This is a genomic window from Plasticicumulans acidivorans (genome assembly GCF_003182095.1).
Lineage (GTDB): Bacteria > Pseudomonadota > Gammaproteobacteria > Competibacterales > Competibacteraceae > Plasticicumulans > Plasticicumulans acidivorans.
In genome coordinates this window covers 1-112246 of sequence record NZ_QGTJ01000006.1, presented here as the reverse complement: position 1 = coordinate 112246, position 112246 = coordinate 1, and the positions used below count along the sequence as shown (strand labels likewise).

106 protein-coding genes and 1 pseudogene (1 of these 107 cut by a window edge) are annotated in these 112246 nt (G+C 67.8%); 44 read left to right on the top strand and 63 right to left on the bottom strand.

The features are described 5' to 3' along the window. On the bottom strand, positions 1 to 114 hold the 5' portion of the coding sequence (locus C7443_RS11540) for an alpha/beta fold hydrolase (RefSeq protein ID WP_110018769.1). 693 nt of this gene lie to the left of the window's left edge; only the first 114 of its 807 coding nucleotides appear in the window; it begins with the start codon at positions 112 to 114; the stop codon falls past the left edge of the window. Between the two features lie 528 nt (positions 115 to 642). On the opposite strand from C7443_RS11540, the gene C7443_RS11535 reads away from it, so the two are divergent. Continuing rightward, the gene (locus C7443_RS11535; protein WP_110018768.1) at positions 643 to 1062 is read left to right on the top strand and encodes a DsrE family protein; all 420 of its coding nucleotides are present in this window, start codon (positions 643 to 645) and stop codon (positions 1060 to 1062) included. A 95-nt stretch (positions 1063 to 1157) separates the two neighbouring features. Here the strand turns inward: C7443_RS11535 and C7443_RS11530 are convergent, their stop codons facing one another. Beyond that, positions 1158 to 2600, bottom strand: a complete 1443-nt coding sequence (locus C7443_RS11530; RefSeq protein ID WP_110018767.1) for a catalase — start codon at positions 2598 to 2600, stop codon at positions 1158 to 1160. A gap of 353 nt (positions 2601 to 2953) precedes the next feature. Here C7443_RS11530 and C7443_RS11525 point away from each other — a divergent pair, with 353 nt between their 5' ends. Together C7443_RS11525 and C7443_RS11520 are read left to right on the top strand one after the other, a co-directional pair. Next, entirely contained in the window at positions 2954 to 3457 is a 504-nt protein-coding gene (locus tag C7443_RS11525; RefSeq protein ID WP_110018766.1) for a hypothetical protein, read from the top strand. A 128-nt stretch (positions 3458 to 3585) separates the two neighbouring features. After that, entirely contained in the window at positions 3586 to 4350 is a 765-nt protein-coding gene (locus tag C7443_RS11520) for a PEP-CTERM sorting domain-containing protein (protein ID WP_211346192.1), read from the top strand. Here C7443_RS11520 and moaA read toward each other — a convergent pair. The 5 genes from moaA to C7443_RS19895 all read right to left on the bottom strand — a co-directional run bounded on the left by moaA (position 4274) and on the right by C7443_RS19895 (position 9552). After that, positions 4274 to 5284: a GTP 3',8-cyclase MoaA gene (gene moaA, locus C7443_RS11515; RefSeq protein ID WP_246004632.1), complete on the bottom strand. Its 1011-nt coding sequence runs from the start codon at positions 5282 to 5284 to the stop codon at positions 4274 to 4276. The genes C7443_RS11520 and moaA overlap by 77 nt on opposite strands. A gap of 470 nt (positions 5285 to 5754) precedes the next feature. Further along, on the bottom strand, positions 5755 to 7395 hold the full coding sequence (locus C7443_RS11510; protein WP_110018763.1) for an acyl-CoA synthetase: 1641 nt from the start codon (positions 7393 to 7395) through the stop codon (positions 5755 to 5757). Positions 7396 to 7464: 69 nt separating this feature from the next. Then, positions 7465 to 8271 (bottom strand): enoyl-CoA hydratase, encoded by an 807-nt coding sequence (locus C7443_RS11505; protein ID WP_110018762.1) that lies wholly within the window; start codon positions 8269 to 8271, stop codon positions 7465 to 7467. 213 nt (positions 8272 to 8484) lie between these two features. Further along, the gene (locus C7443_RS11500) at positions 8485 to 9135 is read right to left on the bottom strand and encodes an acetate uptake transporter (protein ID WP_110018761.1); all 651 of its coding nucleotides are present in this window, start codon (positions 9133 to 9135) and stop codon (positions 8485 to 8487) included. A 165-nt stretch (positions 9136 to 9300) separates the two neighbouring features. Next, positions 9301 to 9552, bottom strand: coding sequence for a hypothetical protein (locus tag C7443_RS19895; RefSeq protein ID WP_146213292.1), 252 nt, complete (start codon positions 9550 to 9552; stop codon positions 9301 to 9303). A gap of 354 nt (positions 9553 to 9906) precedes the next feature. On the opposite strand from C7443_RS19895, the gene C7443_RS11495 reads away from it, so the two are divergent. Next, positions 9907 to 11727: a PAS domain-containing sensor histidine kinase gene (locus tag C7443_RS11495; RefSeq protein WP_110018760.1), complete on the top strand. Its 1821-nt coding sequence runs from the start codon at positions 9907 to 9909 to the stop codon at positions 11725 to 11727. A gap of 19 nt (positions 11728 to 11746) precedes the next feature. After that, complete coding sequence (locus C7443_RS11490; RefSeq protein ID WP_110018759.1) at positions 11747 to 12385, top strand: response regulator transcription factor; 639 nt, start codon at positions 11747 to 11749, stop codon at positions 12383 to 12385. A gap of 10 nt (positions 12386 to 12395) precedes the next feature. Here C7443_RS11490 and C7443_RS11485 read toward each other — a convergent pair whose 3' ends face one another. The 5 genes from C7443_RS11485 to C7443_RS11465 form a co-directional block, all read right to left on the bottom strand. Next, entirely contained in the window at positions 12396 to 13100 is a 705-nt protein-coding gene (locus C7443_RS11485; protein WP_110018758.1) for a DUF928 domain-containing protein, read from the bottom strand. After that, on the bottom strand, positions 13097 to 15025 hold the full coding sequence (locus C7443_RS11480; RefSeq protein WP_110018757.1) for a CHASE2 domain-containing protein: 1929 nt from the start codon (positions 15023 to 15025) through the stop codon (positions 13097 to 13099). The genes C7443_RS11485 and C7443_RS11480 overlap by 4 nt, the downstream gene beginning before the upstream one ends. Beyond that, positions 15022 to 17097: a CHAT domain-containing protein gene (locus C7443_RS11475; RefSeq protein WP_110018756.1), complete on the bottom strand. Its 2076-nt coding sequence runs from the start codon at positions 17095 to 17097 to the stop codon at positions 15022 to 15024. Before C7443_RS11475 ends, C7443_RS11480 begins: the two co-directional genes overlap by 4 nt. Before the next feature lie 159 nt (positions 17098 to 17256). Continuing rightward, entirely contained in the window at positions 17257 to 17955 is a 699-nt protein-coding gene (locus C7443_RS11470) for a Crp/Fnr family transcriptional regulator (protein WP_110018755.1), read from the bottom strand. Between the two features lie 40 nt (positions 17956 to 17995). Beyond that, positions 17996 to 19567, bottom strand: coding sequence for a ShlB/FhaC/HecB family hemolysin secretion/activation protein (locus tag C7443_RS11465; protein ID WP_170123591.1), 1572 nt, complete (start codon positions 19565 to 19567; stop codon positions 17996 to 17998). Between the two features lie 310 nt (positions 19568 to 19877). Between C7443_RS11465 and C7443_RS11460 the strand changes: the two genes are divergently transcribed. Continuing rightward, entirely contained in the window at positions 19878 to 20744 is an 867-nt protein-coding gene (locus C7443_RS11460; RefSeq protein ID WP_110018753.1) for an ATP-binding protein, read from the top strand. Positions 20745 to 20750: 6 nt separating this feature from the next. Here the strand turns inward: C7443_RS11460 and C7443_RS11455 are convergent, their stop codons facing one another. Together C7443_RS11455 and msrP are read right to left on the bottom strand one after the other, a co-directional pair. Continuing rightward, complete coding sequence (locus C7443_RS11455; RefSeq protein WP_146213291.1) at positions 20751 to 23897, bottom strand: mechanosensitive ion channel domain-containing protein; 3147 nt, start codon at positions 23895 to 23897, stop codon at positions 20751 to 20753. A gap of 95 nt (positions 23898 to 23992) precedes the next feature. Beyond that, the gene (msrP, locus tag C7443_RS11450) at positions 23993 to 24937 is read right to left on the bottom strand and encodes a protein-methionine-sulfoxide reductase catalytic subunit MsrP (RefSeq protein ID WP_110018751.1); all 945 of its coding nucleotides are present in this window, start codon (positions 24935 to 24937) and stop codon (positions 23993 to 23995) included. Between the two features lie 219 nt (positions 24938 to 25156). Between msrP and C7443_RS11445 the strand changes: the two genes are divergently transcribed. After that, entirely contained in the window at positions 25157 to 25363 is a 207-nt protein-coding gene (locus tag C7443_RS11445; RefSeq protein ID WP_110018750.1) for a PA3496 family putative envelope integrity protein, read from the top strand. A gap of 36 nt (positions 25364 to 25399) precedes the next feature. On the opposite strand, the gene C7443_RS11440 is transcribed toward C7443_RS11445, so the two are convergent. The 8 genes from C7443_RS11440 to C7443_RS11405 form a co-directional block, all read right to left on the bottom strand. Beyond that, positions 25400 to 26230, bottom strand: coding sequence for a LysR family transcriptional regulator (locus C7443_RS11440; protein ID WP_110018749.1), 831 nt, complete (start codon positions 26228 to 26230; stop codon positions 25400 to 25402). A gap of 27 nt (positions 26231 to 26257) precedes the next feature. After that, complete coding sequence (locus C7443_RS11435; protein ID WP_110018748.1) at positions 26258 to 27250, bottom strand: dipeptide ABC transporter ATP-binding protein; 993 nt, start codon at positions 27248 to 27250, stop codon at positions 26258 to 26260. Next, positions 27247 to 28224, bottom strand: a complete 978-nt coding sequence (dppD, locus tag C7443_RS11430; protein WP_110018747.1) for a dipeptide ABC transporter ATP-binding protein — start codon at positions 28222 to 28224, stop codon at positions 27247 to 27249. The genes C7443_RS11435 and dppD overlap by 4 nt, the downstream gene beginning before the upstream one ends. 10 nt (positions 28225 to 28234) lie before the next feature. Continuing rightward, complete coding sequence (locus tag C7443_RS11425; protein ID WP_246004631.1) at positions 28235 to 29119, bottom strand: ABC transporter permease subunit; 885 nt, start codon at positions 29117 to 29119, stop codon at positions 28235 to 28237. A gap of 4 nt (positions 29120 to 29123) precedes the next feature. After that, positions 29124 to 30134, bottom strand: coding sequence for an ABC transporter permease subunit (locus C7443_RS11420; protein ID WP_110018745.1), 1011 nt, complete (start codon positions 30132 to 30134; stop codon positions 29124 to 29126). A gap of 16 nt (positions 30135 to 30150) precedes the next feature. After that, positions 30151 to 31752 carry an ABC transporter substrate-binding protein gene (locus tag C7443_RS11415; RefSeq protein WP_110018744.1) on the bottom strand — a complete coding sequence of 534 codons (1602 nt, stop codon included), beginning with the start codon at positions 31750 to 31752 and terminating at the stop codon, positions 30151 to 30153. A 74-nt stretch (positions 31753 to 31826) separates the two neighbouring features. Beyond that, positions 31827 to 32978, bottom strand: a complete 1152-nt coding sequence (locus C7443_RS11410) for an MFS transporter (protein WP_110018743.1) — start codon at positions 32976 to 32978, stop codon at positions 31827 to 31829. Positions 32979 to 33101: 123 nt separating this feature from the next. After that, the gene (locus C7443_RS11405) at positions 33102 to 33746 is read right to left on the bottom strand and encodes a phosphatase PAP2 family protein (protein WP_170123590.1); all 645 of its coding nucleotides are present in this window, start codon (positions 33744 to 33746) and stop codon (positions 33102 to 33104) included. 54 nt (positions 33747 to 33800) lie between these two features. Between C7443_RS11405 and C7443_RS11400 the strand changes: the two genes are divergently transcribed. Both C7443_RS11400 and C7443_RS11395 read left to right on the top strand, forming a co-directional pair. Next, positions 33801 to 34220 (top strand): hypothetical protein, encoded by a 420-nt coding sequence (locus tag C7443_RS11400; protein ID WP_110018741.1) that lies wholly within the window; start codon positions 33801 to 33803, stop codon positions 34218 to 34220. A 205-nt stretch (positions 34221 to 34425) separates the two neighbouring features. Beyond that, positions 34426 to 35364: a hypothetical protein gene (locus C7443_RS11395; RefSeq protein WP_146213290.1), complete on the top strand. Its 939-nt coding sequence runs from the start codon at positions 34426 to 34428 to the stop codon at positions 35362 to 35364. Positions 35365 to 35371: 7 nt separating this feature from the next. Here C7443_RS11395 and C7443_RS11390 read toward each other — a convergent pair whose 3' ends face one another. Then, positions 35372 to 35956, bottom strand: coding sequence for an NAD(P)H-dependent oxidoreductase (locus C7443_RS11390; protein ID WP_110018739.1), 585 nt, complete (start codon positions 35954 to 35956; stop codon positions 35372 to 35374). A gap of 181 nt (positions 35957 to 36137) precedes the next feature. Here C7443_RS11390 and C7443_RS11385 point away from each other — a divergent pair, with 181 nt between their 5' ends. Both C7443_RS11385 and C7443_RS11380 read left to right on the top strand, forming a co-directional pair. Continuing rightward, positions 36138 to 37187 (top strand): ABC transporter permease, encoded by a 1050-nt coding sequence (locus C7443_RS11385; RefSeq protein WP_110018738.1) that lies wholly within the window; start codon positions 36138 to 36140, stop codon positions 37185 to 37187. 84 nt (positions 37188 to 37271) lie between these two features. Beyond that, positions 37272 to 37655: a NifB/NifX family molybdenum-iron cluster-binding protein gene (locus C7443_RS11380; protein ID WP_110018737.1), complete on the top strand. Its 384-nt coding sequence runs from the start codon at positions 37272 to 37274 to the stop codon at positions 37653 to 37655. Between the two features lie 63 nt (positions 37656 to 37718). Here the strand turns inward: C7443_RS11380 and C7443_RS11375 are convergent, their stop codons facing one another. Further along, the gene (locus tag C7443_RS11375; RefSeq protein ID WP_110018736.1) at positions 37719 to 38132 is read right to left on the bottom strand and encodes an HIT domain-containing protein; all 414 of its coding nucleotides are present in this window, start codon (positions 38130 to 38132) and stop codon (positions 37719 to 37721) included. Positions 38133 to 38237: 105 nt separating this feature from the next. Between C7443_RS11375 and purB the strand changes: the two genes are divergently transcribed. Further along, a complete protein-coding gene (purB, locus tag C7443_RS11370; RefSeq protein ID WP_110018735.1) occupies positions 38238 to 39608 on the top strand; it encodes an adenylosuccinate lyase in 1371 nt (456 codons plus the stop codon). 63 nt (positions 39609 to 39671) lie between these two features. Continuing rightward, the gene (locus C7443_RS11365) at positions 39672 to 40844 is read left to right on the top strand and encodes a ribosomal protein uL16 3-hydroxylase (RefSeq protein ID WP_110018734.1); all 1173 of its coding nucleotides are present in this window, start codon (positions 39672 to 39674) and stop codon (positions 40842 to 40844) included. 66 nt (positions 40845 to 40910) lie between these two features. Here the strand turns inward: C7443_RS11365 and C7443_RS11360 are convergent, their stop codons facing one another. Next, the gene (locus tag C7443_RS11360; RefSeq protein WP_110018733.1) at positions 40911 to 41132 is read right to left on the bottom strand and encodes a DUF2789 family protein; all 222 of its coding nucleotides are present in this window, start codon (positions 41130 to 41132) and stop codon (positions 40911 to 40913) included. A 137-nt stretch (positions 41133 to 41269) separates the two neighbouring features. Between C7443_RS11360 and pdxH the strand changes: the two genes are divergently transcribed. Both pdxH and C7443_RS11350 read left to right on the top strand, forming a co-directional pair. Next, entirely contained in the window at positions 41270 to 41911 is a 642-nt protein-coding gene (gene pdxH, locus C7443_RS11355) for a pyridoxamine 5'-phosphate oxidase (RefSeq protein ID WP_110018732.1), read from the top strand. An 11-nt stretch (positions 41912 to 41922) separates the two neighbouring features. Further along, positions 41923 to 43203, top strand: a complete 1281-nt coding sequence (locus C7443_RS11350) for a YhjD/YihY/BrkB family envelope integrity protein (RefSeq protein ID WP_110018731.1) — start codon at positions 41923 to 41925, stop codon at positions 43201 to 43203. Positions 43204 to 43220: 17 nt separating this feature from the next. On the opposite strand, the gene C7443_RS11345 is transcribed toward C7443_RS11350, so the two are convergent. Then, the gene (locus tag C7443_RS11345; protein WP_110018730.1) at positions 43221 to 43766 is read right to left on the bottom strand and encodes a L,D-transpeptidase family protein; all 546 of its coding nucleotides are present in this window, start codon (positions 43764 to 43766) and stop codon (positions 43221 to 43223) included. Between the two features lie 162 nt (positions 43767 to 43928). Here C7443_RS11345 and dapC point away from each other — a divergent pair, with 162 nt between their 5' ends. From dapC to C7443_RS11330, 3 genes are read left to right on the top strand one after another with little or no spacing between them, the layout of a single operon-like run. Continuing rightward, positions 43929 to 45128 carry a succinyldiaminopimelate transaminase gene (gene dapC, locus C7443_RS11340; protein ID WP_110018729.1) on the top strand — a complete coding sequence of 400 codons (1200 nt, stop codon included), beginning with the start codon at positions 43929 to 43931 and terminating at the stop codon, positions 45126 to 45128. Between the two features lie 56 nt (positions 45129 to 45184). Further along, positions 45185 to 46003: a 2,3,4,5-tetrahydropyridine-2,6-dicarboxylate N-succinyltransferase gene (gene dapD / locus C7443_RS11335; RefSeq protein WP_110018728.1), complete on the top strand. Its 819-nt coding sequence runs from the start codon at positions 45185 to 45187 to the stop codon at positions 46001 to 46003. A 13-nt stretch (positions 46004 to 46016) separates the two neighbouring features. Further along, a complete protein-coding gene (locus tag C7443_RS11330) occupies positions 46017 to 46364 on the top strand; it encodes an ArsC family reductase (protein WP_110018727.1) in 348 nt (115 codons plus the stop codon). A 2-nt stretch (positions 46365 to 46366) separates the two neighbouring features. On the opposite strand, the gene C7443_RS11325 is transcribed toward C7443_RS11330, so the two are convergent. From C7443_RS11325 to C7443_RS11310, 4 genes are all read right to left on the bottom strand, one after another. Continuing rightward, entirely contained in the window at positions 46367 to 47059 is a 693-nt protein-coding gene (locus C7443_RS11325) for an ABC transporter permease (protein ID WP_110018726.1), read from the bottom strand. A gap of 3 nt (positions 47060 to 47062) precedes the next feature. Beyond that, a complete protein-coding gene (locus C7443_RS11320) occupies positions 47063 to 47755 on the bottom strand; it encodes an ABC transporter permease (RefSeq protein ID WP_110018725.1) in 693 nt (230 codons plus the stop codon). Between the two features lie 63 nt (positions 47756 to 47818). Then, on the bottom strand, positions 47819 to 48601 hold the full coding sequence (locus C7443_RS11315) for an ABC transporter substrate-binding protein (protein WP_110018724.1): 783 nt from the start codon (positions 48599 to 48601) through the stop codon (positions 47819 to 47821). Positions 48602 to 48644: 43 nt separating this feature from the next. Continuing rightward, positions 48645 to 49424: an ABC transporter ATP-binding protein gene (locus C7443_RS11310; protein WP_110018723.1), complete on the bottom strand. Its 780-nt coding sequence runs from the start codon at positions 49422 to 49424 to the stop codon at positions 48645 to 48647. 230 nt (positions 49425 to 49654) lie between these two features. Here C7443_RS11310 and C7443_RS11305 point away from each other — a divergent pair, with 230 nt between their 5' ends. From C7443_RS11305 to astD, 4 genes are read left to right on the top strand one after another with little or no spacing between them, the layout of a single operon-like run. After that, positions 49655 to 50887 (top strand): aspartate aminotransferase family protein, encoded by a 1233-nt coding sequence (locus tag C7443_RS11305; RefSeq protein WP_110018722.1) that lies wholly within the window; start codon positions 49655 to 49657, stop codon positions 50885 to 50887. 1 nt (position 50888) lies between these two features. Next, complete coding sequence (locus tag C7443_RS11300) at positions 50889 to 52130, top strand: hydrolase (RefSeq protein WP_110018721.1); 1242 nt, start codon at positions 50889 to 50891, stop codon at positions 52128 to 52130. Continuing rightward, a complete protein-coding gene (locus C7443_RS11295) occupies positions 52121 to 53140 on the top strand; it encodes an arginine N-succinyltransferase (protein ID WP_110018720.1) in 1020 nt (339 codons plus the stop codon). Before C7443_RS11300 ends, C7443_RS11295 begins: the two co-directional genes overlap by 10 nt. A gap of 12 nt (positions 53141 to 53152) precedes the next feature. After that, positions 53153 to 54628 (top strand): succinylglutamate-semialdehyde dehydrogenase, encoded by a 1476-nt coding sequence (astD, locus tag C7443_RS11290; protein WP_110018719.1) that lies wholly within the window; start codon positions 53153 to 53155, stop codon positions 54626 to 54628. Between the two features lie 97 nt (positions 54629 to 54725). Here astD and C7443_RS11285 read toward each other — a convergent pair whose 3' ends face one another. After that, complete coding sequence (locus tag C7443_RS11285) at positions 54726 to 55151, bottom strand: cupin domain-containing protein (protein ID WP_110018718.1); 426 nt, start codon at positions 55149 to 55151, stop codon at positions 54726 to 54728. A gap of 176 nt (positions 55152 to 55327) precedes the next feature. Then, a complete protein-coding gene (locus tag C7443_RS11280; protein ID WP_170123589.1) occupies positions 55328 to 58615 on the bottom strand; it encodes an EAL domain-containing protein in 3288 nt (1095 codons plus the stop codon). A 354-nt stretch (positions 58616 to 58969) separates the two neighbouring features. On the opposite strand from C7443_RS11280, the gene C7443_RS19890 reads away from it, so the two are divergent. The 9 genes from C7443_RS19890 (at position 58970) to C7443_RS11240 (ending at position 69244) form a co-directional block, all read left to right on the top strand. Beyond that, positions 58970 to 59194 (top strand): hypothetical protein, encoded by a 225-nt coding sequence (locus C7443_RS19890; RefSeq protein ID WP_146213289.1) that lies wholly within the window; start codon positions 58970 to 58972, stop codon positions 59192 to 59194. Further along, a complete protein-coding gene (locus tag C7443_RS11275) occupies positions 59191 to 59589 on the top strand; it encodes a type IV pilin protein (RefSeq protein ID WP_110018716.1) in 399 nt (132 codons plus the stop codon). Before C7443_RS19890 ends, C7443_RS11275 begins: the two co-directional genes overlap by 4 nt. Positions 59590 to 59594: 5 nt before the next feature. Continuing rightward, complete coding sequence (locus C7443_RS11270; RefSeq protein WP_246004630.1) at positions 59595 to 60176, top strand: type IV pilus modification PilV family protein; 582 nt, start codon at positions 59595 to 59597, stop codon at positions 60174 to 60176. Beyond that, a complete protein-coding gene (locus C7443_RS11265) occupies positions 60173 to 61330 on the top strand; it encodes a PilW family protein (RefSeq protein ID WP_110018715.1) in 1158 nt (385 codons plus the stop codon). Before C7443_RS11270 ends, C7443_RS11265 begins: the two co-directional genes overlap by 4 nt. Further along, the gene (locus C7443_RS11260) at positions 61327 to 61818 is read left to right on the top strand and encodes a pilus assembly PilX family protein (RefSeq protein ID WP_110018714.1); all 492 of its coding nucleotides are present in this window, start codon (positions 61327 to 61329) and stop codon (positions 61816 to 61818) included. The genes C7443_RS11265 and C7443_RS11260 overlap by 4 nt, the downstream gene beginning before the upstream one ends. A gap of 2 nt (positions 61819 to 61820) precedes the next feature. Further along, positions 61821 to 64991 (top strand): pilus assembly protein, encoded by a 3171-nt coding sequence (locus tag C7443_RS11255; protein WP_246004629.1) that lies wholly within the window; start codon positions 61821 to 61823, stop codon positions 64989 to 64991. 32 nt (positions 64992 to 65023) lie between these two features. After that, positions 65024 to 65524, top strand: a complete 501-nt coding sequence (locus tag C7443_RS11250) for a GspH/FimT family pseudopilin (protein WP_110018712.1) — start codon at positions 65024 to 65026, stop codon at positions 65522 to 65524. A gap of 139 nt (positions 65525 to 65663) precedes the next feature. After that, positions 65664 to 67607: a phosphate transport regulator gene (locus C7443_RS11245; protein WP_110018711.1), complete on the top strand. Its 1944-nt coding sequence runs from the start codon at positions 65664 to 65666 to the stop codon at positions 67605 to 67607. Next, positions 67604 to 69244 (top strand): PEP/pyruvate-binding domain-containing protein, encoded by a 1641-nt coding sequence (locus C7443_RS11240; protein ID WP_211346191.1) that lies wholly within the window; start codon positions 67604 to 67606, stop codon positions 69242 to 69244. The genes C7443_RS11245 and C7443_RS11240 overlap by 4 nt, the downstream gene beginning before the upstream one ends. Positions 69245 to 69264: 20 nt before the next feature. On the opposite strand, the gene C7443_RS11235 is transcribed toward C7443_RS11240, so the two are convergent. Then, complete coding sequence (locus C7443_RS11235; protein WP_110018929.1) at positions 69265 to 69840, bottom strand: flavodoxin family protein; 576 nt, start codon at positions 69838 to 69840, stop codon at positions 69265 to 69267. Between the two features lie 124 nt (positions 69841 to 69964). Between C7443_RS11235 and C7443_RS11230 the strand changes: the two genes are divergently transcribed. Next, a complete protein-coding gene (locus C7443_RS11230) occupies positions 69965 to 70387 on the top strand; it encodes a winged helix-turn-helix transcriptional regulator (RefSeq protein ID WP_110018709.1) in 423 nt (140 codons plus the stop codon). A gap of 4 nt (positions 70388 to 70391) precedes the next feature. On the opposite strand, the gene C7443_RS11225 is transcribed toward C7443_RS11230, so the two are convergent. From C7443_RS11225 to C7443_RS11210, 4 genes are all read right to left on the bottom strand, one after another. Next, a complete protein-coding gene (locus C7443_RS11225; protein WP_110018708.1) occupies positions 70392 to 71729 on the bottom strand; it encodes an FtsX-like permease family protein in 1338 nt (445 codons plus the stop codon). Continuing rightward, on the bottom strand, positions 71726 to 72412 hold the full coding sequence (locus tag C7443_RS11220; protein ID WP_110018707.1) for an ABC transporter ATP-binding protein: 687 nt from the start codon (positions 72410 to 72412) through the stop codon (positions 71726 to 71728). Before C7443_RS11220 ends, C7443_RS11225 begins: the two co-directional genes overlap by 4 nt. A gap of 1 nt (position 72413) precedes the next feature. Then, positions 72414 to 72827, bottom strand: coding sequence for a hypothetical protein (locus C7443_RS11215; RefSeq protein ID WP_425467083.1), 414 nt, complete (start codon positions 72825 to 72827; stop codon positions 72414 to 72416). An 83-nt stretch (positions 72828 to 72910) separates the two neighbouring features. Next, a complete protein-coding gene (locus C7443_RS11210) occupies positions 72911 to 74665 on the bottom strand; it encodes an alkaline phosphatase (RefSeq protein WP_110018705.1) in 1755 nt (584 codons plus the stop codon). Between the two features lie 371 nt (positions 74666 to 75036). Here C7443_RS11210 and C7443_RS11205 point away from each other — a divergent pair, with 371 nt between their 5' ends. Beyond that, the gene (locus C7443_RS11205) at positions 75037 to 76149 is read left to right on the top strand and encodes a glycerol dehydrogenase (protein WP_110018704.1); all 1113 of its coding nucleotides are present in this window, start codon (positions 75037 to 75039) and stop codon (positions 76147 to 76149) included. A gap of 116 nt (positions 76150 to 76265) precedes the next feature. Then, entirely contained in the window at positions 76266 to 78296 is a 2031-nt protein-coding gene (locus C7443_RS11200; protein ID WP_110018703.1) for a diguanylate cyclase domain-containing protein, read from the top strand. On the opposite strand, the gene C7443_RS11195 is transcribed toward C7443_RS11200, so the two are convergent. Continuing rightward, a complete protein-coding gene (locus C7443_RS11195; protein ID WP_110018702.1) occupies positions 78266 to 80074 on the bottom strand; it encodes a glycosyltransferase family 39 protein in 1809 nt (602 codons plus the stop codon). The two genes, C7443_RS11200 and C7443_RS11195, sit on opposite strands and share 31 nt — an antisense overlap. Positions 80075 to 80442: 368 nt before the next feature. Here C7443_RS11195 and C7443_RS11190 point away from each other — a divergent pair, with 368 nt between their 5' ends. From C7443_RS11190 to C7443_RS11180, 3 genes are read left to right on the top strand one after another with little or no spacing between them, the layout of a single operon-like run. After that, positions 80443 to 81798 carry a glycosyltransferase family 87 protein gene (locus C7443_RS11190; RefSeq protein ID WP_170123588.1) on the top strand — a complete coding sequence of 452 codons (1356 nt, stop codon included), beginning with the start codon at positions 80443 to 80445 and terminating at the stop codon, positions 81796 to 81798. 31 nt (positions 81799 to 81829) lie between these two features. Then, entirely contained in the window at positions 81830 to 82126 is a 297-nt protein-coding gene (locus tag C7443_RS11185; protein ID WP_110018700.1) for a thioredoxin domain-containing protein, read from the top strand. A gap of 13 nt (positions 82127 to 82139) precedes the next feature. Beyond that, positions 82140 to 82562 (top strand): VOC family protein, encoded by a 423-nt coding sequence (locus tag C7443_RS11180; RefSeq protein ID WP_110018699.1) that lies wholly within the window; start codon positions 82140 to 82142, stop codon positions 82560 to 82562. Positions 82563 to 82575: 13 nt separating this feature from the next. Here the strand turns inward: C7443_RS11180 and pdxR are convergent, their stop codons facing one another. After that, complete coding sequence (gene pdxR / locus C7443_RS11175) at positions 82576 to 84063, bottom strand: MocR-like pyridoxine biosynthesis transcription factor PdxR (protein ID WP_110018698.1); 1488 nt, start codon at positions 84061 to 84063, stop codon at positions 82576 to 82578. Positions 84064 to 84194: 131 nt separating this feature from the next. On the opposite strand from pdxR, the gene C7443_RS11170 reads away from it, so the two are divergent. From C7443_RS11170 to C7443_RS11160, 3 genes are all read left to right on the top strand, one after another. Next, on the top strand, positions 84195 to 85265 hold the full coding sequence (locus C7443_RS11170) for an FAD-binding oxidoreductase (RefSeq protein WP_110018697.1): 1071 nt from the start codon (positions 84195 to 84197) through the stop codon (positions 85263 to 85265). Positions 85266 to 85317: 52 nt separating this feature from the next. Continuing rightward, on the top strand, positions 85318 to 86010 hold the full coding sequence (locus tag C7443_RS11165; protein ID WP_110018696.1) for a M24 family metallopeptidase: 693 nt from the start codon (positions 85318 to 85320) through the stop codon (positions 86008 to 86010). A 209-nt stretch (positions 86011 to 86219) separates the two neighbouring features. Beyond that, positions 86220 to 87443 carry a patatin-like phospholipase family protein gene (locus C7443_RS11160; protein ID WP_110018695.1) on the top strand — a complete coding sequence of 408 codons (1224 nt, stop codon included), beginning with the start codon at positions 86220 to 86222 and terminating at the stop codon, positions 87441 to 87443. Between the two features lie 9 nt (positions 87444 to 87452). Here the strand turns inward: C7443_RS11160 and C7443_RS11155 are convergent, their stop codons facing one another. Beyond that, on the bottom strand, positions 87453 to 88067 hold the full coding sequence (locus tag C7443_RS11155) for a LysE family translocator (RefSeq protein WP_246004628.1): 615 nt from the start codon (positions 88065 to 88067) through the stop codon (positions 87453 to 87455). Positions 88068 to 88260: 193 nt separating this feature from the next. Between C7443_RS11155 and C7443_RS11150 the strand changes: the two genes are divergently transcribed. Beyond that, positions 88261 to 89052 (top strand): SDR family NAD(P)-dependent oxidoreductase, encoded by a 792-nt coding sequence (locus tag C7443_RS11150; RefSeq protein ID WP_110018694.1) that lies wholly within the window; start codon positions 88261 to 88263, stop codon positions 89050 to 89052. A gap of 6 nt (positions 89053 to 89058) precedes the next feature. Here the strand turns inward: C7443_RS11150 and C7443_RS11145 are convergent, their stop codons facing one another. Both C7443_RS11145 and C7443_RS11140 read right to left on the bottom strand, forming a co-directional pair. Continuing rightward, positions 89059 to 89847 (bottom strand): AraC family transcriptional regulator, encoded by a 789-nt coding sequence (locus C7443_RS11145; protein WP_110018693.1) that lies wholly within the window; start codon positions 89845 to 89847, stop codon positions 89059 to 89061. Positions 89848 to 89923: 76 nt separating this feature from the next. Further along, complete coding sequence (locus C7443_RS11140; protein WP_110018692.1) at positions 89924 to 91528, bottom strand: inorganic phosphate transporter; 1605 nt, start codon at positions 91526 to 91528, stop codon at positions 89924 to 89926. Between the two features lie 383 nt (positions 91529 to 91911). Here C7443_RS11140 and C7443_RS11135 point away from each other — a divergent pair, with 383 nt between their 5' ends. Beyond that, entirely contained in the window at positions 91912 to 93231 is a 1320-nt protein-coding gene (locus tag C7443_RS11135) for a PQQ-dependent sugar dehydrogenase (protein WP_110018691.1), read from the top strand. A gap of 28 nt (positions 93232 to 93259) precedes the next feature. Continuing rightward, positions 93260 to 93895 carry a MarC family protein gene (locus C7443_RS11130; RefSeq protein ID WP_110018690.1) on the top strand — a complete coding sequence of 212 codons (636 nt, stop codon included), beginning with the start codon at positions 93260 to 93262 and terminating at the stop codon, positions 93893 to 93895. Between the two features lie 42 nt (positions 93896 to 93937). Here C7443_RS11130 and C7443_RS11125 read toward each other — a convergent pair whose 3' ends face one another. From C7443_RS11125 to C7443_RS11090, 8 genes are all read right to left on the bottom strand, one after another. Beyond that, a complete protein-coding gene (locus C7443_RS11125; protein WP_110018689.1) occupies positions 93938 to 94804 on the bottom strand; it encodes a PA4780 family RIO1-like protein kinase in 867 nt (288 codons plus the stop codon). Between the two features lie 186 nt (positions 94805 to 94990). After that, positions 94991 to 96193, bottom strand: a complete 1203-nt coding sequence (locus tag C7443_RS11120) for a urate hydroxylase PuuD (protein WP_110018688.1) — start codon at positions 96191 to 96193, stop codon at positions 94991 to 94993. A 9-nt stretch (positions 96194 to 96202) separates the two neighbouring features. Then, positions 96203 to 96553, bottom strand: coding sequence for a hydroxyisourate hydrolase (uraH, locus tag C7443_RS11115; RefSeq protein WP_110018687.1), 351 nt, complete (start codon positions 96551 to 96553; stop codon positions 96203 to 96205). A gap of 144 nt (positions 96554 to 96697) precedes the next feature. Continuing rightward, positions 96698 to 97834: a glutamate-cysteine ligase family protein gene (locus tag C7443_RS11110; RefSeq protein ID WP_110018686.1), complete on the bottom strand. Its 1137-nt coding sequence runs from the start codon at positions 97832 to 97834 to the stop codon at positions 96698 to 96700. A gap of 3 nt (positions 97835 to 97837) precedes the next feature. After that, the gene (locus C7443_RS11105) at positions 97838 to 98410 is read right to left on the bottom strand and encodes a nitroreductase family protein (RefSeq protein WP_246004627.1); all 573 of its coding nucleotides are present in this window, start codon (positions 98408 to 98410) and stop codon (positions 97838 to 97840) included. Next, positions 98398 to 99411 carry an ATP-binding cassette domain-containing protein gene (locus tag C7443_RS11100; protein WP_110018685.1) on the bottom strand — a complete coding sequence of 338 codons (1014 nt, stop codon included), beginning with the start codon at positions 99409 to 99411 and terminating at the stop codon, positions 98398 to 98400. The genes C7443_RS11105 and C7443_RS11100 overlap by 13 nt, the downstream gene beginning before the upstream one ends. After that, positions 99408 to 100112, bottom strand: coding sequence for a GTP-binding protein (locus C7443_RS11095; RefSeq protein WP_110018684.1), 705 nt, complete (start codon positions 100110 to 100112; stop codon positions 99408 to 99410). The genes C7443_RS11100 and C7443_RS11095 overlap by 4 nt, the downstream gene beginning before the upstream one ends. Beyond that, entirely contained in the window at positions 100103 to 101170 is a 1068-nt protein-coding gene (locus C7443_RS11090) for an ABC transporter substrate-binding protein (protein ID WP_246004626.1), read from the bottom strand. Before C7443_RS11090 ends, C7443_RS11095 begins: the two co-directional genes overlap by 10 nt. A gap of 315 nt (positions 101171 to 101485) precedes the next feature. On the opposite strand from C7443_RS11090, the gene C7443_RS11085 reads away from it, so the two are divergent. Then, a complete protein-coding gene (locus C7443_RS11085) occupies positions 101486 to 101722 on the top strand; it encodes a hypothetical protein (protein ID WP_110018683.1) in 237 nt (78 codons plus the stop codon). Between the two features lie 111 nt (positions 101723 to 101833). Here the strand turns inward: C7443_RS11085 and C7443_RS11080 are convergent, their stop codons facing one another. The 13 genes and pseudogenes from C7443_RS11080 to nifH form a co-directional block, all read right to left on the bottom strand. Next, positions 101834 to 102031, bottom strand: a complete 198-nt coding sequence (locus C7443_RS11080; RefSeq protein ID WP_110018682.1) for a Nif11-like leader peptide family natural product precursor — start codon at positions 102029 to 102031, stop codon at positions 101834 to 101836. A 12-nt stretch (positions 102032 to 102043) separates the two neighbouring features. Beyond that, positions 102044 to 102859: a phosphonate ABC transporter, permease protein PhnE gene (gene phnE, locus C7443_RS11075; protein WP_110018681.1), complete on the bottom strand. Its 816-nt coding sequence runs from the start codon at positions 102857 to 102859 to the stop codon at positions 102044 to 102046. 14 nt (positions 102860 to 102873) lie between these two features. Beyond that, positions 102874 to 103758 carry a phosphate/phosphite/phosphonate ABC transporter substrate-binding protein gene (gene phnD / locus C7443_RS11070; protein WP_110018680.1) on the bottom strand — a complete coding sequence of 295 codons (885 nt, stop codon included), beginning with the start codon at positions 103756 to 103758 and terminating at the stop codon, positions 102874 to 102876. 4 nt (positions 103759 to 103762) lie between these two features. Continuing rightward, positions 103763 to 104713 (bottom strand): ATP-binding cassette domain-containing protein, encoded by a 951-nt coding sequence (locus tag C7443_RS11065; protein WP_246004625.1) that lies wholly within the window; start codon positions 104711 to 104713, stop codon positions 103763 to 103765. 196 nt (positions 104714 to 104909) lie between these two features. Beyond that, positions 104910 to 105389: a NifB/NifX family molybdenum-iron cluster-binding protein gene (locus C7443_RS11060; RefSeq protein ID WP_110018679.1), complete on the bottom strand. Its 480-nt coding sequence runs from the start codon at positions 105387 to 105389 to the stop codon at positions 104910 to 104912. 57 nt (positions 105390 to 105446) lie between these two features. Then, a complete protein-coding gene (locus tag C7443_RS11055) occupies positions 105447 to 106361 on the bottom strand; it encodes a hypothetical protein (RefSeq protein ID WP_110018678.1) in 915 nt (304 codons plus the stop codon). Between the two features lie 131 nt (positions 106362 to 106492). Continuing rightward, on the bottom strand, positions 106493 to 107926 hold the full coding sequence (gene vnfK, locus C7443_RS11050; RefSeq protein ID WP_110018677.1) for a V-containing nitrogenase subunit beta: 1434 nt from the start codon (positions 107924 to 107926) through the stop codon (positions 106493 to 106495). Between the two features lie 54 nt (positions 107927 to 107980). After that, a complete protein-coding gene (gene vnfG, locus C7443_RS11045; RefSeq protein ID WP_246004624.1) occupies positions 107981 to 108331 on the bottom strand; it encodes a V-containing nitrogenase subunit delta in 351 nt (116 codons plus the stop codon). Further along, complete coding sequence (gene vnfD / locus C7443_RS11040) at positions 108331 to 109755, bottom strand: nitrogenase vanadium-iron protein, alpha chain (RefSeq protein WP_110018676.1); 1425 nt, start codon at positions 109753 to 109755, stop codon at positions 108331 to 108333. Before vnfD ends, vnfG begins: the two co-directional genes overlap by 1 nt. Before the next feature lie 528 nt (positions 109756 to 110283). Further along, positions 110284 to 110856, bottom strand: a complete 573-nt coding sequence (locus tag C7443_RS11035) for a bacteriohemerythrin (protein WP_110018675.1) — start codon at positions 110854 to 110856, stop codon at positions 110284 to 110286. A gap of 48 nt (positions 110857 to 110904) precedes the next feature. Next, positions 110905 to 111585 carry a dinitrogenase iron-molybdenum cofactor N-terminal domain-containing protein gene (locus tag C7443_RS11030; protein ID WP_110018674.1) on the bottom strand — a complete coding sequence of 227 codons (681 nt, stop codon included), beginning with the start codon at positions 111583 to 111585 and terminating at the stop codon, positions 110905 to 110907. Between the two features lie 5 nt (positions 111586 to 111590). Continuing rightward, positions 111591 to 111791: a 4Fe-4S binding protein gene (locus tag C7443_RS11025; protein ID WP_110018673.1), complete on the bottom strand. Its 201-nt coding sequence runs from the start codon at positions 111789 to 111791 to the stop codon at positions 111591 to 111593. Positions 111792 to 111985: 194 nt separating this feature from the next. Continuing rightward, positions 111986 to 112246 (bottom strand): annotated as a pseudogene (gene nifH, locus C7443_RS11020) (nitrogenase reductase); the annotation flags it as partial.

Sequence of the window (112246 nt, the reverse complement as noted above, 5' to 3'; positions counted from 1 at the left end):
CGGCTCGAACACCTGGCGACTGCCGCACCAGCCCGGCAGGAACAGCAAAGCCGCTTCACCCTGGCCATGATCGTCGTAGCTGATGCGCACCGCGTCAGACATCACTTCCGGCATCGACGTCACCTCCACTGAACCGGCAGAGCGGACCGCCCGCCCTCGCCGCCCGCCGGCCGCAGCGCAGCCGCTCGGATCGATCGCCTTGAGTGAGGACGCCGACCGCCCGGATTTCCAGCGCCCGGGCATTTAAAGTTCCGCGTCCGTATGGGCCCCGGTACGCAACACAGAGGCCGCCAGCCTCGGATCACCCCGAGGCATGAGCCATCCGCCCGCCCCTTACACCGGAATCGGTTGGCTTCACTGAACGGGACGTTTCAGCAGGTCGCGATTCGTTTTGAATCAGTCTCGACGCGGATCGCACGCTTCGATCGATACATTTTTATAGATTTAGAAACACCGAATTCGAATACGGCATGGCTGTGCTGATTGATAAAAAACGGCTCAGATCATTACGAGTGCGGCTATCGACAGCGTGCTTGATTTTCAGTAATCGCGCTATCAAGCTTCAGACTGATCCATTCGAACGGAGAACTCGTTTCAAATCGTCGGCGTTTCAAAAAAACCAGCCGGAAAAGGATATTCGCCATGAGAATTATCAGTCGTCTCCTGTTCATCCTCACCCTGCTTGCGGGCTGCTTCACGCCCGCAGCATTTGCCGCTGACACGGACCCGTTATTCGTCAATCTGACGACTGACGATCCGCACCGCGCGAACATGGGCATTACCTTCGGCCTGAAGCAATTCCAGCGCGGTCATCCGTTGACGATTCTGCTCAATGACAAAAGCGTTTTCATCGGCGCCAAAGCCGGCGCCGAGCGCTTTGCCATGCATCAGAAACTGCTTGCCGATCTGATCGGCAAGGGCGCCACCGTGCTGATCTGCCCGATGTGCATGAAGCAATACGGCATCACGGAAGCGGACCTCATCCCAGGGGTGAAACTCGGCAGCCCGGAAATCACCGGGGATGCGCTGTTCAAGGACAACACCAAAGCCTTGTCCTGGTAATACCGGCAGTGCAATCGATACCCGCGCGCAGACACCTGCGCGCGGGGTTGTTTAGCAAGAGCCATTCAGCGATGTACGCCTGAAGCCCTGGCGATTCAGTCCATCAGCCCCAGGGCTTTCGCCACGCCGGCCCCGTAGGCCGGATCGCACTTCGTGCAGTTGGCGATATGCCGGCGTTTGATTTCCTCCGGCGCGTCACCCATCGCACGGGCGGTATTGTCGAACAGGCGCTGCTGCTCTTCGGCGCTCATCAGCTGGAACAGCGCGCGCGGCTGACTGTAGTAATCGTCGTCGTCCTCGCGGTAATCCCAATGATCGGCGGCACCGTCGATCTTCAGCGGCGGTTCGCGGTAGTCCGGCTGCTGCTGCCATTCGCCGTAACCGTTCGGCTCGTAGCCCAGTGTGCTGCCGAAATTGCCGTCGACCCGCATCATGCCGTCGCGGTGATAGCTGTGTACCGGGCAGCGCGGAGCGTTGACCGGAATCAGACCGTGGTTGACGCCGAGCCGATAGCGCTGCGCATCACCGTAGGAAAACAGCCGTCCCTGCAGCATTTTATCCGGCGAGAAACCGATGCCGGGCACGACATTGGCCGGGTTGAAGGCGGCCTGCTCGACCTCGGCGAAGTAATTCTCCGGATTCCGGTTGAGCTCCATGACGCCGACTTCGAGCAGCGGATAGTCACCGTGCGGCCAGACCTTGGTCAGATCGAAGGGGTGATACGGCACCTTCTCGGCATCCAGCTCCGGCATGATCTGGACGTACAGCGTCCACTTCGGGAAATCACCACGCTCGATCGCCTCAAAGAGATCGCGCTGATGCGTTTCGCGGCATTGGCCGACGGCGGCGGCGGCTTCGGCATCGGTCCAGTTCTTGATGCCCTGCTGCGTTTTCAGATGGAACTTGACCCAGTAACGCTCGTTCTGCGCATTGATGAAACTGAACGTGTGCGAGCCGAAACCGTTCATGTGCCGATAGCTCGCCGGGATGCCGCGATCGGACATGACCACGGTGACCTGGTGCAGCGCTTCCGGCAGCAGTGTCCAGAAATCCCAGTTGTTGCGGGCACTGCGCAGATTGGTGCGCGGGTCGCGTTTGACCGCGTGATTGAGATCGGGGAATTTCAGCGGATCACGCAGGAAAAACACCGGCGTGTTATTACCGACCAGATCCCAGTTGCCCTCCTCGGTATAGAACTTCACGGCAAAACCGCGAATATCGCGCTCGGCATCGGCGGCACCGCGCTCGCCGGCCACCGTCGAGAAACGCACGAACAGTTCGGTCTGTTTACCGATGGCGCTGAAAATCCGGGCGCGCGTGTACTGCGTAATGTCATGGGTGACCGTGAACGTGCCATAGGCGCCGGAACCCTTGGCATGCATGCGCCGCTCCGGAATCACCTCGCGGTCGAAATGCGCAAGTTTTTCCAGAAACCAGACATCCTGCAGCAGCTGCGGACCGCGCGGCCCGGCCGTCAGCACGTTCTGGTTGTCGACCACCGGACAACCGCCCGTGGTCGTGAGCTTTTTATCGCTCATTTTAAGCCTCCTCGAAATTTAGAACGCTTCAACGGTAAACTCAGCATCAGCGCCTGCCGCTAATCACTGCGACAGGCATTGAGAGTTTTCCGTGTAATTGACGACGCAACTAACTCGCCGTCGCGAGGAGTCTAGGTTTTGCATTGCATTGGCATCCAATGGGATGTCTTCATCCGCCGAATTGTTTTTGCCTATTGGATCAATAATAGATTTCCCCAATCACCCCGATAATTTTATTTTTACGGATCAGTGATATTCAGCGTATTCGCCAGCCGTTTTCGCGCGGAATATGCGGATATGGCCGGCCGGCAGGTATCCTCCATCCGCAGACGCGAACGCACGGGAGACAGGAGATGCACGATGATCGCGATTCACACCCGGCGGCGGCCGTGTGGCTGCGCTTCCGTGACGGGCAGATCGTGCTGACGGTGACGGCCGGCCCGACGCTATCGGTCATCGCCGCCGGCTCCATGCATACGGTGCTGGAGAGCCTGCAGCATGAGCCGGCCACGCCGGCCGAACTGGAAGCCGCCATCGCGTGCATCGAGGACGTGCTGATGCCTGCGGTGCGTCACCTGCCGGCGGCGGCCGAACTGTATTGCGCCGAACCGTCGCTCCAGACGCTCGCGCACCTGGTCGCTGCCGGCGCCCTGCCGGTGCGTCTGGACACCGGCAGGGTCGAGCGTCTGTTCAACGACCTCGCCGATATCGCCTACGGCATGCCGGCGGCGCGCCTCGGTCTGCCGACGGCGCGCGACTTCACCGCGGCCTTGCTGGTACTGCGCGAGGTGCTGCACCACGGCGGCTTCGCCGCGGTCACGCTGATGCCGACCGAACCGCCCTCGACGCTGGCGTAAGAACGCGGGCCGGCGCGACCGTCGCCAAAGCTTCATCGTCCGTCCCCGCGCGTGTCGCAGGGCGCTGTCGCAATGCGCCCTGCCCGGCCCTGTCCGCCGGAGCCCGACACTAGCGGAGGATGTCCACGATGTTGCGCACGCTGTCCCTGTGCGGCCTGCTGGTCGCCACTCAGGCCCAGGCCGGGCTGATCCAGATCGACTTCAGCGGTACGCGCAGCAGCGCATCCGCCAATGTCTTCGGCACCGACGTATCGCAGCTGCGCGGCCACGCGCTCTACGAGACCGACACGCCGGCGACACTGTTCAGCACCTTCAATGGCACGACCAACAATTTCTACGGTGCGCTGCGCGCGTTCAGTTTCGAGCTGCTCGCTGCCGACGGTGCGACGGTGTTTGCCGGCGAACGCCAGGGCGGCAGTTTTGCCTATGCGCAGGTCCGCGACGCCTCGGCGGGCCGCGACAGCTTTTCGCTGAACGGCATCTACCTCGACCCCGATGAGCTCAGCGGCGACCCGGCGGGGCTGACGCAGGTGCAGTTCACGCTGCTGCTCAATGCCATCAGCGCCGATGTCATCGATGCGCCGAGCCTGCCGCAGACGCTCGATCCGCTCGATTTCAGCCAGCGCGTCGTGCAGCTGTTCGTCGCCCGCACCCCCGGTTCGCAGCCGAGCGGCGTCGCCGTATCGCTGAACTACAACCTCGATACGCTGAGCTTCACGCCCTACGCGACGGTACCGGAGCCGGCGAGCGTGATGCTGTACGGCCTCGGCCTGGCCGCGCTGCTGCGCCGGAAGGCGCGCGCGGCGGCGGCAGGCTTCAGCCGCCGGTCACGTTCATGTGACGCAGGATCACCGGCTGCGCATCGAGGCGGAAGTCGTGCCCGCGCGGCTTGATCCGCATCGCCTCGACGATGGCCTGCTGCAGGCGCTGGTGATCGCCGGGATATGCGCGCAGCATGTGGCGCAGATCGACCGAATGCTCCTGGCCGAGGCACAGCAGCAGCCGGCCCTCGGCGGAAACGCGCACGCGGTTGCAGTCGCCGCAGAAATTGTGGCTGTGCGGCGAAATGAAGCCGACGCGGCAGGCCGTGGCGCCGACGCGATAGTACTTCGACGGGCCGCCGCTGCTCTCGGTGGTCGGCAGCAGCTCGAAATGCTCGCTGAGATCGCGGCGGATCTCGTCTGAGGAGTAATAAGCCTCGGCGCGATCGTGATCGCCGATGACGCCAAGCGGCATTTCTTCGATGAAGGAGATGTCCAGCCCCTCGTCGATGGCAAAGCGCACCAGATCGACGACTTCGTCGTGATTACGGTGCTTGAGCACGACGCTGTTGAGCTTGATGCGCTCGAAACCGGCCGCCTGCGCGGCCCGGATCCCGCCCAGTACCGTCGCCAGATCGCCGGTGCGGGTGATGCGGCGGAAACGCTCCGGCTGCAGGCTGTCGAGGCTGACGTTGATGCGCGTCAGGCCGGCGGCGCGCAGTGCCGGCGCCATGCGTGCGAGCTGCGAACCGTTGGTGGTCAGCGCCAGCTCACGCAGCGATTCGAGTGCGCCGAGCTGTTCGACCAGCATCAGCATGTCGCGGCGCACCAGCGGCTCACCGCCGGTCAGGCGAATCTTGCGCACGCCGAGCGCGACGAAGGCGCGGCCGACTTCGGCCATTTCTTCGAGCGTGAGCACGCGGGCGCGCGGCAGGAAGGTCATGTCTTCCGCCATGCAGTAGACACAGCGGAAATCGCAGCGGTCGGTGATGGAGAGGCGCACGTAATCGATGTGGCGACCGAAACGGTCGATCAGCTGCGCGGACGGTTCGGTGACGGTGGACACGGACGCATCTCCTCGGTGGCAGGCGGGCGCGATCGCTGCCGCCCTGCGGCTGTCGGGACAGCGCGAGGCTCGATCGTTCGCCCGCATTCGGGCCTTCACGGCCAGGCATCTGCAATCGAATGCATCGAGCAGAGTTCACACAGCCACGCCCTGGCGAGATGTTCCTTCCCTTGACGGGGAGCACACACGATACAGGCAGCGAGCACGGCCCCGCTATGCGTACGCACCGGCCGTGCGGCCCGATGCAGGGCGCTCGCGCCGCCGTGCGCTGCATGTCGATGATTCAACAAAATCATACGTGAGGCGGTTTTTCGCGGTCTGTTCCCCGCAAGAGGTAGACATATGCCGGCCGGTCGAGCAGTGCGAAACTGTCCTCACGGGCTCCGGCCGCGCAGAGAATGCAGCCGCTGCAGACGACGACGCCCCGCAATCACTGCGGGGCGTCGGCTTCAAGCGGGTTCAGGCCGCCATCAGCTCAGCGAACCCAGCTCCTTGGCCTGGTTGCGCAGGATGAACTTCTGGATCTTGCCGGTGGAGGTCTTCGGCAGCGGCCCGAAGACGATGGTCCTCGGTACCTTGTAGCCGGCCATCTGCGTCTTGCAGAAGGCGATGATCTCCTCCTCCTTGACCTCACCCTCGAACTGCGGCTTGAGCGTGACGTAGGCACACGGCGTCTCGCCCCACTTGGCGTCCGGGCGGGCGACGACCGCGGCTTCCATGACTGCCGGATGGCGATAGAGCACATCCTCGACTTCGATCGTCGAGATGTTCTCGCCACCGGAGATGACGATGTCCTTCGAGCGGTCCTTGATCTCGATGTAACCGTCTTCGTGCCACACGGCGAGGTCACCGGAATGGAACCAGCCACCGGCGAAGGCTTCTTCGCTCGCGGCCGGATTCTTCAGGTAGCCCTTCATCACCAGGTTGCCGCGCATGAACACTTCGCCGAGCGTCTTGCCGTCCTGCGGCACCGGCTGCATGTTGGTCGGATCGGCGACCATCAGCCCCTGCTGCATCGGATAGCGCACGCCCTGACGCGCCTTGAGCCGCGCCTTCTCCTCGACCGAGGCATCTTCCCAGCGATCCTGCCAGACGCAGGACACGCACGGGCCGAAGGTCTCGGTCAGGCCGTAGACGTGAGTGACGTTGAAGCCCATGCGCTCCATGCCCTCGATGACCGCGGCCGGCGGCGCGGCACCGGCGACCATCACCTTGACCAGGTGCGTGATGCCGGCCTTCATCTCGGCCGGGGAATTGTTGAGCATGTTGAGGACGATCGGTGCGCCACAGAAGTGGTTGACCTTCTCTTCCTTGATCGCCTTGAAGATCGGCTCCGGACGTACCGCGCGCAGGCATACCGAGGTGCCGGCCGCTGCGGCCAGCGTCCACGGGAAGCACCAGCCGTTGCAGTGGAACATCGGCAGCGTCCACAGATAGACCGGATGCTTGCCCATGTCCCAGGCGACGATGTTGCAGATGCCGTTGAGATAGGCACCGCGGTGGTGATAGACGACGCCCTTCGGGTTGCCGGTGGTACCCGAGGTGTAGTTCAGCGAGATCGCCTGCCACTCGTCATCGGGCAGCTTCCATTCGAAGTCGGCATCACCTTCTTCGAGGAACGCCTCGTAATTCTTCTCACCGAGCAGCTCACCGCCTTCGTAGTAGAGATCGTCGACGTCGATGACGATCGGGCGCACCGGGCACAGCCGCAGGGCCTTTTTCACCGTGTCGGAGAATTCACGGTCGGTGATGACCAGCTTCGCCTGACCATGCTGCAGCATGAAGGCGATGGCGTCGGCATCCAGACGCACGTTCAGCGTGTTCAGCACCGCACCCGAAGCCGGCACGCCGAAATGCACTTCGAGCATCTCAGGGATGTTCGGCAGCATGATGGCGACCGTGTCGCCGAGGCCGATGCCACGCTTGTTCAGCGCCGAGGCGAGCTTGCGGCAACGGGTGAAGACCTCCCCCCAACTACGGCGCGTGTCGCCGTGGACCACCGCCAACCGCTCCGGGTAAATCGACGCCGTGCGCTCAATGAAGCTCAGCGGCGACAGGTTCACAAAGTTGGCTGCGTTGCGGTCGAGTCCGAGTTCATACGGGTTTTGCATCTTCTCTTCTCTCCAGTTGGCCCTTGCGAGCCATTAGTACCCCCTCAACTGCAGGACGCTTCCCTGACGTCAGCAGCCTTTCCACTGCGGCTTGCGCTTCGCCACGAAGGCATCGATGCCTTCGCGTGCGTCTTCGGCTCCCATGTTGCAAGCCATGACACCCGCGGCGTAGCGGTAAGCGTCTTCCAGCCCGAGTTCGAGCTGGTGGTAAAACATGTCCTTGCCGGTGCGGATCGCCAGCGCCGACTTGGCGATGATGGCCGCACACAGCGTCTGTAGCGCCGCATCGAGCTGTTCGAGCGGCACCACACGGTTGACCAGGCCCAGGCGCTGAGCTTCGGCAGCGTCGATGAATTCACCGGTGAACAGCAGTTCGAGCGCTTTCTTGCGACCGAGATTGCGCGACAGCGCGACCGCCGGCGTCGAGCAGAACAGGCCGACGTTGATGCCGGACACGGCGAAACGGGCGACATCGGCGGCCACCGCCAGATCACAGGCGGCAACCAGCTGGCAACCGGCCGCCGTGGCAATGCCGTGTATGCGGGCAATGACCGGCTGCGGCATGCGGTTGATCGTCATCATCACGCGGCCGCACTGCTCGAACAGCGCCTGATGAAAAGCCTCATCCTCGCTGGAACGCATTTCCTTGAGATCGTGCCCGGCACAGAACGCCTTGCCGGCGCCAGCAATCACCACGACACGCACGCTGAGGTCTTCGGCGATGGCGTCGAGCGCGCGCTGCAAAGCAGCGAGCAGTTCGACCGACAGGCTGTTGAACTGTGCGGGGCGATTGAGCGTCAGCGTGGTGATGCCGTCGGCATCGGCGCGCAGCAGCACATCAGCGGCACATTCCTCAGCCAGCGCGGTATTCGTCATTCTGTCTCCTCCTGCGGGGTGTTCCTTAGTTACATACGAAAAACCCCGGATGCCACCAGCACAGACACCCGGGGACGTACCTAACGTAGCAGGCCCGATCCCTCTGTGTGTCGAGACCCTCCTGCTTACCCCCACAGGTTCATTCCCCGCAGACACGACGACGGAACGTATCGCTGTACGCGCGACAGCGTGTCTGCAGCGACTCACCGAGACTCAACGCGGCCCCTTGCGAATCAAACCAAACGGTTTGCCCAGCGGCAGCAGCGGACGACCGAAATAGCTGTTCAGGAAAACCGCGCCGGCCGCGTAAAAGCCCAGCAGTGAAATACTGAACTCTGAATAAGCCGCCAGATGCTTGCACAGCTCAGCCTGAATACCGAACGTCGCCAGCGCCAGCGAGCCAAGCAATACATTGATCAGCACAAGAATTGCGGCGAAAACCTTATTGGCTTCGAACGCCGCCACCATGATGAACAGGGAAAAAATCAGATAACCGATAAACGCAAAACCAATCTGCCGAGGATCATTGAGCGTGGCGTCGATGGCACCGAACCAGCCGAGCGACATCGCCCAATGCATCGCCACCGCCACCCAGAACAAACCATAAGCACCCAGCACGATGGCGCCGAAGTAATTGTTTTTCTTGAAATCTATCGTTGACGCCCAGATCTGAGCGACGGAACCGAGGAACAACGCCCAAGGCACGATATAGGCGACACCCGTGGTCCAACCCATTTTTTGCGATGCCGCAACGAACGTAACCAGTGACAGGCCGAATACCCCCAGCGCGGTGGGATCCGACATCATGATCTTAGTTTCGGTAACGACCTGTCCGCTCGCTGCAGGTGCGGAATTGACTGACATAATTAAAGCTCCCCCTACTTCTTCATGGCGATACGACGGCGACGAGACCTGCGCCCGATTCGGCGCAGACAGACCGCCTGACAATTGGACATGGCACACAAATGCCCATGCCCTCAAATGCAGCCCTCGCACTTTTCTCAGCGCAATACAGCCTCATTCAGCCCCCTAACCCGCAACGCAGGAAAAAAGAGCCGCATCTCCTTTGCGAATGCACGACAGCGCTTTGTACTGGATCGATGTGCGCTGTTTCAGGAGCGGCCTGTCGGCCTTGATGGCAGAAGCGGCACGGGCCGCGCATTGCGCAAGCAGCCCGCGGATATGACGAGCAGCGACAGCGTCAGCGCGCACCTGCAGCGTCATACATCCTCTGTGACGTGCAGGCAGCACGCCGTTGCACAGAGCAGGAACCGTCTTCATCACACCATCTCCTCGTTTTTTCTAATCGCCGCAGCATCATGGCTGCGGTCGCTGCCGCCTTACGTGCCGAAAACCCCGATCGAGCACGCTCTGGCAACGCTTACGAAACGGGGCCGGCACCTGCGGATTTCCAGTCTTATGCCCTGCGCTCAGCCGCAGGCAGAACTGGGGAAATACCGTAAACGCCACGCGATGTCGGGAAATTTGTTACTGCGTGAACAACACTTCCGACATCCCGTTCACTCGGCTTAGTAAGCAGTCTAAGTATTGTCAGCAGGATACCTAAATGAAATTCACTAATCCAGAATACGCATAGGTATTTTCCCCTAATCGAATCAGGATCACCGCAAGGCCATGTCAAACCCCCTCGCCAGTACTATCCCCCGTGCCCCGTTCGCGGACCTGGCACGCCTGCTGCCCGAGGTTGCGTTGCAGAGCCACCTCGACGGCCGCATCGTTGCCGTCAATCCGGCCGCCGAGCAGCTGATCGCCGAGGAAGCGCTCGCCGGTCCGCTCGATCTGCTGCCGGAGCGCCACCTCGACCTGCTCACCGAATGCCTGCTGCTGCGCAAACCCGTGGTGTTCGGCGACGCGCGCGTCGGCAACCGGCTGCTGGAATGGACCTATCTGCCACTGGACGATGACAGCGGTGCCTACCTGGTCGGCTGCGATCGCACCGAAAGCCGACGCACCGAGGCACTGCTGCGCATCAGCGAGGCACGTCATCGGCTGCTGGCCGAACAGTCGGCCGACATCATCTCGCGTCACGCCCCCGACACCTGGGAGTTCCTCTACGTCTCGCCGGCGGCACAGACACTGCTCGGCTACCGGCCTGAAGAACTGATCGGGGTCTCTTCGCTCGATCTTTTCCACCCGGACGACCGGCTCGCCTATCAGGAACGGGCACCGACGGTGGCCTACGACCGCGGCATCTACGTCGCCACCTACCGCTACCGGCACAAGGATGGTCATTACATCTGGCTGGAGAGCACCAGCCGCACCCTGCGTGATCCGATGAGCGGTGATCTGCTGGAGATCATCAGCGTCTCGCGCGATGTCAGCCGGCGGGTGATGAGCGAGCGTGCGACCAGACGGCTGGCGAGCATCGTCGAGGCGACCACCGACCTGGTGGCCTTCTTCGAGGGCAACGGCCGTATCACCTATCTCAATGAAGCGGCGCGGCGGGCACTCGGCATTCCCTACCCCGAAAACCACTACCTGCGCCTCTACGACCTGCTCACGCCGGAGTCGCTGGCGCGCGTCGAGCGCGAAGGGCTGCCGCAGGCGCGTGCCAGCGGCACCTGGTCAGGGGAAACCACGCTGCGCAAGGCCGACGGTCAGGAGCTGCCGGTCTCGCAGCTGATCCTGTCGCACCCGGCCAACGAGGACGGCGTCGAGTACTTCTCGACCTGCGCCCGCGACATCAGCGAGCGGCGCCACGCCGAAGAACTGGCCCAGCGCCATTACGCGGAAATGGCCCATATCGCCCGCCTGGTGACGATGGGTGAAATGGCCTCGGGCCTCGCTCACGAGCTCAACCAGCCGCTGGCGGCGATCGTCAACTACGCCCGCGGCGCCATCCGCCGCATCGATTCGCAGCCGCCGGCCAGTGCCGAGCTGCTGCACGGCGCCTTCGAGCGCATCGCCCAGCAGGCCAGCCGGGCCGGGGAAATCATCAAGCGGCTGCGCGGCTTCGCCCGCAAGAGCGAGTTCATGCGCCGCCCGCTCAATATCAATACAGTGGTCAGCGACATGTTGCGCTTCTGCCAGACCGAGGCACGCAGGCACAATGTGCAGTTGCTCTCGGAGCTGCCCGGCAGCCTGCCGGACGTTCTCGGTGACCGGGTACAGATCGAACAGGTCCTGCTGAACCTGCTGCGCAATGCAATGGAGGCCTCCGCCACCGAGCCCGGCAGCGGGCGCCGGCCGGTGGTGGTCGGCTCGTCCATGCTCAACGAGGAATTCGTTGTCGTGCAGGTTGCTGACCGCGGTCACGGACTGCCGAGCGACGATGAGCAATTGTTCGAACAGTTCTACACCACCAAACCCAAAGGACTCGGGCTCGGCTTGTCGATCAGCCGCTCGATCATGGAAGCGCACGGCGGAGAACTATGGGCCGAAAACAATCCCGGGGGCGGGGCGATCTTCAAGTTCACACTGCCCACCGTTTCATGACAGACCACCGAGGCATGCGATGAGCCCCTCCATCGTCTACGTCGTCGATGACGACCCGGCACTGCGCGATTCCATGAAATGGCTGCTCGAATCAGTCGGCCTGAGCGCCTGCATCCACAGCAATGCGACCGAGTTTCTTACCAGCTGGAGTGATCCGGGCTGCCCTGCCTGCTTACTGCTCGACGTGCGCATGCCCGGTATGGGCGGCTTGCAGGCGCAGAGCCGCCTGCCGGAACACGGCATCGAGATCCCGGTGGTGATCATCACCGGCCACGGTGACGTGCCGATGGCCGTTGCCGCGATGAAGTCCGGTGCGATGGATTTCATCGAAAAACCGTTCAACGACCAGGTTCTGCTCGACTGCGTCCACAACGCCCTGGCGCGCGACCAGGAACGCCGCGAGAGCGCGAGCCGGCGCGAGAACGTCGCCGATTGCTTCACCTCGCTGACGCCGCGCGAACGTGAAGTCATGGAGCTGGTGGTGCGCGGCCTGCCCAACAAGACCATCGCCGAGATGCTCGACGTCTCCCGCAAGACCGTTGAGGTCCACCGCGCCAAAGTCATGGACAAGATGCGCGCCGGCTCGCTGTCCGAGCTGATCCGCATGGCGATGGCGGTCGGGCTGCTCGGCGAGTACGAACAGCCACAGCCGCGCTGAGCAACGCCGCTCAGCGCACCGCGTCGAGATCGACGGCCGCTGCCGCGTTCAGGCCGACCTGCTCGCTGAGGGCTGCACGCAGTCGCCGTGGCAATGGATCGGTCGGATGCGCCGCCAGCATGCGTTCGATCTCGCCGAGCGCGTCATACCAGTAACCGGCCTGAGCATAGGCCCGCACCCGCGCCGCCGGTTCGCTGGTGCGCAGCACAGCCTGCTCGCCACGGGCGGGCGCCTGCACGACGAAGTTAGCCTGCGACAACACGTCGGCAGAGCGTCGATCCTCGTCGAGGACCAGCGCCACCGACCAGTCATAGACACTGCCGGCATGCAGTTTGATTCCCGCGCTGCTCAGCGAGAAGCACTGCACGCCCGCCAACGCCGGCAGCCGCTTCGACAACAGCGGCCGCACTGCATCGGATTCAGTCACCGTCAGCTCAAGCGGCACCTCGGCCGCCGCCGACTGGTACCAGCACAGCGTCGGCTGCGCCGAGGCGCTGCGCCCGCTCCACTGCGGTGCCAGCACGCTCAGTTCGACGGCCGGACGATCGGCACTGCGGCTGCCACCGCCGCTCAGGCGTTCGGCATCGGGAGCCGAACGCGGTGGCGGCCGATACTCGGGCGGATCATCAGCACTGGTGCTGGCATCGCCCGCCTGCACCCCTGCCCCCAACGCCACGCCCAGTCCGAGAACCAGCCAAGACAACAGGCTCTTCATGATGTTGCGCTCTCCAGCGACAGGCGCTGCACCTCGCAGGTATCGAGCACCCGATAGACGGTCAGCTCGGCCCGACGTCCCTTCAGTCTGACCGTGCCGACCGCTTCGACGCGATAATCCTCTCCGATCAGACGCCGCGTCGATTCGCTGATCAGAATCCGACAGGGTTCCGGCACGCTGCCCTCCTGCCAGGGATACGCTTCCAGGCGTGCCGCAATGTTCACCGTATCGCCGAGCACGGTGTACTCCAGGCGCTCGTCACTGCCGAGATTACCAGCAACCACCGGTCCTGAATGTATGCCGATGCGCAAACGGCTCGGTCTTCGGCCCCGCTGGCCCCAATAATTGTTGAGCTGGTCGAGCAAACGACGCATTTCGAGCGCGCTGTCGACGGCGGCACGCGCATCGGCGACCCGCTCGTGATGTTCCTGATGAGACTGCGGCGGACCGAATACGCCCATCACCGCATCGCCGATGTACTTGTCGATCATGCCACCGTGCGCCAGCAGGGCATTGCCGAGCGCCTGCAGGTGGTAATCCAGCCACTCGAACACTTCGTCCGGCGACAGCTGCTCGGCCAGCGGCGTGAACTCGCACAGATCAGCAAACAACACGCTCGCCTGCAGTGCGCGCGGGCGCATGCGGCCCCCCTCAAGAAAACTCTCGCGCTCGCGCCAGATCATGTCGGCGACCGCCGGCGACACATGGCGGGCGAACAGACGCATCAGCGCCCGGCGCTCGATCAGCTGCTGGCGCGCCAGCCAGATGCGCACGCCGAGCCCGGCGAGCAGCCAGCCGAGTGCCGCCGGCAGCGCCGGCAGCCACCAGCCCCGCATCCAGGCAACGGCGGCCGCGGCGGCCACCAGCAGCAGGCCGGCGAACAGCAGCGGATAGAACACAGCCGCCGGGCGACAGCGCAGGGCCAGCAGCGCCGCCGGCAGCGCCCACAGGGCGATCCAGCCGAACTGCGCCGCCAGTGGCAGCGAGCGCAACGGCCGCATCTCGCCGAGGCCGCTGCGCAGCAGCTGGCTGACGATACGCCCGTGCAGCTCGATACCAGCCATGCGCGTATCGACCGGCGTGTCGAAGACATCCTTAACGCTGGCGGCAACGACACCAACGATGACGACGCGCCCGGCGAACGCGCTGGCATCCACCCGCCCGTCGAGCACGTCGGCCAGTGAATAACGCGGCAGCTCGCCATCGGCAAAGTCGAGCAGCATCTGATAGCCGCGCGGATCGTTGCGCGCATAGGGGCCGGCGTCGATATCCAGCGGACGCAGTGCGGTCGGACCGAGCCGCAGGCTGCCATCGAGCGGATCAGCCTGCGGAAAAATGCGCGGCTGATGAGCCAGCCAGTGCAGCGCCAGGCGCAGTCCGAATCCCGAGTACAGGCGGCCTTCCGGATCGTGCATGAACAACAGTGCGCGCCGCACGCGACCGTCGTCATCGAGCGGAACATCACTGAAACCCACGCGCGGCGTGCCGGCGAGCACCGGCGGCGGCGCCACACCGGATGCACCCGGCTTGCCGAACTTCATGATCGCGAACACCTGTGAATGCTCGGTCAGCAGACGCTCGAACTGCGCTTCACCGGGCGCCAGCGGATGATCGCGGTAGAGATCGACGCCGATGGTCTGCGCGCCGGCGGCAAGCAGTCGATCGAGCAGCTGCGTCAGCAGGGCATCGCTCAGCGGCCAACCATAACGCCCCAGCTCGCCCTCGGTGGCACCGATCAGCACGACGGGTTGCGCGCTCGCCGCCGGCTTCAGATGCTGCTGTAAAGCCAGATCGTAGGCCGCGAGCTCCATACCCTGCAGCAGGCCGAAATAGCGCAGCAGGCCGAGCAGCAGCGCCACCACCAATCCCCAGGCCAGCGTCGCCGCGAAGCTCGGCAACGTGGTTGCAGCCCGCCCGATCATCATTGCCAGTTCCCGATGAGCAGGAACGGCGCCCAGAATCCCGGGTGGTGATAACGCCGCTCGGCCAGCAGCGCGAGCTGCGCGCTGCGCAGCGCCGCGGCTTTACCCTGCGTGCGCAGAGCCTGGTAGAAATGCGTCACCAACTGTTCGGTGGCGCGGTCATCGACCTGCCAGAGCGTGGCGAGCGCGCTGCGCGCGCCGGCCTTCAGCGCCACCCCGGCCAGACCGAGCGCGGCACGCTCGTCACCGGCGGCGGTTTCGCAGGCGCTGAGCGTCAGCAGCTCCAGCGGCTCGTCGCGGTAACGGCCGACGCCGATGTCCTGCTCGATGTGGTCGAGATCAAGGCGCCGGTCCCAGGTCAGCAGCCAGGTCCGGCGCGGGTCACTGCCGAAACTGCCATGCGAAGCGATATGCACGATCGCGTAGGGTTGCCGGCGCAGTGCCTGCGAAAACCGCTCGGCGCTGAAGTCCTCATCGAGCAGCAGCTCGCCGTCGAACACGGCGCGCACGCCGTCGACCTCGGCACGCACCGCCGGCAGCGCTGACAGCCCCTGCACCGGCGCACTGACGCCGACCACCAGCGCCTGCAGATTCTTGCGTTGCAGCGGCCGGGCATCAGTCAGCTTGAGTCCGGGGGTAACCGCCACCACCCAGCGCTCGATAACGAAACGCTGCCCGTCATGCAGAGCGCCGAGCGGAATCGTGCGCAGTGCCCCGTCCGGCACGAACACCAGCGTATCGGCACCGTCCAACAGGGCTTCGAGCGGGCGCAGCAGACGGTCGTAGAGACGCTGGGCCAGCGGCAGATATTCGTTGGTCGAGCGCTTTTCCAGCAGACGACGCAGCGCATCGACTTCTTCGGTGAGTGCGCGGCGAGTGATCGGCAGCGTCACCTGGCGCAGCGCGTCGCCACGTCCAACCAGCATCTCCAGGCGATCGGGCAGCAGGATCGGATAGATGATTGCCGTGTGCTGATCACCGCCGACCGGCGTGATGCGTGTCTGAAAGGTCGTGACACACTCATCGCCGAAGTAATCGCGCAGCTCGGCCGCGCGCAGTTGCTCGATCAGATCCCGCGCCTCGCGCCGATCCTGCTCACCGCGCTCGCCACTGTCCGCCGCCCGCTGCAACAGCAGATCGGCGAGCCCGAAGTAGACCGGCCCCAGGCTCTCATAGAGACGATCCGGTTGACCGGGGTTGGCCGCCAGCTCGCCGCGCAGCACCTGCAGCTGCGCCACCGCCTGGCGATAGACCTCGATGGCCGCCGAGCGCTCGCCCTGCTCGGCGAGCAGGCGGCCGAGCTGCCACTGCCAGCGATACAGCAGCTCCGGCGCCGCCAGCTGGCTGGCCGTGGCCAGGGCGCGACGGGTCGCCGTCAGCGCCGCAGTCCGCTGCCCCCGCGCCGCCAGCGCCGCGCCGAGGTAACCCTGCGCGTAACAGCCCAGACGAGCATCGCCGAGCCGGGTGGCCTGGGCCTCGGCGGTCTTGAAGGTACGCTCAGCGCGGCCGGCAGCCGACAGCGCCAGCCAGCGGATGCCGATAGCGAGACGGCTCATGACGACGGCCGATGTATCCGCGAGGCCGTCGAGCCGGCTCTCGGCCTGACGCAGCAGCGTGTCGGCCCCGCCGGTCACCAGGCGCGCGAGGTTGATCCGCGCGCGCGCACCGAGCAGCGCATCAGCGGCGGCATCGGCGTTGCGCACGGCGTCACGATAATCGGCGATCGCGCCCTCGCGATCATGGCTGGCGAGCTTGCCGTTGCCCTGCACCAGACGTACCGCAGCATGGGTGGCGGGCGACGGGTCCAGGCGCAGGGCCTGCGTCCAGCTGTGCTCGGCAGCGCTGGCATCACCGTACTGTGTCTGCGCCTCGCCGAGCGCCACCAGCATGCGCACCCGGGTGGCCGTATCCGTGGCGGTTTCCAGCTGCGCCTGCAGCCGGGGGATCGCCTCGGCGTAACGTCCGGCCGCCATCAGGGCATCGACCGATTCCTGCGCGCCGGCGACGGTGCAACAGCCACACCACACCAGCAGCAGAAAGCGGCGGCACCATTGCGCTGCGTTCCCGATTTCCATGCCGTTTCCCTTGCTTGCCCGCCGTGGATTCCCCGTGAGTCGGCACCGCAGCCGGCGTGCGCACGGCCGGCGTCACGGAACGGCTACGCCACGGGCCTCACCTGTTCACCCTCCGGCTCGCGCGCCCGACACGCAATGCGCGGGCTCACAGCGGGGAGTTCAGGATTTGTTTGCCAGTTCCTGCAGCGTGTTCAGATCGAGCAGCAGCAGATGTCCGCCTTCGTTGGTGACGACGCCGGCGTTGTCCCACTGCGCGAGCTGGCGATTGACGCTTTCGCGCGAGCTGCCGGACAGCTGCCCCAGCTCTTCCTGCGACAGGCGCAGGGTGATGCGCACACCGCGCGGGTGCGCCTGACCGTGCTCGCGCCCCAGTTCGAGCAGACGCCGCGCCAGACGCGAGGTCAGCGGCCGGAACAGCAGATCCTCGATCAGCGCGTCCGTGCTGCGCAGACGCCGGCACAGCGCCAGCATCAGCTTCTGGCTGACCGGCGGCTGACCTTCAAGAAACGCGAGCATGTCGGCGCGTTCGAGCACCAGCAGTTCACCGGAGGTGACGGCGATGACATTGGCGCTGCGCGGCGCGCCGTCGAGCAGCGACACTTCGCCGAACAGATCACCGGTGCTGAGCAGGGCGAGGATCGCTTCACGCCCCTCGCTCGATACCGTGGTCACCTTCAGCCGGCCGCGCAGCACGGCGAACATCTGCCCGCCGGGTGCGCCCTTGCGGCAGATCGTTTCACGCGGCTTGACGCTGCGCCGATGTGCGAGCGCAGCCAGCTGCACCAACTCCGCGCCGGCGAGGTCGGCGAACAACGGACTGCTACCGAGCAACTCGACCGGATCGGCATTGAAACTCATGGACTGCGCCTCCCATGCAAAACATCACGACCTGCTGCACTCAGTCGAGCAGCAGGCCGACCTGAAAATGAATGCCGCGATCCTGCAGATCATCGCCGACATGCCGTGGCCCCTGCAGCGGCCATCCCTTGTAGACCTGCAGGTTGAGCACCTTGACCGGCTGCCAGCGCAGGCCGATGCCGACGGAAGACAGGGTTTCTCCCGGACTGTCCTTGTTCCAGCCGCGCCCCCAGTCGACGAACGGCGCCAGCCACAGGCGCCCGGTCTCATCATCCGGCGGTGTGTCGGTGAAGCTGAAGCGACCGAGTGCAATACGGCCTTCCAGCGAGGCGAAAGCACCGTTATCGCGCACCAGCAGGTTCTCACGAAAACCGCGCACGCTGTACAGGCCGCCGATACCGAACTTCTCCTGTGGCAGCAGCGCCTGCGAGGCGAGCTGCGTCTGCGCGCGCAGCAGCCACTGCAGATCGCTGCTATGTCGCTGTACCCACTGGAACTGCCCCAGCCAGCTGGTGAAACGGCTGTCCGGCGCGTCGTCGTGCACGGTCGCGCCGAAGGCGCTGAGCCCAAAACTCAGTGCCGAATGTGCAGCCAGCACGCGCGTGCTGCTGCGCTGCAGCCAGTCCTGCGTCACGCGCAGTACGGTCACGGTGCTGCGACCGTCCTCCTCGCCCGGTGAGAAGGAAAACGGCTCGCCGTCGAGCGTGCTCTCGCTGTGCTCGCGTTCGAGGCTGAGCCCGAATTCGAGGCTCGATCCGGGCTCGCGCCACACCGGCAGCGCCAGTGACGCGCCGAGGGTATTGGTCTCGGTACGGATGTCGAGCTCATCGAACGGCGCTTCGACCAGATCATCGTCGGACCGCTGCGCACTGAGGCCGAAGCGCAGGCCATCCGGGCTGAGCGGCAGCGTATAGGCGGCGGCACCGTCGTGGGCATCGCCTGGCGTACCCTGCAGGTACAGTGCGTCGCCGCGGCCGCTGAGGCTGCGCATGCCAGCGCTGAGGGTGAAATGCCGCGCCCCGACGCCCGGAGAACGATCGTTGCCGTAAGTGGCGGCGAACCAGTAGGGCGAGACTTCCTCGACGCCGAGATCGAGACGGGCATCGCCAGCCTGCGTCCCCGGCAGCACGCGGCCGTCGACGCGGCGCAGCAGCGGGTCTTCCTGCAGCAGCAGCAAACGCCGCTGCAGCTCGGCGAGCTGCAGGGGTTTTTGCGTGTCCGGCAGCACGCGCGCGACCAGCCAGTCTTCATCGAACAGCGAATTACCGTGCACCTGCACCGTACTGAGCCGCCCCTCGACGATGTCGACGCGCAGCACGCCGCCGCTCAGATCCTGCTGCGGCAGCTGAGCCCCGGAATTCACGTAGCCGTGATCGACGTAATAGCGTGTCAGGGCCTGGCGCAGGGCTTCGATGTCTTCCGCCGCGAGCCAGCGCTGCGCCCAGCGCCTGGCCACCGCCCGCTGCAGTTCCTCGTCATCGAATACCTGGTTGCCATGCAGATCGATGCGCTCGACCCAGACCCTGCCACCGGCATCGGCCGCCACCGCCAGCACCGTCAACTGCCACCACAGCGCTCCCAGGCAGAACCCGGTCCGCAACCACCTCCCCATCCCCGCTGTCCTCGCCGCACGGCCCCCTCCTCTCTGGCCAACGCCGCCCGCGGCCGCACGGCTTCTTGCCGCTGTCACCGCTGAACGTCCCCCGCGATGCCACGCCCGGTCCCCGACAGCCCGGCGTCGACTCGCTGCCATGCCTCCCGCACGGTTCGATGTCGCCTAGAGTAAAGGAGAACGCCCCGGTCGCCGAGTCCGATTGACAGGCAAGCAAGGAGCAGGCCGTCCTGCCATTGTCGCGACGCGGGGCGCGGCGTAGGGTGGTCCGCCCCTGTCGCGCCCCATTTTTACCGGTACGGAGCCTGCCATGAGTCTGTCCCCGAGCTTCATCGCCCGCCTCGACGCCCTGCTCGATCGCCTCGAACCCCTGCTGCCGCCGCCCGCTCCGAGCGTCGACTGGTCACAGCACATCGCGGCGCGCTGGCGCAAGTTTCACCAGCGCGGTGTGCTCGAACCGGTCCTGCGTCCGCACCGCCTGAAGCTCGACGACCTGCAGTGCATCGACCGCCAGAAGGCGACGCTCGAACGCAACGTGCGTCAGTTCGTCGCCGGCCGTCCGGCCAACCACGCGCTGCTGTGGGGCTCGCGCGGCACCGGCAAGTCCTCGCTGGTCAAAGCCCTGCTCAACGAGTTCGCGGCCGACGGCCTGCGCCTGATCGAGGTCGAAGCCCACGATCTGCACGAGCTGCCGGACATCGTCGATACGCTGGTCGAGCGCCCGGAGCGCTTCATGATTTTCTGCGACGATCTTTCCTTTGAAGCCGACGATGCCAGCTACAAGGCGCTCAAGGCCGTTCTCGACGGCTCGGTCGCCGCGCCGCCGGAGAACATTCTGATCGTCGCCACCTCCAACCGCCGCCACCTGCTGCCCGAATACATGAGCGAGAACCGCGATGCGCGCATCGTCGAGGGCGAGCTGCATCACGGCGAGGCGGTCGAGGAAAAAGTGTCGCTGTCGGAACGCTTCGGCGTGTGGCTGTCATTCCGCCCGTTCAGCCAGGACGACTACCTCGGCGTCGTCCAGCACTGGCTGCATGAACTCGGCTACCACGGCCCCTTCGACGACACCGCCCGCGGTGATGCCCTGCGCTGGGCGCTGACGCGTGGCTCGCGCAGCGGCCGCGTCGCCTGGCAGTTCGCCCGCGACTTCGTCGGCCGCCAGGCGCTGGACTGACAGCCCTCAGCCCAACCCGGCCGGCGGCGGCGTAACCGGCTCCGGCGCGGCGCGCTCGACCAGCGGGGCGACGACCGGGGCGCCGCCGGCCGGCCAGCTGCGCACGTGCACATCGCTCTGCGGAAACGGAATCTCGATGCCGGCGTTCTTCAGTGCGTCCCACACCGCGAAGTGGATCTCCGAGCGGGTCTTGAGCAGGCTGGAGCGGCTCATGTCGACGTAGTACTGCACCCGGAACTGCACGGCTGAATCGGCGAACTCCCACAGCAGCACCAGCGACGGCGGATCACGCAGCACCGCCGGGTGCAGCTGCACCACCCGCTCCAGCAGGACTTTGACCTTGTGCGGATCGGCGTCGTAGCTGACGCCGAAATACAGCACGGTGCGGATGACGTTGTCGCTGTGCGTCCAGTTGGTGAAGGCGCTGCCGATGACATCGGCATTGGGGATGATGACCTCAAGGTTGTCGAAGGTCTTCAGCGTCAGCGAGCGCATGCCGATGCGGCGGATCTCACCTTCTTCACCGCCGATCTTCACCGTGTCACCACTGCGCAGCGGCCGTTCGATCAGCAGCAGCAGACCGCTGATGAAATTGTTGGCGATGCCCTGCAGACCGAGACCGATACCGACACCGACGGCGCCGGCGAACACGGCAAAAGCGGTCAGGTCGATGCCGAGCACGTTGAGCGCGGTCAGCACGCCGACCAGTACGACGAAATACTGCGTGAACACCGACAGGCTGTTGCGCACACCGGCATCAATCACGCTGCCGAACAGCCAGCGGTAGCTGAACGCCCGCGCCCACTGCGCGAACCAGAACACCACGGCCGTCGTCACCGCCACTGCCACCAGCGTGTAGAGGCTGACCGACAGACCGACGATGGTGAACAGCGGCCGCGTCAGCTGGTGCACGAACCAGTCGCGCACGGCAAAGTCGCCGGTCCATTCCAGCACGCCCAGCCCCAGCCAGCCGGCGCCGGCGATCAGCAGCAGGTGCGCGAGGCGCTCGAACGGGCGCAGCAGTTCCCCGGTCAGCAGCTGGCCGTAACCGAGACGCACGATGGCGTAATCAGCCAGCTGGGCAAACAGATCGACCAGCAGACGGCGGGCGATCAGCCAGATGAACAGGATGGTGACGCAGCAGCCGAGGTACCAGGCCATGCGCCAGGCCAGGTTGATGTAACCGCTCAGGCCAGCCGCCGCGGTCAGCAGCATCGTCACCGGCAGCAGCAGCGTGCCCAGGCGCAGCATCGCCATCCAGTAACGGCCGCGCAGCTCGGCGTCGACCCGCTCGATCAGCAGCGCGCGCGCATGCAGTGAGGCGTGGGCGGCCGTCAGCAGCACGATCATGAACAGCCGGTCGAAGACATCGAGCAGCTCCGGCTGCAGCTCGATCAGGTGCGCGATCAGCGTCACCGCCGCCACCAGACCGCCGCCGATCAGCGCCGCCGCCAGGCCGCGAAACAGTTTCGGGCGGCGCTGCTCCGGGTCCAGATGCGGTGCCGCCAGCAGCAGCCAGCACACCTCGACCGGTGCCTTGATCGCATGCCACAGCAGCACCAGCGTGGCGAGGATACCGAACGCCGGCTGCGGCATGCCGCCGACCCACAGCACCCCGAGCAGCAGCAGGGCGATGCTCAGGCCCACCAGGTTGCGCCGCATCAGCGACAGCATGATGCGGATGAACTGGCCGCTGAACGGTCCGCCGATGCCCTCGTTGAAGCGCTCCAGCACCCGGCTCGCCCAGCGCCGCACGCGCAGCAGGCCGACCGCGATCAGCGCACTGGCCAGCAACAGCCCGCCCCACACCAGCGCATCGGCGGCGAACAGCGTGCGCACCGCCGACTGCACCGACAAGCGGATCTGGATGCCGATCTGCTGCGGCACCGCCGCCAGCTGGCCGAGCAGCGTACGCCAGACGTCGAGGGAATGCGGGAACTGGCGCCGCTCCAGCAGATCGCGACGCAGGCCGTCGCGGTATTGCTGTTCGATGCGCGCGATCAGCGGATCGAGCGCATCGATGGCGCCGGCGACGCGCTGCTTGCGCTGCTCGGTTTCCTGCTGCAGCAGCGCCAGCAGGCGCAGGCTGTCGTCGCGGGCTTTGGCCGCGTCGCCGCTGAGCGGCTGTTTTTCGAGCAGCTGCTGGCGCTCGGCATACAGCTTGAGCTTGCGCTCGATCAGCGCCGCCGCCGCACTGAGCGTATCGCGCAGTTCGTGAGCCCGATCGAGCGCGCTGCGCAGCGTGTCAGCGTTGAAGTTCTGCGCCTGCCCCTCGGCGGCATCGCGCAGCTCGGCGAGCGCGCTGTCGATGCGGGTCAGGTGCATGTCGTTGCCGAGCAGCTGGGCGCGCTCGCTCTCGATCTGGCTCTGCAGTTCGAGCTGCGCACGGCGCCAGTCCGGCAGCGTGTCGCGCTCGCGCACCAGCTGTTCGGCGAGCTGCGCGGCACGATCGGTGGCCGCCTGCTGCGCCCGCTGCAACGAGGCCTCGATGTCGATCTGCGCTTCCTGACGACTGACCGTCTGCTGCTGACGAAACGCCTCCTGCACGGCGTTGAACCACTGCTCGTCGAGCTGCCGGCGCTGCTCGACGACATCGGCCTGCGCCTTGATCTGTTCGAGATGCTGGCGTTCGAGATCCTGCTCGGCGCGCTGCTGCGTGAGGTCGGCCTGCACCTGACTGAGCAGGGCATCGCGGTCGGCGCCGCCCGGCACCGGCTGCAGCGGATTGCGCAGCAGCTGCTCGCGGCTTTCGAGGTCGCGGATTGCCTGATCCAGCGTCTTCAGGCGCTGCTCGGAGTTGGTCTGATCGGCGCGCAGATCGTCGCGCTTGAGCGTCGTGGTACTGAGCTGCACCCGTGCCTGCTCGACCTGATCGGCCTTCACCGGCTGCGCCTTCAGCTCGCCGAGGCGCCAGGCCATGTCGCTCTGCAGGGCCTGCACCTCCAGGCGCTGGCGCTCGGTGGCGACACGCGCATCCTGCAGCGCCTGTGCGCGGGTGGCGATGCGTTCGGCAGACTTCGCCGGATCGACCGTCGGTGCCGCCAGCGTGGTATCGGCCGGCGTGCCCGAGGTCTGCGCCAGTGCCGGCAGGCCGATGAGCAAGCCGCCGCACAGCAGCAGGCGCAGGAGCGTGGACAGCAGATGCATGGGCATGGGCGAACGACGCTGGCGACGGAGAGCGCCACATTACCCCATGCCGCGCCGCTGATCCTTAGTCGAGGCTGAACGCGCGGCGCCAGCACCGCCCGTCAGAAAAAGCGGCGCAGATCCATGCCGCTGTACAGGCTCGCCACCTGCTCGGCGTAGCCGTTGAACGGCAGCGTGTCGCGCTTGAGCCATTCGCCGATGCGCCGCTCGCGCCGCTGGCTCCAGCGCGGGTGATCGACCTCCGGATTGACGTTGGCGTAGAAGCCGTACTCGTCGGGCGCGGCCAGATTCCAGCTGGTCGGCGGCAGGGTCTCGCTGAAGCGGATGGCGACGATCGACTTCACGCTCTTGAAGCCGTACTTCCACGGCACCACCAGGCGCAGCGGTGCGCCGTTCTGGTTCGGCAGCACCTCGCCGTAAACGCCGACGGCGAGCAGTGTCAGCGGATGCAGCGCCTCGTCCATGCGCAGGCCCTCGCGGTACGGCCATTCCAGCACCGGGATACGCTGACCCGGCATCTGCTGCGGGTCGTGCAGCGTAACGAACTCGACGTACTTGGCGGCCGCGGTCGGCTGCAGGCGCTGCAGCACCTTGCCCAGCGGCACGCCGTTCCACGGGATCACCATCGACCAGGCTTCGACGCAGCGCAGGCGGTAGATGCGTTCCTCGACCGCCAGTCCCTTGATCAGCTCGTCGACGTCGTAGCGGCCGGGCTTTTCGCAGGCGCCCTCGACGCTGACCGTCCACGGCCGCGTGTGCAGGCTGCCGGCATAGCGCGCCGGGTCGCCCTTGCCGGTGCCGAACTCGTAGAAATTGTTGTAACCGGTCACCGATTCGTACGGCGTCAGCGGCTCGTCGACCTTGTAGGCGCTCGGCACCACCGCGGCGAGCTTCTCTGCGGACCAGGCCCGACGCGGCGCCACTGCCGGCAGCACGCTGAGCGCAGCACCGGCGGCCGCCAGCTTGAGAAAACGCCGGCGCTGTTCAAACAAGGACTTCGATGTGATCTCGGAGGGAACGACATCGGCAGGGCGGCGAATCAGCATGGCGGCATACTCGGCGACAGAGGAATCCCCTGGATATACGCAGCCTGCGCGCATCCGGATTCCATCGAAGTTTTTAATCGTTCGATCGAAATTTGTGATTTCAAACACCGGGTGAATATCCGTATAAACCGCGCACCCTGGAGTTCAGGACGGCACCTTCATCACAATCGAACCGCCCGGCTCCAGCGTTCCGCTACAGGCTCTCCCAGGAGTGTGAACATGCGCGAGAAATTCAATTCGGAAGAGGACATCGTCGACGACGAAGGCAGCAGCGAAGCGCCCGCCGAAGCCACGCCACCGGTGGCGAGCAGCGGCGGCACCTCGAAAGCCTGGCGCTCGATCGAACGCCATCGCGAACTGCGCGAACTGCGCCGTCACCTCGAAGACTTCACCTTCGACGACGATCCGAAGAATCTGCAGATCTGACCCCGCCCGGCGCGGTCCGCCCCTCCGGCCGCGCCTTCAGAATTCCCCGAGCATCTGTTCGAGCAGCACGATGCGCGCGTTGGCAAACGCATACACCGCATACACCTGCCGCTCCAGCACCGGCGCCCCGGCCACCTCGTACAGCCCGCCCTCGCCGCAGCCGCGCGCCGCCAGCGTCTCTTCGACGTAGGCCGCGCCGCCGCACTGGCGCAGGTGGTACAGCGCCTGGCGTCCGGTGGCGACCCGCAGCCGCGGCGTCGGCATCTCGGCGAAGTGCCGGCGCAGCTCGGCCTGCAGACTCACCCCCCAGTCGATCAGCACGAAGCCCTCGCCGAGCGCCTCCGGCGGCGTGCAGTCGGCCCGTGTCGACACCAGCCGCAGCCGGCAGCGCGCCACCTCGCGCAGCGTGCAGCCGTCCAGCGTCGGCGGCTCGCAGACGAAGGCCAGGTCGAGTGCCCCCTCACCGAGTCGGCGCAGCACCACCTCGGCACTCTGCGCCTCAGCGTTCAGCGCCAGCTGGCCGTAATACAGGCTCAGCCGCGCCAGCCAGTCGCCGAGCGGCCGCTCCCACAGCCCGGCCGGCGCCCCGCAGCCGATGCTGACGGCGTCCTCGCCGCGCTGCACGTCCTCGCAGGCGCGCGTCCACGCCACCAGCAGCTGCGCGGCGTGGCGGGCAAAGCGCTCGCCAGCCGCGGTCAGGCGCACTTCGCGGCGGTTGCGTTCGAGCAGCGCCGCGCCGACCGCTTCTTCGAGCTGGCGGATGCGGGCGCTGACCGCGGACTGCGTCAGGTAGAGATTGCCGGCCGCACGGCCGAAATGACGGGTACGCGCCACCTCCAGAAAGGTGCGCAGCAGTTGCGAATCCATTGTGGCGAATCCATGGGAAAGGGCGGCTCAGCCGATGCGCTCGACATGATGGCAGGCGACGAGCCGCTCGCCGAGCGGCCGCAGCGCCGGGCGCTGCTGTGCGCACTCGCCGGTGGCGTGCGGACAGCGGGTATGAAAGGCGCAGCCGGCCGGCGGATCGAGCGGCGACGGCAGCTCGCCGTGCAGCGCCTCGCCGCGCTGGCGGCCGGCGGCGAGCCGCGGCGCGGCGGCCAGCAGCGCCCGGCTGTACGGGTGCAGCGGCCGCGCGAACACCTCGGCTGCCGTGCCCTGCTCCACCGGCCGGCCGAGGTACATCACCAGCACCTCATCGGCGATGTGGTGCACCACCGCGAGATCGTGGGAGATGAACACGTAGGCCACGCCCATCTCGTCCTGCAGCTCGCGCAGCAGATTGAGCACCTGTGCCTGGATCGAGACGTCGAGCGCCGACACCGGCTCGTCGGCGACCACCACCGCCGGGCGCAGCATCAGCGCCCGCGCGATCGCCACGCGCTGGCGCTGGCCGCCGCTGAACATGTGCGGATAGCGGCCGTAGTGCTCCGGGCGCAGGCCGACGCGCTCCATCAGTGCCCGCACACGCGCCTCGCGCTCGCCGGCCCCGAGGCGGGTGTTGATGACCAGCGGCTCGGCGAGGATGCGGCCGATGGTCTGGCGCGGGTTGAGCGAGCCGTAGGGGTTCTGGAACACCATCTGCACTTTGCGCCGCGCCAGCCGGCGCTCCTCGCGCGAGGCCTGCGCGCAGTCCTCGCCGAGCAGGCGCAGCTCGCCGGCGCTCGGCGTCTCGATCAGCGTCAGCTGCCGCGCCAGCGTCGATTTGCCACAGCCGGATTCACCGACCACAGCCAGCGTGCGCCCGGCCGGCAGCGCGAAGGACACGCCGTCGAGCGCACGCACCGTCTGCGCCGGGCGCCACAGGCCGCGGCGCACACTGTAGTAACGGCGCAGCTCGATGGCTTCGAGCACCGGTGCCGGCGCGTCGGCCGCCAGGATCGCACTCATGACTGCGGCCTCCCGGCGGCATCCAGCGGTGTGTGGCAGCGCACCCGGCGCTGATCGAGTGTGCGCAGCGCCGGCGCCGCCTGCCGGCAGTGTTCGCTGGCGTGCGGGCAGCGCGGGTTGAGCAGGCAGCCCTGCGGCCGGTCGTACTGCCCGGGCACGACGCCGGGCAGCGCATACAGCTCGCGGCCCTGGCTGCGCTCGGGCAGCGAGGCCAGCAAGGCCGCGGTGTACGGGTGCAGCGGCGCGGCGAACACCTCGGCGACCGCGCCTTCCTCGACGATCTGCCCGGCGTACATGACGACGATGCGCTGACAGGTTTCGGCGACCACGGCGAGGTCGTGGGTGATCAGGATCAGCCCCATGCGGTTGCGTGCCTGCAGCTCGGCGAGCAGATCGAGGATCTGCGCCTGGATGGTCACATCCAGCGCGGTGGTCGGCTCGTCGGCGATCAGCAGCGCCGGGTTGCAGGCGATCGCCATGGCGATCACCACGCGCTGGCTCATGCCGCCGGAGAGCTGGTGCGGATAGGCGGAAAAGCGCGCCGTCGGATCGGGGATGCCGACCTGCTCCAGCAGCTCCAGCGTGCGCCGGCGCCGCTCGCGGCGGCTGCCGCCCTGGTGCGCAGCGAGCGTCTCCATGATCTGGTAGCCGACCGTGTAACAGGGGTCGAGGCTGCCCATCGGGTCCTGGAACACCATCGCGATGTCCTTGCCGATCAGCCGCCGGCGCGCTCGCTCGGGCAGCGCCAGCACGTCCTCGCCGGCGAACTCCAGGCGCGCGGCGCGCACCCGGCCGGGGAAGTCGATCAGTCCCATCAGCGCCAGCGAGGTCACCGATTTGCCGGAGCCGGACTCACCGACCACGCCGAGCACCTCGCCGCGCTCCAGATGCAGCGAGACATTGTCGACGGCGCGAAACGGCCGCTCGTCGGTGCCGAATTCGACGCTCAAGTCTTCGATGTCGAGCAGAGCCATGCGCGCGCCCTCAGCGCTTCAGGCGCGGGTCGAGCGCATCGCGCAGCCCGTCGCCCATCAGGTTGAAGGCGAGCACGGTGATCAGGATCGCCAGCCCGGGAAAGGTCACCACCCACCACGCGCGCTGGATGAACTGGCGGGCATCGGCCAGCATCGTGCCCCATTCCGGCGTCGGCGGCTGGGCACCGAGGCCGAGGAAGCCGAGCGCCGCGGCATCGAGGATCGCCGAGGAAAACCCCAGCGTCGCCTGCACGATCAGCGGCGCCAGGCAGTTTGGCAGCACGTTGACGAACATCTGCCGCCACAGCCCGGCACCGGCGACCTCGCTGGCGACGACGTAGTCCTTGGCCAGCTCGCCGATCACCGAAGCCCGCGTCAGGCGCACGTAGTGCGGCAGCACGACGACAGAGATCGCCACCATCGCGTTGACCAGGCTCGGGCCGAGGATGGCGACGATGGCGATCGCCAGCAGCAGGCTCGGCAGCGCCAGCATGACGTCCATCAGGCGCATGATCAGGCCGTCGACCACGCCCTGGAAAAAGCCGGCGATCAGGCCCAGCGTGATGCCGATGGCGAGCGACAGCGTCACCACGATGGCGCCGACGGCGAGCGACAGGCGCGCGCCGTACATCAGCCGCGCCAGGATGTCGCGGCCGACGTCGTCGGTACCGAGCAGAAAACGCGGGTCGCCGCCGGCCCAGCTCGGCGGCAGCAGCAGCGCATCGCGGAACTGTTCGTTCGGCGCGTGCGGCGCCAGCCACGGTGCCAGCAGGGCCAGCAGCACCAGCACCACGATCACCAGCAGGCCGAGCAGCGCGCCGGGATTGGAGCAGAAGTGGCGCCAGTTCTCGCGCCACGGGCTCGGCGGCGCCAGGGCTTCATCGGCTGCGCTCATCGCCTCACCTCGCATGACGGATGCGCGGGTTGATGAGCCCGTAGAGCACATCGACCAGCAGGTTGACCAGCATGACGATCGCCGCCACCAGCAGGATGCCGCCCTGCACCGCCGGATAGTCGCGGCGCGAGATCGAGTCGATCAGCCACTTGCCGACGCCGGGCCAGGCGAAGATGGTCTCGGTGAGGATCGCGCCGGCGAGCAGCGTGCCGGTCTGCAGACCGATGACGGTGACCACCGGGATCAGCGCGTTGCGCAGCGCGTGGACGAAGATCACCCGCTGCGGGGACAGCCCCTTGGCGCGGGCGACGCGGATGTAGTCCTCGCGGATCACCTCCATCATCGACGAGCGCGTCATCCGCGCGATCACCGCCAGCGGGATGGTGCCAAGCACGATCGCCGGCAGCACCAGGTGATGCAGCGCCGACCAGAAGGCATCCCAGTCGCCGGCAAGCAGCGTGTCGATGAGCATGAAGCCGGTGACCGGCTCGACCCAGAACATCACCGAGATGCGCCCGGACACCGGCGTCCAGCCGAGCTGCACCGAGAACAGCAGGATCAGCAGCAGCGCCCACCAGAAGATCGGCATCGAATAGCCGGTCAGCGACAGCCCCATCACCGAATGATCGAGCAGCGTACCGCGGCGCACCGCCGCGAGCATGCCGGCCGGCAGGCCGACCAGCACGGCGAAGCCCATCGCGCACAGCGACAGTTCGATGGTGGCCGGGAACAGCGTCATGAACTCGCCGAGCACCGGCTGGTGGGTGTTGATCGACAGCCCGAGATCGCCGTGCAGCACCTTGTCGATGTAGTCGATGTACTGCTGCCACAGCGGCAGATCGAAGCCCATCTCGTGCATCAGCCGGGCGTGGCGCAGCGGGTCCATGCCGCGCTCGCCGGCCAGCATCTCCAGCGGATCGCCGGGGATCAGGTGCACCAGCGCGAAGGCGATCGCGGTCACGCCGATGAAGGTCGGCAGCAGCACGCCGAGGCGGCGCAACAGGAACAGCAGCATCGATCCGCTCCCAGCCTTACTTCTTCAGATCGACGCCGTAGAACAGGTTCAGCCCGAACGGATGGATGCGGAAGTCTTCGACTTCCTTGCGCACTGGCTGGTAGACCACCGAGTGGGCGATGGTGATCCACGGCGCCTGCTCCTTGAACACCACCTGCGCCTGCTCGTAGAGCCGGGTGCGCTCGGCGAGGTCGCTGACGCTGCGCGCCTTGGTGATCAGTTCCTCATACGGCGCGTAGCACCACTTCGAGTAGTTGCTGCCGTTCTTCGCCGCGTCGCAGGACAGCAGCGTGGCAAGGAAGTTGTCCGGGTCACCGTTGTCGCCGGTCCAGCCCATCAGCGCGGTCTGGTGATCGCCGGCCTTCAGCCGCTTGAGGTACTCGCCCCATTCGTAGCTGACGATCTTCGCCTTGACGCCGACCTTGGCCCAGTCGGCCTGGATCATCTCGGCCATGCGCCGGGCGTTAGGGTTATACGGCCGCTGCACCGGCATCGCCCACAGATCGGTGTCGAAGCCGTTCGGGTAACCAGCCTCGGCCAGCAGCTTCTTCGCCTGCTCGGGATCGTAGGGGTAGTCCTTGACCGCGTCGTTGTACGACCAGATGGTCGGCGGGATCGGGTTCTTGGCGACGGTGCCGGCGCCCTGGTAGATCGCCTCGATGATCGCCGCCTTGTTGACGGCGAGGTTCAGCGCCTGGCGCACGCGCACGTCATCGAAAGGTTTCTTCTCGACGTTGAACGACAGGTAGCCGATGTTCAGCCCCGGCTGATGCAGCAGGTTGATCTTCGGGTCCTTGGCCATCTTGTCGAGATCGGCCGGGTTCGGATAGGCCATCACCTGGCATTCACCGGCATCGAGCTTGGCGTAGCGCACCGAGGCATCCGGGGTGATCGCAAACACCAGGTTGTCGATCTTGGCCCTGCCGCGCCAGTAGTCGGGATTGGCCTTGTAGCGGATCACCGCGTCCTTCTGGTAGTTGACCAGCTGGAACGGCCCGGTGCCGACCGGCTTGAAGTCGATGACCTCCGGCGTGCCGGCCTTCATCATCTTGTCGGCGTACTCGGCGGACATGATCGAGGCGAAGTCCATCGCGATATCGGCGAGGAACGGCGCTTCCGCGCGCTTGAGCGTAAAGCGCACCGTGTAATCGTCGAGCTTCTCGACCTTGTCGATGACCTCGGGCATGCCCATGCCTTCGAAGTACTCGTAGCTGCCGCCGGACACCTTGTGGAACGGGTGATTCGGATCGAGCTGGCGCAGGAAGGAGAACAGCACGTCGTCGGCGTTGAAATCGCGCGTCGGCTTGAACTCGGCGGTGGTGTGGAACTTCACGCCCTTGCGCAGATGAAAGGTGTAGGTCAGCCCGTCGGTCGAAATATCCCAGGACTCGGCCAGCCCGGGGATGATCGTCGTCGCCCCGCGCTCGAATTCGACCAGGCGGTTATAGATCGGCTGCGAGGCGGCATCGAAGGTCGTGCCGGCCGTGTAGAACTGCGCGTTGAAACCTTCCGGGCTGCCTTCGGAGCAGTACACCAGCGTCTTTGCCGCCTGTGCGGCCGGTGCGACGAACAGGGGAAGGGCTAGTGCAACGGCAAGCGACAGCGGACGAAGCGTCATCGGGACGACTCCTGCAGCAACAAGACAATGGCGACAAGGTAGCCCGAAAATCCGCCGGCGCAGGATGCCTCCGGTCAATCGGTGTCCACTTCGATAAACAGATCTTCATGCAGTCGGGTCGCCGCCAGCAGCGCCGCCAGCGCCAGCCCGGCGGCAAGCAGGAAGGTCAGTGACCCGCCGAGCGCTTGCCACAGCCAGCCAGCGAACCAGGCGCCAAAAGCGCCACCGGCACCGGTGCCGAAACTCGAATACAGCGCCTGCCCCTGGCCGGCATGCGTCGGGCCGAAGTAGCGCTGCACCAGCTGCAGCGTGCTGACGTGCACCAGCCCGAAACTCGCCGCATGCAGCACCTGCACCGCGACCAGCAGCGGCAGCGGCGTCAGCCCGCTGCCGAGCAGCAGCCAGCGCAGCACCGTCAGCGCCAGCGCATAGCGCAGCAGCCGGGCGATGCCGACATGCGGCAGCAGTCGCGGCAGCAGCGCGAACAGCGTGATCTCGGCGAGCACGCCGAGCGACCACAGCGCGCCGGCGGCGGTTTCGCTGTAACCGTGCTCGCGCAGGTACAGCGTGAGGAAGGTGTAATACGGCCCGTGGCTGGCCTGCAGCAGAAAGCCGGTCGCCACCAGCGCCCACACCGCCGGATGGCGCAGGCGAGCCCCGAGGCCGCCGCGCGTGCTGGCCGCCGCTGTGCGCGGCGACTCCGGCACGCGCAGGCTGACGGCGAGGATCAGGCCGAGCAGCGCGAACATCGCCCACGGCACGACAGCCGAGCCCCAGTGCCCGAACAGCGGCCCGCCGCCGAGCGCAGTGAGAATGAAGCCGATCGAACCCCACAGCCGCACCCGGCTGTAGCGGTGCGCATCGCGGCCGAGGTGGCCGAGCGTCACCGCTTCGAACTGCGGCAGTGCCGCCGTCCAGAAAAAGCAGAACAGCGCCATCACCAGCGCCAGCCGCACGAAATCGCCGCCGGCCCAGAACACGCCCGGAAAGCAGGCCAGCGTAGCGATGCCGGCGCCGCGCACGATCAGCATGCGCCGGCCCGAACGGTCGGCCAGCCAGCCCCACAGGTTCGGTGCCGCCAGCCGCGACAGCGAATAGAACGCGAGCAGCGTGCCGATATCGCTGGCGCTGAAACCCCGATCCTGCAGGTAGACCGGCCAGTACGGCAGGAACACGCCGACGGCGGCGAAATAGGCGAAGTAATACGAGGCGAGGCGCAGACTCATCGATGATCCGCCGGCAGCGGCGCCGCGAGACGGCGCAAAACGCGTGATTCTATCGCCGCCTGGCGCCGTGATCGTTAACTGGCGTTCACACCGATGGCGACCGTCCGCCGCCGCAGCGAGGACTCAGCGCCCCGCCGGCAGTGCCGCCCGCGCCAGCGCCGCGGCGATACCGGCCCACAGCAGGCCGAAACCGAGGCCGCCGAGCACGTCGCTCGGATAGTGCACGCGCAGGTAGACGCGGGAGACGCCGACCAGCGCCACCATCACCGCGGCCAGCCCCCACAGCGCGCGGGCCGCAGCGTGCGGGCAATCGCGCGCGAACAGGCTGGCGCAGCTCAGATACAGCGCGGCCGCCATCAAGGTATGGCCGCTGGGAAAGGCGCTGCTGGCGTAGTCGGCGAGCGCCGGCAGCGCCGACGGCCGCGGCCGCGCGTACAGCGGCTTGAGCAGCTCGACGCACAGCCCGCTGCCAGCGCTCGCCAGCGCCAGCTGCAGGGCGCTGCGCCAGCGCCGTGCGCTCCCCAGCGCCACCACCAGCGCCACGCTGAACAGCGTCACCAGAGTCGACGAACCCAGCGCCGTCAGGTCGAGCATGCGCGCCCGCCACGGCGCGTGCGCCGCCAGCAGCCCGCTGAACAGCGCGTCGAACCACGCCGCCGCCCCGCTCCACAAGGCCAGCGCCCCGGCGATCGCCCAGAGGCCAAACGCCGCCGCAAGCCAGCCGGCGCAGCGCAGCGCCTGGCGCGGCGGTTCCACAGATTCACTCATCGTCGCAGTCATCTCCCCGGCGGAACTCCGGCGCCTTCGCCGGCTCGCACCGGCATGAACGCGCTACCTGTTTCGCTGATCGTCAACCGCGGCTCCGGTTCCCGCCGCCCGCCGGCGCTGATCGAGGCCATCGTCGCTGAACTCGCGGCCGACGGTCGCGCACGCCAGGCGTTCACACAACGGGTCGACGACGGCGGCGCCGAAGTGTTTGTTGCCGGGCACTTTCATGCCAGCGCCCTTCAGCTGCCGGTTTCGCCGCACGGCCACCATGCGCTGCGGGTGCACGCCGGGACGGCGACATCGATGCGTTGGCGCCACGGGGAAGGCAACGGCTTCAACCTGCTCGCCTTCGACGGTGAATGCCTGCACGTCGACGGCCACCTGCGCGGCGCCGACGGTTTTCAGCCGCAGTGGCGGCGTAGCTGCGTGCGCAGTGCGCACGGCTGGCGGGTGGTCGCGCCCGAGCGGCCTTGAGCGCGGGCGTATCGCCGGACTGCCACGGGCCGTGCACGATGCTTGCGCCCGGACTGCTGCATTGCGACAGTGCATGCCGTCCGCCGGCGTCGTACAACGGCTGCGACCGTGTCCCCCCGCACGCGCCGCAGTGGCGCCGGCTGACCCTGACCTGCCTGCGATGCTGCGCCACCCACAGCATCCACACCCAAGAGGGGACGTCTCCATGACCGCACAGTCTGCAGATACAGCTATCGACCCGGCCCTGCTCGGACGCGCGATGCAGGGCATCCGCTTCGGCCTCGACGCGCTCAACGGCATGGAGCCGCTGGTGCCCTTCGCCATCATGTGGCTGGGCAGCGGCGAACGCGTCATCGATCACAGCGTACACGCCACCTACGAGGACTCGATCGAGCACACGCTGCGCCTGGTCAACGCCGCGGCACGCCGCGGTGCCGACGATCCGGGCCTGGCCCTCGCCGGCTATGCCGTCGCCTGGGAAGGCTACGTCAGCGCGGCCGGCGAACGCATGGAAGCGATCATCATCGAGGCCGCACTGGCCGACAGCCCTTACGCTGTGCATCTGGCGCAGCCGTACACCTTCGGCGAGAAGGCCGAGCCCAACGGCGAGCCGATGCTGCTCGGCAGCGCGAGCAACCTGCTCAACACGCAGGAGAGCGGGCCGCTGCTGGAAGGCCATCTGATCAGCCCGGCCTTCCTGACCACCGACGCCACCGCCACGCATCCGTTCGCGCAGATGGCCATCGCCGCGATCTGCGTCACGGCAAACATGTTCGAAGACGAGGAAGCCGAACGCATCACCCTCGGCATCCGTGAGCTGCAGCGACTGGAGCAGGAATCGGCCTCGCAGATGGGCCGCCATACCTTCGGCGTACTGGTGGCGCAGGTCGCGTCCGGTGACCTGATGGCGGTACTGCCCTGCGACACCCGCGCCGAACTCATGCAGCTGATCGTCAAGGGTGCCGCCGAACTGCAGGATGCCGTGCAGCACGGCAAGCTGCTGGCGACGGACGCTGCCGGCTACCTGGCCGAGGTGCGGGGCATCATCGAGGCCGTCCTGCACGGCGCCGAGATCCCCGACAGCGGTGCCAAGCTGCTGGCCGTCTTCGACCGGCTGGCGGTGAACACCGCCACCGCGGCGTAACGGCCGCTCATCGCGCGGCCCGACCGAGCTGCCGCAGGCGTTCCAGCCAGCGGCCCCGATCGGCCGCGCTGATGGCTTCGACCGAACCGATCAGCGTGCTGCGCACCGGGGCAATACCGACGAACGCAAACACGTTGCGGCGCAGACTGCGCAGACTGAGTGCCCCGAAGAACCAGCGAAACAGCCAGGCCGGCATGCCCATCGTCACCACGATGCGCGCACTGCGCCCGCGCAGCAGCTTTTTGCCCGGCTGGCCCGGCTGCGGCGGCGTGAAGGCGAAACCGGGGCGCAGCAGCTGCTCCAGCAGGCCCTTGGTCAGCGCCGGCATGTCCCCGAACCACAGCGGATACACCAGCAGCAGATGATCGGCCGCCCCCAGCGCCGCCTGCAGCGGCGCCAAGGCCGGCGGAATCTCGGCACCCCACTCGGCGCCGTTGTGCAACATCGGGAATTCCAACCGGGCGAGCTCGAAATAATCGACATGGTGCCCGGCCGAGCGCGCACCGTCGGCATAGGCCTGGGCCAGCGCCGCGCCGTAGTGCAGACCGTTGGGATCGGGATGACCGACGAGGATGACGATGCGTTGGGCCATGGCTGTGAACCTCCGAGAGCTGTGCCCGCAGTTTCCGCACTGCAGCACGCGACGACCATGCGCCAGCGCAAAAACATCGGCACGCCGGCGGCCGGCAAACGCACCGGCAGCGGTGCAGGCGTCGACCGCTGACATCGGGCGGGGCTAGCATCGCCCGCTGCACCCGTATCCGGAGCCCTGCATGTCCGTCCCCGACACCCGCCGCGACGCCGCGCCCACCCGCGCCGGCGGCGCGCTGACCCGCATCCTCGCCGCCTTCCTCGCGCGCAACATCGAATTCATGCGCGACCGCACCGCGCTCGGCTGGAATTTCGTCATGCCGGTGCTGATCGTGCTCGGCTTTGCTTTCGGCTACTCCGGTGAGCCGGCACCGCAGTACAAGATCGGTGTGCTCAACCAGCAGGCCGCGCATCCGGCGATCCTCGACCTGCAGCATGTGCAGTTCGTGCCCTACCGCGACGAGGCCGCGGCAGTGACCAAGGTCGAGCGTCACCAGCTCGACCTGCTGATCGACGCCGGCGCCAGCCGCTACTGGGTCAACGAGGAATCTCCGAAGGGCTATCTCGCCGAAAAGCTCCTGCTCGCCAGCGACGGCGGCCAGGCCTTCAAGCGCGAGACGGTGCGTGGACGGGTAATCCGCTACGTCGACTGGCTGATCCCCGGCGTGCTGTCGATGAACATGATGTGGAGCGCGCTCTACGGCGTCGGCTACGTCATCGTCCGCTATCGCAAGAACGGCGTGCTCAAGCGCCTGAAAGCCACCCCGCTGTCGGCGGTGGAGTTTCTCAGTGCGCAGATCGCTTCACGCCTGTGGCTGGTGCTGGCGACCAGCACGCTGGTGTTCACCGGCACCAATCTGGTGGTCGGCTACGCGATGTACGGCAGCTACCTCAACCTGCTGCTGGTCTTCGCGCTCGGTGCGATGAGCCTGATCAGCATCGGCCTGCTGATCGCCTCGCGCCTGCGCACCGAGGAAATGGCCGACGGCCTGCTCAACCTGATCTCCTGGCCGATGATGTTTTTGTCGGGGATCTGGTTTTCGCTCGACGGCATGCATCCGTGGGTGCAGCAGCTGGCGCAGATCTTCCCGCTGACGCATGTGACCACGGCAGCGCGCGCGATCATGATCGACGGTGCCGGTCTGGCGCAGATCGCGCCGCAGCTCGGCGTGCTGGCGCTGTTCACCGTGATCTGCCTGGGGATCGGCGCGGCACTGTTCCGCTGGGAGTGAGCACACGGCGGCACCATTTTTGCTGCATCACCGCAAGTCCGATATTCCACCGCGGTTTTGTCGCATTCATCACAAGGTGCCCCCATGCGCGTCGCCATCGCTACCGACCAGTTCCGCCAGATCAGCCTGCATGCCGGCCGCTCCCGTCACTGGCTGCTGTATGCCGACGGTACGGACGAGCCGATCCGCATCGAGCTCGCGCCGGAACAGATCTTTCATCTGCACCCCGAAGGGCCGCATCCGCTCGATGGCATCGAGCTGGCGATCGCCCGCCACTCCGGCGACGGCTTTCGCCGGCACATGGCGGAGCGCGGCATCTCGCTGCTGCTGACGCGCGAGCGCGATCCGCAGCAGGCGATCGTCGCCTACCGTGCCGGCCGCCTGCCGCCGCCGGCACCGCCGGGCCTGCTCGGCGTGTTCTGCAAGATCCACGACGCGCTGTTCTCGCGCCACGCGCGCGAGCACTGAGCGTGGGGACCAGCACCGCGGTCCCGTGATTTCCCTCTCGCGCCACGCGCGCGAGCACTGAGCTCAGCGCAGCAGCCCGCCCAGGCGCTCGCGCAGGGCGGCCAGCAGCGCGCTGCGCGCCGCCTCGTCCCAGGGCTCGGCCACGCCCTGCCCCCATACCGGCCCCGGCCACGCCGCATCGCCGGCACGGCGGGCGATGACGTGCACGTGCAGTTGCGGCACCAGATTGCCGAGCGCACCGACGTTGATTTTGTCGGCGCGGCTGACGGCTTCCAGCGCCTGTGAGCAGGCACTGATCTCCTCGATCAGCTGCGCGCGCTCTGCCGGTGGCAGCTGGTGGATTTCGCGCAGCCCGGCGCGCTCGGGGACGAGGATCAGCCAGGGATAGCGGGCGTCGTTCATCAGCTGCAGCCGGCACAGCGGCAGACGACCGACGGCCAGGGTATCGGCGGCAAGGCGGGGATGCAGTTCGAACACTGCGGCACACTCCTGAACACTCGGCAAGGGTCGCCAGCCTAGCGCCTGAACGGATGGTGTATCATCCCGCGCCCTTTCCGTTTCGACCTCCGTGGAGGGTTCCCGATGGAACTCAGCGCCCTCACCGCCGTGACGCCCGTCGACGGCCGCTATGCCGACAAGACCGCGTCGCTGCGGCCGATCTTCAGTGAGTACGGCCTGATCCGTCACCGTGTGCTGGTCGAGGTGCGCTGGCTGCAGCGGCTCAGCCGCCACCCGCAGATCGCGGAAGTGCCGGCGCTGAGCGAGCACGCCAACCATCGGCTGAATGCCATCGTCGATGAATTCAGCGTCGAGGACGCGCAGCGCGTCAAGAATATCGAGCGCACCACCAACCACGACGTCAAAGCGGTCGAGTATTTCATCAAGGAAAAGATCGCCGGCAATGAGGAACTCGCCGCGGTCAGCGAATTCGTGCACTTCGCCTGCACCTCCGAGGACATCAACAACCTGTCCTACGCGCTGATGCTGAAGACCGCGCGCGCGCAGGCGCTGCTGCCGCAGCTCGACGCGATCATCGACGCCCTGCGCGCGCTGGCCCACAACCATGCCGCGGTGCCGATGCTGTCGCGCACCCACGGCCAGCCGGCGACGCCGACCACGCTCGGCAAAGAGATGGCCAACGTCGTCTACCGCCTGCGCCGCAGCCGCGAGCAGATCGCCGGCGTCGACATGCTCGGCAAGATCAACGGCGCGGTCGGCAACTACAACGCGCACCTCAGCGCCTACCCCGACGTCGACTGGGAGGCCCACGCCCGCGCCTTCATCGAGGACGACCTCGGCCTGAACTGGAACCCCTACACCATCCAGATCGAGCCGCACGACTACATCGCCGAGCTCAGCGATGCCGTCGCCCGCGCCAACACCATCCTCATCGACTTCGCCCGCGACGTCTGGGGCTACATCTCGATCGGCTTCTTCAAGCAGAAGACCGTCGCCGGTGAGGTCGGCTCCTCGACGATGCCGCACAAGGTCAACCCGATCGACTTCGAGAACGCCGAGGGCAATTTCGGCATCGCCAACGCGCTGCTGACGCACTTCGCGCAGAAGCTGCCGGTGTCGCGCTGGCAGCGTGACCTGACCGACTCGACGGTGCTGCGCGCGCTCGGCACCGCCTTCGCTCATGCCCAGATCGGCTACGCCTCGCTGCTCAAGGGCGTCGGCAAGCTCGAAGTCAATTACGCGGCGCTCGCCGCCGACCTCGACGCCAACTGGGAAGTGCTCGCCGAGCCGATCCAGACGGTGATGCGCCGCTACGGCATCGAGCAGCCCTACGAAAAGCTCAAGGCCCTGACCCGCGGCCAGCGCGTCGATGCCGTGGCAATGCAGGCTTTCGTCGCCACGCTCGAACTGCCGCGCGAGGCGCGCGAGCGCCTGCTCGAACTGACGCCGGCGAGCTACATCGGCAACGCCGCCGAGCAGGCCCGCCGCATCTGAGCCACGGAACCCGCGCCCGCGCCGTCGGTCGCTCCTTCAGCCCCGCAGCCTCCCGGTGATGCCATGAACCAGCCCCTGCCCCTGCTCGGCGGCCTGACGGTCGCGCAGTTCCTGCGTGATTACTGGCAGAAAAAGCCGCTGCTGGTACGCCAGGCCGTGCCTGACTTCCGCTCGCCGATCTCCCCGGAGGAGCTGGCCGGCATGGCCTGCGAGGAAGACGTCGTCTCCCGCATCGTCATGGAGAAAGGCGGCCGGCGGCCCTGGGAGCTGCGCCGCGGGCCGTTCACCGAGGATGAATTCATCGAACTGCCAGAGACGCACTGGACGCTGCTGGTCTCCGACATCGAAAAGCAGGCGCCGGACCTCGCCGAGATCATCGAGCCGTTCCGCTTCATCCCCGACTGGCGCATCGATGACCTGATGGTCAGCTACGCGCCGAAGGACGGCTCGGTCGGGCCGCACGTCGACGACTACGACGTCTTCCTGCTGCAGGGACTCGGTCAGCGCCGCTGGCAGGTCAGCACGCAGCCGGTCGACCCCGACAACTTCCTGGCCGACGTCGAGCTGCGCATCATGGATGACTTCAGCGCCGAGTTCGACTGGGTGCTGGAGCCGGGCGACCTGCTCTATCTGCCGCCGCGCATGGCGCATTACGGCCTGGCGCTCGGGCCGTGCATGACCTACTCGATCGGCTTTCGCGCGCCGTCGCACAGCGATATGGTCGGGCGCTTCGTCGACTTCCTGATGGAAGACAGCGACCACGAAACCCGCTACCGCGACCCCGATCTGGCCGCGCAGGACAACCCCGGCGAGATCTCGTTCGACGCGCTCGACCGTATCAAAGATCTGATCCGCAGCCAGCTGCTGACCAGCGATGACATCATCGAAAGCTGGTTCGGCCGCTACATCACCGAACCCAAGCCGGGCTTCGTCGCCGAGCCCGAGGATGATCCCTACCAGGCCAAGGAGCTGCGCGAGTTCCTCCGGCAGGGTGGCCAGCTCGAACGCAACCCCGGTTCGCGCTTCGCCTACATCGATCACTCCGGCAATCTGACGCTGTTCGTCGACGGCCAGGAATTCGTCCTCGGCCCGCAGATCGCCGACTTCGCCCGCCTGCTCTGCCGCCGCCGCACCTTCGACGCCGCCACGCTGCGTCCGGTACTCGGCAACGAGTCGGCGATGGAGCTGCTGCTCGATCTGGTCAACGAAGGCTATCTGGTGATCTACGAAAGTTGAGGTGTAAGCCGCCGCCGGCCAGCCGGCGGCGGTCCGTCCCGGGCATCCCTGCCCGCCGGTCCACGCTCAATGCAGGCGCCGGTCGAGCTCGTCGACCATTTCGGCCCAGTCCGAATCGCCCTCGATCGATTCGCGCAGAAAGTCGGCCTGCGCCTGACTCCAGAACGGCGCCTGCCAGATATGCAGATCGGCCGCCAGCGGCCGGTGTTCGGCGACGAAGCGGTCGATATCGGTCTGCAGGCCCAGCTGCGTGAACAAGGTATCGAAGTTGTGCTGATTGGTATCCATCGTCGACTCCTCGGTACGTTGTGATCCAATCGGCGGCCGTCGGATCGATCCGTACGCCCCGCCTATCGACATAGACTAGGTAGGCTCCACGGAGTTTGCCCGGCTCCATCCTGCCGCCACTGCCCAAGGAGACTGCCGTGACGCTTTCACTGGCCGACCTTCGCCGCAATTACACCCGCGGCCAGCTCGACGTCACCGACGTCGATCCTGACCCGATCCGCCAGTTCGCCGTATGGTTCGAAGCCTGCGTCGCCAGCCAGGTGCCGGAACCGAACGCGATGACGGTGTCCACCGTCACCGCTGCCGGGCGCCCGGCCTCGCGCATCCTGCTGCTCAAGGGCGTCGACGCGCGCGGCTTTACCTTCTTCAGCAATTACCAGAGCGACAAGGCGCAGCAGCTGGCGGCGACGCCCTATGCCGCGCTCAATTTCTGGTGGATCGAGCTCGAACGCCAGGTGCGCATCGAAGGCCGCGTCGAAAAACTCAGCGAGGCCGAATCGGCCGAGTACTTCCACAGCCGCCCGCACGCCAGCCAGGTCGGCGCCTGGGCGTCCCATCAGAGCCGGGTGGTCGCCGACCGGGCGACGCTGGAACAACGCTTCGCCGCGCTGGCTGCCCGCTACGAAGGCGCCGAAGTGCCGAAGCCGCCGCACTGGGGCGGTTTTCGACTGATCCCCGACGGCATCGAGTTCTGGCAGGGCCGGCCGAGCCGGCTGCATGACCGCATCCGCTACCGCCTCGACGGCGGGCGCTGGATCATCGAACGTCTCGAACCCTGAGCGGCCGTCGCGTGGAGCTGCTGCAACGCTGTACCGATGCCCTCGCCGCGCGCGCCGGCGAGCCGGCGCCGCTGGCCCTGATCCGCCGCTTCGGCCGCGCACTGCTGGCGCTGAGCGGCGATCTGCTCAACGGCGAGCTGCTCGACCGCGCCGCCAGCCTGGCCTACACCACGCTGCTGTCACTGGTGCCGCTGCTGGCGGTCAGCTTCTCGGTGCTGCAGGCCTTCGGTGCGCACAACGCGCTCGAACCGCTGCTGCGCGATGCGCTGGTGCCGCTCGGCAGTCAGGGGGAAGAAGTCGCCACGCGCATCCTCGAATTCGTCGGCCGCATGCAGGTCGGCGTGCTCGGCTCCCTCGGCGTGCTGCTGCTGCTGTACACGGTGGTGTCGACGATCCACAAAATCGAGCTGGCGTTCAATTCGATCTGGGACATCCCGCGGCCGCGGACGATGGCGCGCCGGGTCGTCGACTACCTGTCGGTGACGCTGGTCGGGCCGGTGCTCGCCTTCTTCGCGATCGGCCTCAGCGATACCGCGCGCCGCACCCTGGCCAGCCTCTCCGGCACGTATTACACGCCGCTGGCGAGCGCCGGCGGCATGCTGCTCGCCTACGTGCCGCAGATGCTCGGTCTGGCGGCGTTCGTGTTCATCTATGCCTTTCTGCCAAATACGCGGGTACGCCTGCCCTCGGCGCTGATCGGCGGCCTCTTCGGCATGCTGCTGTGGACGGTCGCCGGCCGGCTGTTCGCCGCCCTGATGGCCGATTCCGGCAACTACCCGGCGATCTATTCGGGCTTTGCCGGCGCCGTGCTGTTCATCCTCTGGCTCAACGTCAGCTGGATCATCGTGCTCGCCGGCGCCGGCCTGTCACGCCACTGGCAGGCGCCGCGGCACGCGGCGCCCGGCACGGCCTTCGGCCCGGCGGCTCAGGAGGCACTCGCCTTCACGCTGATGACGGCCATCGCCGAGGCGCATCTGCACGGCCGCCCGGCACCGAACGACGCAGCCCTGGTGCAGGCGAGCGGTCTGCCGGCGAGCGCGGTCGACGCCGTGCTCGGCCGCCTGCAGGCGGCCGGTCTGATCTGTCCGATCGATACACTGGCCGGCGGCTGGCTGCCGGCGCGCGATGCCCACTCGCTGGCGCTGACGGCGATCCTCGATGCCGTGCGCGGTCCCGCAGGCGCAAGCGCGCACGCCGGTGCACTGATGGAGGAGCTCGATACTGCAGCCCGCAGCCGGCTCGACGGGCGCACGCTCGGCGAGCTGATCGCCGAGCCGCAGGCGCAACGCTGAGCGCCCGCCCGCAGTCCTCAGGGCACGATACGGATCGGCGTGCCGTCGCGCACCGAGCGCCAGATCTCGTCCATCTCCGTATTGGTGACGGCGATGCAGCCCTCGGTCCAGTCGATGTTGCGCATCCAGGTCGCGTTCGGCCGCTTGTTCGGCAGACCGTGGATCATGATCGCGCCGCCGGGCGAGCGACCGGCCTCGCGCGCATCGTAGTAGTCACTGCGGTGCGGGTAGGAAACATGCAGCGCCTTGTAATAGGCGCTGTTCGGCTTGCGCCAGTCGATGAAGTAGTCGCCTTCGGGCGTGCGGCCGTCACCTTCCTCAAGCTTGTCGCCGACCGGATTACGGCCCAGCGACACCTTGTAGCTCTTCAGCACGCGCCCGCCCTGCAGCAGGGACAAGCGGCGCTGGCCCTTTTCGACGAGGATCGCGTCGGCGCGACCCGGCGATACGGGAGCATCGACAATGGTCGGGGTTCTCGTCGACGAGGATTGCAGCGGGCTGCAGGCAGCGAGCAGGACAGCAAGCACGCTGGCGCCACCGAGCTGAAGGAGGTGTCGGGTCATTTGATGGTGCGGAGACGGAAAAGCAACGGCCTGTTGCAAGTGCGCACAATCTAGCATGCGCGCGACAGTTGTATGAACTGCGCAAATGCGCTAGGCGGGTGTGGCGGCGGCGGACGGCTCCGCTATACTCGCCGCCCCCGTCTCGCCGGCAGGATTCCCTGCATGAACCCCAACCTCGCGCTGCTGCAGCCGTATCCCTTCGAAAAGCTCGCCCGCCTGAAAGCCGGCATCGAACCACCGGCAGGGCTTGCACATATCGCGCTGTCGATCGGAGAACCGCAGCACCCGGCGCCGGCGCTGGTCGTCGAGGCGCTGAGCGCCAGTCTCGACAAACTATCGGCCTATCCGCTGACCAAAGGCACGCCGGCGCTGCGCACGGCGATCGCCGACTGGGCGACACGCCGCTACGCGCTGCCGGCCGGCGCGCTCGACCCGGAGCGCCACGTACTGCCGGTCGCCGGCAGCCGTGAAGCGCTGTTCGCCTTTGCCCAGGCCAGCATCGATACCAGCGCCGGCCGGCCGCTGGTGCTGATGCCGAACCCGTTCTACCAGATCTATGAAGGGGCGGCCCTGCTCGCCGGTGCCGAGCCGTATTTCCTCAACACACCGCCCGAGACCGGCTTCCTGCCCGACTATGCGGCGGTGCCGGGCGATGTCTGGGCACGCTGCCAGCTGCTCTACCTGTGCTCGCCGGGCAACCCCACCGGTGCGGTGACGCCGGCGGCAACGCTGGCACGGCTGATCGAGCTGGCCGACGAGTACGACTTCGTCCTCGCCGCCGACGAGTGCTACTCGGAAATCTATTTCGACGAGGCGCAGCCACCGGTCGGCCTGCTCGATGCCTGCGCCCGCCTCGGCCGCACCGATTTCCGCCGCTGCATCGTCTTCAACTCGCTGTCCAAGCGCTCGAACCTGCCGGGCCTGCGCTCGGGCTTCGTCGCCGGCGATGCCGAGCTGATCGCCGGCTTCCTCAAGTACCGCACCTATCACGGCTGCGCGCTGCCCGGCCACACACAGGCGGCGAGCACGGTCGCCTGGGGTGAAGAAACCCACGTCGTCGCCAACCGCGCGCTGTACCGTGAGAAATTCGATGCCGTGCTCGACGTGCTGGCGCCGGTTCTCGACGTGCAGAAGCCGGACGCCGGCTTTTTCCTGTGGCCGCGCGTGCCTGGTGACGACGCCGCCTTCGCCCGCCAGCTCTACGCGACGCACAACGTCACCGTGCTGCCCGGCAGCTTTCTGGCGCGCGACACCGCCGCCGGCAACCCCGGCTGCGGTCGCCTGCGCATCGCGCTGGTCGCGCCGCTCGCCGAGTGCATCGCCGCGGCACGGCGCATTCGCGCCTGCATCGAAACCCTGTGACGCTGGCCGCGCCAGCGCACATTCCGTCAACGCCACCGCGAGACCCGACTGACGTCATGAATGCCCTCCAGACCTTGATCGAAGACGCTTTCGAACACCGCGCCGACTTCAGCCCGGCCAGTCATCCCGCCGAGGTGCGCCAGGCGGTCGAGGAGGCTCTGGCCCTGCTCGAAAGCGGCAGCGCCCGCGTCGCGCAGAAGAACGGCACCGAATGGGTGGTCAACCAGTGGCTGAAGAAGGCCGTGCTGCTGTCCTTCCGGCTCAACGACAACCGCGTGATGGGCAACGGTCCGCTGCAGGCCTTCGACAAGGTCGATACCCGCTACGCCGGCTTCGATGACGCGCAGTTCCGCGCCAGCGGCACCCGCGTCGTGCCCGGCGCCGTGGTGCGCCGCGGCTGCTACGTGGCACCGAACGTGGTGCTGATGCCGTCCTTCGTCAACATCGGCGCCTACGTCGGTGAGGGCACGATGGTCGATACCTGGGCGACGGTCGGCTCCTGCGCGCAGATCGGCAGGAACGTGCACCTGTCCGGCGGCGTCGGTATCGGCGGCGTGCTCGAACCGCTGCAGGCCGGGCCGACGATCATCGAAGACAACTGCTTCATCGGCGCGCGCTCGGAAGTGGTCGAAGGCGTGGTCATCGAGGAAGGCGCGGTGCTGTCGATGGGCGTGTTCATCGGCCAGTCGACGAAGATCTACAACCGCCTGACCGGCGAGGTCAGCTACGGCCGCGTGCCGGCCGGCTCGGTGGTCGTCCCCGGTTCGCTGCCCTCGCCTGACGGCACCCACAGCCTGTACTGCGCCGTGATCATCAAGCAGGTCGACGAGAAGACCCGCGGCAAGGTCGGCCTCAACGAACTGCTGCGCGACTGACGGCCGGCCCGCCATGCTCGTCGTCCACGGCATTGCCAACTGCGACACCATCCGCCGCTGCCGGCGCTGGCTCGACGAGCACGGCATCGCCTACCGCTTCCACGACCTGCGCAAGGACGGCCTGCCGCCTGAGCTGCTCGACGGCTGGATCGCCGCGCTCGGCTGGGAGGCGCTGCTCAACACTCGCGGCACCACCTGGCGCAAGCTGACGCCGTCACAGCGCGACGGCATCGATGCCGCCGGCGCCCGCACGCTGATGCTGGAGCAGCCGAGCCTGATCCGCCGCCCCGTGCTCGATGCCGGCGGCCGCTTGCGCGTCGGCTTCGAGGCCGACAGCCTCGCCGACTGGATCGCGGGCTGAGTTCAGCCCTCGCGCGGACGCAGGTGGGCGAACCAGCGCCGTTCGAGCAGGCGGAAACCGCCGACCAGCACGAAGGTGATCGCCATGTACAGCAGGCCGGCGGTCAGGAACGCCTCGAACGGCAGGTAGTAGCGCGAGTTGATGATGCGCGCCGCGCCGGTGAGATCGACCAGCGTGATGATCGAGGCGATCGACGAGCCCTGCAGCATGAAGATCACCTCGTTGCCGTAGGCCGGCAGCGCACGGCGCAGCGCGCTCGGCAGCACGATCCGCCGCAGCATCAGCAGCGTGCTCATGCCGCAGGCACGCGCCGCCTCGATCTCGCCGTGCGGCATCGTCGCCACCGCGCCGCGGATGATCTCCACGGTATAGGCGCCGGTGTTGAGCGTGAATGAAATCAGCGCGCACCAGTAGGCCTCCTTCAGCACCGGCCAGAAGATGCTCTGCTGCACCGCCTCGAACTGACCGAGGCCGTAGTAGATCAGGAACATCTGCACCAGCAGCGGCGTGCCGCGAAAGCAGTAGCTGTAGATGCCGATCGGCACGCGCACCCACAGCGGGCCGTAGACGGCGAGCACGCCGAGCGGCACGGCGAGCGTCAGGCCGAGCGCGAGGCAGCCGCTAACCAGTTCCAGAGTCAGCCGCAGGCCGCCGAGATAAAGATCGAAGTTCTGCCAGATCGCCGAGAAGTCCATCGCCTACTCCTCCCGGCGCACGAAGCCGGCGCTGTAACGACGTTCCGCCCAGCGCAGCAGCAGGACCGATACCGAGGTGAAGGCGAGAAAGCCCAGCGCGACGACGAAATAAAACGTGAACGGCATGCGCGTCGCACCGGCGGCGAGCGAAGCCTTGCGCATCATGTCGTCGAGGCCGATCACCGACACCAGCGCCGTGGTTTTCAGCAGCACCAGCCAGTTGTTGCCGAAGCCGGGCAGCGCGTAGCGCACCATCTGCGGCAGCAGGATGCGGCGAAACACCTGCCAGCCGTTCATGCCGTAGGCATAACCGGCCTCCAGCTGCCCTTTGGGCACGGCGAGGATCGCGCCGCGGAAGGTTTCGGTCATGTAGGCGCCGAAGATCAGGCCGATGGTCATCACACCGGCGACGAAGGGATCGATGTCGATGTAGTCCCAGCCGAGCGCGTCGGTGATGCGGTTCACCAGCATCTGCCCGCCGAAGAAGATCAGCAGCATCAGCACCAGATCGGGCATGCCGCGCATCAGCGTGGTGTACACCGTTGCCAGCGCACGCAGCCCCCGGAGCGGAGCGAGTTTCGCCGCGGCACCGGCGAGGCCGAGCACGACGGCCAGCAGCAGGGAGGCGAGCGCGACGGCGAGCGTCAGCCAGGCGCCCTCCAGCACCGAGGCGCCATAGCCATGAAGATCGAACATCGGAGCGGAATCCTCAGGTGGTCACCGCGACGGCGGCGACCGCCGCCGCGGCACGCGGGGCGACTACTTGCGGATGTAGGCGTCGAAATCCGGGTACTTCGCGGCGATTTCCTTGTACTTGCCGTTGGCCACCAGCTCCGCCAGGGCCTTGTTGAATTTCTCCGTCAGGTCCTTGTCTTCCTTGCGGATCGCGGCGCCGATACCCTCGCCGAACCATTTTTCGTCGCTGAACTGCGGGCCGACGAATTCATAATCCTGGCCCTCCGGCTTGGAGAGGAAGGCATCGCGGCTGACGATGATGTCGGCGATGTAGCCATCGAGGCGGCCGGCGGTCAGGTCGAGATAGACCTCGTCCTGGGTCGCGTAGCGCTTGATGTCGGCGACGCTGCCGAAGTTGTCGGTGAGGAACTTGTCGGAGACCGTCTCGCGCTGCACGCCGATGGTCTTGCCCTTGAGGCCTTCGGCACTGATCACCAGCCCCGAGCCCTTCTTGGCGACGAACTGCGCCGGCATGCGGTAGTACCAGTCGGAGAAGTCGACCTGCTGCTTGCGCTCGTCGGTGATCGACATCGAGGCCATGATCATGTCGAACTTCTTCGCCTTCAGCGCCGGGATCATGCCGTCCCAGTCCTGCTTGACCAGCGTGCACTTGGCCTTCATCTGTTCGCACAGCGCGTTGGCGAGATCGATCTCGAAGCCGGCCAGCTTGCCGTCGGCATCGACGAGGTTGAACGGAGGATAGGCACCCTCGGTGGCGATGCGGATTTTCTTCCAGTCCTTGGCCTCGGCGATGCCGACACTCATTGCCAGCACACCGGCAATCACGCTCAGGACGATCTTCTTCATGCTGTCTGCCTCTCGGTTCAGCGGGTGAAACGACAAGCGTCCGTCAGCCCTTCAGCTTGCCGGACAGGAACTGGCGAAAGCGCTCCGAACGCGGATTGGCGAACACCTCGCCGGGAGTGCCTTCTTCTTCGATCCGTCCCTGGTGCAGAAAGACGACCCGGGAGGAGACTTCGCGCGCGAAGCCCATCTCATGGGTGACGACGATCATCGTGCGGCCTTCATCGGCCAGCACCTGCATGACTTTGAGCACTTCGCCGACCAGCTCCGGGTCGAGCGCGGAGGTCGGCTCATCGAACAGAATGGCATCGGGCTCCATCGCCAGCGCCCGCGCGATCGCCGCACGCTGCTGCTGACCGCCCGACAGATGTGCCGGATAGTAGTCCTTGCGTGCGTGCAGACCGACTTTCTCCAGCAGCGCCTCGGCGCGCTCGACGGCCTCGCGCCGCGGCAGCTTGAGCACATGGATCGGCGCCTCGATCAGATTGTCGAGCACCGTCATGTGCGCCCACAGGTTGAAGTTCTGAAACACCATCGCCAGCTTGGCGCGCACCCGCGTCAGCTGCCGGCGATCCGCCGACACCAGCTGGCCGGTGGGATCGCGGCGCAGCTTCAACTCTTCGCCGCGCACGCGGATACTGCCCGCGGTGGGGCTCTCCAGCAGGTTGACGCAGCGCAGGAAGGTACTCTTGCCGGAACCGGAGGAGCCGAGAATGGAGATCACGTCACCGACGTTCGCGCTCAACGACACGCCTTTGAGCACTTCGAGCTGACCAAAGGTCTTGTGCAGGTCTTTCACGTCGAGCGCCGGCGCCGGGATGTTCATCGTCGATTACATCTCTTCAGGTTGTGCTGTTTGTGGTGAGCGGCTGTGCGCCGCGCCGGCCATGCTTTTTGAGCATAACACCCGCTGCGCGCGGCTCCGGCCGGCCGCTTCGTACCCGAAACTTGACATCCGCCAGCGACTCGCCTGCTGTTCAGCCTCATTGCAACAAGCCTAGGCTTTCATCATCGGGCATCCGCCCTGAACCGCCCCCGTTTTCGAGGTGACTACGCATGATCCGTCCGCCTTCCGCCGCCAGTGCCGCCCTGATCGAGGCCGGGCGGCGCTACTACGTCCCCAACTACGCCCAGCGCGAAATGATCCTCGACCATGGCGAGGGCTCGCGCCTGTGGGATATCGACGGCAACGAGTACATCGACCTCGGCGCCGGCATCGCCGTGAGCTGCCTCGGCCATCAGGACCCCGAGCTGGTCGCCGCGCTCAACGCCCAGGCGCACAAGCTCTGGCACACCAGCAACGTCTACTTCACCGAGCCGGCGATCCGTCTCGCCGAAGAGCTGGTCAACGCCTCGGGTTTCGCGGCGCGGGCGTTCTTCTGCAATTCCGGTGCCGAAGCCAATGAGGCGATGATCAAACTCGCCCGCCGCTACGCCACCCAGCACCTCGCCCCCGAGCAGCGGGAAATCCTGACTTTTCAGGGATCTTTCCACGGTCGCACGCTGGCGACGGTGACCGCGACGGCGCAGCCGAAATACCAGGAGGGCTTCGAGCCGCTGCCCGGCGGCTTCAAGTACGGCCCGTTCAATGACGTCGCCGGCGCCTGCGCGATGATCGACGAACGCACCTGTGCGGTGCTCGTCGAACCCGTTCAGGGCGAAGGCGGCATCATGCCGGCCGATCCGGGCTTTCTCGCCGCGCTGCGTGAAGCCTGCGACCGCGTCGGCGCGCTGCTGCTGTTCGACGAGGTACAGACCGGCGTCGGCCGCACCGGCAGGCTGTTCGCCCACCAGTGGGACGGCGTACTCCCGGATGCGATGTCGATGGCCAAGGCGCTCGGCGGCGGCATGCCGATCGGCGCGATGCTGTGCGCGCCGAAGACCGCCGGCGTGCTCACCGTCGGCAGCCACGGCTCGACCTACGGCGGCAACCCGCTCGCCTGCGCCGTCGCCCGCGTCATCCTGCGCCGCATCAACCGCCCGCAGATGCTGGAAGCGATCGAGCGTCAGGGCGCCCGCCTGCGGGCCGGCCTGGAGGCGCTCAACGCCCGCCACGGCGTATTCGCCGAGGTGCGCGGCCGCGGCCTGATGATCGGTGCCGAACTGTGCGGCGCCTGGGCCGGACGTGCCGGCGAGCTGACCGAGCAGGCCCGCCTCGACGGCCTGCTGGTGCTGCAGGCCGGGCCGAACGTGCTGCGTTTCGTGCCGCCGCTCAACATCAGCGACGCCGAGCTCGACGAAGGCCTCAAGCGCCTGAACATCACCTTCGACCGGCTGCTGGACGCCTGAGATGGACCCGCACGCTCCGCTGCTGGCACAGCTCGCCGCGCGCCGTGACGAAATGCTCGGCGAGGTGCGCGCCTGGTCGGCGGTCAATTCCGGCAGCCGCCACCTCGCCGGCCTGCACCGCATGAGCGAGGAGCTGGCCTCGGCATTCGCCGAGCTGGCGCCGGTCGAGCGCATCGAGCTGTCGCCGCAGCTGAGCATCGACAGCCACGGCCAGCCACAGCAGCAGGCGCTCGGCGTGCTGCTGCGCCTGCGCAAGCGCTCCGAAGCGCCGTGGCAGGTGCTGCTGGTCGGCCATTACGACACGGTGTTCGGCGTCGATCATCCGTTCCAGGAACCGCGCTGGAATGCCGACGGCACGCTCAACGGCCCCGGCGTCGCCGATCTCAAGGGCGGCCTGGTGGTGATGCTGCACGCGCTGCGCGCGCTCGAAGCCAGCCCGCAGCGTGAGCAGGTCGGCTGGACCGTGCTGCTCAACCCGGACGAGGAGATCGGCTCGCCGGGCTCGGCCGCCCACATCGCCGCCGCCGCCCGCGAGCATCACCTCGGCCTGGTGTTCGAGCCGGCGCTCGCCGACGGCACGCTGGCCGGTGCGCGCAAGGGCAGCGGCAATTTCACGCTGGTGGTCCGCGGGCGCACGGCGCATGCCGGGCGCAATCCGCAGGAAGGCCGCAATGCCGTGCTCGCCGCCGCACGGCTGGCAACGCAGCTGGCCGATCTCGGCGGCGGCCGCGCCGGCGTCACCGTCAATCCGGCGGCGATCGACGGCGGCAGCGCGGTCAACGTCGTGCCGGACCTGGCGATCCTGCGCTTCAACGTGCGCGTCGGCAGCGTCGAGGAGCAGCACTGGTTCGAAGGCGAATGCGCGCGCATCGTCGACGCGGTGGCGGCGCATGACGAGGTCAGCATCGAGCGTCACGGCGGCTTCAGCCGGCCGCCGAAGACACTCGACGCCCGCCAGCTCGCGCTCTACCAGCTGGTGCGCGACTGCGGCACGCAGCTCGGCCTCGAACTGCACTGGCAGCCGACCGGCGGCTGCTGCGATGGCAACAATCTGGCGGCCGCCGGCCTGCCCAACGTCGACACGCTCGGCGTGCGCGGCGGTGCGATCCATTCCGACCGCGAATTCCTCGTCGTCGACAGCCTGGTCGAACGCGCCCGGCTCAGCGCACTGCTGCTGCTGCGCCTGGCCGCCGGCGAGATCGACCCGTCGAGCTTCCAGCGCCCGGAGGTGCCATGCTGCTGATCCGCCCGATCCGCATGGAAGATGCACCGGCCTTCCTCGCGCTGTGCGAAGCGGCCGGCCCCGGCATGACCAGCCTGCCGACCGACACCGCCCGCGTCGAACAGAAGATCGCCACCTCGCTGGAAAGCTTTGCCAAGCACGTCAGCGAACCCGGCGAGGAGTACTACCTGTTCGTGCTCGAAGACACCGACTCCGGGCGCATCGCCGGCACCTGCGCGCTGCTCGCCGCGGTCGGCCTGAGCCGGCCGTTCTATTCCTACAAGATCGTGCAGTTCGCCCACACCTCGCTCGAACTCGGCCATTTCGAGGAAGTCGACGCGCTGATGATGGTCAACGAGTACCGCGGCGCCGCCGAGGTCGCCAGCCTGTTCCTGCTGCCGGAATTCCGCCGCGACCATGCCGGCAAGTTCCTCTCGCGCAGCCGTTTCCTGTTCCTCGCCCAGTTCGGCGAGCGCTTCGCCGACCTGGTGATGGCGGAGATGCGCGGCGTGCACGACGAGCAGGGCCGCTCGCCGTTCTGGGAAGGGCTCGGCCGGCACTTCTTCGACATGGAATTCATCAATGCCGACCGCCTGTCCTCGCTCGGCAAATACCAGTTCATCGCCGACCTGATGCCGAAGTTCCCGGTCTACATCCGCCTGCTGCCGCAGGACGCGCAGGCGGTAGTCGGCGAGCCGCACCCGCACACCCGCCCGGCCTACGAGCTATTACTGCGCGAGGGCTTTCGCTTCGAAGGCTGCGTCGACGTCTTCGACGCCGGGCCGACGCTGCACTGCCCGCGGGCCGACATCCGCGGCGTGCGCAAGTCGCGCGTCGCCGAGCTGGCCTGGGTGGTCGACCGCGTGCCGCCGGGGCCGCGGCAGATGGTGGCCAACACCTGGCTCGATCGCTACCGCGCACTGGCCGCGCCGCTGATGCAGACCGACGACGGCCGCATCATCATCGGCGCCGAGGCCGCCGAGGCGCTCGGCGTGGAGCCCGGCGACAGCGTGCGCTTCACCGAACTCTGAGGAGGCCCCGACATGAGCCACATCATCGGCGGCGACGAAATCACCGGCAGCGGCGCGTTCTTCCACTCCGAGAACCCGGCCAGCGGCGAACGACTGTGGAGCGGCTGCGCGGCGACCGCACTCGAAGTCGATGCCGCGGTGCTCGCTGCCCGCCACGCCTTCACCGACTGGTCGACGCGCGAGGTCGACGAACGTGCCCACGTGCTGCGCACCTTCGAAGGCGAGCTGAAGCTGCGCGCGCCGGAACTGGCCGCGGCGATCAGCGCCGAGACCGGCAAACCGCGCTGGGAGGCCGCCACCGAAGTGCAGGCGATGGCCGGCAAGATCGCGCTGTCGATCGCCGCCTACGCCGAGCGCAGCGGTAGCCGCACGGGCGAGGTCAACGGCATCCGCTCGCGGCTGCGCCACCGTCCGCACGGCGTGCTGGCGGTGTTCGGCCCGTACAACTTCCCCGGTCACCTGCCCAACGGCCACATCGTGCCGGCGCTGCTCGCCGGCAACACCGTGGTGTTCAAGCCGAGCGAGCTGACGCCGTGGGTCGCCGAACTGACGCTCGACGCCTGGATCGGCGCCGGCCTGCCCGACGGCGTCATCAATCTGCTGCAGGGCGGCCGCGACACCGGCGCTGCACTGGCCGCGCACGCCGGCATCGACGGCCTGTGCTTCACCGGCAGCCACGCCACCGGCCAGTGGCTGCACCGTCTGTTCGCCGGCCAGACCGGCAAGCTGCTGGCGCTCGAACTCGGCGGCAACAATCCGCTGCTGGTCGACGCTGAAGCGATCACCGATCTCGACGCCGCGGCCTGGCATGTCGTGCAGTCGGCGTACCTCAGCGCCGGCCAGCGCTGCACCTGCGCGCGCCGGCTGATCGTGGCGCAGGGCGCAGCCGGCGATGCCTTCATCGCCCGCCTGCTGAGCTGGATCGACGGCATCCGCGTCGCCGCCGCCAGCGCCGAGCCTGAGCCGTTCATGGGGCCGGTGATCGACAACCGCGCCGCTGACGGCCTGCTCGCCTTCCAGCAGCGCCTGAGCGATGCCGGCGGCCGCGTCCTGCGCCAGATGCGCCGCCTCGAAGCCGAGCGTCCGCTGCTCACGCCGGGGCTGATCGACGTCAGCCACGCCAGCGACGTCCCCGACGAGGAAGCCTTCGGCCCGCTGCTGCAGCTGATCCGCGTGCGTGACTTCAGCGCCGCGATTCACATGGCCAACCGCACGCGCTTCGGCCTCGCCGCCGGCCTGCTCAGTGACGACGCGACGCACTGGGCGCAGTTCCAGCGCGAAATCCGCGCCGGCATCGTCAACTGGAACCGTCCGACCACCGGCGCCGCCAGCGCCGCGCCCTTCGGTGGCATCGGCGACAGCGGCAACCTGCGCCCCAGCGCCTACTACGCCGCCGACTACTGCGCCTGGCCGATGGCCTCGCTGGAAGCCGACCGGGTGGAGCGGCCGGCGGCGGCCGGCATCGGTCTGCAGGTGCCGGCCCGCTGAGCGCTGCGGCAGTTTTTCTCCTCACCAGCGCTACACCGCTCGGCACCACGTCACGGCCGACCTGCCCATGGCCGACCGCGACGCCCGCCCGCGGCCTTTACTGCGGTGCGGCCGGCCGCAGGCCGTAACGCGACATCACCGCCAGCAGTGCCGCCTTGTCGGGCGGACCACCGGCGTTGACGACGGCGGCAATGTCCCTGAAGTACTGAGCGCCGATGTCCGGTGACAAGGCGATCAGCGCTTTCGCCGGCTCGGTGAACGGGTTGGCGAAGGCATGCACGACACCCTTCGGCGTATGCATGCTCTGCCCCGCGGCAAGGTCGCGGGTTTCGTCACCGACCGTGTAGCGCAGCGTGCCCTGCAGCACGTACACGCATTCCTCATTGTTCGAATGGCTGTGCGGCGGCGGCACGTTCGAAGCGGGCGGCACGCTGAGTTCGAACAGCCCCATGCTCGCTGTCGCCACCCCGTCGATGAGGTAGTCGATGCTCAGTTGACCGACACGAATCTGCGCGGAATCCATCGGACACCTCCTGACCAGTGGCGGCAGGCAATGAAGGCGGCACCGCTGCGGCGCCAGACCGGGGCGAGTCGTTCGCCATCAGCATGAGGCGGCAGAACCGTCGCACTCGTGGTGTGAGTGTAGAACGGCGGATCGCCCCTTCCGCGCCGATCACCGGCAGAAACGGCAGGCCGCCGCTAGACCGACTCCGACTCCCTCAGCAGCAGCGCATCCCACTGCTCCAGCGGCAGCGGCCGGCCGAACAGATAGCCCTGACCGGCCTGACAGGCACTGCCGAGCAGGACGTGCCACTGCTCGTCGGTCTCGACACCTTCGGCGATCGTCGCCAGGCCGAGCGAGCCGCTCATGGCGACGATGGCATCGACGATCGCCGCATCCTCCGGGTGGTCGACGATGCCGCGCACGAAACCCTGGTCGATCTTCAGCTGATCGAGCGGCAGGCGGCGCAGGTAGGCGAGCGAGGAGTAGCCGGTACCGAAGTCATCGAGCGAGAAGCGCACACCGAGTTCGTGCAGCACGTGCATGCGGTTGACGACTTCCTCGACGTGCTCCAGCACCACGCTTTCGGTGAGTTCGAGCTTGAGCCCGCAGGCATCGATGCCGCTCGCCTCGACGCTGTGACGCACGCGCTCGACGAAGTCCGCCTCATGGAACTGGCGGGCGCTGACATTGACCGCCAGCTGCAGATGGCGCGTCGCCTCGTCCTGCTGCCAGCGGCTGAGCTGGGCACAGGCGGCATCGAGCACCCACTGGCCGAGCGGCACGATCAGACCGGTTTCCTCGGCGAGCGGAATGAACTGGTCGGGGCCGACCAGCTGGCCGTCCGGGAACCAGCGCAGCAGCGCCTCGGCCCCGATCAGGCGGCCGTCGCGATCGACCTGCGGCTGGTAATAGAGGCGGAATTCACCGCGATCCAGCCCTTCGCGCAGCGCCGATTCGAGCTTCATGCGCGCATCCAGCGTCGCCTGCATGCGCGGATTGAAAAAGCGGATGCTGTTGCGCCCGGCGTCCTTGGCCTGATAAAGCGCCACGTCCGCCTGCTTGAGCAGCACCTCGACCGAGGCCTGGCCGCCGCAGAACAGCGTCAGCCCCATGCTCGGCGAGGAATGAAACGGCGCACAGCCCTGACCGAACAGATACGGCGCGCACAACGCGGTGCGGATTTTCTCGGCGGCGGCATCGGCATGGGTGACGGCGCTCGCCTCGCCGGTACCGAGCCCTTCGAGCAGCACGACGAACTCGTCGCCGCCGAGCCGCGCCACCATGTCCTGCTGGCGCACGCAGCAACGCAGCCGGCGGCCGACCTCGACCAGCATGCGATCGCCGACCGCATGGCCCTGCGTGTCGTTGAGCTTCTTGAAGTAATCGATGTCGAGCATGATCAGCGCGCCGAACTCCCCGCTGCGCTGGCTGGCGGCCACGGCATGCTGCACCTGTTCGAGCAGGCGACGCCGGTTCGGCAGGTGCGTGAGCGTGTCGTAGAAGGCCAGTTCGCGGATTTCATCCTCGGCCGCCTTCTGCGTGGTGATGTCGCGCACGGTGACGCGGCGGCCGGCGAAGTGCCCGGCCTCATCGGTGACCGGCCGGCAGGTGTGCGCGATCCAGCGCACGACACCGTGGCGGCAGAGGATGCGCAGCTGCATGTCGACGACGCTGCTGTCCTCACCGGTCTGCGTAGAACCGCACAGGTGCCGCTCCCAGATGTGGCGATCGTCCGGATGCACGATGGCATCGAGCAGACCCGGACTGCGCTGGAAATCATCGACGGTATAGCCGGTGATGCGCTCGACCGACGGGCTCATATAGCGAAACCCGCCCTCCGGCCGCGTCCAGTATTCCCAGTTGTAGGTCCAGTCGACCATCGTGTGGAACTTGGCTTCGCTCTCGCGCAGTGCCTGTTCGACGGCAATGCGCTCGGTGATGTCACGCGCCGAGATGATGAAGCAGTCCTGCTCGCCGATGCGCACCGCCTCCAGCGACAGCAGCGCCGGGAATACCTCGCCGTCCTTGCGCCGGAACAGTGTCTGGAAGTTCATCAGCCGCGTCGCCTGGCCGAGCGACTCGACCATCAGCCGACGGCTGTCGGCAGTACCCCAGGTGCCGAGCTCCGCCGAGGTGCGACCGACGACCTCCGCCTTGGCGTAACCCATGATGCGGCTGAAGGCATCGTTGACGTCGAGGAAGCGCCCGCTCTGGCGATCGGTGATCGCGATCAGGTCCGGCGAGGTGCGGAAGATCGTCGCGAACTTGATCTGCGACAGCTGCAGGGCTTCTTCCATGCGCCGGCGCTCGGTGATGTCCTGCACCAGCACCAGGCGTACCTGACGGCCGTCGAGCAGCAGCGGCCGCGACCACAGCGCGAGATCCACCAGCGTGCCGTCCTTGCGTCGGTGACGGACCTGACGCTCCATCGGCTGATCGTCGAGCTCGGCCATGCGCCGCATCAGCGCCGGAATGTCCTCGGCGATGTAGAGCTGATCCACCCGCATCGCCAGGAACTCGGCGCGCGAGTAACCGTAGAGCGCCACGGCGGCGTCATTGACGTAGATGAAGCGCAGGCCGACCAGGTCATGCACCCACATCGGCAGCGGGCTGCTGTCGAGCAGGTAGCGCTGCTGCGCGATCGCCGCTTCACTTTCCGCCGAGCGCGACTGCACGGCGCCGGCCATCACATTGAAGGCGGTCGACAGCGAAGCGATCTCGTCATGACCGTCGACCGCGCAGCGCACTGCGTAATCACCGGCGGCCAGCGCCCGCGTCGAGGTCTCCAGCCGGCTCAGACGGCGGGTCAACACACGATCGAGAAAGGCGCCGAGCAGGCCGAGCAGCACCACGTAACCGGCGGCACGACTGGCGAAGGCCAGCAGCCATTCCCTGTATTCGTGATGACGGATGGCATCGACCGGCATGCGGATGCTGGTCACACCGCCGATGTCGCCGACACGCAGGCCGGTGGTGCCGGGCCAGCCGCGATGACATTGCAGGCAGTAGGCCTCGATGCGGATCGGTGCGGTGTAGCGCAACTCGTCACAGCTGCCCGGCGTCTTGATGCGCTCGACACGCTCGCTGGCCATCGGATGCGTGCGAAACCAGTCGATCGCGGCGAGCTCTGCCGCATCGGCCCGATTCTCCGGGTTGAGCGGCTGCGGCGAGGCGGTGCGAAAACGCAGCGGATTGGCGCTGAGCTCGCCTTCATGCACGAAAGCTTCAGCGAGGCGGGCGGTGACGTGCGCGGGCAGAAAACCGTGCGTCAGCTCCGCCACGCTGACATCACCGTTCAGGAACTGCTCGCGATAGACGTCACGCGTCGCCGTCAGCAACTGCTGGATGTCGCGCGCACTGCGCGTAAACCCCTGCTCGATACGATGCTCGATGCTCGTCATGCCGAGGACGACTTCGAGCAGCATCACACAGCACAGCGCGGCAGCCGTCAGTAGCCAGAGCTTCGTCCTCAGTGTCGTCATGCGCCTGCGCGCGCCCGGCAGTGGCATCGGCCATCAACCCCAAAAACCGTGAGGGATCGCAGCATATACGACCCGGCCACGACCGGCGGCTGCGAGCGGCACGACCGGCCGCGAAGGTCGCGCGCACCCGCCCCTCCCGCGTGTGCACACAGCGTGGCGGCGCCCTCCGACAGGCCGCCAGGCTGCCTTGCCTGCCCTTGCGCACACGAAGCCGTGCGCACCCTAAAGTGTGATGCAGATCACGCTCGATTAAAGAATTCTGGCGATAAAAATAAACATGGATTTTTTTTAATTAAATGGCCGGTGTGCCGCAGTGGACGCGAACGCGGGTCATCACGCAACGACACTCCGCACATGCACGAAACAGCGACGAATTCACCGGAAAATCGCGTCAATTACGGCGATCAGGCTGCGTACTGCGCATCGCGCAGTCATCTCGCGAAAGCCTCCGCCATCCCGGGCAACATATTGTTTCGTCGTGTTCATTTCCATTATTTCAGCAGCTTCAACATTTACTATTTGTTCATGCACGCAAATGGCGAGCGATTCACCACCGCGCTCAGCAGGAGCAGGCCATGAATAATCCTCCCCGCCGGAGCCGGGGCTTTTCTCTCATAGAACTGGTCATCGCCATGGCCATTACCGCGATTCTCGCGGTGGTCGCGCTGCCGAGTTACCGGCAGTACATGATCCGCAGCCATCGCAGCGCCGCGCAGGCGCAGATGATGGATATCGCCAACCGCGAGCAGCAGTACTTTCTGGCGACCCGGACCTACGCCGCCGCCGCCACGCTGACCGCCAGCGGCTACGCTCTGCCGAGCGAGGTGGCGGCGTTTTACAGCTTCACGATCACGCTGCAGGCAGGCCCCCCGCCGGGCTACATCATCACCTTCACACCCAGCGGTACACAGGCGTCCGACGGCGCGCTGACGCTGAACAGCGCCGGCGTGAAGTCGCCGGCGGACAAATGGTAAGCATCATGAGCCGCCGCATCATGCATTCGCAGTATCACAACCCCCACCGCCAGCACGGCACCTCGCTGCTTGAGGTGGTGGTGACCATCGCCGTGCTGAGCTTCGGCCTGTTCGGTCTCAACGGCCTGACAGCGCGCCTGCAGGTGGCCGAGATCGAGACCTACCAGCGGGCGCAGGCGCTGATGCTGCTCAAGGACATGGCCAGCCGCATCGCCACCAACCGCTATGCCGCCAGCAGCTACGTGACCAGCTCGCCGCTCGGCAGCGGCACCACCTGCGCGAGCACCGACGCCTCCTCGACCCGCCAGCAGCTCGACGCCAGCCAGTGGTGTGCGGCGCTGCAGGGCGCCGCGGAAACCGCCTCCGGCAGCCGGGTCGGTGCGCTCGTCAGCGGACGCGGCTGCGTCGAGGCGCTCGGCAGCAACGAATACATGGTCACCGTGGTCTGGCAGGGCCTGACCCCGGTATCGGCCCCGCCGAGCAGCGTGGGCTGCGGACAGGGCCTCTACGACGGCGGCACCGCCTGCACGGCAGACCTGTGCCGCCGCGCGCTGACCACCGTCGTACGCATCGCGCCGCTGACATGAACGCGCGCCCGTCCGTCGCCCGTCCGCGCCAGCGCGGCCTCAGCCTGATCGAGCTGATGCTGTCGGTCACGCTCGGCATGCTGCTGGTCGTTGCGCTGATCAGTTTTTATCTGAACAGCAGCCGCACCAGCAGCGAGCTGGTCAATGCCAACAACATGATCGAGGACGGCCGCTTCGCCATCCAGCTGATGGAAAGCGACGTGGTGCACGCCGCGTTCTGGGGCGCCTACGTACCGCAGTTCGACGATCAGACCTTATCCAGCGTGCCGACCGACGTGCCCACCGGCGTACCCGACCCCTGTCTGGCCTTCGCCTCGTGGACGACGGCCTACGTCAACGATCTGATCGGCATTCCGCTGCAGGTGTATGACGATGCGAGCGTCTGCAGCGGCATCCTGCAGCACCGGCAGGCCAATACCGACGTGCTGGTCGTGCGTCACGCGGAAACCTGCGTGCCCGGCGACGCGCACTGCGACGCCGATGTCAGCGGCCGGCTGTACATGCAGGCCTCGCTGTGCGCCAGCGAGACCACCCGCTACGTGCTCGCGACCAGCGGCTTCACGCTGCACAAGCGCGACTGCTCGACGCTCGCCGACAAGCGCCGCTTCCTGTCCCGCATTTATTACGTGCGCGACTACGCCTTCACCGTTGGCGACGGCATCCCGACGCTGATGCGCGCCGACTTCGATCTCGCCGCCGGCGCGCTGGCGCACCAGAGCGCGGTACCGCTGATCACCGGCATCGAGGGCTTCCGCGTCGAAGTCGGCATCGACGGCTTCAGCAGCCGCTGCGCCCCGGCGACGCCGGTCGACTACACGCAGGCCATCGCCCGCATCAACCCGAGCACCTGTGCCACGGACAGCGACGATACGCAGAACACGCTGCCGACCAATCGCGGCGACGGCGTGCCGGACGGCAGCTTCGTGCGCTGCACCTCGGCCAGCCCGTGCAGCGCCGCGCAGCTGACCAACGTCACCGCGCTGCGCCTCTACGTACTCGCCCGCGCCCGCCAGCCGAGCCCCACCTACACCGACAGCAAGGCTTACACGCTCGGCAACACCACGCTCGGCCCCTTCGGCGATCACTACATGCGCCATGTCTATGCAGCCAGTGTGCGCCTGCCCAACGTTGCCAGCCGCCGGGAGTCGCCATGAACGCCTGTGCGCACCGCCACCAGCGCGGCACCACGCTGGTCATCGCCCTGCTGATGCTGATACTGATCACGATGATGACGCTGACCGGCCTGACGCTGAGCTCCAGCAACCTCACCGCGGTCGGCAACATGCAGTTCCGCGAGCAGGCCATCGCCGCCGCCAACAAGGCGATCCAGCAGGTCATCGGTTCGGCCTTCGTCGACGATCCGACGGCGGAAACCATCGCGGTCGATCTCGATGACGACGGCGTGACCGACTTCACCGTCACGGTCGCCCAGCCCCAGTGCGTACGTGCCTGGCAGGCCGGCAGCGCGGCGCCGAGCAGCCTGTCGCTGCCGAGCGCGCTGTCAGCCAGTACCAGCTGGCACTCGATCTGGGAAATCGACGCCAGTGTCAGCGACACCGACAACACCGCCACCGCCGTGCAGATCCGCAGCGGCGTGCGCCGGCTGCTGTCGCAGGCACAGAAGCTGGCGGTGTGCCCATAACCATGTTCCGAATCCGCTTCTTCACGCGCGCGCTCGATGGGAGAGTCATCATGACCAAGCGCATTTCTGCCCTGCTGCTGGCGATGGCCATCAGCCTGCTCCTGTTGCAGCGCGCCGCCCTGGCCGAAGACATCGATCTGTTCGTGCAGCCCAACGCCGCCTCCAGCGACGCGCCCAACGTGCTGATCATTCTCGACAACACCGCCAACTGGAACACGGCCTTCACCAACGAGATCGCAGCGCTGGTGTCGACCTTCAACGGCCTGCCGGTCAACGACGACGGCAGCGCGCGCTTTCGCGTCGGTCTGATGCTGTTCACGGAAACCGGCAGCGGCAACAACAACGTCGACGGCGGTTACGTGCGCGCGGCGATCCGCCCGCTCAACGCCAGCAACCAGCCCAAATACGCGGCGCTGATCAACAGCCTGCACGTCCTCAATGACAAGTCCAACGGCGGCAAACTCGGCAAGACGATGACCGAGGCCTACCGCTACTTCATGGGCGGCGAACCGTATGCGGGCAATCAGAAGGTCAAGACCGACTACACCGGCAACACCTCGGGCACCGCGGCGTCCAACGCGATCTACGCGCTGGCCGGCAACGCGCTGACCAGCAAGAACGCCACGCAATACCTGAGTCCGGTCGTCGCCGGCAGCTGCGCGAAGAACTTCATCATTTACATCAGCAACGGCGCGGTCCAGGACAACACCTCCGACACGCGCACGGCAACCGACCAGCTCAGTGCGGCGGCCACCAGCGCCGGCATCAGCGGCGCGACGACGACGATTGCGATCTCGCCGAGCGGCTCGCAGGACAATATCGGCGACGAATGGGCGCGCTTCATGCACCGCAGCAACCTCGAAGTCGTCACCTACACGCTCGACGTCAACCGCGTCACCACCGGCCAGGGGCCGGGCTGGACCGCGCTGCTGCGCAGCATGGCCAACGTCAGCAGCGGCAAGTACTTCGATGTCTCGACGAGCAGCGGCAGCGCCGCGATCGGCAACGCACTGAACACGATTTTTTCCGAGATCCAGGCGGTCAACAGCGTGTTCGCCTCGGTCAGCCTGCCGGTCAGTGTCAACACTGAAGGCACCTACCTGAATCAGGTCTACGTCGGCATGTTCCGCCCGGATTCCGACGCACTGCCGCGCTGGGCCGGCAACCTCAAGCAGTACAAGCTCGGCCTGGTCGGCAGCACGCTGCGCACGCAGGATGCCGACGGCAACAGCGCCATCAACTCCGCGACCGGCTTCATCACCGAGTGCGCCCGCAGTTTCTGGACACCGAGCACGGTCGACACCTACTGGGCGTTCAAGCCGCAGGGCGGCTGCCTGAGCGTCGCCGGCTCAGATGCCTCCAACTATCCCGACGGCAACATCGTCGAGAAAGGCGGTGAAGCCTACCGGCTGCGCGCCAGCACCACGCGCACGCTGCGCACCTGCGCGGCGGCGTTCGCCTCCTGCACCGCGCTGACCACCTTCGACTCCACCCACGTCAGCACCAGCGATCTCGGTGCCGCCAGCAGCAGCGAGCGCGACACGCTGATCAGCTGGGCCCGCGGCCTCGACGTCGACGACGAAAACCTCAACGGCGTCACCAGTACCGAGCAACGGCCGTCGATCCACGGCGATGTCATCCACTCGCGGCCGGTGGCGGTGAATTACGGCAGCGACGCCAGTCCGCAGATCGTGGTGTTCTACGGCGCCAACGACGGCATCCTGCGCGCCGTCAACGGCAACCGCACGACGAGCATCGCCGGCGCGGCGGCCGGCAACGAGCTGTGGGCCTTCATCGCGCCCGAGTTCTACCCGTCGATCAAGCGCCTGCACGACAACAGCACGCAGATCTCCTACGCCGGCAACCCGACGACCTCACCGACGCCGCTGCCCAAACCCTATGGTTTCGACGGTCCGGTGACTGCCTACCACGACGCCAGCAGCACCTGGATCTTTGCGACGATGCGCCGCGGTGCCCGGGTGATGTACGCCTTCGATGTCTCGACGATCACCACCACACCGAGCAGCCCGACGCTGAAATGGAAGCTCGGCTGCCCGGATGCCACCGACGACAGCGGTTGTTCGACGGGCTTTTCCGGCCTCGGCCAGACCTGGGCTGCGCCAAAAGTCATCAAAGCGGCAGGCCACGAGGCCACCACCACGCCGACGCCACTGCCGATGCTGATCTTCGGCGGCGGCTATGACAGCTGCGAGGATGCCGACCCCAACACCTGCACCAGCGCGACCAAGGGCAATCACGTCTACGTCGTCGATGCCGACAGCGGCACGCTGCTCAAGCAGTTCGACACCGAACGCGCGGTGGTCGCCGACGTGTTCGTCATCAGCGACAGCGACGGCCTGGCCAGCTGGGCCTACGTCGTCGACCTCGGCGGCAACGTCTACCGCCTGTCCGGCGTCAACGCCAATACGCCGTTCGCCGCGACGGCGCCGGCCGACTGGACCATCACCCGCATCGCCGCGCTCGGCTGCGACACGGCGGACGCCTGCAGCGCCAACCGCAAGTTCATGTTCGCCCCCGACATGCTCGAAGACAGCGGCGGCTACGTGCTGCTGCTCGGCTCCGGCGACCGCGAGAAGCCGCTGGCCAGCTTCACCTCGGCCTACTCGGTCAACAACTACTTTTTCATGCTGCGCGACTACCCGAGCAACAGCGGCTGGCTGGCGACCGAGACCGACCACTGCGGTGCCGCGCTGCTGTGCCTGGATTCACTACAGCACATCGACGATGCCGACAGCCCCAGCTCCGACAAGGGCTGGTATCTGAGCCTCAATGCCCACGAGCAGGTCGTGACCTCGGCGATCACGCTGTACGGCACGACGACCTTCAGCACGCATACACCGACCGTGGCCACGCCCGGCGTGTGCACCTCGAACCTCGGCACCGCGCGCGTCTACAACATCAATTACGCTACCGCCGCCGCGGCCTTCGGCAACAGCAGCAGCGAGGACGGCAGCGCCAGCCGCTCGCAGGAAATCGTCGGCGGCGGCCTGCCGCCCTCACCGGTGGCCGGCCTGGTCACCCTCGATGACGGCCAGACCGTGCCCTTCGTCATCGGCATGGACGCCGACTCGCCACTGGAAAGCTATCTGCCGCAGTCCACGGCCTCATCTCTACAACTCAAAGGGATGGTGTACTGGTACATCCAGCAATGATGACCCGTCCCTAAATCGCGCAAGGAATGCATATGACTCACTCACGGCTCATGGCACGCGGCTTCACGCTGCTCGAACTGATGATCACGCTGGTGGTGGCGACGATCCTGCTGCTGGTCGCTGTGCCCTCGTTCGAGGACATCATCGTCAACAACCGGCTGAGCGCCTACGCCGGGCGCTTTACCTCCAGCGTGCAGCTCGCCCGCAGCGAGGCCATCAAGCGCAATACCCAGGTGTCGGTCTGTGTCTCCAGTGACGGCACCAGCTGCGGCAGCGGCAACTGGCAGCAGGGCTGGATCGTGATCGCCGGCACCACCGTCGTTTACCGCGAGCAGGCGCTGCCCGGCGGCCTGCACTTCACCGAGGCTGGTGGCGCCACCAGCCTCGCCTTTCAGCCCATCGGCATCGGCACGACCCCGGCGACCCTGACGCTGTGCAGCGCCTCACCGCTCGGCCAGAAGGAACAGGTGCTGACGATCACCGCGGCCGGCATCGTGCGTGCGCAGACGACGGCCACCGGCAGCTGCCCGTAGCGCCACGGCGACAGCGCCCGCCCACCGCAGCGATGCCTGCGCGTGCGACGACACAAAAACGCCGAGGTTTCATTATTTTTACATCCGCCGGTTCTAGCGTGGGCACTCCCGACCCAGGGAGCATCCGCACGGAACTGCCATGACCACCAAAGCCCACATCCTCGACGCCCTCGGCGAGGAGGCGCTGGTACTGCCGGCCCAGCTGGCGGCAGCACTGGGCGCCAACGATCGCGCCAAATACGACTTCACACTGCTGCAGTTCGGCCGTGCCCATGCCGAACACCCGCAGGCACCGCTGCCCGACTTCGCCAAGGAGCGCCTTGCCGCCGGGCAGAGCGACGACAGCCTCGATACGGTGATGCGCAATGCCTGCGCGCTCGGTGACGGGCGCTACCGCATGCCCGGCGCACAGGCGCTGTGCGCCCGCCTGCGCCAGGCGCTCGACGAGATGCTGCGCCCGCTGCGCAGCGCCGGGCTGCCCGCCGCGACGGACTTTGCCGAGCGTCTGCAGGCACTGGACACGCCGCCCTGGTGCGAGGCGGACGAGGTGTTCAGCGATGCCGCCATCACCCGCCTGGTCTCCGGCGAGCGCGAGCGCGGCGACAGCCTGCATCTGCTGGTGATGGATCTGCACAAGGCGCTGAACGCGCTGCAGGCGCAGATCGCCTGCGAGCACATCCTCGGCGCCGCCTGCTACGCGCTGGCCGAGGTCGACCGCCCGCGCGTCAGCGCCTTCATGCACGGCGTGCAGCGCACCGCGCGGCTCAAGTTCGACCATCCCGGCCTCGGCACCACCGCCACCCGCGCCGGCGAGCGCCTGCTGATCCAGAACGACATCGGCACCACCGATGCGCATGTGCTGGTGATCCAGGTGCAGGGCCTCAGCGCCACGCTGACCTACACCGACGTGCACCTGCAGCGGCTGATCTACTTCCAGGGCCTGTTCGCCGACTGGGCGGTCGACTGGGAGGACACCCGCTCGCGCGCCGACGCCAGCATGGAGGACGGCCTTTATCACCTCGGCGTCGGCGTCTACCAGGCCCGCGACGAGGACGATCTGTGCGCCTACCTGCGCTTTCTCGGCTCGCGGCTGGTGTTCCTGATCGACTGGAACCGCGCGCGCAAGCGCCTGCGTCTGCTGCTGCCCAAGCGCGAGACACTGACGCTGCTCGACTGGGCGGCCCATGAGGAATACGGCCACATGGCCTTCCTGCGCATGGGCGGCGAGGCGGCGATCTTCGATGCGCTGGGCTTCGTCGCGCAGGAGCCCGGCCTGCTCGGCCGCCGGCTCGATGAGCTGCTCGGCGTCAAAGCCGCCGCCGCCTACATGCAGTTCGTGCTGCGCACCTGTGCCGAGGGCCTGCTCGCTAGGCGCGCCGTGGCGCTGGTGCGCGACGAGCTGCGCGCCGAGCTGGTCAATTACCTGCACAGCGCCCAGCAGCGCCTGCACGACCTGGCCGCCGAGCACGCCGCCTGGTGCTTCGAGCTCGCCAACAGCGTGCGTGACAGCCTGTTCGCGCTCGGCGGCGCCGATGCCGGCGAACGGCTGGGACGCATGTCGGCCCGCGCCGTCGACTGGGAGCATCAGGCCGATGCGCTGCTCGACGCCGCCCGCGAGCGCGTGCGCCACGCCGAAAAAGGCCATTTCTACTACGAGCTGCTGATGGCCGCCGACGACGTCGCCGATGAGCTTGAAGAAGCGCTGTTCCACCTGACGCTGGTCGGCGCCACGCCGGTCGCCCCGCCGCTGAAGGCCGCGCTGCAGTCACTGTCGCAGGTGCTGCTCGAAGGCTGTCAGGACTACGTGCGCGCGATCGAGGCCTGCCGCAGCGTGCACCGCGGCGGCGCGCAGACCGACATGCAGGACTTCCTCGAAGCGGTGCACCGCATCGTCTCCGCCGAGCACCGCTCGGATGCCGCTCACCGCGGCTTCAAAGTCAGCCTGGTGGCCTGCGCACCACCCACCGCCCTGCTCTATGCGCTCAGCGAATGCGCCCGCAATCTGGAAAGCGGCGCCGATGCGCTGATGCACGCCGCCCTCGATCTGCACGATCACGTACTGGCGGAGGTCATCGCCGAATGAACCGTCTCGACGCCAAGCAAGGCAACGCCGCAAGCGCACTCGAACCGGCCTGGATCGGCCTGCCCGGCATGAGCCGCGACGCCGATCCCCGCCAGCTCGGCTTCAAGGCCGCCAATCTGCTGCGCATGGCGCAGCTCGATCTGCCGGTGCCGCAGGGCTTCGTGCTCGGCACGGCCGGCTGCACCGCCTACCTCGCCGACCCCGCGGCATTCCGTCCGCAGCTGCAGGCCGCGCTGGAGCGCGGGCTGACGGTGCTGGAAGGCGCCTGCCAGCTCGGCTTCGGCGCGGCGCGGCGGCCGCTGCTGGTCTCGGTGCGCTCGGGCGCGCCGGTGTCGATGCCCGGCATGCTCGACACCATCCTCAACGTCGGCCTGTGCGACACCGCCCTGCCCGGCCTGCTGCGCCTGACCGGCAACCCGCGCCTGGTGTGGGACGCCTACCGCCGCCTGATACAGCAGTTCGCCGAGGTGGTGCACGGCGTCGCCGCGGCGGCGTTTCGCGCCGCCACCGAGCAGGCCTGCCACCAGGCCGGCATCGACGATCCGCGCCTGCTCGATTTTCATGCGCTGCGCGAGCTGACCGGCAGTTACCAGGCCATTTACCGCGAGGCGGTCGGCGCCGACTTCCCGCAGGCGCCGCGGACGCAGCTCGCGCAGGCCGCCGAGGCGGTCTACGCCTCCTGGCGTTCGCCGCGTGCGCAAGCCTTCCGCCGCCTCAACGGCATCGCCGACGAGCTCGGCACCGCGGTGACCGTGCAGCGCATGGTGTTCGGCAATGCCGGCGGCACCTCCGGCGCCGGCGTCGGCTTCACCCGCGATCCGGCGCGCGGCACGCCGCAGCTCTACCTCGATTTCCTGTTCAACGCCCAGGGCGAAGACGTGGTCAGCGGCCGCTTCCGCGCCCACGACAGCCAGCGCCTCGCCGAGTACCTGCCGGCGGTGCAGCACGAGCTGCAGGACATCGCCAACCGCCTGGAGGCCGCCTTCGGCGATGTGCAGGACTTCGAATTCACCGTCGAGAACGGCCGCCTGTTCATGCTGCAGACGCGCCGCGCCAAGCGCACGCCGTGGGCGGCGCTGCGCATCGCCGTCGACCGGGTCAGCGAGGGCCGCCTCAAGCCGCGCGAGGCGCTCGCGCAGCTGCAGGGCATCGACCTCGATGCACTCGAAGAGCAGGTGCTGGAGCAGGCGCCGGCCGCGCTCGCCAGCGGTGTCGCCGCCGGCATCGGCATCGTCAGCGGCCACATCGCGCTGGATCTGGCCGAAGTCGATGCGCTCAACGCCGCCGGCCGGCCGGCGCTGCTGGTGCGCCCGGACATCGCCACCGAGGACATCGCCGGCATCGCCGCCGCCGCCGGCATCCTCACCGCGCAGGGCAGCCGCACCGCACACGCGGCGGTGGTGGCGCGGCAGCTGGGCAAGGTCTGCATCGTCGGCTGCGAGTGCCTGAGCATCGACCGCGCCGCGCACTGCATCCGCTTCGGTGAACAGAGCTTCCAGGCCGGCGATGAGCTGACGCTCGACACCAGCACCGACGGCATCGCGCGGGTCTTCGCCGGGCGCCTGCAGCTGATCCGCCACAAGCCGCTGGCCTGGCTCGCCGAGGTCGAGCGCTGGCGGCAGGCGCAGCCGGCCTGAGCCGGCGGCGCAAACGGGGCTCAGGCCGCCAGCCGCGCCGCCCACTCGGCGACGCGCCGGCCGAGCAGGCGCGCGGTGTCGAGATCCCCCTGGTGCGGCGCCTCCTCCGCCGAGGCGTCGGCCGGCGAGATCGCCATGACGCCGCCGAAGGCGCCGGCGCGGTTGATGTCATCGGCGCCGCTGTCCTTGCGGTTCGCCGGCAGCAGGCCGGTGCCGATCCAGACCTGGCCGTGCTGCTGCGACAGCGTCCAGAACGCTTCGATGGTCGCGAACTTGTCGCCGTTGAGCGAGGCGGAGTTGGTGAAGCCGGCGGCGAGCTTGTCCTTCCACGCCTGCGTGAACCAGGCCTTGGAGGAGGCATCGGCGAATTTCTTGAACTGCCAGGCCGGCGCGCCCATGTAGGTCGGGCTGCCGTAGATGATCGCATCGGCCGCCGCCAGCGCCTCCATCGCCCCCTCCGGCAGTTCACCGTCGCCGTCGATGCGGTAACTGTCGACCCGGGTCGCGGCCACCCCGGCCGCGCCGGCGGCGACGGCCTGAGCCAGTTTTGCGGTATGGCCGTAGCCGCTGAAATACACGATCGCTACCGTCGTCATGATGGATGTCTCGCTGTCGATACGGAAAAAGGCATGTCTGCTGCGAAATCCCGGTGCCATACCGTGCTCGATTTATCGGTATGATTTGATCACCTGGTTTCTGCCAGAAACTGTATAGAAGGCCTTGATCCTCGTGAAGAACGCACCCGCAGCTCACCTGATTACCGCGGAGAAACCGCCCGAGCCGGCGCCGCCGTGGAACGCCTACGCCGCCGCCTGCCCGACGCGGCTGGTGCTCGATCGCATCGCCGACAAATGGACCGTGCTGATCCTCGGCCTGCTGCTGCGACAGCCGCTGCGCTTCAATGCCCTGCTGCGCGAGATCGAGGGACTGTCGCAGAAGGTGCTGTCGCAGACGCTCAAACGCCTGGAGCGCGACGGCCTGGTCACGCGCACGGTGTTCCCGACGGTGCCGGTCAGCGTCGAGTACGCGATCACCCCGCTCGGGCGCACGCTGGCGGCGGCGATGCATTCACTGGTCGACTGGGCCCACGCCAACATCGAGGCGGTGCTGGCCGCGCAGCGCCGCTACGACGGCGACGCCTGAAGCATCAGCCGCGCAGCGCCTGCGCCGGTGACTGGCGGTAGGCCAGTGCCGCCGGCAGCGCCGCCAGCAGCGCGGCGAAACCGAGCAGCCAGCCGGCGCTGAGCAGATCCGCGGCGACGAAGCCGACCGGCAGCACCACGCCGCTCTGCGCGGTAAAGCCGGCGGCGATCAGCCGCGCCGCGCCGTAGCCAATGGCGAAGCCGAGGCCGATGCCGACGCCGACCAGCGCGAACAGCTCGCTCCAGACGATCGCGAACACCGCCGCGCGCGGCGCGCCGAAGGCCCGCAGCGCGCCGATCTGCCGCCGCCGCTGGCCGACGTGCAGCACGGTGACCAGCACCAGCGAGGCGGCAACCAGCGCCTGCGCGCCGCCGGCCACCAGCGCCAGCACCCGCCGGGCATCACCCAGCGTGGCGTAGAGGCGGGTCAGCACCTCACCCGGAAACACCGCCAGCGTGTGTTCATTGCGGTACGCCTGACGCAGGCGATAGGCATCGGCGATGCTGCGCGGTTTGACCAGCAGCGCCGGCAGACCAGGCGGCGTCAGCCGCCAGGACTCATCCAGCGGCGCGGCGGCGTCGAGATGCGCGTGAGCATGGCCGTCGGCATCGGCACGCACCGCCGCCGGCCCGGCGCTGCCCGCGGGCTGGGCGACGGGCTCGTGCCCGGCGTCGGTCGCCTGATCGCCGGCGGACTCGTCGTGCTCGTGCCCGGCGGGCGCCTCGTCGTGTTCGTCGAGGCCGAGGCCGTGGATGTGCCAGACCGCCTGGATCGGCACCAGAATCGCCCGGTCCCAGGCAGTCGCAGTCGGCAGCAGACGGCCGACGACGCGGTAGCTCAGGGCCTCGTGCACATGTGCACCGGCGCCGGCCAGGCCGTGCATCGGCTTGATGCTGGCGCCGAGCGGCAGCTCGACCGCGGCACCGACCACCGCCTCGCCCTCGGCGGCGAACAGCCGGCCGGCGGCCAGCCCCGGCGTGGTCTCGCGCAGCAGCGTCGTCGTCGTGCCGACGATCGGGTTGTCGAAAAAGGAATCGCCGAAGCCGATCGGCGCCACCCAGGCCACCCGCGCATCGGCGGCCAGCCGGCGCAGCACCTCGCCCGGCAGCAGCGGCAGCGCGGCCGGCTGCAGGAACACCGTCGACAGCACCAGCTGCGTATCGCTGCCCGGCGCGCCGATCACCAGATCGAACTTATCGGCGGCGCGGGCGCTGCCCAGACGCAGCGCCCGCTCCTGCAGCGTCACGGTGACACCGAGCGCGCTGGCCAGCGCCACCAGCAGCACGATTACCAGCGCGCCGAGCCACAGCCGGCGCAGGTCGGCGAGGATGAAGCGGATCATGCCGGCGTCCCTCCCGCGCTGTCGGCGACGATGCGGCCGCCGGCCAGTTCGATGCGCCGCTGCAGCCGGCCGCACAGGCGCGGGTCGTGCGAGACCACCAGCAGCGTGCTGCCGGCCTCGCTGGCGAGATCGAGCAGCAGGTCGGCGACCGCCGCGCCGCTGTCGGCATCGAGGCTCGCGGTCGGCTCGTCGGCGACCAGCAGGCCCGGCTGGCGCAGCAGCGCGCGGGCAACGGCGACGCGCTGCATCTCGCCACGCGACAGCGTCTCCGCCGGCTGCCGCGACCGGCGGATGCCGACCTGCGCCAGCAGCGCCGCCGCGCGCTCGCGGCACAGCCCGTCGGCAACCCGCGCCAGCTGCGCCGGCAGCAGCACGTTGTCAAGCGCCGACAGGCCGGGAAACAGATGGAAGTCCTGCATCACCAGGCCGACGTGCCGGCCGCGCCAGCGGTCGCGCGCGCCCTCGCCGAGCGTGGCGAGGTCGGTGCCGCTCCAGTCGATGCGCGCGCCGCGCGGGCGCTCCAGACCGATCAGCTGGTTGACCAGCGTGCTCTTGCCGGAACCGGAAGCCCCGGTGATCGCCACGCGGCTGCCGGCGGCGATGTGCAGCCGCTCGATCGCCAGGGCCGGCGCGGCGAGGCCGGGGAAGCGCACCTGCAGCGCGGAAAGGGACAGTTCGAGCATTTCAGTCGCTGCGGAACTCGGCGCCGCGCAGCCGCAGCAGGCTGACGAAGCCGGTCTCGGGATCGGTCCACGAGCCGACCTCCAGCCGGCCGCGCACCTCGATGCGCGCATTGGCCTGGACGAAGGTCTGCCGGTGGTCGAGGTAGACGACGACGATGTTGTCCGGCCAGTCGGCGTCCGACGAGCAGAACGGGCACAGCGCCATCGGGATTTCGGTGAGCACGAAGAAACGGGCCTCGGCCTTCAGCGGCGGCGCCATGAAGCCGCGCATCGTCACCGCCTGCCCGGCCAGCGCCTTGACCTTGTCGGAAAACTCCAGGCCGAGCACGCTGACCTTGCCGTACAGCTCGCCGAACTCAAGGCCCGGCGTCGCGGCCAGCGCCGGCCCGAGCGGCAGCCCCAGCGGCAGTGCCAGCAGGCTCTGCAGCAGGCGCCGGCGGCGGACCGACACGCTCCCGCAACGGCCGCTGAGCGCGGCCGTGCGTTCGTCCGCTGCCCTCACGGCTTGGCCGGCGCGCCGAGGCCGAGCGCCGTGGCCAGCACGCGGTAGACGTCGCTTTCTTCCATGTAGCCCTTGAAGTCGTCGGCGCCGGGGCCGGTCGCCTGCAGCACCACGTCGTCAACGGCGTGCACCGCGGTGTCGGCATCCTTCGGCAGATTACCGACGCGCAGCACCGCGCCGGGCACATCCTTGTAGGCGGCGTTGGCGACGTACTCGCCTTTTTCGTTCTTCACCGCCGGCTCGAACGGACCGTCGAGCTTGGGCCGGAAGGTCTCGTAGTAATCCGGGAAGTTGCTGGAGAACACCGCCAGCCGGCGGCTGACATCGACCCGATCCGGGAAGCCGTCGCCGTTCTCGTCGGTGTAATTGGGGAAGCCGGCGGCGGCGTAGACGCCGACCTTGTCGCGCATTTCGCTGCCTGGCTTGTCGTCGTCGATGGTGCCGATGATCGACACGCCGTGAGTGTGGTCGCCGGTGACGACGATCAGCGTGTCCGGGTGAGTCTTGACGAACTCGCGGGCGACGCCGATCGCCTGGTCGAACTCGATGGTTTCGAACAGCGCACGGTCCCAGTCCATCGGGTGCGACATCTTGTCGACCGAGGCGCCCTCGACCATCAGGAAAAAGCCGTTCGGATTCTGCGCCAGACGCTCCAGCGCCGCCCTGGTCATGTCGACCAGGCCGGGCTGGTTGGGGAACTTCGCCACCGTGCCCTTCTTGAGGAATTCGCGGTCGAGCGTCACGTCCATGTTGCCGGTGTGGAACAGGCCGAGCACCTTGCCGCTGCCGCCGGCGAGCGCGGCCAGCTCCGCCTTGTCGGTCACCAGCGTGTAGCCGGCGTCCTTGAACAGTTCGATGTAGTTCTTGTCGTCCTTGCGCTTGGAGCCCGGCACGGTCTTCGCCAGGAAGTAAGCGGAGCCGCCACCGAGCATGACGTCCGGCTTGACGGCGTAGAAATCACCGACGATCGCCGCTTTTTCCGCACGCAGCCGGGTATGCGCGACTACCGCCGCCGGCGTCGCGTCTTCCAGTTCGGCGGTGGAGACCACGCCAATCGCCTTGCCGGTGGTGCGGCGCACGGCCTCGGCGATGGTCTCGACCTTGGGGTCGTCGAACGGCGACGGCGTGCGGTCGGCATAAACGCCGAGCGCGTTGACCGCGGTCTTGTGGCCGGTCATGTAGGCCGACATGGTGTTGGCGCTGTCGGTGGCGATGGCGTTGGTCGACGAGGTGCCGATGAAGGCCATGTGATCGAGGTCGTCCATGTTCAGGCGGCCGTTGGCCTTGCCCTCGGTCATGCCCTTCGACATCAGCCGCGCGCCGGTGCGGTGCGCGACCGACAGGCCGTCACCGAGGAAAAAGATCACGTTCCTGGCGCGCCCGGGCGCCGGCGCGGCAAAGACGTCCCAGCTCACACGCTTGTGCTCGCTGCCGGCGCTGACTTCGACGGTATAGGTGCCGGGCCGGTCGAGCTTGAGCGCGCGCAGCAGCAGCGCCGAGCCGAAGGTCTTGCCGTCCTTACCCTGCTCCGCCTCGACGAACTGCGCCGGCGCGCCGAACGCCTGGCTGTAGTCCTCACCGTTGACGGTGATGCGGACGTCCTCGGGCTTGACCACACTGTCGAGCTCGACTTTGAAGTCGAACGGCGAACCGGCGAGGATCGTCGCCCGGTCGAGCGGATAAACGCTGGCGGCCTGAGCCGCTCCGGCCAGGACGGAAGTTGCCGCCAGCGCGGCAAGCAGGATGCGCATGAGTGAGCCTCGTCGGGGAAAGTTGAGAAATGGTGAATTTGTAAGGTTTCGAGGTGACGGCTTGATGAAGCGGTTTTAGGGAATCTAAACAATATGATGATATAAATTCATAACAATAAAGACCGCGAACTGCCCATCGTGCAGCCCTGCAGTTCATTAAAAAATATCAATAACTTATTGATTAAATGAACATCCCGTAATCATGAACAGGTCACGGGCAGTGGCGCCGGCGGCGACACGCCGCCGCGCCGAGCGCCTGTCCAGCTTTCCTTGCAGATAAAAGCCAGTGCGGTCGAACGGGCGGCAGCCCCGGCCGGCCGGGGCTAGGCTTCAAACCGACACCAACGGGTGCTCAGCGGGAGACAAACCCCATGCTCACGACTGCGATATTCCCGGGCCGCTATGTCCAGGGCGAAAACGCTCTCGGCGTACTCGGTGAAGAAGCCAAGCGCCTCGGCAACAAGGCGTTGCTGATCGGCGACGGCTTCGTGCTCGACCATCTGCACGACACCCTGCGCGCCGGCATCGGCGATACGCTGCCGGTGGTCGAAGCGCGCTTCGGCGGCGAATGCTCCGACGAGGAAATCGAGCGTCTGTGCGTGATCGCCCGCCACGAGCGTACCGACGTGATCGTCGGCGTCGGCGGTGGCAAGACCCTCGATACCGCCAAGGCGGTGGCCTACACGCTCGGCGTGCGCATGCTGATCGCGCCGACGCTCGCCTCCACCGACGCGCCGTGCAGTGCGCTGTCGGTGATCTATCAGCCGGACGGCAGCTTCAAGCGCTATCTGGTACTGCCGCACAACCCGGATACCGTGCTGGTCGACACCGCCGTGATCGTGCGCGCGCCGGTGCGCCTGCTGGTTTCGGGCATGGGCGATGCGTTCTCGACCTGGTTCGAGGCCGAGGACTGCCACGCCAAGCGCGGCTTCAACATGACCGGGCGCATGGGACCGATGACCGCCTACGCGCTGGCCCGGCTGTGCCACGAAACCCTGCTCGAATACGGCACGCTGGCCAAGCTCAGCGCCGAACAGGGGGTGGTGACGCCGGCGCTCGACCACATCGTCGAGGCCAACACGCTGCTGTCGGGCCTCGGCTTCGAGAGCGGCGGCCTGGCGGCGGCGCACGCGATCCACAACGGCCTGACCGCGCTCGCCGAAACCCACCACGCCTGGCACGGCGAAAAAGTGGCGATCGGGGTGCAGGGCCTGATGTTCCTCGCCGACAAGAAGCCGGCGATGATCGATACGGTCTACGACTTCTGCCTGGCGGTCGGTCTGCCGGTGACGCTCGCCGACATCGGCCTCAGCGAGGTCGACGACGCCAAGCTGCTGATCGCCGCGAACGCCGCCTGCGCTCCCGGCGAGACGATCCACAACGAGCCGGCCGAAGTCTCACCGGCGCGCGTGCTCGCCGCCCTGAAGATCGCCGATGCCGAAGGCCGCCGGCGCAAAGCGCTGCTGGCCGGCAACACCCGCTGATACGATGGCGCAACCTGCCGCGCGCGGGCACACCGGCGCGGCAGGGCCTCACCGTTCGTTTGATCAACCCTTCGGCCGGCCGCTTTCGGGCGCCGGCAGGCGCGGCACTTGCACTCATGCTGACTCGACTGGGACGGGCGCTGGTTTATGGCTTCGCGCTGCTGTGGTGGTGGCTGCCGATCGGCGACGCCGCGGCCGGCGCTGCGCAGGTCAGCACCCCCGAGCGGGTCACGCTGCAGCTGAAGTGGAAGCACCAGTTCCAGTTCGCCGGCTACTACGCCGCGATCGCGCAGGGCTACTACCGCGACGCCGGACTCGACGTGCAGCTGCTCGAAGCGCAGCCCGACACCGACCCGGTGCAGCAGGTGCTCGACGGCAGCGCCGATTTCGGCGTCGGCACCAGCGCGCTGCTGCTGTCGCGGTATGCCGGCAAGCCGGTCGTGGTCCTCGCCAACGTCTTTCAGCACTCGGCGCTGGCGCTGGTGATGCGTGAAGACAGCCCCACCGACTCGATCCACAGCCTGGCCGGGCGCACGCTGATGCTCGAAGCGCACGCCGATGAACTGCTCGCCTACCTGCGCCGGGAAGGCGTCGACCCGGCCAGCCTGCACTACCTGCCGCATCACTTCGACGCCCAGGACCTGATCGACGGCCGCGTCGATGCGATGTCGGTCTACCTCACCGACGAGCCGTTTTTTCTCGACCAGGCCGGCTTCCGTTACCTGACCTTCACGCCACGCAGCGCCGGCATCGATTTCTACGGCGACAATCTGTTCACCAGCGAGCAGCAGATCACCCTGCATCCGCAGCGGGTGCGCGCGTTTCGCGCCGCCAGCCTGCGCGGCTGGGACTATGCGCTCAGGCATCCCGACGAGATCATCGAGCTGATCCTCAGCCAGTACAGCCAGCGCCACAGCCGCGCGCAGCTCGCCTTCGAGGCGCAGCAGATGCAGGCACTGATCCGCGACGATCTGGTCGAGCTCGGTTACAGCCATCCCGGCCGCTGGCGCCACATCGCCGACACCTACGCCGAGCTCGGCCTGCTGCCGCGCGGCGCCAGTATCGAGGGCCTGCTCTACCAGCCGCACCCGCAGCTGCCGGCATGGCTGCCGCGCGCGGCGACCGGGCTGGCGCTGCTGCTGCTCGCCGCCGGCCTGTTCAGCATCTGGCTGCACCGGCTCAACCGCCGGCTGCGACGGCAGAACCACGCCCTCGAAACCGCGCAGGCCCGCCTGCTGGAAAGCGAGAGCCGCTACCGCCTGCTCGCCGAGCACGCCACCGACATGATCTGGACGCTGGAGCTCGCCGACGCCGCGCTGAGCTACTTCAGCCCCTCGCTGCTGCGCTGCAGCGGCTACACGCCGCAAGCGCTGAACGGTGCCACGCCCGAGCAGCTGTTCTGCCCGGAATCGGCGGCGCGCGTGCGCGACTACCTGGCGGCGATCGGCGATGCGGCACTGCCGGCGACGCTGGCGGGCGGCTGCGAGCTGGAAATGCGCAGCGCCGACGGCCACGGCCTGTGGACCGAGACCAGCCTCAACCTGATCCGCGACCTGCACGGCCGGCCGCTGGCGCTGATGGGCATCAGCCGCGACATCAGCGAGCGCCGCCTGCTGCATGCGCGCCTCGACCGCCTCGCCCACTTCGACCAGCTGACCGGGCTGCCGAACCGCACCCTGTTCTTCGACCGCCTGGAGCGCACGCTGGCGGCCGCATCGCGTGACCGCCAGCGCTGCGCGCTGCTGTATCTCGATCTCGACGGCTTCAAGGCGGTCAACGACAACGGCGGTCATGCCGATGGCGACCGCCTGCTGAAAAGCGTCGCCGAACGCCTGCTGCAGTGCTCACGGGCGGCCGATACCGTCGCCCGCCTCGGCGGTGACGAGTTCGCGGTGATCCTGCGTGACATCGCCGGGCCGGGCAGCGCCGCGATGATCGCCGAACGCATCATCGAAACGCTCGCCGAGCCGGTGCAGCTGAGCCGGCGCAAGGTCCGCATCGGCTGCAGCATCGGCATCGCCCTCTACCCCGATCACGCCCGCGACCCCGAGACCCTGCTGACGCGCGCCGACGCTGCGATGTATGCGGTCAAGCGCTCCGGCCGCCAGGGCTGGCGCTACTGCGACAGCGACGACGACGCCTCGTGAGCCGGCGCCGGTCCGAGCACCCGGGCCAGCTGCAGATGACCGGCGGCGCCGAGGTACTGCAGCAGGTAACGCTGACCGAGTTCATCGCGCACCGCCGGCGTGAACAGCAGGTAGAGCTGGCCGGGCGCCGGCGGCAGCGCCGCGAACTGCTCGGCTGACAGCAGCCAGGCCGCCGACTCGGGAGCATGCTCGCGGCCGAAGTACAGTTCGCGCCGCCAGTTGTCACCGCCGCTGCGCGCCGCGCGCGTCCAGTCGGCGACGACGGTCAGCGGCTGGCGGCGGTCGAGATACAGCGGCAGATCCTGCGGGTAATCGCCATAGACGACGATACGATCCTGCGCACCGGCCTGCTGGCGCAGGATCTGCGCCAGCGCCTGTGTCGACTGCTCGTCGAAGGCCGGGCTGAGCAGCACCGCACTCAGGCAGAAACTCATGCCCGCCAGCGCCAGCAGCGCGACGCCGCGCAGCGGTGCCCAGCGCCGCGCCCAGCCGGCCAGCAGCGCCAGCGCCGCCAGCCACACTGCCAGCCCGCGCAGCTCCACCAGCAGCTGCGGTCGACCGTAGCGTGCCGCCAGTCCCGGCACTGCCCACAGCAGCGCCAGCGCCGCCAGCGCCATCACCAGCGCGAAGGCCGCCAGCGAGCGCCAGCGCAGCTCGCCCTGCGGACCTTCCCGCAGCCAGCGATCGAGGCGATGGCCGAGCAGCAGCGCCAGCGCCGGCAGTGCCGGCAGCACATAACCGACGACCTTCGAAGCCGGCAGCGAGAAAAACAGCACGATCAGCGCCGGCCACAGCAGCAACAGCAGCAGCACCGGTCGCGACTCGCCGCCCTGCCGCAACTCGCGCCAGGCGGCCTGCACGGCGTGCGGCAGCAGCAGACTCCACGGAAACAGGCCGGCGGCCAGCACCGGCAGATAGAACCATAAAGGCTGGTGACTGTTGAAATCATGGCCGACGAAACGATCGAATTGCTGATAAATGAAAAAGAAATCGAAAAACCAGGGATTCGCCTGCTGCACCGCGTAAAACCACGGCAGGCAAATCACGGCAATCAGCAATAATCCCGACAGCGGTTTAAATGCCGGAATATCGCGCCAGCGCCGCATCAGGATTAACCAGGTGCCGACGACCATGAATGGCAATACCAAGCCGATCAGTCCCTTGGCGAGCACACCGAAACCACAGGCCAGATACGCCAGCAGCAGAAACACGAAACGCGCGCGCGACGCGGCAGGCTCGCGCCAGGCCAGCAGAAAGGCGAATAAGGCCGCCTCGATCAATACCGCGACTTCCAGATCGAGATTCGCAAATTGACTGGCGATGAAATAAAACGGGCTGGTCGCCAGCACCAGGACGCTGAGCAGTGCAGCGCGCCGGCCGAAGCAGCGCCGCCCGGCGTAATAGACCAGCAGGCAGCCGGCGATGCCGAACAGCGCCGGCATCAGCCGGATCGACCATAGATCGATGCCGAACAGGCGGTAGGCCAAGGTCTGCAGCCAGTAGAACAGCGGCGGCTTGTCGAGGAACGGCACGCCGTTGAGATGCGGCGTGATGAAGTCGCCGTTGAGCAGCATTTCGCGGGCGATTTCCGGATAGCGCCCCTCGTCGGGCACGCGCAGCGGCCGCACCGCCAGCGTCGACAGGAAATACAGCAGCAGGCTGCCGGGCAGCAGCACGGCCAGATAACGCCGGGCGACGCGCAGCAGCGCGGCCTGTCGGCCAGCCGCCACCGGACGATGCCGTGCGGGTGAATCCGCTTTGATCGAAACAGCGCGCATCGCAGCACCACCGAGACGGTGAATGATCCGGCCCGCCTTCGGTGCAGGCGACGGCCGTGGTCATTACCAGAGCGCCCGCCTCACCGAATCCGTGACAGACGGATTCATTCAGAAAAATTCAATGGAATGTAACGAAATGAATTCAAACAAAAATGAAATAACGATTTACAAAATTTGAGTGCGCCAGCAATACGACCCGGCGCCTGAACCGCATCGAAACCGCAATTCCGGTAAAATGCCGTTTCTTTCGACAGCCCGATGTATTCACACCACCGCTACGGGCGATCATTAATTCGGCAGTAAGGCTAGGGCCGCAAGCTTTCATGGAGCTTACGGACCATCATTTCCAACCGAGCGGATTCACCCCCATGTCCGATCGTCCTTTTCATGCCCCCTGGCCGCAGCGCGCGGCCTACCTGCTGCTGCTGACGCTGCTCGCCGCGCTGGCCGCCACCACGATCTTTCGCGCGGCGTTCTCCCAGGTCGAGCACACCGATTTCACCGTCTACCGTGCCGCCGCGCAGGCCGTGCTCGACGGCAGCGATCTCTACGCCGCGCACAATGCCCGCGGCTGGAACTACGTCTATCCACCGCCGCTCGCGGTGTTGATGGCGCCGCTGGCGCGCATCCCGGTGGCCTGGGGTGCGCTGCTGTGGTTTCTGCTGGCGCTGCTGGTCAGCGGCCGCGCCCTGCAGCTCGCCGCCGCGCTCGCCAGCGACGGCGGCCGCCGGCCCGAGCGCACGCTGTGGCTGGCGTTTGCCGTACTGCCGTGGTGGCTGTCGGGCATCATGCGCGGGCAGGCTTCCGAGCTGATGGTGTGGCTGGTCGTCGCCGCGGTGTGCTGCGAGCTGCGCGGCCAGCCGTGGCGCGCCGGCGCGAGCCTCGGCGGCGCGATCCTGCTCAAGGTGTTTCCGGCGACGCTGCTGCTGTGGTTCGCCTGGCGCCGGCAGTGGCGCGCGCTGGCCGCCGTGCTGCTGGTGCTGCTGCTCGGCGGCCTGCTGCTGCCGGGGCTGGTGCGCGGCTGGCAGCACAATCTCGATGACCTGCGCGAATGGAGCCAGCTGATGGCGCAGCCGGCGCTGCTCAGCAATCAGGCGCGGCAGGACAACCCGCTGTTCGACCAGCTGCTCGATGCGCGCAAGCCGCGCAACCAGTCACTGCAGTCGCTGCTCCTGCTGTGGCGCACCGACGGCCGCGGCGTGCAGGCACTGCTGATCGCCAGCGCGCTGGCGATGCTGCTGGCGATGGCACTGCGCGCCCGGCGCATGGCCGCCGGTGATGCACCGCTGCTGGCCGGTGCGGCGGTGTGCTGGATGCTGCTGATCCCGCCGATTTCGGAGTCGCATTACTTCGTCGCCATGCTGGTGCCACTGGCGGCGCTGGCGCGCGAATTCGACGCCGCCGATGCGCAGCGGCGGCGCATCGCCCGCGCCGGCAGCGGCGCCTTCGTCGCGCTGACGCTGTTTTCGGTCAGCTTCCAGCAGTTCGACGGCTACCGGCCGCTGTGCTGGGCGACGCTGATCGTCTGGGCATCGACGCTGCATCTGCTGGCCAGCGCGCGCAAAACGCCGACCCGCGGGCGAACTCAGGCGCTCCACCGCGATCGCAGTTCAGGTCATCCCCGCCTGCACGCGGAGTTCGCGCATGTCCCCCGCCCGCCGCACGCCGTGACTGCCATTCATCGCTTTACTGGTCTGCGCGTGCGGAACAGCGCAAGCCGCTGAGCGCGCGGCGCGGCGCAGCCCGCGGGCGACGGTGACGCTGGTCGCCGACCACGACCGCGTCGCCCCCGGCCAGGCCCTGTACTTCGGCCTGCGCCAACGCCTGGCGCCGCACTGGCACAGCTACTGGAAGAATCCCGGCGATGCCGGCCACCGCAACGGCACGCTGCGCTACATGGGCGGCATCGACAGCATCGCCTCGACCCGCGGCGCCGACGTCGACAGGGCCGAACCGTATCTGCGCAACGCCGTGCAGGCGGTGCTCGACGGCAAGCCGGTCGACAAGCCGCTGACCCGCCCCTACGGTTGCACGGTGAAGTACGCCAGCTGACACGGTGCGCCCGATGATCCCGATCCGCCGTCTCGACCACCTGGTGCTGCGCGTCGTCGACCTGACGGCGATGCTGCATTTCTACGTCGACGTGCTCGGCTGCCCGGTCGAGCGCCGCGAGGACACGCTCGGCCTGATCCAGCTGCGCGCCGGCGAGGCGCTGATCGATCTGGTGCCGCTCGACCGCCCGCTCGGTCGCGCCGGCGGCCCGCCGCCCGCGGTCAGTGGCGGCAACCTCGATCACTTCTGCCTGCGCGTCGACCCCTTCGACGAGGCCGCGATCCGCGCCCACCTCGCCAGCCACGGCATCGCCGCCGGGCCGACCGAGCAGCGCTACGGCGCCGAGGGCTACGGACCGTCGATCTATCTGCATGATCCGCAGGGCAATACCGTGGAGCTGAAAGGGCCGGCGCAGCAGGCAACCGCCCCGCGCTGAGGCCGCGCCCGCCTCAGGCGCCGGCCGGGCGCTGGCGCAGGATCGCCCGCTGCAGCCCCTGCAGCCCGCGCAGCAACTCGCGTTCGTCCAGCCCGCCGTAACCCAGGCGCAGGGCGTTGACCGCAGCGCCATCGTCACGAAAGGTACTGCCCGGCAGGATCCCGACGTGCTCCGCGAGCGCGTCGCGCTGCAGGCGGGCGACGTCGAGCGCCGGCGCCAGCTGCAGCCACAGCGCCAGACCGCCGTCGGGCTCGCGAAAGCTCAGCGCCCCGGCCAGCTGTTCACGCAGCCAGTGCATCGTCAGCTGCCGGCGCTGCGCGTAGATGCGCCGCGCGCGGCGGATGTGGCGGGCCAGCTCGCCGCTGTCGAACAGCTCGACCACGGCGCGCTCGGTGACGGCGTTGCCCTGCCGGTCGATCTGCATCACCGCGCCGGCGAGGCGCGCGATCACCGGCTCCGGCGCCACCACGTAGCCGACCCGCAGGCCCGGTGCCAGCACCTTCGACAGCGAGCCGACGTACATCACCTTGCCGCAGCGGTCGATGCTGGCCATCGGCAGCAGCGGCGTGCCGGCAAAGTGGAATTCGTGATCGTAGTCGTCCTCGACGATGACGAAGCCGAACTGCTCGGCCAGCGCCAGCAGGCGCAGGCGGCGGTCGGCCGGCAGGGTGACGGTGGTCGGGAACTGATGATGCGGCGTCAGGTAGATCGCCCGCAGCCGCTGCCGGCGGCACAGCTGCTCCAGCGCCTCGGGCAGCAGCCCGGCGGCGTCCTGCTCGATCGCCACCACCCGCGCGCCGCAGGCCTCGAAGGCCGCGCGCGCCGGCGGATAACTCAGACGCTCGATGGCGACCACGTCGCCCGGCTGCACCAGCACGCGGGCCGCCAGATAGATCCCCATCTGGCTGCCGCGCACCAGGCACAGCGTCTGCGCGTCGGCATGCAGACCGCGCTCGTGGCGCAGCATGGCGGCGATGCGCTCGCGCAGCGCCAGCAGCCCGCGCGGGTCGCCGTAGCCGAGCAGGTTGCCGCGCACGGTCTCGATCAGTGCGCGGCGAAAGGCCGACGACAGGGCATCGAAGGCCACGATGCGGCTGTCGGGCACGCCGTCGCTGAATTCGATCAGCTCGCGGCCGGCGGTGTCCGCCGGCGTCCACGGCGTGCCGTATACGGCGTAATCGGCCGCCGGCAGGCCGGCCTCGACGTCGCGCTCGGCGGGCGTCGCCGCGCGGGCGGGCGCCGGCAGCTGCGGCGATACGAAGGTGCCGCGCTTGCCCTGCGCCAGCAGCCAGCCCTGCGCGGCCAGCTCGTCATAGGCGGTGACCACGGTCTTGCGGTTGAGCGCGAGCCGCGCGGCCAGCTCGCGCGTGCCGGGCAGGGCCTCCCCCGGCCGCAGCAGCCCGAGGCGGATCTTTTCGATGATGGCCTGCGCGATCTGCTGGCTCAGTGCCAGCGGCGCACGGCGGTCGATGTCGATGCTGAGGTTCCAGTCTCTGCGCATGGCGCCAGCCTACGGCGGGCCCGGGCAGCCGGCAACTGGACCAGTCAGATTTACGTATCTGGACCGTTTCAAGGGTCCATCCGGCTCATAGCCTGTCGCGGACCGATAAGCCCCGTGAGTCGAAGCCAGCCATGTCGAGTCCCGCCACCGCGCCGTTCGCGGTCGAAATCCGCCATATCGAAGCCCTGTCCGCGCAGGTCAGGCGCCTCGTGCTGCAGGCGCAGCCGCCAGCCCGCGCCCGCTTCGCCGAAGGTCAGTTCCTCAGCCTGATGCTGGCGGACGGCAGCCGCCGCTCGTATTCCTACGCCGGCGCCTGCCGCGACGACGGCACTTTCGAACTGCATGTGCGACTGCATGCCGGCGGCCGTTTCTCGACGCTGCTGACGCAGGGCACGCTGCGTCCCGGCAGCCGCCTCGAAGCCATCGGCCCGTTCGGCGAATGCGTCTGGCAACCCGCCACCGCCGCCGACGCGCCGGTGCTGATGCTCGCCACCGGCACCGGCCTGGCGCCGCTCAAAGCCCTGCTCGAAGCGCAGCTGCCGCAGCCGGGCGCACCGCTGTGGCTGTACTGGGGCGGCGTCAGCGAGCAGGACCTGTATCTGCACGATCAACTGCGGGCGCTGGCCCGCCGCGCACCGCGCTTTCACTACGTGCCGGTATTGAGCCAGCCGTCCGCGCACTGGCCGGGCGAACGCGGCTTCGTGCAGGAGATCGCCATGCGCGATCACCGCGACCTGCGGGCGGGCACGGTCTACGCCTGCGGCGCGCCGGTGATGGTGCGCAGCGCCCTGCAGCAGCTGTGCACGCACTGCGGCCTCGACCCGGCGCGCTTTCATGCCGACCCGTTCGAACCCTCGGAACCGGCGCCGGCCCCCAGCCAGGCCGCGCCGGTGCGCATCGAGGTCCGGCGCGCCGACGGCAGCCGTACCGCGCTGGCGCTCGCCGCCAGTGGTTCGCTGATGACGGCGCTGCGGGCCGAGCGGCTGCTGATCGGCGTGTGCGGCGGCCAGCAGTCCTGCGGCACCTGCCGCATCCGCCTGAGCGCGGACCAGTTCCAGCGGCTACCCGCCCCCGCACGCAGCGAGCAGCGCCTGCTGCGCGCCCTGCCCGCCAGCGGCGCCCTCGACCGACTGGCCTGCCAGATCGCGCTCGATGCCGCGCTCGACGGCCTGCAGCTGACGATTCCCGGCGCGGACGGCTGAGCCTCGGCCGTCCCTGCCTTTTTCCCGCCTCGACTGACACTGGAGCGTTGATATGTCCGCAGTACTTTCCCAACAAGCTGAACTGGAAGCGGTCGGACCGCATTTCGATACAGAGAAAATGATGTTCGTGCGTGCCCTGACGCGCGAAGCGATTCAGCAGATCGCCGCCGCCGTGCGCCCGGGCATGATCGAGGAAGACGCCGTCGACATGGCCAAGGATCTCCTCGCCGACAAAGGCATGCTGCGCGGCTGGCACGACGTCTACGTGCGTTTCGGCCGCAACACCACCAAGACCTTCGGCGCGCCCTCGGAACCGGGCGTCGTGCTCGGCGACGACGATATCTTCCTGATCGATATCGGCCCGACCTGGCAGCAGTGGGAAGGCGACGGCGGCGACACCTTCACCACCGGCAGCAATGCCGAGCTTGCCCGCTGCGCCCGCGATGCCCGCGACATCTTCCATGAGACCCGCCGCCACTGGCTGGCGACGCAGGCCAGCGGCAGGGCGCTGTACGCCTTTGCCGTAGCCGCTGCCGAGCAGCGCGGCTGGACGTTGAACATGGATCTGTCCGGGCATCGCATCGCCGATTTTCCGCACGCGGCGATTCACCACGGGCCACTGGCCGAGGTCGAGTTCACGCCCGCACGCCAGCTCTGGGTGCTCGAAATCCACATCCGCAACGCCGCCGGCACGTTTGGCGCGTTCTATGAGGACATGCTGCTCGAAGACGCGTACTTCGAATAAGCCGCGGCGCTGAGCCCCTGCCGCAGCGGCCACGCCATCGGGCCGTGGCCGCTGTGGCCCTCTGCCGCTTAAGCGCGCGATACCGCGCCGACAGCGGCAGCCGGGGACAGACGAACGCGCTTCGCGAAGCGGTGACAGCAGCTGACATGCGGCCTGCCTACACTTCGCCGCGCGGTCCCGTCCGCCCCTGCCCAGGAGTCCGCTCCACCATGCCCGATCCGCTGAATCCGCTGTCGCGCCGCGTGCGCGATGCCGCCCGGCTCTGCCGCGCCTCCGCCGCCGTGCTGCTCGTTGTGCTGGCGGGCTGCGCCAGCCAGGCACTGCGCCACCCGGTCCCCAAAGACATGACCGCCATGGCCGAAATACCGGGCATCGCCAACGCCCGCATCTGGGGCGACGAGACGCCGGCCTGGATTCCGATCGTGGCCAGGCTGAGCCCCGAGGAGCTGCGCAAGACCTTCGCCGCCTCCTACGCCAAGCCGCACAACTACCTGGCGATCTCCGGCGGCGGCCCGGACGGTGCCTTCGGCGCCGGCCTGCTCAACGGCTGGAGCGATGCCGGCACGCGCCCCGCGTTCAACATCGTCACCGGCATCAGCACCGGCGCGCTGAGTGCGCCGTTCGCCTTCCTCGGTCCGAAGTACGACTACGTGCTCAAAGAGGTCTACACGCAGAACGCCACCAAGGACCTGATCGAGCGTCATCCGTACATCTCGGCGATCTTCGGTGAATCGCTCGCCGACACCCGCCTGCTGCGCGCCAAGATCGCCTCCTACGTCACGCCGGAGGTGGTCGAGGAAATCGCCGCGGCCCACAACGGCGGCCGGCGGCTGTTCATCGGCACCGTCAATCTCGACGTCGCCCGGCCGGTGATCTGGAACATCGGCGCCATCGCCGCCAGCGGCCAGCCGGGGGCGATCGAGCTGATCCGCAACGTCATGCTGGCCTCGGCCTCGATCCCCGGCGTGTTCCCGCCGGTCTACATCCCGGTGACGGCGAACGGCCAGACCTACGATGAAATGCACGTCGACGGCGGCACCGCGACGCAGGTGTTCCTCTACCCGGTGGGTCTGGACTGGAAGAAGATCACGCAGGCGCTGAAAGTCCCCGGCGCGCCGCACGCCTACATCATCCGCAACGCCAAGCTGCAGGCCGACTGGCAGGGCGTCGAGCCCTGGCTGCCGGAGATCGCCGGGCGCTCGGTGTCGTCGCTGATCCGCACGCAGGGCTTTGGCGACATGTACCGGATGTACATCAGCGCCAAGCGCGACGGCCTCGACTACAACCTCGCCTACATACCGGACAGCTTCGACGCGCCGCTCAAAGAAGCCTTCGACCCGGTCTACATGAACGAGCTCTACGCTCTGGGCTATCGCATGGCCAAGGCCGGCTACCCCTGGTCGAAGGCGCCGCCCGGCATGGAAGGCTTCTGAGCCGCCGCCTCAGTGCGGCACGCTCGCTGCGAACACCGCCAGCGCCAGCATCAGCAGCAGGCCGCCGGTCAGCCGCTCGACCTGGTGCAGGTGGCGAGCGCAGCGGGCGACGATCGCCGGGTGGCCGATCAGCGCGGCGAGCGCCAGGTCCCAGGCCAGCACCACGCCGAACATCCACACGCCATAGGCACACTGCACGGCGAACGGCGTGGCGCTGCCGGCGAGCAGCGAGAACAGGCTGGCGTAGAACAGTGCGTTCTTCGGATTGAGCAGCGCCGAGAGCAGGCCGCCGAGCAGGCCGCTGCCGCTCGCCGCGCCGCCCAGCGCGTCGACATCGAGCCGCGAGCGGCTGCCGAGCAGGCGCACGCCGAGATAGGCCAGATAGGCGCCGCCGGCCCACTGCACCCAGCGAAACGCCGGCGTATCGGCGCGCAGCAGCGCAATGCCGCCGATGGCCAGCGCGATGAACACGGCGTTGGCCAGCGCCACCCCGCAGCACACCGCGCCGGCGCGGCGCCAGCCGCCGGCCAGGGCGCTGCGCACGATCAACAGAAAATCCGGCCCCGGGCTGAGCAGCGCCAGGAAATGCGCGCCGGCCACCATCAGGAACTGCTGCCACTGCATGATCCACTCCTCACCTCGTACCCAGGAGCGGCAGTGTCGGCAGCCGCGGCGCCGGCGTATTGAAGGAAATTGCCGGCCATGCGCTGCTGCACAGCCGCCATCCATGCCACCGCGCCCGCCATGCGGAACCGCCGCCGGCGACCGGCAGTCAGCGGCTCGGAACAGGCCGTTTCACCACCCGAGGACTTCTGCCATGCATATCGATCTTTCCGGCAAGACCGCCATCGTCACCGGCTCCAGCGCCGGCATCGGCTTTGCCATCGCCGCAGGGCTGGCGCGCGCCGGTGCGCACGTCATCGTCAACGGTCGCAGCGCCGCCAGCACCGCGCAGGCCGTCGAGCGGATCGCCGCCGCGGCGCCGCAGGCGCAGGTCGAAGGCCATGCCGGCGACCTCGGCACGGCACAGGGCTGCGCCGAGCTGGTCGCGCGTTATCCGAGCTGCGACATCCTGGTCAACAACCTCGGCATCTACGGCCTGCAGGATTTCTTCGAGACGCCGGACAGCGAGTGGCAGCGCTTTTTCGAGGTCAACATCATGTCCGGCGTGCGCCTGTCGCGCGCCTACCTGCCGGCGATGGTCGGCCGCGGCTGGGGCCGCGTGGTGTTCATCAGCTCGGAATCGGCGCTGAACATCCCCGCTGACATGATCCACTACGGCTTCACCAAAACCGCGCTGCTGTCACTCGCCCGCGGCCTGGCCAAGCGTGTCGCCGGCAGCGGCGTGACGGTGAACTCGGTGCTGCCGGGGCCGACGCTGTCCGACGGGCTGGCGACGATGCTCGCCGATGAAGTCAGCGCCTCGGGCAAAACGCTGGATGAAGTCGCCGCCGAGTTCGTCGTCGCCCACCGCCCGTCCTCGATCATCCGCCGCGCGGCAAGCGTCGAGGAAGTCGCCAACATGGTGGTCTACACCTGCTCGCCGCAGGCCTCGGCGACCACCGGCGCCGCGCTGCGCGTCGACGGCGGCGTCGTCGACAGCCTCTGAGCGGTTTCAGCGCCGCCCGCGGTAACGCCCCGGAGTCAGTGCCACGCGCGCCTTGAAGGCGCGCTGAAAGTGCGCCTGATCGGCAAAACCGAGCGCCTGCGCCAGCTCGGCGAGCGCCGCGCCGCGGCGCAGCAGGGCGCGAGCGCGGTTGATGCGGGCATCGAGGCGGAAGGCATGCGGGGTCAGCCCGGTCTCGGCCCGGAAGGCCCGCAGGAAGTGATGCCGGCTCATGCCGGCCAGCGCCGCCAGCTCGGCGAGTGAGGCGGCGTTCGCCGGATCATCGAGCAGCAGGCGGCGCACCCGCTCCAGGCGGTTGCCGGCCGTCGGCCAGGCCCGCGCCGGCAGTGGCGCGCCACGCCACAGGCCGCTGGCGACGAAGTCGCGCAGGGCCGCGGTCTTGTCGGCCACACTCGCGGCGGAGAACAGGCAGGCGTTCAGCGCACAGAAGGCGGCATACGCCTGCGGCGCCTGGTTCAGCATCGCCACCATCGGCAATGGCGCCCCGCAGGCGGCCAGCTCGGCAGCGAACCAGTCGGCCTGCAGATGCAGCATCTGGTAACTCCAGGCGCCGCCGGGCAGCGGATTGCAGGCGTGCACGCAGTCGGCCGGCACCATCACCAGCGCACCGGGCGCCAGCGCGACCCGCCGGCCGCCGCTGCTGAAGACGCTGGCGCCGGCATCGACGACGCCGATCGATACGCTCGGGTGCGAATGCGGCAGATAGCAGGCACGCGTGCGGCAGGCGCGGCGCGCCTCGACGCACGGCAGCGCCGGATCGCGGAACAGCTCGGACATCGCAGGCACTCGGCGGACGGGCCGCCGAGTATGGCGGCGATCGGCGGCGGTGGGCAGTCCGCCGCCGAGCAGCGACTCAGAACAGCGCGCGCAGACCCATGAAGGTGATGGCGCTGAGGATCGCGGCGGCCGGCAGGGTGATGACCCAGGCCAGCGCGATCGGCTTCATCAGCTCCCAGTTGGTCTGATGATTGACCAGCCCGATGCCGAGCACGGCGCCGATGAGGATGTGCGTGCTCGACACCGGCAGGCCCATCAGCGAGGCCAGCATCACCACCGCGGCGGCCGACAGCTCGGCGGAGAAGCCCGAGGCCGGATGCATCTGCGTCAGGTTGTGGCCGACGGTGGCGATGACTTCCTTGCCGATGAACCACAGGCCGACGATCAGCGCGATACCGAAGGTCAGCATCGCCACGCCGGGCACCGCCGCCTGCGAGCCGACCTCGCCGGTGCGCAGCACGTCGAGGATCGCCGCGAACGGGCCGATGGCGTTGGCGATGTCGTTCGAGCCGTGGCTGAAGGCGAAGCCCGAGGCGGTGAACACCTGCATCCAGCTGAACATCAGGAAGGTCGAGCGGCCGAGCGATTCGCTCTTCATGGTCTTGGCGAAGATGAAGGTCGCCATCCACACGCCGGCGCCGACCATGCCCATGATCAGGTAGTTGTGCAGCGTGCTCAGGCCGAGGTTGGCGTGCTTGAGACCTTTGAACAGCAGCATCGAGGAAATGATCATCGCGCCCAGTGCGGCGATCAGCGGCACCCAGTTTTCCAGCGCGCGGTGCGCGGCGATCTCGCTGCGCTTCTGCTCGATCGCGTGCAGGCCCTTGTAGTACTCGGACTCCAGATCCTCGGGGTGGAAGTCGCGGTCGGTCATCACCTGCACGTCACGCGCCATCGTCTGGGTATAGGAAATCTGCTGGATCTCGCTCAGGCGCTCGAAGGCTTCCTTGTGGCGATGCTTGAGCGCGAGCTTTTCCTCGCGGATCGAGCGCAGCTGCGCCTCGGCGTCGTCGTTGTAGCTGAGCACGTGCTTTTTGATCTGCGCGAACAGCAGATAGGAAACGATGCCGCCAAGCACCGGCGACAGCACCCAGGAAACGGCGATCTCGCCGATCTTGTTCCACTGCACCAGCGCAAACGCGGTATCGGCACCGCTGAGGATGACGCCGAGCGTGATCGAGCTGCCGACGATGGCGCCGACGATCGAGTGCGTCGTCGACACCGGATAGCCCTTCTTGGTCGCGTACAGCAGCCAGAACGCCGCCGCCAGCAGAGCCGACATCATGATGTAGACGAACTGCATCGGCTCGACGCTCATGCGCGAGAGATCGACGATGCCGCCGCGGATGGTCGCCGTCACCTCGCCGCCGGCGATCACCGCACCGCTGACCTCGAACACCGCCGCCACCAGCAGCGCCTGCTTGATCGTCAGCGTGCCGGCACCGACGCTGGTACCGAAGGAATTGGCGACGTCGTTGCCGCCGATGTTGAAGGCCATGAACACGCCGAACAGCGTGGCCAGAATGAACAGCGTCGTGTGGTTCTCGCCGGTGTAGCCGAGACCCCAGTACATGAAATACGCCGTCATCGCGCACAGCAGCACGCCGAAGAACAGGCTGAAACCGGAAATACCGGCGAAACCGGGCGTCGGCATCGAGGCCGACGGGGCAGGCGTGGACATCACCAAGACTCCTGGTCGCGGGCTTCATGCCCGGCTCGTTGGATGACGCCGGCCGCAGCGCGCAAGGCGTCGGCCGGCGGTTCGCCCGGCTCCGTGTATCGCCGGCGCGCGGCGGGCACGCTGCCCCCGGCCGTGCCGACAACGCCGGCAGGCTGTACCCGCGGTCTGCCCGCGCAGTCCGCGGCCAGCGCGCCAAGGTACGGAAATCCGGGCGGAATCCAGTCTATGGAGGGAAGTTAACAGGGCAGTGACAGGCGCCGCCGGCCACGGGCATACGGGCCGCCACCGCGCGCTCGCAGCACGTCAGCGCCGCGGAACGCCCGCCCGCTGAGCCAGACTGCGGGGTACCGTCCGCCACTCTGCGCCGCCGCGAGGTACCCGCCATGGCCCGCCTCACCCTCCGCACCCGCACGCTGTGGGCCTGCACCGCCCTGCTCGCCGCCTGCGGCGAAGTCGCCACGCTGCCCGAATCCGCCGGCTTCGGTCCGAGCCCGCAGCTGCCGCCGCCGCAGCAAACCCTGCTGCCCACCGTCGACCTCGCCCGCGCCAGCGGCTGGCCCGCCGGGATCACACCGAGCGCGGCGCCGGGGCTGGCGGTGCAGCGCTTCGCCGACGGCCTGCAGCATCCGCGCTGGCTGTACGTGCTGCCCAACGGTGACGTGCTGGTCGCCGAAACCGACGCCCCCGTGCGCGAGCGCGCCGGCGGCCTGCAGGCGCTGATCACGCGCTGGTTCATGCGCCGCGCCGGCAGTGCGACGCCGAGCGCCGAGCGCATCACGCTGCTGCGCGATGCCGACGGCGACGGCCGGCCGGAACTGCGCACAGTGTTCCTCGCCGGCCTGCATTCGCCCTTCGGCATGGCGCTGGTCGACAACGACTTCTACGTCGCCGACACCGACGCGCTGCTGCGCTTTCCCTACCGCGACGGGCAGACGCACATCGACGCGCCCGGCGAGCGTCTCGCCGAACTGCCGGCCGGGGCACGCAATCACCACTGGACCAAGAACGTGCTGGCCAGCCGCGACGGGCGCACGCTCTACGTCAGCGTCGGCTCGAACAGCAACGTCGGCGAGAACGGCCTCGAAGCCGAAACACAGCGCGCGGCGATCCTCGCCATCGACCGTGCCAGCGGCCGCACGCGGGTGTTCGCCTCGGGCCTGCGCAATCCCAACGGCCTGGCCTGGGAGCCGCACAGCGGCGTGCTGTGGACCACGGTCAACGAGCGCGATCTGCTCGGCAGCGATCTGGTGCCGGATTACCTGACCTCGGTGCGCGACGGCGGCTTCTACGGCTGGCCGTACAGCTACTACGGCCAGCACGTCGACAGCCGCGTCGAGCCGCCGCGCCCGGATCTGGTCGCCCGGGCGATCGTCCCGGATTACGCGCTCGGCGCCCACACCGCCTCGCTCGGTCTGGCCTTCGCCACCGGCGGGCCGCTGCTGCCGGACGCCTATCGCGAGGGAGCCTTCGTCGGCCAGCACGGCTCGTGGAACCGCGAACCGCCGAGCGGCTACAAGGTGATTTTCGTGCCCTTCCGCGACGGCCGCCCCGCCGGCATGCCACTGGACGTGCTCGGCGGCTTCCGCCACGGTGACGTCGCCTACGGCCGCCCGGTCGGCGTCGCCATCGACGCCCGCGGCGCGCTGCTGGTCGCCGATGACGTCGGCAACAGCGTCTGGCGGGTCACGGCGCAGGGGCATTGAAATCCGCACCGCATCCAGAGATCAGAGCATGGAAAACGCCACCATCCACTTCACGACCGTGTTCATGGCCTTCTTCGCGATCATGAATCCGATCGCCAACGCGCCGATGTTCGTCGGCCTGACCGATGAGCTCGACCCGGCCACGCGCCGTCAGGTCGCCTGGCGGGCGGTGCTGCTCGCCTTCGTCATCGCCGCCGCGTTTGCGCTGCTCGGCCGCGAGATCTTTGCCGCCTTCGGCATCACGCTGCCGGCGTTTCGCATCGCCGGCGGCCTGCTGGTCGGCCTGGTCGGCTATCACATGCTGCAGGGGCAGGCATCGAGCGTGCGCCACCCCAGCAGCGAGGACAACGAGCAGAGCCGCAACGCCGCCGTCGACATCTGGATCACGCCGCTGGCGCTGCCGCTGCTCGCCGGCCCCGGCACCCTGGCCACGGCGATGAATTTCGCCGCCGAGGCCACGCTGCCGGCCACCATCCGCGTGCTCGCCGCGCTGGCGCTGGTCTGCATGCTGTGCCTGATCGCCTTTCTCGGCAGCGACTCGCTGATCCGCTTCCTCGGCCGCAACGCGATCAAGGTCGTCAGCCGGCTGATGGGGCTGATCCTCGCGGTGATCGGCGTGCAGATGCTGATCGAGGGCATCCGCGGCGCGATTGCCGCATCCTGAGACCGGGTGCGGAACACGCGCCGCGACGGCCGGCGTGAGCCCTCAGAACTCGTCGTCCGGCTGCGCCGCCTCGGTGCGACCGCGCTGGCGGGCGGCGTGCTCCTCGCGCGCGGCGTCGATGACGGCGAGCACGTCGCCGACATCCGCAGGCGCCGTCTCCAGCACGAAGACGCCGCTCAGCTCGCTGTGCGGCAGCAGTTCACCGGCTTCGTAGAGCGTCCACATCTCGCGGCTGTAGTCGGTATCCAGCAGCTCCGGCGCAAAGCGGCCGAGGCAGGCGGCCATATTGGCCACGTCGCGTTCGAGCATGAAGCGGGCATTGTTGTTGCCGGCGGCGTCGACCGCCTGCGGCAGATCGATGATCACCGGCCCGTCGGCGGCGAGCAGCACGTTGTATTCGGACAGATCGCCGTGGACCAGACCGGCGCAGAGCATGCGCACGATCTGGCGGATCAGCGTGGCGTGGTGCGTGCGGGCATGATCGGGACTCAGCACGACGTCGCCGAGCCGCGGCGCGGCACTGCCCTCGGCATCGGCGACCAGCTCCATCAGCAGCACACCGTCATAAAAACCATACGGCTGCGGTACGCGCACGCCAGCCGCGGCCAGGCGGTACAGCGCGTCGACCTCGGCGTTGAGCCACGCCGTCTCCTGCTCCTGGCGCCCGTAGCGGCTGCCCTTCGCCATCGCCCGCGCCTGGCGCGTGTTGCGGACCTTGCGCCCTTCCTGATAGAGCACGCTCTGGCGAAAACTGCGCTTGTCGGGTTCCTTGTAAACCTTGGCGCAACGGATCTCGGTGCCGCAGCGCACCACGTACACCGCGGCTTCCTTGCCGCTTTTGAGCGGCCGGATGACCTCATCGACGAGGCCGTCGTCAATCAGGGGCTGGATTCTTTTCGGGGTCTTCATCGTTACGGCCGGACGATCCGGGTCGGGGGAAACCGGTAACTTTGACAGAGCCGGCGGGCAACGGGTAGCGCCCGCCGGCGACTCGGCGACAGTGCCACGAAAAAACCGCCGCCGTCTCCCCGCGACGGCGGCGGCACTATCACGGACCCCGCCAGAGATCCCCGAAACCCGGATGCCGGCGCGGCTTCAGTTCATCGGCGCGCCGGCCTCGAACCATTGCGCGAGCTGATGGCGCTCCTCATCGGTGATCGCCGTCAGATTGCCGAGCGGCATCGCCTTGGCGACCACCGCCTGCTGGTAAACGCCCTGCGCATTGGCACGCAGCAGCGCCGGCGTATCCAGCGCGATGCCCTTCGGCGGCGCCGGAAAACCGAACTGTGCCGAGGGCCTGGCGGCGTGGCACTGCACGCAGCGGGCATTGACGACGCGCTCGGCACGGGCGAACAGCTCGGCGCTGCTGACGCCGGCGATCTGCTTCGGCGGCGGCGGCTGCAGGGCGGCGAACACGCCGGCGAGCAGCGCGAGGCCGACGGCGATCGCCCACCACTGACGCTGACCGCGATGGCGCATGACGAAGAAGTGGCGGATCAGCGCGCCGGCCACGGCGATGGCCAGCAGCACCAGCCAGTTCCACTCGGCGCCGTAGAGAAAGGCGTAGTGGTTGCTCAGCATCGCGAACAGCACCGGCAGCGTGAAATAGGTGTTGTGCACGCTGCGTTGCTTGCCGCGCAGGCCCGGCGCCGGGTCCGGCGTGCGTCCGGCGAGCTGCTGCGCGACCATCTTTTTCTGGCCGGGAATGATCACGAAGAACACGTTCGCCGACATGATCAGCGCCAGCATGCCGCCAAAGTGCAGGAAAGCACCGCGGCCGCTGAACACGTGGCACAGCGCGAAGGCGGCGACGGCACAGTAGGCGGCGACGGCGATGCCGAGCAGGCGATCGTCGCGGCCGAGCGGCGATCTGCACAGGAAGTCGTAGACCAGCCAGCCGCCGGCGAGAAAACCGATGCCGATCAGCACGCCGGCCCAGCCGGGGATGTCGAGCACGTTGCGGTCGATCAGGTAGCTGTCGGCGCCCCAGTAATAGAGCACGGCGATCAGCGTCAGCCCCGACAGCGCGGTGCTGTAGGACGGGATGAACGACCAGTGCAGCGCTCCCGGCAGCGCCTTCGGCGCGATCTTGAACTTGCGAAACTGGTAAAAACCGCCGCCGTGCACGCACCAGTACTCACCGCCGACGCCCTGGCGCCGGGAGTCCTCGTCCGCCGGCGGCGTCAGGCTGTTGTCGACCGCGACGAAGTGAAACGACTCGCCGATCCAGGCGATGGCGACGATCACGTGAAACCAGCGCAGCAGCAGGTTCAGCCATTCGACGATATAGCCTTCCATCGTCGCCCCCTAGCTGCCGCGGTAGGTCGAGTAGCTGTACGGCGAAACCAGCAGCGGCACGTGGTAATGCGCGTGCACGTCGCTGATGCCGAAACGCAGCACCACCTCATCGACGAAAGCTGGCTCGGCCAGCGCCAGCCCGCGCGCCGCGAAGTACGCCCCGGCCTGGAACACCAGCTCGTAGCGACCGCAGCGCAGCTCGGCGTCGGCCAGCAGCGGCGCGTCGGTGCGGCCGTCGGCATTGGTCGTCAGCCGCGCCAGCCGCGCGCGTTGCGGATCGAGTGCGTAGAGTTCGATCAAAATACCGGCGCCGGGGCAACCGTGCGCGGTATCGAGGACATGGGTGGTCAGACGGCCCATCGGCGGTTCTCCTGAAAGCGGCGCAAGCGGCGGCACCGCCAGCGGTGCCTGGCAGACGAGTATGCCGATGGCGCTGCCGGGCCGGCTGGATAACCCTTATCAGCCGGCGCATATCAGGGCGGCGCCGGAGCGCGCCGCCGGCGGCTAGCGGTAGGCGTGCGCCGGCCCGGCTTCGCCGAGTCCGCCGCTGCGGTACGGCGGCGCGCCGCGGGCGGCGGTATCGCGCAGCGCATGCGCCGGCGTGCGCCGGGCGGCCAGCAGCGCAAACAGCGGCGCCAGCGCGGCGACGTCCTCACCGTGCTGCTGCAAGGCCGCGCGGGCGGCATTCAGCACCGCCGTGGCACCGGCGCAGATGTCTTCATCCTCGAAGCCATCGAGCGCGGCACGCTGGTACAGCGAGACGTTGCTGCTTTCGCTGCGCGCCGGCAGTGTGGTGTCGAGGCACAGGCCGAGCAGCAGCTGGCAGCAGGCGTCGAGCAGCTCCATCGACAGCAGGGCGTCGAAGGCCTTGAACTCGATGCGGCCGACCTCGGCCGCCAGCCGCGCCGGTCGTGCCAGCGTCGAGCGTTGGCTCCACGCGGCCTCCTCCTCGGCGGCGACGAAGAACTTCACCGCCGGCCGGCAGCGGCAGCGCACCCAGGTGCGGTAGGACAGACCGAGCCAGTGGCAGCCGGCCTGCAGTGGCGAGCTGAAGCTGAACGGCACGATGAACGGCGCGTAGTGATTGAGCTTGCGGGCGACGTCGAGACAGCGCGGGCTGTCCCAGCCGGCCAGCGACAGGTTGATGTCCGGGCCGTAGCTCAGCGTCGAAACCTCGGTGCCGTCGTATTCGTGATCGCTGGCGCGCAGCGCACGCTCGAAGGCATTGAACGGCGGCTGCGGCTCGTACAGCGCCAGCCACGGATTGAAACCGGCCACCGCCAGACCGAGCCCGTGCGCCAGCAGCCGCGCGCTGAGCTGGCGCTCGATCGTCAGCAGGCTGTCGATCGCCGCCGCGACGCTCGGCTGCGGCGGCGTGCGGATCTCCACGCCCTTGACCGCCAGCGTCGCGAACGCGCCGTCGGCGGCGAAGCGCTCGTCACCCTCCAGATACCAGTAGCCGCGGCGGATACCCATGTCGCCGGTGGCCAGGCTCGGATCGGCGCAGCCGGGCTTGTCGGCGAGCACCGCCGACAGCGCCGCAAAGTCCAGCGAGCGGAAGTCGCGGATGCGCCCGGCCTGCGGTCCTTCGCGATCGACCAGCAGGTATTCGAACTCGATGCCACAGCGCAGGCCGTCCATCGGCTAGATCCAGCTCAGGAAGGCCGCGGGGTCTTCCGCGGCCGGCGGCGGCAACGGCTGGCGCGGCGTGCCCAGGTAGAGAAAACCGACGATGCGCTCGTCGGCCGCCAGACCGAGTTCGCGCGCCGTCGCCGGCGTATGCATCGGCCAGCCGGAACGCCAGACGCCGCCGTAGCCGAGCGCGCAGGCGGCGAGCTGCATCATCAGCACGCAGCTGGCGGCGCACAGTTCCTGATCGAACACCGGCACGATGTCGCTCGGCTGCGGACTGGCGATGACGACGATGACCAGCGGCGCGCGCAGCGGCATGCGCGGTGCGCGCTCGATCTCGGCCTGCGGCCGCTCGCCGCGCACTGCCGCGCGGTGCAGCGCCGCGCCGAGCCGCTGCAGGCCCTCGTCGCGGGCGGCGAGGAAGCGGAACGGGCGCAGGTGCTGAAAGTCCGGCGCGCGCAGCGCCGCGCGCAGGATCAGCTCCAGTTCGGCATCGTCCGGCGCCGGCGCCACCAGCGCATGACAGGAACGGCGCGTCAGCAGCAGCGTCAGCGCCGGGTCGTCGGCAGGGCTCAATTCGGCCACTCCAGCTCCTCCTCGATGCGCAGCCCGCCGCGCAGGCGGTCGCGAATGCCCATCAGCATCGCATCGATTTGTTCAATGCGTTGCAGGTTGGCGCGCTCGCGCTCACTGGTGCTGATGACCTCGGAGATGCCGCCGTTGCGGATGACGATGCGCCGGGCGCCGCGCAGCGCCAGCAGCGGATCGTGAGTGGAGATCAGCACGATCTTCTCGCCGCCGGCCAGCAGTTCCAGCGCCCGCTTGCGATCGACGCCGGCGTTTTCGATTTCGTCGATCAGCACCACCGGCGAGGCCGACAGCAGCGCGGCGTCGGCGATCATCAGCGCCCGCGTCTGCCCGCCGGAGAGCTGCGTCACCGAGACTTCGGGGGCGAACTTCTCGCCGGTCAGCGCGTTGGCGCAGGCGATGACGGTCTCGGCCATGCCCGCCGGCTCGACCACCATGCGGCAGCGGGCGTGCATGGTGATGAACTCGCGCACCGAGAGATCGACGACGAAGTTCATGTTCTGCGACAGCTGCGCCACCATCTTGCGGTCCGGCGCGTAGCGGCGTGCCTGCGTCGGCTCGCGGCCGTTGATCAGCACCCGCCGCCCGGTCGGCGTGTCGCCCTGCGCCAGGCATTCGATGTCGCCGAGCAGGCGGCTCTTGCCCGAGCCGGTCGGGCCGACGATGCAGACGATGTCGCCGGCACGGAAGGTCAGCTCGACCAGTTCCATGCGCCCCTGCTTATCGTGGCCGCCGATCAGCGTCAGGCTGTCGATGCGCGCATCGGCGCTGCTTTCCATCGCCCGCACTTCCTCGACCAGCCGCTGCAGGTGGTCGAGCATCTGCCCGCGTTCCATGCCGACATCGAAGAAGGCCTCGTCCGGCAGCTCGTCGAGCCATTGCGCCAGCGTCAGCGCCGCCGGCGCCGCCGGCAGGCCGAGCACCTTGACGAAGTCGGCGACCGCCGGATGACGGTCGAGTACCTCGACGAGTGGCAGCGTCCCCAGGGCCGTGCTCATCGTGCGGCCTCCAGATCGGCGAAGCGCATCTTCTTGACGTTGCCACGCTGGTGCGTTTCACCGATCGCGGTCTCGCCGACGCAGTACGGGCACACCGCCGCCGGCATCGAAAAGCGCAGCCGGCTGCCGTCGAGGCTCGGCGTCGGTGCCGCGGCGCGGATGTGCTGGACGATGTCGGTGGCACCCTGACCGGTGATGCCGTTGCAGAACAGCGCCTGCGCGCCGGGATTGGCCAAGCGCACGTGGAAGGCGAACACCTCGCGCTCGACCTGCGAGACGATGTCGCCCTTGGTGATCACCACCAGATCGGCGAGGCGCAGCATCGGCCCGATCTTTTTCGGCGTGTGCACGCCGGCCAGCGCATCGACCACGCAGATCGCCAGCACGCCGTCGATGTGCGGCGAGCAGCGGTTGCACAGCCCGGCGCTCTCGCTGATCAGCAGGTCGAAGCCCTGGCGCTCGCCCCAGGCCAGACAGTCCTCGACGTTGGAAACGAAGTAATGATCCGGGCACAGCGAACCGGCCAGGCCGACTGCCACCGGAATGCCCTTCTGCGCATAGAGCTCGTCGTCGACGGTCGACAGCGCGTCGAACTTGGCGACGCCGACCTTCAGCCCGGACTGCCGCAGCAGTTCGGCCACCCGCAGGATCACCGAGGTTTTGCCGACAGACGGCGAACCGGCCACCGTGATCAGTTGCATGCGCTTACCGCCTCCCTGGCGTTGCTGGCTGCGAAGAAGAAATCGGCCGCGGCGCGCTGTTCGGCGGCGACGTCGTGGCTGCGGAAGTAGTCCCAGCCCGGCCACTTCAGCCGCGCCCCGGCCGGGAAGGCTCCGGCGACGGCGGCGTTGACCGGCGGATAGCAGTTGCGCGCCAGCACTTCGCCGAGTGCGCTGCCGCTGAGGTAATCGACCAGCGGCGCCAGGCGCCGGCGCTGTGCGGCCTGCAGCATGTAGCCGATCGGCATCACCAGCGCGCCGTCCTGCGGCCAGAGCACGGCGGTGCGCTCGCGCCGCGGGCACAGTTCGGCCTGCAGCCAGGGCAGCACGGCGATGGCGCCGACGTCACGACTGTTGGAACCGGCCTGGGTGGCGGTGCGCACGTTGTGCTGCAGGTGGCGGACGTTGGCGGCAAAGGCGCTCAGGCCGTCATGGCCGAATTCGCGCTGCAGCGCGAGCAGCAGGTAGCCGTTGTAGTCCTGGTACGGCACCCGCGGATTCGGCCGCCAGCCGCCGAAGACGATCTCGTTGTGCCAGCACGGGTCGAGCAGATCGCGCCACACCCGCGGTGCCGGCCGCCCCTTGAGGCGCTTGTGATCGACCAGCCAGACGAAGGGAATCGCCGAGAACACCTGGAACACGCCGAGCGGATCGGCGAGACCGGCCTCGACGCAGGCCGGATGCATCGCCGGTGGCGGTGGCGCATCGGTGGCCGGCGCGTAGTGTTCGAGCAGACTCGGCGCGAGGATGTCGTGGTAGATCGTCGACACCAGCATGCCCGGCAGCTGCCCGGGATCGCGCGTCGTCGCCAGCGTATCGAACGGGCTGTACCACTCGCCGCCGCCGAGGCAGCAGCAGTCGAGCGTGTACCCCTCGGCGGCCCGGGCCGCGGCGACGGTCTGGTCGATGCCGGCCTTGAAGGCACGGCGCAGCGGAATCGGCATGCGGCCGAGCAAATCGAGTTCGCCGAGCCGCTCAGCCACCGGCAGCGTGCTGCCGTGGCGGGCGCCGGGCGCGGCCTGCGGATGGGATCGAGTCACGGTGCCTCCTTTCAGCCAGGGCACAGATGCGCCGGCTCATCCGGGCTACAGCGAGATTCGGGCCAAGGCCGCAACGAGCCCGCGCTGACGCGCTGCAGCAGGCCGGCGGCGGCCGGGCAGGCGCCGGCAACTGTTCCGTGCGGAACACTTGTGGCCGCCGGCGTACCGCGACGAACCGGCCGGCCCGCCGCCGACGCCGCAAAACCGGCGCCCGGCGGCCCGAATGGCAATCCGGCACGGCGCTGGCATTCCCCCTCCCCGGCCGTCACGGCCCGCGCCGTGAGCCGACTCCCTTCCGCCACGAGGACCCTGTCCATGAAAACCCGCGGCATCATCAACGCGACCCGGCGCCTGAGCGGTGCCCGCAAGCTCGGCAGCGCCACGCTGCTGGCCAAGGCCGAGGACGACGCCCGCAGCTCGCTGGCCACCGCCCGCGCCTGGATCGAACGCACCACGCCCGCCGACGACGAAGCCCGCCTGAACTGGCAGGCCATCGTCGAAGCCGCCGATGCGCTCGAAGCCACCCTGGCCGAGGGCAGCCCGGCCGCCTGAGCCATGGCGCCGGGCGGTCGCCGTGACGTCCCGGCCCGCGCCGCCGCCAGACGAAAACACCGGCCGGGCAAGCGCCGCGGCCGGTGTCTGCGGATGGAGCGAACGCCGGGCTTACATCGGGGTGATGCCGTACTCCGCGTAGATCAGGTCCTGGGCTTCGCGGAACTCCTGCATCGTGAAGTCGAAGCCGTGCTCGCGCAGCAATGCCCAGCTCGCGGCTTCGTCCTCAGAGCCATCGTTGACCATATGCCGGAAGGCTTCGTCGCTGCGCATGCGCTCGATATAGGCTTTCGCGGATTCGACACTCATCGAAATGCTCCTTCAGCTGTTGTTGGTGGAATCGAGGAAGCGGCGGCGCACACCGGCGCCGACCAGGTTGACGACGGTGACCAGCGCCAGCAGCACCAGAATCAGCGCCAGCGCCTCGCGGTACTCGAACAGATGGAAGGCGGTGACGATTTCCAGTCCCAGGCCACCGGCCCCGACCACGCCGAGCGTGGTGGCGGCGCGGATGTTGTGCTCCCAGCGGTAGACGCTGACGTCGACCATGCGCGGCAGCACCTGCGGCAGCACGCCGAAGCGCAGCACGCCGGCGACGCTGACGCCCTGGCTGCGCAGCGCATCGACCGGCGCGCGGTCGACGTGTTCGAGGATTTCAGCGAAGAACTTGCCGAGCATGCCGGTCGAGTGGCAGGCCAGCGCCAGCACGCCGGGCAGCGGGCCGAAGCCGACGGCGGCGACGAAGAGGATGCCCCACAGCAGGCTGGGGATCGAACGGATGGCGTTGAGCAGCATCAGCACCGCGTGACGCAGCGGTGCCGGCGCCAGGCCGCGGGCGGCCAGCGCCCCCAGCGGCAGGGCGCAGAGCACGCCGCCGGCGGTGCCGGTGATGCTCATCGTCAGCGTATCGAGCAGCGGCCTGGCCCAGTGCCCGGCGCGCTCGAACTGCGGCGGCCAGGCATCACCGAGCAGCGCCAGCAGCGTCGGCAGCATCTCGCGGTAGCGCTCGGCATCGAGCGCACCGGCAAGCCCGGCGGCCAGCAGCACGCCGGCGCCGAGCGCCAGCGCGATCAGCCGGCTGCGCCAGGCGCGGCGGCTGGCGATCGCCAGCAGGCCGCTCAGATCCGCCGCCATCATGGCCGGCTCGCCGCTCACTTCACCACCGCGACGGCGTCCGGATGGTCACGGGTGATGGTCGCGATCCAGTTGCGCACGCGGTCGACGTCGGCGTCGACACAGGGAATGAAAGCCTCGGCGCGGAACACGCCGAGCGCGGCCGGATCGCTGGTGCTGACGAAGGCTTGGCGGATCTTCTCGCGCAGCTCCGGCGCCAGACCGGCACGGAAGGTCCACATGTATTCGGGGATCGCCGGCGAATCGGCGAGCACGCGCACGGAGTCCGCCGCGATCTTGCCCTCGCGCAGCAGACGCTCGTAGATCGGCTTGGACAGGCCGCCGGCGGTGACGCGATGACTGGCCACGGCGAAGGCGACGGCGTCGTGCGCGCCGAGCACGCGCAGCGTGTAATCGCGCTCGGAGACCAGACCGGCATCGGCCAGCATGTAGCGCGGCACCCAGGTGCCGGAAGTCGAGGCCGGGTCGCCGAAAGCGATCTCGCTGCCGCGCAGGTCGCTGAGACTGTGCGCCGGGCTGTCGGCCGGGACGATGATCACCGCCTGGAAGGTCGGCCCGACCTGGGCGTGCGTCGGCCGGGCGAAGGGTTCGAGCGCGGCCTTGCGGCTTTGCAGGATGTAGGTGACCGGGCCGAGGTAGGCGATGTCGAGGCGGCCGAAGCGCAGCGCTTCGCTGGTCGCCGCATAGCTGGCGCCGACCACCAGCTCGACCGGCATGCCGAGGGTTTTTTCCAGATGCTCGCGCAGCGGCTCGTTGAGGCGCATCACCGTCGGTGCCGACTCGCCCGGCAGCAGGCCGACTTTCAGGCGTTTGGGCCAGGCGGTGTCATCGTCATCGGCGTGGACGCTGGCGAAAGGCAGCAGGGCGAGCAGCAGGCACAGACATTTCAGCAGTCGGGACACGGCGTTACTCCTTGCAGGGAACAGCGAGGGGAGACGGCATCGGGAAGATGCGGGCCTGGGCGGCGGCATCGAAATCGGCAGGCGGGCCGTCGTAGGCGATGCGCCCGTCGGCCAGCGCGATGACGCGGTCGGCCAGTTCGCGGGCCAGCTCGATCTGATGCAGTACGACGACCACGGTCAGCGCCCGCTCGCGCACCAGACGGCGGAACTCGCCGGCCATGTGCCGGGCCAGCGCCGGATCGATCGCGGCGAAGGGCTCGTCGGCGAGCAGCAGCACGGGATCGCGCACCAGCGCGCGGGCGATGCCGACGCGCTGGCGCTCGCCGCCACTGAGCTGCGCCACCGGCACCAGTGCCCGCGCCAGCAGGCCGACCGCCGCCAGCGCCGCCAGCGCCCGCTCGCACAGCGGCCGCGGCCACGGCAGCGGCGACAGTGGATGGCGGCGGTCGGCCAGCCCGAGCAGCACGTTGTCGAAAGCGCTCAGGCGGGCGATCAGCGCGTGTTCCTGAAACACGGTGGCGGTACGCCGGCGATGCGCGAGCAGCTGCGCCGGCGTATCCAGCGCGCCGATGCCGGCGCTGTGCAGCCGGCCGCTGGCCGGGCGCAGCAGACCGTTGAGCGTCGCCAGCAGCGTGCTCTTGCCGATGCCCGACGGACCGACCAGCGCGGTGATGCTGCCGCGCATCAGGTGCAGGCTGATCTCGTGCAGCACTTCGCGCTCGCCACGGCGCACCGAAACCCGATCGAGGGCGAGCAGCGTGCCGCCGTCAGCGGCCACACTGCCACTGCTCGCGGTCAGATCGCCGAGCGCCCCGGCCCCCAGTGCGCCCGCCCCGCTCATCGCCAGCAGGCCGCTGCGCCAGCCGCTCAGCCAGCGCGCGCAGCCGCGGCGCTCGGCGAGCATCGACACCGGCCCGACGGCATCGGCACGGATGGAGAAAGACGGTCGGCTCATGCGGGGCTCCTTGCGATCCGGGGTGATGCCTGCGGATCGCAACGGCAGAGCGAGATTCAGGCCAGTTCGCGGCAGGGCGCGGCCGTGCTGCGTTTTGCCGCCCGCGCGCGCCGGCACGGCGGCCGGTGAGCGTTCCGGATGGAACGCGGCACGGTCGCCGGCGTACCTATCGGTACGCCGGCGCATGCAGAGTCACTCAGGCTTCGTCGCGCTCGATCAGGAACTCGGCGTTGCGCACGCCGTAGCCGAGGGCCTTGCGCAGCCACAGCGGCGGATGGTTGTTCATCATCCGCTGCAGGGTCTCGATGACCTCGGTGATCTCGCGGCCGGTTTCCATCTTCACCGGGAACACACCGGCGTTCTTGACGTTGACGGCGGCGAAGTCGCTGAGCGCGCGGGTGAACAGCACGGCGCAGCCCTCCAGCGCATCGACGCGCAGCTTGACCTGATCGACCGCCGCGCCGTCGTTCGGATCGCCCATCGAGCAGCCACCACCGCCGCCCGGCCCGCGCTTACCGCCGCCCTTGCCACCCTTGAACTGCACGCAGTCGACGAACACCGCATCGTCATAAGTGACGTCGTAGAACACGATCTGCTTGGCGTTGGCGAAATTCGCGTCGACCTGCAGCAGGTCGTTGGTGGTGATCGCGATTTTCAGGTGACCGATCTCGCTCATGGGATGAATCCTCGGGTGGGCTGGGCGCTGGCAGTGGCGGACGGGTGCGCCGCCGGTTCAGGTCATCGGCAGGCCGACGATGTTCTTTTCGCAGGCAAAGCGCAGACGGAAGGCATCGGGCAGCGTCTGGCCGTCGACGGTGCGCGCACACCAGACCGGCAGTTCAGCGGTACGGATGGCACCGTCGCGCAGCGCCTCGGCCGGCACGATGTAGAGCTTGTCGTTGTGCGTGATGTAGAAATCGATCGGGTAACGGGCGGCATCGGCGCCGTATTTGCCGGCTTCGACGAAGTAGCGCTCACCCTCACCCTCGCCGTCGCGGCGCAGCTGCGGATTGGCGCAGTCGAGGCGCACATGGCGGTTGAACCAGCGTTTCTGACGAAACTGGAAGAGGATGCGGTCGTTATCGGCGAAGGCGCGGATTTCACCGACGATGTCGGCGTAGTACTGGCCGATCATCGACTCGACATAGGCCTCGGGAAACGGCTGGTCGAAGGATTCGAGGTAATAGGCGACGCAGGACAGCAGCAGTTCGAGGCCGGTCTGCGTGGTCAGCAGGTTGAGCGCACAGCGCTCGTAGTCACAGCGGGCACGGATCAGACCGTCCTCGCGAATCTCGATGTGGCCGTTGCGCTGGATCGCCGCACAGCGGAACACCCGCAGGATGCGGAACACCTCGGCCATGTACTTCTCGGTGGCGGTGCGCCGCGGCAGGGCCAGATAACGCTGCCAGCTGCCGAGCGTGGCGACCTGCGGGTCATTGCACTCCTGCCAGTCGGCAAGCAGCGTGTAGGCGGTGGTCAGCGCCAGCACCAGCGTGCCGGGCAGGCTGCGCGTCTCGGCCGGCTGTGGCTCGGCGAAGTTCAGGCGCCGCGGCCGCGTGCTGGTCTCGATGTTGCGGTGCTCGGTCCGCACGCAGAACTCACCGCAGCTGGCGCGGTAGTGCGCGAGCATCTCCAGTCGCTGCCTCATGGCATTCACCTCGCAGAGAAAGGCGGCCGGCGGGCACCCGCGCCGGACACGGCGGCCAGGGATGGAAAAGGAGCGGGTGCCCTCCTCGCCCCCGACGGGGCACCCGCACAAGCGGCCTCAGCAGCCGCGGCTCACCACGTATTGAGGATCCACTCGCGATTTCGCGTGTATTCCATGTGGGCGAACATCGCGTTGGCGATCATCTCGGCCAGTTCCATCGCGCCGGCGTAACCGATGCTCGGCTTGCGGTAGAGGCCGGCGCGGTCGAAGGTCGGGAAGCCGACGCGCACCATCGGGATGTTGGCTTCGATGGCGACGTAGCGGCCCTTCGAGTGACCCATGATCAGGTCCAGCTGGAGGCCGTTGTTGATGCGCTTTTCGAGCTCCCAGAGGTCGGCGTTGTGCACGATCTCCATGTCGAAGTGCGCCGCCTGCTTGAGCTCGGCGATGCGCGGGTCCTTCTTGTACTTGCTGCCCTGGTCGTCGCCGATCAGCAGCAGCACCGGCTCCAGCTCGACTTCCATGCAGAACTGCGCGAGGCCGAGCACCAGATCCGGGTGACCGAAGATCGCCACTTTCTTGTTGGCGAAGAACATGTGCGCGAGGTCGGCCAGCGCATCGAGGGCGATGCCGCGTTCCTTGACCAGCGACTCCGGGATCTCCTTGCCGGTGATCTCGGCGATCTTGCGCAGCATGTCGTCGGTGTTCTTGATGCCGTAAGGCGTGTTCACCACGTGGTTGGGCACCGCGTAGGTGTCCTGCAGGTACTTGGTGGTGGTCGCGCCTTCGTAGCGGGCCAGGGCCAGCGAGGCCGTGGCATTGGCGCTGGCGGCGATGTCCTCGACCGTGGTGCGGCCGTGGGTCTCGATGCTTTTGTTCGGCAGCATCGGCGAGTCGAAGTCCTCGGTGTCCATGAACACCGAAGCGTCGACGCCCATCTCCTTGAAGTAGCGCTTGAGCAGGATCACGTCACCGGGATTGACCCAGCCCGGGAAGACGTTGAGCTTGCCGGTGGCTTCGCCCTTGCCGTGCGCCTCGGTGATGGTCTTGAACATCGACTTCACGCACTCGGCGTAGCCGGTGACGTGACTGCCCTTGAAGCTCGGCGTGTGCACCGGCGCCAGATAGATCTTGCGATCCGGGAACTCGGCGGCCAGCGCGCGGTTGCAGACGTTGATGGTGCCTTCGATGTCATCACCGATGACTTCGGTCGAGCAGGTGGTGATGATCGGGATCACGCGCAGCTCGGGGTAGCGACGGGCCAGCACCAGCACGCCCTCTTCGACACGCTTGGTGCCGCCGAACACCGCCGACTCCTCGTGCAGCGAGGTCGAGGCGATGTCGAAGTTCTCCTTGAAGTGCTGCGCGAACAGCAGGCGGACGAACATCGTGCAGCCCTGACCGCCGTGGACCAGCGGGATGCAGTCCTTGACGCCGATGCCGGCGTACTGCGCACCCGCGGGCTGGCAGTCGTACATCGGGTTGATGATGCCGCCGCGATCGCGCGGCACCAGCTTGACTTCGGCCGGCTTCAACTCGGCCACGTCGCAGTCGCAATTGCTCATGAGTGTCTCCTTGACCGCCGGGGGCGTGCGGCTGCCCGCCCCCGTCACGGCGACTCAGTAGAGGTGATGGTTGAGTTCGCGATTGGTCGAACGGGTGATCGTGGTATCGACCAGCCGCGACTTCAGACCTTCGAGCAGCGGGCCGACCTCGGTTTCATCGACCTCCGCCGCCCAGGGGAAGCGCTGGCGGAAATCCGAGACCATCACCAGGGCATCGGCGTAGTAGAGCCGGTCCATCGGCGTGGTCCGCACCGGGTCCTTGCCGCAGAGCAGCGCTCCCGCCTGTGCCAGCACGCCGTTGATGTTCTCTTCGCGATCCCAGGTCCGCGAGAAGAACTGCCACAGGCAGCGCTCTTCGACGTACTCGAACATGTCGTCGATACGGGCGTCAGCGATCGCGCTCATCACGCAGCCCCCCGCAGGATCACCGGCGTCGTCTGCGAGCGGTCGCGGATGTCGACGGCGGCGAGGTGGCGCAGCGGGTTGTAGACGGCGTTGTAGACGTCACGGGCGAGGTTGACGAAGCCCTCGAAGCCCATGTACGGACCGTTGTGGTAGCCGTGGCCGTTGATGTACGGAATGTGCAGCTTCTTGACCAGCTCGCCGACGCGCGGGCCGGTGAAGATCACGTCCGGCTTGACCAGATCGATGATCTCGAAGAACTCCAGCTCGTTGCCGTCATCGATATAGTAGGTGCCTTCGCGACCGCGGGCGATGACCTTCTCGAAGTCTTCCTCATGACCGAACTTCGAGGACATCGCGACCACTTCGATGCCGAGGTCGTCCTCGACCGACTTGGTCCAGTGCCACAGGCGCGGGCCGCCGGTCCAGATCGCCATCTTCTTGCCCTGCAGACGCTCCTTGTACCAGTCGAGCTTCGGCTTCCACTTGGCATATTCCTCGGCGATCAGCGCTTCGCCGCGGTCTTCGATGCCGAAGAAGGCGCAGATCTTGCGCACGCCTTCGGCCATGTAGTTGAAGCCCCAGGAGTCGATGTCCAGGCGCGGAATGCCGTAGCGCTTCTTCAGCTCATTGGCGATGTAGCCCGAGGAGCGCGCGCAGTTGACGACGTTGAGCTGGGCCTGATGCATGCAGCGCAGGTCGTCGTAGGTGCCGTTGCCGGTGAAATGCGAGATCACCTGGATGCCGAGGCGGTCCCAGTAGGTCTGCAGCAGCTGGGTGTCGCCCTGGATGTTGAAGTCACCGATGAAGTTCATCGTGTAGTCGCTGGTGATTTCCTTCTCCAGCGTGTCCACCTTCTCGTTGATCCAGCCGATGTTGAGCACGTGGTGGCCCTTCGACTGCGATACACCGGAGAAGCCGGGGCATTCGACGGTGAAGATGTCGACGTCCGGGCGGTCCTTCATCACCTTCTTGGCGACGGCCTTGATGTCGTCACCGATCAGCGCGGTCGGGCAGGTGGTGTAGACGATCATGCGCTTGATGTCGGGCATCTCGTCGAAGGCCTCGTGCATGCTCTGCTCAAGGCGCTTCTCACCACCGAACACGACATGGCTTTCCTTCATGTCGGTCGACCAGACGTACTTCATGTTGAAGTGGCCGTTGTCGGTCGGGTAACGCTTGGTGTGCCAGGTGTCGTAGGCGCAGCCGAGCGGGCCGTGGATCATCTGGATGGTGTCCTTGAGCACACCGCCGATGACGAGCTTGGCGCCGCAGAAGGCACAGCCACGCTCCGACAGCGTGCCCGGGATGGTCGCGGCGTTCGCGATCGGCAGGTATTCCCGGGTATCTTCATCCGGCGCTTTCAGATAAATGTGCTTCTGGCGCTCGGGAATGTCTTTATCGCACTGCAACAACACCATGGGCATGGGAGTGTCTCCTTGGCTAAATGCGTGTTCGTCTCGCCCCGGAACCGGATCTCTCACTGAGGCCGGTAACAGCGGTCGGCAAATGTTTAATGGCAGAATGCGTGCCACGTTTTGCCAATGCCCTTAAATACACCCGCAAAAAACCCGATGAATAATTAAAAAACCACTGTATTCAATAAGTTGCTATTTAATCGCATTAATTCAACAATCGCCGCAAGCGCAACGATGTACGTCTGCAAAGGCTTTTGTACCAATTCGTCAAATGCGTTTTCAGCGCTGGAATTCACCGCGTTCGCGGCGGTACGAAATGCGCTTTTCGTTGTTCAGCGCGGTGCAAGCCGTACCGGCATGCGCACTGCGCCGCTAATTCAGGTAAAGCCGCCGTAAAACCGACGGGTGCGGAAATTAATAAAAAACAATAAAAAAACCGCGAATGCCCGGAGGCATTCGCGGCCAGTTGCAAGAGGCGAAGGACGGCTGGGGTGGCGAATCAGGGGCCGCGGCGGCGCGGCAGGAACGGGCGGCGGCTCAGCGCGCCCGACTGCGCAGCGGGAAATGCCAGATCTTCCACCATGCCCGACCGGCGTCATTGGCGGCGGCGATCGCCTGCCCCGGTGCCGACGGGTCACTCAGGGTCTCGGCGATCTCGACGCCGTCGATATGCAGCACGCCATCGGCCGTCAGCACGCCGGCGGCGCGCAAGGCATCAGCGTAGCGGCGGTCGGTGATCAGGATGTGTTCCTTGAGCCAGTGCTTGAGCAGGCTGATCAGCTCGAAAGACACCGACTTGCCTTCGCCAAGGTGGCGTTCGGCTGCCTGTTCGATGCGCTCGACGAAACGACGGTGAACCTGGCGATGCTGCTCCAGGTCGGTGGATTCATAACCGACATCCTCCAGCAGCTGCTCTTCCAGCGTGAAATGCACACGGGTGTAGTCGATCAGCTCATCGAGGATCTGACTGGTGGCGGTCTGACTTTCGCGCCGCACCACGGACAGGTAGAGGCGATTGATCAGCTCCATCAGCAGCCGGTGTTGTCCGTCGATCACCGGGATGCCGATGTTCATCGACTCGGTCCAGATAAAAAGCGCGTTGTCAGCCATCCTGCCCCCTTCGGCCTCTACCCAATCAACCGCGGAACCGCCTCTCGCTCAGGTGCCGTGCCGGCGGACACGCCACTCGCCCCCCATGCCCGCCGCCTTTGCCAGCCACGGTGGCGGCATGCCGCCGAGCACTGACTGCACGCGCCCCAGTGCCGCGCGCGCGGGCTCCACCCGATCCACCGCCAGCGGATGAATGCCGGCGTGCATCGCCCGCGCCGCCGCCCGGCTGCCCAGATCGAGCGCCAGCAGCAGCTGGCAGTCTTCGAGCAGTGCCGCCCGCTCGACCATCGAGCCGCCGAGCGCCGGCGTGCGCAGCTCGACCAGGCGGATTTCCTGCGCGGAAACCTGGTAGACGAGAAAACGGCGACAGTCGGTGAAACGCCCGTCGAGCTTCTCGCCGCTGTTGGAGGCGACCGCCACGCGCAGGGAGCGCGCCAGGATCTGTCGCGACTCCACCGCCGGCAGCGCCGGCTCCACCACGTCGATCGGCCGGCGGCCCCACAGGTAATCGGCCGCCAGCTTCAGCTGCGGCAGCGAAGCGTCGCGGTAGGCCTGCTCGCCGCAGGTACCGAGCTGGCGCACGCTGACGCGGCGCAGCTTCTGCGCCGTCAGCGGCATCCCCAGCGCCTCGACCAGCACGGCCATCAGACGACTGACCTCGCCCCCCGGCAGCACCCGCGCCGCCACCCCGATGCGCAGCGCCAGATCACGTGAAAGTCCGCCGGCCATCGTCGTCAGGCCGCCAGCGGCTGAATGCAGAAATCGACCGGACAGACATCCAGGCAACGCGGATCGTCGTCGGCATCGGCGCACTCGTTGCACACCGCGGCATCGATCACATAGACGCCGCGCTTGCGCGCAATGGCCTGCGTCGGACACACCGGCTCGCAGTCACCGCAGACGGTGCATTCGTCGGCATCGATCACCATGGCCATGATTCACCTCCCGAAAGTCTTGAGCCGCGCGCTCCGGCGCGAGCCCTCGAATACTGTGACTGAACAAGGAGGAAGGGACGGTACGCCGCCGGACCGCAAAGGCTCACGTGCAGCATGCTTCCGACCGGCACCGGCACAACCCATTTCCGGCGACGCACCGCCCCTTCACAAACACTGGGCAATCAAGCCGGCTCTCAGCCCACGCTCAGCTCGGCGGCCGTCTTGCCGACGATGGTCTCGTCCTCGACTTCCATGATGCCGAACTCCATCAGCAGCTCTTCGAGCTCTTCCATGGTCGCCGGCGTCGGGATCACCAGCTTCTTGTTTTCGATGACCTTGCGCGCCAGGGTGCGGTACTCGTCGGCCTGCTTCGCCTTCGGGTCGTACTCGATGACCGTCATGCGGCGGATCTCGGCGTGCTGCACGACGTTGTCACGCGGCACGAAGTGGATCAT

Bases quoted from the DNA above. Each gene is read 5' to 3' on its own strand.
- C7443_RS11535 (WP_110018768.1), top strand. From the start codon at position 643: ATGAGAATTATCAGTCGTCTCCTGTTCATCCTCACCCTGCTTGCGGGC.
- C7443_RS11530 (WP_110018767.1), bottom strand. From the start codon at position 2,600: ATGAGCGATAAAAAGCTCACGACCACGGGCGGTTGTCCGGTGGTCGAC.
- C7443_RS11525 (WP_110018766.1), top strand. From the start codon at position 2,954: ATGCACGATGATCGCGATTCACACCCGGCGGCGGCCGTGTGGCTGCGC.
- C7443_RS11520 (WP_211346192.1), top strand. From the start codon at position 3,586: ATGTTGCGCACGCTGTCCCTGTGCGGCCTGCTGGTCGCCACTCAGGCC.
- C7443_RS11510 (WP_110018763.1), bottom strand. From the start codon at position 7,395: ATGCAAAACCCGTATGAACTCGGACTCGACCGCAACGCAGCCAACTTT.
- C7443_RS11505 (WP_110018762.1), bottom strand. From the start codon at position 8,271: ATGACGAATACCGCGCTGGCTGAGGAATGTGCCGCTGATGTGCTGCTG.
- C7443_RS11500 (WP_110018761.1), bottom strand. From the start codon at position 9,135: ATGTCAGTCAATTCCGCACCTGCAGCGAGCGGACAGGTCGTTACCGAA.
- C7443_RS19895 (WP_146213292.1), bottom strand. From the start codon at position 9,552: ATGAAGACGGTTCCTGCTCTGTGCAACGGCGTGCTGCCTGCACGTCAC.
- C7443_RS11495 (WP_110018760.1), top strand. From the start codon at position 9,907: ATGTCAAACCCCCTCGCCAGTACTATCCCCCGTGCCCCGTTCGCGGAC.
- C7443_RS11490 (WP_110018759.1), top strand. From the start codon at position 11,747: ATGAGCCCCTCCATCGTCTACGTCGTCGATGACGACCCGGCACTGCGC.
- C7443_RS11485 (WP_110018758.1), bottom strand. From the start codon at position 13,100: ATGAAGAGCCTGTTGTCTTGGCTGGTTCTCGGACTGGGCGTGGCGTTG.
- C7443_RS11480 (WP_110018757.1), bottom strand. From the start codon at position 15,025: ATGATGATCGGGCGGGCTGCAACCACGTTGCCGAGCTTCGCGGCGACG.
- C7443_RS11475 (WP_110018756.1), bottom strand. From the start codon at position 17,097: ATGGAAATCGGGAACGCAGCGCAATGGTGCCGCCGCTTTCTGCTGCTG.
- C7443_RS11470 (WP_110018755.1), bottom strand. From the start codon at position 17,955: ATGAGTTTCAATGCCGATCCGGTCGAGTTGCTCGGTAGCAGTCCGTTG.
- C7443_RS11465 (WP_170123591.1), bottom strand. From the start codon at position 19,567: ATGGGGAGGTGGTTGCGGACCGGGTTCTGCCTGGGAGCGCTGTGGTGG.
- C7443_RS11460 (WP_110018753.1), top strand. From the start codon at position 19,878: ATGAGTCTGTCCCCGAGCTTCATCGCCCGCCTCGACGCCCTGCTCGAT.
- C7443_RS11455 (WP_146213291.1), bottom strand. From the start codon at position 23,897: ATGCCCATGCATCTGCTGTCCACGCTCCTGCGCCTGCTGCTGTGCGGC.
- msrP (WP_110018751.1), bottom strand. From the start codon at position 24,937: ATGCTGATTCGCCGCCCTGCCGATGTCGTTCCCTCCGAGATCACATCG.
- C7443_RS11445 (WP_110018750.1), top strand. From the start codon at position 25,157: ATGCGCGAGAAATTCAATTCGGAAGAGGACATCGTCGACGACGAAGGC.
- C7443_RS11440 (WP_110018749.1), bottom strand. From the start codon at position 26,230: ATGGATTCGCAACTGCTGCGCACCTTTCTGGAGGTGGCGCGTACCCGT.
- C7443_RS11435 (WP_110018748.1), bottom strand. From the start codon at position 27,250: ATGAGTGCGATCCTGGCGGCCGACGCGCCGGCACCGGTGCTCGAAGCC.
- dppD (WP_110018747.1), bottom strand. From the start codon at position 28,224: ATGGCTCTGCTCGACATCGAAGACTTGAGCGTCGAATTCGGCACCGAC.
- C7443_RS11425 (WP_246004631.1), bottom strand. From the start codon at position 29,119: ATGAGCGCAGCCGATGAAGCCCTGGCGCCGCCGAGCCCGTGGCGCGAG.
- C7443_RS11420 (WP_110018745.1), bottom strand. From the start codon at position 30,134: ATGCTGCTGTTCCTGTTGCGCCGCCTCGGCGTGCTGCTGCCGACCTTC.
- C7443_RS11415 (WP_110018744.1), bottom strand. From the start codon at position 31,752: ATGACGCTTCGTCCGCTGTCGCTTGCCGTTGCACTAGCCCTTCCCCTG.
- C7443_RS11410 (WP_110018743.1), bottom strand. From the start codon at position 32,978: ATGAGTCTGCGCCTCGCCTCGTATTACTTCGCCTATTTCGCCGCCGTC.
- C7443_RS11405 (WP_170123590.1), bottom strand. From the start codon at position 33,746: ATGAGTGAATCTGTGGAACCGCCGCGCCAGGCGCTGCGCTGCGCCGGC.
- C7443_RS11400 (WP_110018741.1), top strand. From the start codon at position 33,801: ATGAACGCGCTACCTGTTTCGCTGATCGTCAACCGCGGCTCCGGTTCC.
- C7443_RS11395 (WP_146213290.1), top strand. From the start codon at position 34,426: ATGACCGCACAGTCTGCAGATACAGCTATCGACCCGGCCCTGCTCGGA.
- C7443_RS11390 (WP_110018739.1), bottom strand. From the start codon at position 35,956: ATGGCCCAACGCATCGTCATCCTCGTCGGTCATCCCGATCCCAACGGT.
- C7443_RS11385 (WP_110018738.1), top strand. From the start codon at position 36,138: ATGTCCGTCCCCGACACCCGCCGCGACGCCGCGCCCACCCGCGCCGGC.
- C7443_RS11380 (WP_110018737.1), top strand. From the start codon at position 37,272: ATGCGCGTCGCCATCGCTACCGACCAGTTCCGCCAGATCAGCCTGCAT.
- purB (WP_110018735.1), top strand. From the start codon at position 38,238: ATGGAACTCAGCGCCCTCACCGCCGTGACGCCCGTCGACGGCCGCTAT.
- C7443_RS11365 (WP_110018734.1), top strand. From the start codon at position 39,672: ATGAACCAGCCCCTGCCCCTGCTCGGCGGCCTGACGGTCGCGCAGTTC.
- C7443_RS11360 (WP_110018733.1), bottom strand. From the start codon at position 41,132: ATGGATACCAATCAGCACAACTTCGATACCTTGTTCACGCAGCTGGGC.
- C7443_RS11345 (WP_110018730.1), bottom strand. From the start codon at position 43,766: ATGACCCGACACCTCCTTCAGCTCGGTGGCGCCAGCGTGCTTGCTGTC.
- dapC (WP_110018729.1), top strand. From the start codon at position 43,929: ATGAACCCCAACCTCGCGCTGCTGCAGCCGTATCCCTTCGAAAAGCTC.
- dapD (WP_110018728.1), top strand. From the start codon at position 45,185: ATGAATGCCCTCCAGACCTTGATCGAAGACGCTTTCGAACACCGCGCC.
- C7443_RS11330 (WP_110018727.1), top strand. From the start codon at position 46,017: ATGCTCGTCGTCCACGGCATTGCCAACTGCGACACCATCCGCCGCTGC.
- C7443_RS11325 (WP_110018726.1), bottom strand. From the start codon at position 47,059: ATGGACTTCTCGGCGATCTGGCAGAACTTCGATCTTTATCTCGGCGGC.
- C7443_RS11320 (WP_110018725.1), bottom strand. From the start codon at position 47,755: ATGTTCGATCTTCATGGCTATGGCGCCTCGGTGCTGGAGGGCGCCTGG.
- C7443_RS11315 (WP_110018724.1), bottom strand. From the start codon at position 48,601: ATGAAGAAGATCGTCCTGAGCGTGATTGCCGGTGTGCTGGCAATGAGT.
- C7443_RS11310 (WP_110018723.1), bottom strand. From the start codon at position 49,424: ATGAACATCCCGGCGCCGGCGCTCGACGTGAAAGACCTGCACAAGACC.
- C7443_RS11305 (WP_110018722.1), top strand. From the start codon at position 49,655: ATGATCCGTCCGCCTTCCGCCGCCAGTGCCGCCCTGATCGAGGCCGGG.
- C7443_RS11300 (WP_110018721.1), top strand. From the start codon at position 50,889: ATGGACCCGCACGCTCCGCTGCTGGCACAGCTCGCCGCGCGCCGTGAC.
- C7443_RS11295 (WP_110018720.1), top strand. From the start codon at position 52,121: ATGCTGCTGATCCGCCCGATCCGCATGGAAGATGCACCGGCCTTCCTC.
- astD (WP_110018719.1), top strand. From the start codon at position 53,153: ATGAGCCACATCATCGGCGGCGACGAAATCACCGGCAGCGGCGCGTTC.
- C7443_RS11285 (WP_110018718.1), bottom strand. From the start codon at position 55,151: ATGGATTCCGCGCAGATTCGTGTCGGTCAACTGAGCATCGACTACCTC.
- C7443_RS11280 (WP_170123589.1), bottom strand. From the start codon at position 58,615: ATGACGACACTGAGGACGAAGCTCTGGCTACTGACGGCTGCCGCGCTG.
- C7443_RS19890 (WP_146213289.1), top strand. From the start codon at position 58,970: ATGCACGAAACAGCGACGAATTCACCGGAAAATCGCGTCAATTACGGC.
- C7443_RS11275 (WP_110018716.1), top strand. From the start codon at position 59,191: ATGAATAATCCTCCCCGCCGGAGCCGGGGCTTTTCTCTCATAGAACTG.
- C7443_RS11270 (WP_246004630.1), top strand. From the start codon at position 59,595: ATGAGCCGCCGCATCATGCATTCGCAGTATCACAACCCCCACCGCCAG.
- C7443_RS11265 (WP_110018715.1), top strand. From the start codon at position 60,173: ATGAACGCGCGCCCGTCCGTCGCCCGTCCGCGCCAGCGCGGCCTCAGC.
- C7443_RS11260 (WP_110018714.1), top strand. From the start codon at position 61,327: ATGAACGCCTGTGCGCACCGCCACCAGCGCGGCACCACGCTGGTCATC.
- C7443_RS11255 (WP_246004629.1), top strand. From the start codon at position 61,821: ATGTTCCGAATCCGCTTCTTCACGCGCGCGCTCGATGGGAGAGTCATC.
- C7443_RS11250 (WP_110018712.1), top strand. From the start codon at position 65,024: ATGACTCACTCACGGCTCATGGCACGCGGCTTCACGCTGCTCGAACTG.
- C7443_RS11245 (WP_110018711.1), top strand. From the start codon at position 65,664: ATGACCACCAAAGCCCACATCCTCGACGCCCTCGGCGAGGAGGCGCTG.
- C7443_RS11240 (WP_211346191.1), top strand. From the start codon at position 67,604: ATGAACCGTCTCGACGCCAAGCAAGGCAACGCCGCAAGCGCACTCGAA.
- C7443_RS11235 (WP_110018929.1), bottom strand. From the start codon at position 69,840: ATGACGACGGTAGCGATCGTGTATTTCAGCGGCTACGGCCATACCGCA.
- C7443_RS11225 (WP_110018708.1), bottom strand. From the start codon at position 71,729: ATGATCCGCTTCATCCTCGCCGACCTGCGCCGGCTGTGGCTCGGCGCG.
- C7443_RS11220 (WP_110018707.1), bottom strand. From the start codon at position 72,412: ATGCTCGAACTGTCCCTTTCCGCGCTGCAGGTGCGCTTCCCCGGCCTC.
- C7443_RS11210 (WP_110018705.1), bottom strand. From the start codon at position 74,665: ATGCGCATCCTGCTTGCCGCGCTGGCGGCAACTTCCGTCCTGGCCGGA.
- C7443_RS11205 (WP_110018704.1), top strand. From the start codon at position 75,037: ATGCTCACGACTGCGATATTCCCGGGCCGCTATGTCCAGGGCGAAAAC.
- C7443_RS11200 (WP_110018703.1), top strand. From the start codon at position 76,266: ATGCTGACTCGACTGGGACGGGCGCTGGTTTATGGCTTCGCGCTGCTG.
- C7443_RS11195 (WP_110018702.1), bottom strand. From the start codon at position 80,074: ATGCGCGCTGTTTCGATCAAAGCGGATTCACCCGCACGGCATCGTCCG.
- C7443_RS11190 (WP_170123588.1), top strand. From the start codon at position 80,443: ATGTCCGATCGTCCTTTTCATGCCCCCTGGCCGCAGCGCGCGGCCTAC.
- C7443_RS11180 (WP_110018699.1), top strand. From the start codon at position 82,140: ATGATCCCGATCCGCCGTCTCGACCACCTGGTGCTGCGCGTCGTCGAC.
- pdxR (WP_110018698.1), bottom strand. From the start codon at position 84,063: ATGCGCAGAGACTGGAACCTCAGCATCGACATCGACCGCCGTGCGCCG.
- C7443_RS11170 (WP_110018697.1), top strand. From the start codon at position 84,195: ATGTCGAGTCCCGCCACCGCGCCGTTCGCGGTCGAAATCCGCCATATC.
- C7443_RS11165 (WP_110018696.1), top strand. From the start codon at position 85,318: ATGTCCGCAGTACTTTCCCAACAAGCTGAACTGGAAGCGGTCGGACCG.
- C7443_RS11160 (WP_110018695.1), top strand. From the start codon at position 86,220: ATGCCCGATCCGCTGAATCCGCTGTCGCGCCGCGTGCGCGATGCCGCC.
- C7443_RS11155 (WP_246004628.1), bottom strand. From the start codon at position 88,067: ATGCAGTGGCAGCAGTTCCTGATGGTGGCCGGCGCGCATTTCCTGGCG.
- C7443_RS11150 (WP_110018694.1), top strand. From the start codon at position 88,261: ATGCATATCGATCTTTCCGGCAAGACCGCCATCGTCACCGGCTCCAGC.
- C7443_RS11145 (WP_110018693.1), bottom strand. From the start codon at position 89,847: ATGTCCGAGCTGTTCCGCGATCCGGCGCTGCCGTGCGTCGAGGCGCGC.
- C7443_RS11140 (WP_110018692.1), bottom strand. From the start codon at position 91,528: ATGTCCACGCCTGCCCCGTCGGCCTCGATGCCGACGCCCGGTTTCGCC.
- C7443_RS11135 (WP_110018691.1), top strand. From the start codon at position 91,912: ATGGCCCGCCTCACCCTCCGCACCCGCACGCTGTGGGCCTGCACCGCC.
- C7443_RS11130 (WP_110018690.1), top strand. From the start codon at position 93,260: ATGGAAAACGCCACCATCCACTTCACGACCGTGTTCATGGCCTTCTTC.
- C7443_RS11125 (WP_110018689.1), bottom strand. From the start codon at position 94,804: ATGAAGACCCCGAAAAGAATCCAGCCCCTGATTGACGACGGCCTCGTC.
- C7443_RS11120 (WP_110018688.1), bottom strand. From the start codon at position 96,193: ATGGAAGGCTATATCGTCGAATGGCTGAACCTGCTGCTGCGCTGGTTT.
- uraH (WP_110018687.1), bottom strand. From the start codon at position 96,553: ATGGGCCGTCTGACCACCCATGTCCTCGATACCGCGCACGGTTGCCCC.
- C7443_RS11110 (WP_110018686.1), bottom strand. From the start codon at position 97,834: ATGGACGGCCTGCGCTGTGGCATCGAGTTCGAATACCTGCTGGTCGAT.
- C7443_RS11100 (WP_110018685.1), bottom strand. From the start codon at position 99,411: ATGAGCACGGCCCTGGGGACGCTGCCACTCGTCGAGGTACTCGACCGT.
- C7443_RS11095 (WP_110018684.1), bottom strand. From the start codon at position 100,112: ATGCAACTGATCACGGTGGCCGGTTCGCCGTCTGTCGGCAAAACCTCG.
- C7443_RS11085 (WP_110018683.1), top strand. From the start codon at position 101,486: ATGAAAACCCGCGGCATCATCAACGCGACCCGGCGCCTGAGCGGTGCC.
- C7443_RS11080 (WP_110018682.1), bottom strand. From the start codon at position 102,031: ATGAGTGTCGAATCCGCGAAAGCCTATATCGAGCGCATGCGCAGCGAC.
- phnE (WP_110018681.1), bottom strand. From the start codon at position 102,859: ATGATGGCGGCGGATCTGAGCGGCCTGCTGGCGATCGCCAGCCGCCGC.
- C7443_RS11065 (WP_246004625.1), bottom strand. From the start codon at position 104,713: ATGAGCCGACCGTCTTTCTCCATCCGTGCCGATGCCGTCGGGCCGGTG.
- C7443_RS11060 (WP_110018679.1), bottom strand. From the start codon at position 105,389: ATGAGCGAGATCGGTCACCTGAAAATCGCGATCACCACCAACGACCTG.
- C7443_RS11055 (WP_110018678.1), bottom strand. From the start codon at position 106,361: ATGAGGCAGCGACTGGAGATGCTCGCGCACTACCGCGCCAGCTGCGGT.
- vnfK (WP_110018677.1), bottom strand. From the start codon at position 107,926: ATGAGCAATTGCGACTGCGACGTGGCCGAGTTGAAGCCGGCCGAAGTC.
- vnfG (WP_246004624.1), bottom strand. From the start codon at position 108,331: ATGAGCGCGATCGCTGACGCCCGTATCGACGACATGTTCGAGTACGTC.
- vnfD (WP_110018676.1), bottom strand. From the start codon at position 109,755: ATGCCCATGGTGTTGTTGCAGTGCGATAAAGACATTCCCGAGCGCCAG.
- C7443_RS11035 (WP_110018675.1), bottom strand. From the start codon at position 110,856: ATGGCTGACAACGCGCTTTTTATCTGGACCGAGTCGATGAACATCGGC.
- C7443_RS11030 (WP_110018674.1), bottom strand. From the start codon at position 111,585: ATGGCCGGCGGACTTTCACGTGATCTGGCGCTGCGCATCGGGGTGGCG.
- C7443_RS11025 (WP_110018673.1), bottom strand. From the start codon at position 111,791: ATGGCCATGGTGATCGATGCCGACGAATGCACCGTCTGCGGTGACTGC.